Source organism: Bacillus sp. FSL E2-8900 (assembly GCF_037966225.1).
GTDB lineage: Bacteria > Bacillota > Bacilli > Bacillales > Bacillaceae_G > Bacillus_A > Bacillus_A cereus.
Genome location: NZ_CP150193.1, coordinates 632,844 through 720,000, shown reverse-complemented (window position 1 = coordinate 720,000; position 87,157 = coordinate 632,844). Strand labels below are relative to the sequence as shown.

Here is an 87,157-nt window from a genome sequence, read left to right as displayed (position 1 = left end):
TACAATTAAATTACCTAAAGATGTAACCAAGCCCGTAGTTAGTCAATTAAACACTTCTATGATTCCACTCGCTCAAATTACTATCCAGAAACAAAACGGTTTTTCAAAAGCAGATGAAAAACAAATTGAAAAAGAAATCGTACCACAACTCGAAAACATTGATGGTGTTGCCAACGTTATGTTTTTCGGAAAATCCACCTCTGAATTATCTATCGTACTTGATCCGAACCAATTAAAAAACAAAAACGTAACATCACAGCAGGTACTAACTGTTTTACAAGGAAAAGAAACTTCTACTCCAGCTGGGGCAATTACTGTTAATCAGGAAGAATACAACCTCCGCGTCATTGGGGACATAAAAAATGTAAATGACATTAAAAACATCACTGTGGCACCCCAAGTGAAATTGCAAGACATTGCTCAAATTGAAATCAAACAACACTACGATACAATCTCACATATAAACGGAGAAGAAGGCACAGGATTAATCATCATGAAAGAACCGAGTAAAAATGCAGTTGCCATTGGAAAAGAGATTGATAAAAAAGTTAAAGAGATAGATAAGGAATATAAAGATCAATTTTCCATTAAACTTTTGGCTTCAACCCATGAACAAGTTGAAAATGCTGTTACTAGCATGGGAAAAGAAGTAATACTTGGAGCAATCGCTGCAACTCTAATTATCTTAATCTTTTTACGTAACTTCCGAACAACACTCATCGCTGTTGTCAGTATTCCATTATCCATTTTATTAACACTCTTTTTACTACATCAATCTAACATTACGCTTAACATTTCAACCCTCGGTGGTTTAGCTGTTGCGGTTGGACGTCTCGTCGATGATAGTATCGTTGTCATCGAGAATATTTTCCGCCGTTTACAAAAAGATTCTTTCTCTAAAGATATCATTCTCGATGCAACGAAAGAAGTCGCAGTCGCAATTACTTCTTCTACTTTAACAACGGTCGCTGTTTTTTTACCTATCGGCCTCGTATCAGGAGCAATCGGAAAATTAATGTTACCTATGGTATTAGCAGTTGTATATTCTATATTATCATCCTTAATCGTTGCACTAACAGTTGTTCCACTTATGGCTTTTTTACTACTCAAAAAAACAAAGCATCGAAAGCCAAGTTCTTCATCACGATATGTCGCTACATTAAAGTGGGCTCTTTCTCATAAATTCATTATTCTACTTACTGCATTTTTATTATTTGTAGGATCAATTGCAGCTTATATATTACTACCGAAAGCAAACATAAAATCTGAAGACGACACAATGTTATCTATTAACATGACATTTCCAGCCGATTATAATGCTGAATCTCAAAAACAAAAAGCATTTGATTTTGAAAAGAAATTACTTTCTAATTCAGATATAACAGACGTTATTTTACGAATGGGATCTAGCGCAGAAGATGCACAATGGGGGCAAACAACTAAAAATAACCTCGCTAGTATATTCGTAGTCTTTAAAAAAGGTTCTGATATTGATCAATATATTAAAGAGTTAAAAAAGGAACATAAAACTTTTGAGCCTGCTGAACTTGATTATATAAAAACAAGTTATTCAAGCTCTGGCGGCGGCAATAACTTACAATTTAACGTAACAGCTACTAACGAAGCGGATTTAAAAGAGGCGGCTACTATCGTTGAAACAAAACTAAAAAGCATGGATGATCTTTCTAAAGTAAAAACAAATTTAGAAGATTCTAAGAAAGAATGGCAAATTCATATTGATCAAACAAAGGCTGAACAACTAGGTTTAACACCAGAAATATCTGCGCAACAAGTGGCATTCCTTATGAAGAAATCACCTATTGGCGAAATTACAATTAATAATGAAAAAGCTACTATTATGATAGAACACAAAAAAGAAAACATTAATAAACAAGAAGATATTTTAAATACAAACATACTATCACCTATTAATGGACCAATACCTTTAAAAGACATCGCAACTATTTCAGAAAAACAAACACAAACAGAAATTTTCCATAAAGACGGAAAAGAAACAATCCAAATTACAGCCGAAGCTTCAAATGAAGATTTGAGTAAAGTAAACACAGCAGTAAATAAAGCGATGACTGACTTAGATTTACCTGGTGGTGCAAAAGTAAATATCGCAGGAGCTACTGAATCTATGCAAGAGAATTTTACAGATTTATTCAAAATTATGGGGATTGCAATCGGGATTGTATATTTAATTATGGTTATCACCTTCGGGCAAGCACGTGCTCCTTTTGCAATCCTATTCTCCTTACCATTAGCTGCTGTCGGTGGTATTTTAGGATTAATCATTTCACGAACACCTGTTGATGTAAATTCCTTGATCGGCGCATTAATGTTAATTGGGATTGTTGTTACAAACGCTATTGTATTAATAGAAAGAGTCCAACAAAATCGTGAACATGGAATGGAAACTAGAGAAGCCTTACTTGAAGCAGGTTCTACTAGACTACGCCCAATTATTATGACAGCTATTACAACAATCGTTGCTATGCTCCCACTCCTATTTGGCCAATCCCAAGCAGGAAGTATGGTATCAAAAAGTTTAGCCGTCGTTGTCATCGGCGGTTTGGCAGTCTCAACTGCTCTTACATTAGTAGTCGTTCCAGTTATGTATGAACTATTAGATAAAATCGGGAGAAAAAGACGCTCCCGTAGGAAAATAAGCACTTCTACAGAAACACCTGATATTTAAAAACAAAAGGCGTTATCTTCACAAATGAAGATAACGCCTTCTCTCTATTTAGTCATATAATCCATCATTTTTTCCACATATTGCTCTATAGGTTTACTAGAATCCACAATCTAAATTACATCTGTTCTTCTTTATAATTAATCACAAATTCAACAATCATTACATCCATTCCTTCTATATTAAAATACAAAAGAACCCCCTACTTATAAATAGAGAGTTCTTCTTTATAATTTATGCCGCTTTTACCTTTTTCGTTGTTTTACTTTTTCTTTTCGTTCCTGTAAAGCGCTTGTGTAATATAGATGCTATCAAGCGTGAAATAACATTGAATAGTAATACCATAATAATTAATACAGCTGCAGATTTTGTCGCAATCAACTTCGCATCTGGAATAACTCCTTCAGAATTTAATTTCCAAATGTGAACCGCTAATGTTTCAGCTGGTCTAAACGGATTTAAAGGATGCGCAGGACTTGAGAAATCCGCTGCTGAATTTAAAATCGGGGATGTTAAACCCGCTGTGTAAATTAATGCTGCCGCTTCCCCAAATATACGACCCGCCGCTAAAATAATCCCTGTAATAATTTGTGGTAATGACGATGGGATAATAATACGAGCGATTGTTTGCCACTTCGTTGCACCTAATCCAAGACTTGCCTCTTTTACATTCTGAGGAACTTCTGAAATCGCATTTTCACAAACACGCGTTAAACCTGGTAAATTTAAAATAGTTAAAGCAAGAGCACCACCCATTACTGTGTATCCCCAACCTGTCATTGTAACGAACACTAACAAACCAAACAAACCAACAACAATAGAAGGTAAAGACGCCATCGTCTCTATACATAGACGAACAAAATTTAAAAAACGTCCTTGTTTTGCGTACTCTGCTAAATATATTCCAGCACCTAATCCAAGAGGAATAGATATAATAAGCGTTATAACAAGCATGTAGAATGAATTGAATAACTGCGGACCAATCCCACCACCAGCTCTTGTATTGCTTGGTTCTCCAAACAAGAAATTAGGATCCCAAAATCCCCATCCCTTTTGTAAAATCTCAAATACTAAGAACACTAGCAAAGCTACAACTAAAGCCGCAACCGCATAAAAGATACCTGTCCAAACTTTATTTACCGTTCTTGCATTCATTATTATCGCTCACCTCTTTGCCCAATCGCTCGAATTACTAAAATAAACAGGAATGAAATAACAAGTAAAATCATCGCTAAAGTCCATAGCGCATTGTTCCAAGCAGTTCCGTTCAATGTATTCGTCATGTCCATTGTTAAAATACCAGTTAACGTCGCTGTCGGACTATATATTCCTTCTGGTAATTTAATCGTATTCCCGATTACCATTTGAACCGCTAACGCTTCACCGAAAGCACGCGCTAAGCCTAAAACAACACCTGTTAAAATCCCTTTTTTCGCAGCAGGAACAATCACTCGGCTAATCGCTTGCCATTTCGTTGATCCTAGACCATAAGAAGCTTCTAAATAATCAAATGGAACAGAACGTATTGCATCAGAAGCGATACTAGCAATAGTAGGTAAAATCATAATACTTAATACAACAATACCTGCAATTAAACTAAAGCCTACTCCCCCAAACGAATCACGTAATAGCGGTACTAAAATCGTAACCCCTAATAATCCGTATACAACCGAAGGAATACCAACTAACAATTCTAGAACAGGCTTCAATACTTTATTTCCAAACTTTGGCGAAATTAAATTCATGAATATAGCAAGAGCTATAGCAATTGGTGCACTAATAATAACCGCACCTAACGAAACCACCGTTGAACCTACAATGAAAATTAAAGCCCCGAAGGATCCTTGATCAGCATTTGGATTCCATTTTGTCGATGTTAACATCTCAGTAAATGAGATACCACTTTGTGTAAAAGATTGAATACCTTTCCCACAAATAAACGCAATAATAGCTAATGTAATTAAAACTATAAAAATACCACAAAACGTAACAAGTGATCTTCCTATATATTCACTTTTCACGTAATTAATTTGTTTTTTCCCCTTCATCACAGGACAGACCCCACTTCACAGATTGAAATGAACAGGACTGGCCTTGCAGCCAGCCCCATAAAATTTTATTACTTATTTAATTTAGACATTGGAATGTAGCCCATATCTTCTACTTGCTTTTCAAAATCTTTACCTTTTACATAATCGATGTAAGCTTTCGTCGCTTCCTTCGCTTCACCTTTTGTTACCATATATTCGTAAGACCAGAATGGATATTTACCAGACGCGATGTTTTCAACTTTCGGTTCAGCACCATCAATTTTCACTGTTTGTAGTGCGCCTTTTTTCTCGCCCACCATGTAAGACATTGCTAAATAGCTCACCGAACCAGGAGTAGAGTTAATCGCTTGCTCTACTGCACCGTTAGAATCTTGTGTTGTACCAGTTCCATCATTAATTTTCGCGTCTTTCATAATCGTTTTTTCAAATGTAGCACGTGTACCAGATGAAGCTGGACGATTAATCACATTGATTTTTTCATCTTTTCCGCCAACTTCTTTCCAATTTGTTACTTTTCCAGTGAAGATATCTTGTACTTGTTGCATTGTTAAGTTATCAACTTTTACATCTTTATTTACGACAAGAGCGAATGCAATACCCGCTACCTTGTTATCTACTAATTCTTTCGCCTTTTCAGCATCTTTTATTTTATCTCCGGATGGAACATCTGAATTACCAATTTGTACTGCACCAGATGCTACTTGGTTAATCCCAGTTCCACTACCGCCACCTTGAACTTGAATAGAAACTTTTGAATTTTTCTCCATGAATTTCTTTCCAGCTTCCTCCGCAAGAGGTAGAAGAGCTGTAGAACCAGCCGCTGCAATCGTACCTGATAATTCTTGTTTTGTATTATCGCTTCCTTTAGCAGTGTCTTTACTAGTTGTATCTTCTGCTTTCCCACAACCAACTAATGCTCCTGCTACCACTAAAGCTGCTAAAGAAAATTTAATACCTTTTTTCATAACCATGTCTTGTACCCCCATTTGGATTATCACTTTTCGAATTCATTTTCTTTCGAACACAAATTCATTGTAGGACAACAATATTATGTGAGTGTTAAGCAATTTTTAATTTTAAGTAAATGACGATAATAATCTTTAAAAGCTAGAAATCCCAACATTTATAGTTAAATAACCCAACAAAAACCACACTAACTACGCTGCAATGTAAATATATTCTTAACAATGTAAATTCAATGTAAATGTTTTTCTCTCTTTTTCCCTTTTCGTTAAAGTTACATTTACAATTCCGCTGTATTTTGTAATTTTTACACACCTAATTTATGCACATTAAAAATAATTTCAGTAATATTTTTTAGTACAACTAAATAAATTGGAACAATTCTAAAAATAAATGAATATTTTTAAAGTACTAATTGACAACATAATCCAATGTAGTCTACTATATTACTAACAAAAAGTTTACCTTAGGAAACTTTTTAAACTCAAACTAAAAATATAGAGATGAGGTAACTTTTATGGTATCGGCTAATATAAAACCACTTTCCGAATTTAAAATAGGAGAGTTTGTACAAATTGAGAAGATACAATTAGAAGGAACTATGAAACGACGCTTATTAGATTTGGGATTTATCCCGGGGGCGACGATTAAAGTATTGCAACGCAGTCCACTTGGAGATCCGGTCGCTTATCAAGTGAGCAACACAACTATTGCACTGCGCAAAGAAGAAAGCTCCCTTATTTTCGGGGTATTAATAGGAGATGATTTCAGATGAGCAAACATCGTATCGCTTTAGCTGGTAACCCGAATACAGGGAAAAGTACATTATTTAATACTTTAACAGGCTTAAAACAACATACTGGAAACTGGACGGGAAAAACTGTTTTAAAAGCTGAAGGAGAATATGAACATAACGGAAGTAATTATACATTAATAGATTTACCGGGAACTTACTCACTATACTCAAATTCCGCAGACGAAGAAGTAGCGAGGGATTATATTATATTTGAAAAACCAGAAGTAACTGTAGTTGTTATAGACGCAACTGCTATGGAAAGAAATTTAAATTTAGCACTCCAGGTGATGGAGATGACAAATAATGTAGTCATTTGCATTAACTTAATTGATGAAGCCCAGAAAAAAGGCATCCTTATTGATGAAAAGAAATTAGCAAAATCACTTGGTGTGCCTGTCGTTAAAATTTCAGCACGTAACCGAGTAGGTATTGGTCATTTGCTAAATGTTATTGCAAAAGTAGCAAATAAAAAACTAATTCCAGCACCAATTAAAATTACTTACAGCGAAAAAATCGAAAATATGATTCAGGAATTAGAACCACAAATTTATAAAGTGTTCGGTGATACGTATCCAGCACGTTGGATTGCGTTACGTATATTAGATGGAGATAAAAATTTCTTAACTACACTTCAAAAACACCATAATGAACCACTTGTAAGGGAGGTCGTAATTAATGGAATCTCACTCAGCCAGTAAAGCTCTTCCATTAGACTATATTATTCAACATGCACAAACACTTTCAAAAGAAGATATACGAGATGATATAGTCGGAGATATTTACCGAACATCTGCAAGCATATGTAAAGAATCCGTCCAATATACAAATACTGATAAATTATATCGTTCCGAAAAACTAGATAAAATTTTCACATCTCCAATCTGGGGATTCCCAATTATGCTCGGTATTTTATCTATTATTTTTTATCTTACAATTGCAGGCGCTAACGTACCATCTGATATGATTGCCGAATTCTTCGGATGGGCCGAAGGATATTTAACATCTTGGTTCCAAGCTGCGCATGCACCTGAATGGTTACATGGCATTTTAATACTTGGTTTGTTCCGTGGTATCGGTGCTGTTATTAGCGTTATGTTACCACCTATGGCAATCTTTTTCCCTATGTTCGCGCTATTAGAAAACTACGGATACTTACCACGTGTCGCGTTTAATATGGACCGCTTATTCAAACGATCCGGCGCACACGGGAAACAATCTTTAACAATGGCAATGGGATTTGGTTGTAATGCAGCAGCCATTATGTCAACACGTATCATTGAATCACCACGTGAACGTATGCTAGCAATTTTAACGAACAACTTCGTTCCTTGTAACGGTCGCTGGCCTATGTTAATTTTAATGGCTTCACTATTTATGGCTGCTGGTTATACAGGCAGTATGCAAACATTGGTTACTGCTGGCGTTGTAGTCGGAATGGTTGTAATTGGTGTTATTATGACATTAACTGTTTCTTGGGTACTATCAAAAACAGCCTTAAAAGGGGTTCCAACTCACTACACACTTGAGTTACCTCCGTACCGCAAGCCAAAAGTTTGGAATACAATTGTTCGCGCAACACTCGATAAATCAATCTATGTTTTAAAACGAGCTATAGTTGTTGCTGCCCCTGCGGCTGCATTAACTTGGTTACTTGCTAACATTTTTATTGGTGACACAAGCTTACTTATGTATTTTGTAAACTTCCTAGATCCATTTGCTAAAATGTTAGGACTTGACGGCTTTATTCTAGCTGCATTCATTCTTGGACTACCCGCTAATGAAATTGTAATCCCAATTTTATTAATGTCTTACTTATCAACTGGGGCCTTAACTGAAATAGATGATTTTAATCAAATTAAAAATCTATTCCTAGAAAATGGTTGGACTTGGTTAACAGCGTTAAACACAATGTTGTTCTCACTTCTTCATTTCCCGTGCGGAACAACACTAGTTAACATATACAAAGAAACAAAAAGTGCAAAATGGACATTCTTATCGTTTGCAATCCCTACCGTTATCGCCATTGTTGTTACATTCCTCTCTACACAATTGGTACATTGGTTAGGGCTTGTATAAAGCAAAGCATACATAGAAGGTATCCCCCTTCACATATGCTTTGCACGAAAGAAACCTGAAATTATTCAGGTTTCTTTTTTTGCACATCAGTATTCCACGGCTGTGCTCCATACGTTGTGAGTTTTTTATGAATAAAATATATAGTTCCTGGAAGAACTGCCATTAATATCGTGCAACTAATTCCTAATCCAGTAAACAACTTTCATCACCTTATTTCACTCTTTTCGGTAAAGCTGAACCTGAATGTTCAATTGTTGGATGAACATGAACAGTAATTTCAGCATTACTAAAGTAATTTTCGCCTTGATCCCAATTCTTACTTATTTTTGTCCATTCTTTATAATTATGTCGCTTATACACTTCCCCTAACTCTAATACATCTACCTTATATTTTTTTTGAACAAGCTTAATCGATTTTTGAATACGCTCCTCCATTTCTTCCGATATATCCTTCTCTAAACTCTTTTCATTCAAAACCTTTTTATGATCACTAAAGTGCAACTCAGCTATTGTACCTTCCAGAAATAAATGAATATTAAATTTCGGTTTTGTAGCATTCGTTGTGGATACTTTAATTTTTCGACGTAACTTATGAATTTCATATGTAATAAGTTGATTCTTTTTACGGATGGTAAAAAAACCTCCAATTTTTTTACCTATTATATAATTCATCCCTACTGTTTCTTCCCCACTCAAATTGCCTACACACTTATTATCCTTTCCACGAAACAATGCTGCACCGTTCATTTGTACTCCTTGTTTTGTTAGTTCCAGAATAGGTAATACAAAACTTCGGTTAGAGATCATCTTTTCCTGCACCTCACCAATTCTTGCAGCCTCAATCATTTGGGCATTTTTCGGAGGGTGTTCAGCTAACATATCAATATACTGCGCCGGTAAATTTTCAGGCTTGGCACTTTGTTTTAAAATAGCTTCGGCATTTTTATTAGAAACGAACAAACGAATATTTCTTCTCATCTCATGATCGCGAATATATACATCTAACGTATTTTGTAAAATGTATGGATGTGAAAGTAATTCTTCAGAGAAAATAATCACCTGTATATGAGGGAAAAATAATGTACGACTAATTTTTTTGGCGATTATTCTTATTTGTTCAAATACACTATCTGCTTTTGCACTAACATTAATATAATTTTCGCTATCCCCACCCCCTTGTCCACCCTGTTGAGACAATTTACTGGGGAGTACCATCTGATAGGTCCCTTTCATAATTGGATTCGCTTTCTTCTCCTTCACAATATCGTAAGCCGCTCCTACTACAAATCCTCTTTCTTCTATCTCTTCTAACTCAGAACACCCACTCATAAATCCAGTTAAAGCCATAACCATTATAATTTTAAGAAGGTGTTTCATTTCCACCATTCCTTCTTTTTATTTTATATACAATCAAAACGAGCAAAGGAGCTAACAAAACAAACCCCATATCTATCCAAGCTAAATAAGTCCCATAACTTGATAAAGTATTCAAACTACTAGGTATCATATTCACCATAAAAATAATAGGGGCACTTACGAAAATAAAAATTTGTTTCTTCACTTTCGGAAACATAGCACAAAACAATAAAGATGCGACGTCATAATACATTGCTGTAGTGTTATAAATAGTAATAATCCAAGTCGTAAAAAAAATCGCATCAAACCTTTCTAAAAATCCTCCACCAATTTCAATTTCTTTCCCTAATTCAATTGTTGGATATGTCAATCCACGTGTTGTCATATAAGTAAAAACACTAATACAAGTTACATAAATTAAAATGTATGACAGCACGTTTACCATCACCGCTTTCGCGACTGCCATTGGCGCTTTTTTCACTGTCTTATCATTCAGCAAAACCGCATAAAATAACGCTACTTCAAATCCAATAAACGTAAAAATAGAATTTTTAACTCCAACAGCATATTGACTTACTTTCGTTTGAAAAGCTGGTAGTAAATTATTTATTTCCATTAAATTTATATTCAATAAAGAAAGAAGTACTATCGCAATTAAAACAATAGGTAAGAATAAAACATTTAACCTTAATAAGGCTGCTCTTGATCCTGCTATTCCATAAATAACAACTAATAAGAAGAAGAAAGACAATAGTTGTATTGGTGTATCACTAAATAAATACGTTTGAGAAATAACTGAAATCATTCGCGATTCATATGCTGTCAAAGCAGCAAACGTTAATACTAAAATACTACTAATTGTGTATGCAACAGGCTTCGTCAAATGCGCACTCGTATATTGAACAAAATTTTGTTTTGGAAATAAGATAGCCACTCTCGTCACAAACCAGCCTAAAACTGCGCAGATCAATCCACCCAAAAGCAAGATAATCCAACCGTCCGAAAATAAAGTTTGGTTAGCGATATCTCTTGGCATAGACAATGCCCCTATACCAATAATGGTCGATGATACCGCAAACCCAATTTCACGAGATCCAATCTCTTCATCGCCATACTCAAATGGTTTCACTTATTTTCGCTCCTTTGGACGTATTGTAGAATCTTTTGTTTGTAAGTACTCTGGTCTATCTTTCAACATCGATTTTGGCATGCGAATAAATTCTTCTTTCCAATCTTTATAAAATGCAGGAGCAATTGGAGTTGTATACGGTATACCAACACTTGTTAAATTTGTAATATGAATAGCAAGTGCGATCAGAGCTAGAATGATCCCATACAACCCAAAAGCCGTTGCAGCTAATACAAAGACGAAAAGTAAAATTCGGAACGTAATCGTAATACTATATACAGGAAGCGAAAACGTAGCAATCGCAGTAACTGCAATAATAATAACTAAAAACGGATTTACAATCCCTGCATTTACCGCAGCTTCTCCAATTACAAGACCTCCTACAATCCCTATCGTTTGTCCCATCGGTTTCGGCAATCGGATTCCAGCTTCTCGTATTAATTCCATAGTCAAGGCCATCATTAACGTTTCAATATATGCTGGAAATGGAACACCTTCCCTCGCACCTGCAATTGAATAAGCCAGTTTAGAAGGAATAAGTCCTTGATGATAAGATACAAGTGCTACATACATAGCTGGTAACAAAACCGCAATTATACCTGAACCCATACGTAAAAATCTTAATAACGTTCCAATCACCCAGCGCTCGTAATGATCTTCTACAGATTGAAAAATATCAACAAACACAAGTGGTGCAATAAGAGCAAACGGGGATCCGTCTACTAAAATGGCCGCCTTCCCTTTCGCTAATGAGGCTATAATATTATCAGGCCTCTCTGTATTCAAAAACTGTGGAAATGGGGATAAATTATTATCCTGAATTAATTGTTCAATCGTACCTGTTTCCAAAACGACATCTGTCACTATTGATTGAAGACGGCGATCTAACTCTTTTACAATGTGAGGATTAATAATATCCTCTATATATACTAGGGTTACTTCTTTCTGCGATCGCTTCCCCATAATATAAGATTGGAACCTCAACTTTGGATCGCGTAAACTGCGTCGGATTAACATTTTATTCACATTAATATCTTCATTTAATCCAACTCTCGGCCCGCGTATTAAATCTTCTGTCACTGGTGGTTCTAAACTTCGCTTCTCCCAGGCCCTACTATTAATAACGATAGCGGTTTGAATATTATCAATTAATATAACTGTATCTCCCGCTAATATCGCATTCATAATATCTGGAAACTTCGTCTTTACACCCACTTCTGCGATAGAAATAAAACGATCCAATAACGTTTGAACAACAGCTTCCTCATTTATAATTTCTTCGTATTGCAGTGTGCGAATGACATATTTATAAACATTATCCTTATCTGTCAATCCACATAAAAACACAACCGCACAACGTGTAAAACTCCCAGCAAGAGCAACTTCTCTAATTGTTAAATCATTAGGTGAACCTAACTCATCCCTAATTTCTTTCATAACTTCAAATAAGTTACCTTCAAGCTCTAACAATTTCCCCACCTAGCTTCCTTTTCAACAAGTTTTTAGTTAGATTCCGCTAATAGAAGGAAATATATACAAAAAAAGAGCTATCTCTTTTCAAAGATAGCTCTAATAAAGTAAAACTTTAATCAACCCTCACCAATCGGGCTTTTACGGACAGTTTAATCCCCACCTAACTTCTTTGCTTCCGCTGAATTTTGAGGTGGGGGTCTTACTGCCCGTTAATGCAGGATAAACGAATTACTTTTCTACTATTATAGTGTTTTTCTTTATAAATACACCTTTTGTAAATCCACTAACTACAAACATCACAATTATATTAATTAACAATGCGACTATACCTACATTCAAATCTTTTATATACTGCGGGAAACTCGGAAACATCGTGGCTATAGTTGAACCAGATAAGGTAATATATGCGACCACTAATAGCCCAACTCCCATTCCTGCAATCGCCCCTTGCTTCGTAATAATTTGACGTGGAAACAAGCTACATACAAGTGCAGGGAAAAGTTGCGTAACGATACTGTATCCCATTAATAGAAGTGCTCCTATTGTTTCTCCTCCCTTAAATGTAAATAAAACTGCCACGAGCGTTACTACAGGCACAAATAATTTTGCCATCTTAGCAACTTGTCTATCTGAAGCAGACGGGACTATCGTTCGGTAAATATTTTTTGCTAACAGTGTAGAAGCCGCCATAACAAGCATAGACCCTGGAACCAATGCCGTTAATACTCCCGCACTACCAATAATTCCAATAAACCAAGGATCAAAAGTTTGTAAAGCAAGACGGAATAACGAAAGATCTACATCCGCTCCCTTTAACCCAGGAACTTGCAATATAGCAGCAAATCCTGCAAAAAATACGAAAAGTAAAACTAAAGAATACAATGGCATAATTGCTGCATTTTTACGAAATACTTTTTCATTTTTTGCAGAAAAAGCAGAAGCAAATGTATGAGGCCACATATAAAAACCGAGGGCCGTTAATATAATAGTAGAAACAAACCAAGAAATACTCATTCCTTCTTCAGGTAAAGATAAAAATCCCGGTTTCGCTGCCTCTACAGCCTCAAACATCGGCTGAAATCCTCCATAATAATGATACGGCAAATATATACCTAAAAACATAACGATAAACAGTATCATAATATCCTTCAAAGCAGCCGTCCAAGCCGAACCATGTATACCTGAAACCATTACATATATAGTTATAACAATAGCACCGATCCATACTGCAACAACAGGTGACACCCTTCCGTAAGAAGCTTCTGAAACGATAATTCCCAGTCCTTTTAACTGTAAAACAAGATATGGGATGATGGAAACAACACCAACAATCGAAACAATAAGTCCAAGCGCTTTACTTCTATATTTCTTCGCAAAAAAATCCGACTGTGAAACAAGGTTATGCTCTTTCGCATACTTCCAAATGGGTGGCAATAAAAAATACGATAAAAGATAAGCTAAAGCACCATATCCCAAAATATAAAAGGTAGGTGCTCCTTTACTATACGCCCAGCCGCTTCCCCCTAAAAATGTAAACGTCGTATAAATTTCACCTGCCATAAGGAGAAAAACAAAAATAGTGCCAAATCCTCTTCCTCCAACTGACCATTGTTCTAAATTCATATCTTTTCCATGTTGTGCCCGAATCCCTAAAAATAGTGCGAGAAACAAAAATAAAATAATGATAAGTAATGCAGTCATTTTACATCCTCCTTATTAGCAGGATCAAACACGTACACAAGCCACATACAAAAAGATGTAATAAACACTGATAATAATACCCAAAATAATAAAAATGGCATCCCTAATACGTAAGGAGTAACTGAATTCGCAAATATTGGCCCAACTACTAAACAAAGAACTGGGATAAGCGCTAGAATGTGTATTTTCTTCATCTCATTCTCCTTTACTTATAAAGTTCATAATGGCTGATACAAAGACTTCCACTCCAATCGGTAATGCATCTTCGTCAATCGTAAAACGAGGGTGATGGTGAGGATATATAATACCTTTCTCTTTATTTCCCGCTCCGATAAAAAAGAATGTCCCCGGTGCCTTTTGTAAAAACGCTGAAAAATCTTCTCCAGCCATCGTCGGCTGTAAACGAACAACCCTATCCCTTCCATAAAGTTGTAATGCCGTTTGTTCAATAAGCTCTGTAGCTTCATAATCATTTACAACTGGTCGATATCCATATTCATATGAAAATGTATATTTCGCTCCGTAAGATTCCGTAATATGCTTCACAATCCGCTCAATCTTCTTCTCTGTTTCACCTCGTAATTCATGTCTTAAACTTCTTACTGTCCCTTCAATCTCGGCTTGCTCTGGTATTACATTATGAGTTGTCCCAGCATGAAATTGCGTAACAGATATTACGAGAGAATCTAATGGATTCGTGAGGCGAGATACAATTTGCTGAAGTTGCGAAACGACTTGTGTTCCGATTGCAATACTATCCACCGTTTCATGAGGGATTCCAGCATGTCCACCTTTTCCCTCTATCTTAATTTTAAAAACATCCGGTGCAGCCATTGCAGGACCATAAATAACACCTATTTTCCCAACCTCTAACGACGCCCAAAGGTGAGCACCAATAATATAATCCACACCTTCCATTACACCTGCAGCAACCATCTCCTCTGCACCACCAGGAAAATTCTCTTCAGCATGTTGGAATAGAAAACGAATCTCCCCTTGAATCTTCTCTCTTTCTTCTACCAACTTATGTACAACCCCAAGTAATATCGCTATATGTCCATCATGACCACATGCATGCATTACACCTTTATATGTAGAAATAAAATCAAACTCATTTTCTTCATGAATAGGAAGAGCATCCATATCGGCTCGAATCGCAACTGTTTTGCCCGGATGTTTACCTACTAACTTTGCCATCACACTATATTTAGTCGGCCGTGACACTTCTAAATATGGGAATTTCCGAAGTATATCGAACACAAACTGCGATGTTTTCTCTTCTTGAAAAGATAACTCTGGATACTTATGAAAATGCCTTCTCCACTCAACTAACTGATTTTTTGACAAAACAAGTTCCTTTGCAACATCCATTTCTCTTCTCCCCTTCTTCACCAAGTTAAATGTTATTATAACGTGAATTGTTAATTTTTAAAAGAATCTTCTGAATTTTCAGTGTTAATAAACCAAAAAGAAAAAGCCATCCCAAAGATGACTTTTTCATTATTATAAAATAGTAATTGCTTGTTTTCCCATTTGCTCCCAAGCTTTCTCAAATTCTGCTCGCGGAACAGCCAAACGTGGATTATTTTTAAGAGGATCATTTACATATACAAAGTTTTGATCATATCCAATTACTACTGCACTATGCTCATAATATGTAATTTTCACTTCGCCTGAACTCGTATTCCATGTTTCAAAACTACTTTCAGCTAGCGGCTTAAACGTCGTATTAATAATGACCCATACCGGAGAGCCAGAACTAATTACTTTATATATATCTTGCATGTCTCTACCTGTTAAATTAATTACTTTTTCAGGAACATATTTTTCTGCTAAATCAAAGATTGGTTTATTGTATACACCATACCCAGGCTCTGCCTTTGTATAAATATTTCCCACAAATCCCTCGTAAGGATTTCCACGCAAACCATTTTGTTCAAATGGAACACGATGAATTTCGCTAGCAAGTTGCATCTTATCTACTTGTACACCTTTATATTGCAGCAACATAGCTAAACTTGTCACTTCACACCCTCTAGGTAATTCTGGTAATTGTTTAATAAACGGAACATCTTCAATCATAGCTGCTTCTTTCATTTCAGATAGAAACTCTAAGCGTAGAACTTGCGCCTTTTGCATGATTTTATCTTTTCCTATAAAAAATGCAGCAGCAAGTATAATCCCAAAAACAAAAAGATATTTTAACTTTTTCATTATAAACAAAACTCCATTAATTATTATTTTACAGATACACCTCTTATCATTGTACCCTTCTTCTTACTAGTTTGCTAGAAAGATCATGTGAATTATCGATCATAGAATTAATTATAAAAATTCTAATTATTTTTAATAAAAAGAAAAATAAATATACATTTACAGAATATTTTGCTAAAATCAAAATTGTTAACATAGTGAAGATATCACCATGTTAACAAACATTCTTAGAGTATTTAGTCATAGTTCGTTTTTTTACATACTCCATTCATTTCATAGCAAATAAACCGAGTGTGTGTTGCATCCCCCACTAATGATTAAAAACTCAGAATAAAACGAAGTTCACACATTCAAGAAAATACGGGGTGAGGGGCATATGAATCAACAAATTGAACAAACAGATTTAAAACGAACAATGAAAAGTAGACACCTATTTATGATTGCACTCGGCGGTGTTATCGGAACCGGGTTATTTATGGGATCTGGTCAAATTGTCCATAATGCCGGACCTGGTGGTGCTATTCTTGCATTTTTAGTCGGTGGATTTGTTATGTATTTAACGATGTTATGTCTTGGTGAATTATCCGTCGCTATGCCAGAAGCAGGTTCATTCCAAAGTTATGCAAGCAAATTCATTTCACCTGGTTTTGGATTTGTTGTCGGTTGGATGTATTGGTTAAATTGGGCTGTTACAGTTGGCGTAGAGTTAACAACTGTAAGTATTTTAATGAAACGCTGGTTTCCAGACGTTTCTTCCTGGATTTGGTGCGTTACATTTGCAGCAGCACTCTTCCTCGTAAACGCTTTATCAGCAAAAGCATATGCAGAAGCAGAGTTTTGGTTCGCAAGTGTAAAAGTCGCAACAATTGTTATTTTCATCGTACTTGGCGGCGCTGTTATGTTCGGTCTACTAGACTTTAATGGAAAGCCAGCTCCAATGCTTCATAATTTCACTGAAAATGGCGGGCTATTTCCAAATGGTGCATTAGCTGTTCTTCTTACGATGATTACAGTAAATTACTCCTTCCAAGGAACAGAATTAATCGGAATCGCTTCAGGCGAAAGTGAAAATCCTGAAAAAACAATTCCAAAAGCAATTAAAAACACAATTTGGCGAACTCTCTTCTTCTTCGTCTTAGCGATATCAGTTGTTGTAGGTTTACTCCCATGGCAAGAGGCTAATCTAGTCGAAAGTCCCTTTGTACTTGTATTTGATGTAGCCGGTGTCCCATATGCAGCAGACATTATGAACTTTGTTATTATTACAGCTGTATTATCCGTTGCTAACTCTGGTCTCTACGCAAATTCTCGTATGCTGTGGGCGATGGCAAAACAAGGAATGGCAAGTCCAGCATTTACGAAATTAACTAAAAAAGGTGTACCGCTAAATGCATTAATTTTCAGCCTAATTTTCGCTAGCCTATCCTTACTAACAAGTGTATTTGCGGCAGATACTGTCTTTCTAGTTTTAACATCTATTGCAGCAATGGCTGCCGTTGTAGTTTGGATGTCAATCGCCGCTTCACAGTTTTTCTTCCGTAGAAATTTCGTGAAAAATGGTGGCGACATAAATGATTTAAAATATCGTACACCGCTCTATCCACTCGTTCCAATCGTAGCGTTCTCGCTCAATTTCATTACATTTGTTAGTTTGGCTTTCATTCCAGATCAAAGAATTGCTCTTTATTGCGGCATTCCATTTATGATTATTTGTTACATTTTATACCAAGTTAAATATAAAAAAATTGTCACACTTGAACAGCCACGAACTGTCACACAAGAAATAAACTAAATATACAAAATATTCAGCTATCTTTCTTATCATAAGATAGCTTTTTTCTATTTCTTGGATATCCTGGTATAACTTTATTTATCTTAAAATTTTCACAATCACGTTTTTCTCTGGAAAATAGTTTACAATGTAATCAAGTTACAAATGATATTCACCTTAAAAAGTGTGCATTTGTGTCTATTTTTTAACAATATATCAAAAACTATTGCCTTCTATAAATTAATAGGTTTATATTGTTTTATTGGCATAGTTTCAATCCAAGGAGAAAGGAGATTTTCAATCGTGCAACTAAAGAAAGCGTTTTGGAAGTTGGCTTCACTTCTTCCGTTATCATTACTTCTGTTCCTCGGTGGCTGTGATAAAAAACTCGCAGTATTAAATCCGCAAGGACCTGTTGCAAAAGCACAGTATGATTTAATTGTTTGGTCATTCTTGCTTATGTCATTAATTATCGCAATTGTATTCATTCTGTTTACAGTCATCTTGATTCGTTATCGTGAAAAACCAGAGAATATGGACTATGAGCCACCTGAACAACACGGTAACACATTACTAGAAATTATTTGGACGCTTGTTCCTGTTATTATCGTTATCGCATTATCGATTCCAACAGTAAAAGCAACTTATGCTTCGGAAGAGGTTCCGAAAGAGTCCAAACATATTAAACCAGTTGAAATTTATGTTACATCTGCAAACTGGAAATGGTTATTCAGTTACCCAGAGGAAAAAATTGAAACCGTTAACTATTTAAACATCCCAGCTGGTGTACCAATTCAATTCAAACTGACTTCTGTCGGCCCAATGAATGCTTTCTGGGTACCAGAACTTGGTGGTATGAAGTACACAATGGATGGCATGATTATGGATCTTTATTTACAAGCTGATAAGCCAGGTTCTTACCTAGGTCGTAGTGCGAACTTCTCTGGTGAAGGATTCACTCACATGGAGTTCGAAGTTGAAGCAAAAACTAAAGAGAAATATGACAAGTGGGTTAAAGAAGTACAAGAAACTGCTCCTAAACTAACAGAAGCTAAGTACAACGAAATTGTTAAACCTGGTGTAGTTGGTCGTATGACATTCTCTAGTCACCACTTAAGTTATGTAGATCCAAAATCACTTGAATATTGTGATTACAACTACTACAAAAACAAAAAATAATAGCTATTATTCCAACAGATTGGAGTGAACACAGTGAAGCTTGATGAATTCTTTGTCACAGGTGATCCGATTATTTACGGTGCAGACGCTTCTATCGTTCTTGTGACATTAGCAATCATTTTCGTACTAACAAAGTATAAAAAATGGAAATGGCTTTGGGACGAATGGTTAACAACTGTTGACCATAAAAAAATCGGAGCTATGTATATTATTTCTGCGGTTATCATGTTATTCCGTGGTGGTATGGATGGTTTAATGATCCGTGCACAGTTAACATTCCCAGAAACAACTTATTTAAACGCTGAACACTATAACGGAATCTTTACAACGCATGGTACAGTAATGATTCTTTTCATGGCAATGCCATTCGTTATGGGATTAATGAACCTTGTAGTACCATTACAAATTGGTGCTCGTGACGTTGCATATCCGTTCTTAAATGCTTTAAGTTTCTGGTTATTCTTTGTCGGAGCAATGTTATTCAACATCGCTTTCGTAATCGGTGGTTCTCCAGACGCTGGGTGGACTTCTTACTTCCCAATGGCAGGTACAGAGTTTACTTCAGGCGTAGGAAATAACTACTACGCAATTGCATTACAGATTTCAGGTCTCGGTACGCTAATGACCGGTATTAACTTCCTTGTTACTATCTTAAAAATGCGTACACCTGGTATGACTTTAATGAGAATGCCAATGTTTACTTGGTCAATCTTAATTACAACAATTATCATTATTTTCGCTTTCCCAGTATTAACAGTTGCTCTTGCATTAATGACATTTGACCGTCTATTCGATGCTCACTTCTTTACGATGGCGAGCGGCGGTATGCCGATGTTATGGGCCAACCTGTTCTGGGTATGGGGTCACCCTGAAGTATATATCGTTATTTTACCGGCATTCGGTATTTTCTCTGAAATCATTAGTACATTCTCACGTAAACGTCTATTCGGTTACAGTGCGATGGTATACTCAATGGTTGCAATTTCTTTACTAAGTTTCGTCGTATGGCTTCACCACTTCTTCACGATGGGTGCAGGTCCAGCGGTTAACTCATTCTTCTCGATTTCGACAATGGCGATTTCGATTCCAACCGGGGTTAAGATCTTTAACTGGTTGTTTACACTGTATAAAGGACGTATTCGTTTTACAGTTCCAATGCTTTGGTCATTGGCATTTATTCCAAACTTCGTAGTCGGTGGGGTTACAGGGGTTATGCTTGGAATGGCAGCAGCTGATTATCAATACCATAACAGCTACTTCCTAATCGCTCACTTCCACTACGTATTAATCGCAGGTACAGTATTCGCTATGCTTGCTGGATTCACATTCTGGTATCCAAAAATGACTGGTCATATGTTAAATGAACGCCTAGGTAAATGGACATTCTGGATCTTTATGAGCGGATTCAACATCTGTTTCTTCCCAATGTACTTCTTAGGTTTAGACGGTATGACTCGTCGTATGTACACTTACTCTGAAAGTCTTGGATGGGGATGGCTAAACCAAATCGCATCTGTTGGTGCGGTAATGATGGGTATCGGCTTCCTACTTCTTTGCTACAACGTAATTTGGAGTGCACGTCACGGTGAACGTGACACAACTGGAGATCCATGGGATGGTCGTACACTTGAATGGGCAACTCACTCTCCTGTACAACATTACAACTTTGCGAAGCTTCCTGAAATTAAAGAAGCTGATGCTTTCTGGTACATGAAAAAGCGCGGAGAAACAGTTACACCAGCAGCAGAAGATATTAAACCAATTCACATGCCAAGTAACTCTGGTGTGCCTATTATTGCGTCTGGATTCTTCGGTCTTGCAGGTTTCGCATTAGTATTTAGCTGGTTCTGGCTTGCAGCAATCGGTGGTATTGGTATTTTAGCTTGCTTAATCTATCGTTCATTCGATTATGATGAAGGCTACTATATCAGTGTTGATGAAATTAAAAAAACAGAACATATAGCATGAGAGGTGAAATGACATGGCGGCTTTAGATAAAAGCTTACCTTTGGAATATCAATCCGAACAAAGCAGATTGAATATCCTAGGATTCTGGATTTTTCTTGGGGCTGAAATTATGCTGTTCGCAACACTTTTCGCCTCTTATCTAGTCCTTGCTGGTCGTACGGCAGATGGCCCAACACCAGCGCAATTGTTTGAACTTAAAACGCTTTTAATTCAAACATTACTACTTTTAACAAGTAGTTTCACATGTGGTATCGTAATTCATGAAATGCGTAAGCATAACCAAAAAGCGATGCTTGGATGGTTCGTCCTTACATTACTTTTAGGTGCAGGTTTCCTATTCTTCGAGATCGAAGAGTTCATTATGTACATTGGTGAAGGCGCAACAATTCAAACAAGTGCTTTCTTATCTGGATTCTTCGTTCTTCTTGGAACGCACGGAGCTCACGTAACAGGCGGTATCATTTGGGCAACTTGTGTTATTATCCAAATTTTAAAACGAGGTTTAACACCAGTTACAGCTCGTAAAGTATTCATTATCAGCTTATACTGGCATTTCCTTGATCTTGTTTGGGTCTTTATTTACACACTAGTTTACTTGAACGGGATGGTGGCGTAAATGGCTCAAAACAACAATCAAGTAAACGGGCATGCCCATAGCGGATTCCCTTGGTCACACGTTTTCGGATTTATTTTATCGCTTGCATTAACGTTTCTAGCGTTATACGTGGCACTTTACACAACATTGCCACTTTCAACAGTCTTAACAACTATTATCATAATGGCTGTTGCGCAAGCATTGTTACAATTAATTATGTTCATGCATTTAAAAGAAGGAGAAGGAAGAGTTCAAATTCTTACAATGATATACAGTTTCTTCGTTGCAACTGCAACGGTTGGTTTAACTGTATGGATCTTCTTCTCAATGTAATGTACATGAAAAAGACTGCTGAGATTCCTCAGCAGTCTTTTTTTATCCCCTCTATTACATCCACATTACGGAATTAACAGCATAATCATGAAAAATATACTTATTATGACAAATGTTAAGAAAAGTCTTTCTTTATGAAATCGAATCCATATGCGTTGCTTTTCTACCTATTATATGGCTAAATAGGTACTATATTTATTTGAAGGGAGAGAACGCAATGGAACATCATACTTCTGTTCTATCACTTATGGTTGTCGTTGCAATCGCGTTTTTCGTTCCCCTTTTGTTACAACGCTTTAAATTAAAAGCACTTCCTGTGGTCGTTGCAGAAATTATTGCAGGAATCTTTGTAGGTAAAAGTGGGTTTAATATTATTGAGCCAGATATATGGCTTCAAGTTTTATCAACATTAGGATTTATCTTCCTCATGTTCTTAAGCGGTTTAGAAATTGATTTTTCTATCTTTAAACAAAAAGGGAAAAAAAATACGACAAACGAACCAAATACATTTCAGGCAGCAAGCATTATCTTCTTATTTATTTTCATCTTATCTTATGCCCTATCATTACTATTCGTATGGCTAGGATTCGTAGATAATGCAATGTTCATGACTTTAATTATTTCAACTATTTCTTTAGGTGTTGTTGTACCAACATTAAAAGAGAATAACTTAGGAAAAACAGCAATTGGGCAAATCATTTTATTAGTCGCTGTTATTGCGGATTTAGTTACAATGATTTTACTCGCTGTATTCGTCGGATTAAATTCCGAAAGCGGCCAAAGCATGTGGCTTCTTCTTCTTCTATTCGGCGCTGGTATTGTTATTTACTTCGTTGCAAAACGTTTTAAAAACATTCCATACTTAGATAGTTTAAAAGCTGGTAGTGTACAAATTGATACACGAGCTGTTTTTGCACTCATTTTAATCTTAGTTGGGTTATCGGAATCTGTTGGAGCAGAAAATATTTTAGGCGCCTTCTTAGCAGGTGTACTTGTATCTTTATTATCACCAAATGAAGATATGGTGGAAAAACTTGATTCTATCGGCTATGGTTTCTTCATCCCTATTTTCTTCGTAATGGTTGGTGTAAATCTAGAGGTGTGGTCTATTTTCAAAGAACCTTCTAGCATGCTAATGATCCCAATCTTAATTGTAGGACTCTTTATTTCAAAACTCTTACCATCACTCGTCTTAAGAAAATGGTATCCACGTAATATCGTACTTGGAAGTGCAATTTTATTAACATCGACACTTTCTTTAGTTATTGCGGCTGCACAAATTGGTGAAAAACTGGAGATCATCAGTCCAAGTTTATCTGCCTCTCTTATTTTAAGCGCAGTTATTACTTGTATTTTTGCACCTATATTGTTTAAAAAAATGTTCCCAAAAGTAGAAACACCAAAACCAAAAGTAGCTATTATTGGCGCGAGCAGAATTACCCTTCCGTTATCACTAGATTTAAAACGAGAAGATTATGACGTAACGCTATATATGATGCGTCAAAACAAAATAAATGATGAAGAAGCGAAATCGCACGACTTCCCTATCGTGAAATTGGATGACATCACAATCGCATCATTAACTGAACAAACAGCATTTGATGCAGATCGCGTCGTTGTTGCAACAAGTGATGATGAACAAAACTTATTATTGGCAGAACATGCAAAAGAGCTAGGTGTTGAACATGTTATTGCAAGTGTAGAAGATCCACTTCTACAAGAAAAAGCAACGCAAGAACATATCGCTGTATTCTCAACAATTAACTCTACACGTATTTTATTACGTGCGCTTATTGATAAACCTAGTCTCGTCCGCTTAATTACAACAGCAAACGAAACAGTCCGTGAAGTTGAACTACGGAGCAATAAATATAACGGCGTTGCACTTCGTCGCCTTCCGTTTTTAGGTGATGTACTAGTCATTCAAATTTATCGTGGAAATAAAGCATTAATCCCACATGGGGATACAAGACTACAACACGGTGATACATTACTTGTAACAGGCTCAAAAGAACATATCGATACACTAAAAAACATATTAGAATAAAAAAATGCCCCTCACATAATTGAGGGGCATTTTTTCCATTTCATATGGTAAAATGTTACTATCACATATTATGGGGATGGATTACATTATGTCTATTATAACTTTAGCTCTCTTATTATTAGCCGAAATACTCGTTGCCATTATTCTCATCGGTGTTAGTATTGAGATTTGTAGTTACGGATGGAAAAAATCGAATGGAATAAAATATTCTTGCCTCCTACTTTCACTCCTTCTCGGAACTGCTAGCATACTCGGACTTCTCGCCGCACCTGCCTATTTCTTTATACAATTAACAGAAAAAGCGTTATAAGAAAGGATGTTAATATGATTACCGTGAAAAATATTGAGGGATCTGAAACTTACGTATTACGTCAAAAAATTTTACGCCCCAATCAAACATTAGCAGATTGTAAATATCCTTCCGATTATGAAACAGACACCTTCCACTTAGGCGCATTTATAAACGATGAACTAATTAGTATCGCTTCCTTCTCAAAAGAAATATATCCTGACCTACCAGCCGGGATTCATTATCGTCTACGAGGAATGGCCACATTACCTGAGTTTCGAAACAACCACGCTGGAAGCTCCTTAATTCAGAATGCAGAACAAATCTTACAAGAGCGTCAAGCAAATATGTTATGGTGTAATGGCCGAATTACTGTAACTGACTATTACAAACGATTAGGCTTTCAGGAGCATGGTGAAATTTTTGAAATTGAACCAATTGGCCTTCATAAAGTTTTGTATAAAAAGATATAAGAAAAGCTTTCCTCAATACAGGAAAGCCTTTCTTATATTTCAATCTTCTCTTTTTATTTTTTTCATATATATGTATATAAACAAACTTGGAACTAAAAAACAAGCAAACATAATAAGTCCTGTCATACTAATTTCCTTTATCGAAATATCTGGTGTTACAACGATACAAATAGCTAAAATCCCAATAATAATACCCACCGGAATGAATAATAGCTTCATAAAATAACGACGCGACACTCCGCCCGTATGCTCATACACTTCCACTGAATTTTTCAGATTTAAAAAGTTAATAATTATTATCCCGCCCATAAATACCATTAATAAATCCGAAACACTTTCATATCCTGCCCCTTGCAAGACATAGCGGTAAAAGACGATAGCTAGTATGACGATATTTTGTAAGATGAAAGCTAATCTAATATGTTTTAACCCTTCAATCATTAAACGTTCATCTTTCACGATTTTCATCCTACCACTCCTTTTCCTCCCAAAACAAATCATTCAACGTTTTATCTACTGCATAACAAATTTTTAAACATAAATCTAAAGATGGATTGTATTTCCCCTTCTCAATTAAACTAATCGTTTGCCTTGTAACGCCTACTTTTTCTGCTAATTGTTGCTGTGTTAAATCTAACTGAACACGCGCGACTTTTATTTTACTTACAGCCATTCATGTTCCTGCTACTAAAAATATAGACAAATGTATATTCTTAGAGTATTCCTGCTTCTACGTGCCCTGCCTCGCTAATCACTTGCTACTACAGTTTGCTGTGACACTTCACAGGCGTAAATTCCGATGTAGCCCACCGTACATATATACAATCTATTTACGTTAGTATTGTATATTTTTTTGCTTGTAAAAGGTTGATTGACGCATTTAAATCTCTATCTATTACATTGCCACATTCACATGTATATACTCGGTCAGACAGCTTTAAATCCGACTTTTTTTGACCGCAACATGAACACATTTTAGAAGATGGATAGAATCTGTCCACTTGCCGTAGTTCAATTCCATATTCCCTACATTTCGTTAATAACCATGTTTTAAAAGCATAAAAACATTGTTGCGCTACAGCTTTAGATAGATGTTTGTTCTTCATCATACCTTTCACATTCAAATCTTCTACTACAATAAACGTTGGCTTGGTTTTCACCACATCATTTACAATAGACTTTACATACGCTAATCGAATATTTGCTAGCCTAGCATGTAGTTTTTGCACCCTAAGAATATTTTTGTTTATATTCGCTCTTTTATTAGTAACAGGTTGTTCACCTCTCTTTCTTATATTTTCAAATTTGCGTGATAAAGAGCGTTGTTCACGTTTTAACCGTTTTTCTATCTTTTTTACTTGTACTGTTTTATTTATATTTTTGTGAGTTTTTCCATCGCTACGTACAGCGAAGTCTTTAATTCCCAAATCAATTCCTAGACCTACTGTATTGAGAGTTGCATTTGGTTTTACCTCTTTCACTTCACAGAGTATAGACACATAGTATCTTCCTGCTCTTTGATATACTGTACCACTTTTTACAGTTGTATTTTTTGAAATATATCCATACTCTTTTAACCTTATCCAACCAATTGTAGGGACTTTTACTCTATGTCTTTCTACTGTCCAATCTGTTTTGTTGTTTTTCGGAAAGTAGCACTTCACATCTTGCTTCTTCTTTTTTTTATATCGTGGAAACTTAGATAAACCTTTAAAAAACCGCTTAAAAGCTTTATCTCCATTCATAATCGCTTGTTTTACCGCTTTGCTCGACACTTCTTTAATCCACTGGTCACACTCTTTTGTATGAATGTTGTTTAACCATTTGGAAAAGTCATAACCACTAAGAAATTTCCCCTCCGACTCATATACCTCTTTATTTTTAGAGATATACAGGTTATATACATATCGACACACCCCAATAGTTTGACGGATTTTACTAATTTGTTCAGTTGTCGGTTTGATTTCTATTAAATATGCTCTTTTCATAAGTCTTCATCCTCCGACATTTTCTTTTCGTATTTTCTCAACCCATATATTCTACAGCTAAATACATGAATGATAGATATTAAATCCTGAACAAGTTCTTCTTGAATACCCATATATTTCTTATACTGTTCTTCTGTATAATATCTTCTTCCTTTTGGGTTTCGGTAAGCAGGTAAAACACCTTGATTGTCCCACCTTTGCAATGTCTTAACAGAGACATTAAGCATTTCTGAAAATTCTTTCGGTTTATATTGTTTCATAATTACTTTTCACTATATATGCCTACTTTTGTCTATGTTTTTGTTTACTGTTTCTTTCTCCTCCACCCTTATTATAATATATATTCCAATAAGTAATTTATATTTTACATTACTAATTTAAGTTTCACTTTATTATACACAAAAAAGGAGCCCCTCATAAGAAGCCCCCTCTCCTATATTATAAGAATAAATGACATCCAAATAAAATTGTAAATAAGTATAGTAATGGATGTACTTCCATCCCTTTACCCTTCACAATTTTCAAGACTGGATATACTAAAAATCCAATTGCGATTCCATTTGCAATACTAGATGTTAACGGAATACCTATAAAAATTAAAAATGCTGGTAACGCATCTTCAAATTCATTCCAATTAATATCTCGAATGCTTTGTGCCATTAAACTACCTACTATAATTAATGAAGGAGCTGTAATAGCGGCTACACTTGATAAAGAATCAATAACAGGACTAAAAAATGCCGTTATAATTGTTAGACCAACAACTACAATCCCTGTTAACCCAGTTTTACCACCTGCAGCAATACCTGCTGACGATTCAATCGTCGCTGCTGTTGGGCTGGTTCCAAAGATAGAACCTGTAGTCCCGCCAATTGCATCTGCAATAAACGCTTTACCAAAACGCTTCTCTGTATTGTCTGTAATTAAACCTGCTTGTTTAATTAAACCAAGTAATGCACCTGTTGTATCGAATAAAAGTACAAGTAAAAATGAAAATACAACGCCGTATAATCCGTATTCAATTACATCTGAAAAGGCATTGATTGGGTTTGAAACGATGATACCCTCTGGTAAATGAGGCATCGCCACAATTTTATCAGCAAACTTCAATTGCCCTGTAAAGAAGGCAATAATTCCTGTCACAATCATACTAATAAATAATGCACCGCTCACACGCAATGTCATTAATACCGCCGCTAATATTAAACCAATTAAAGTTAAAATAACAGCTGGAGAATGAAAATCACCAATCGTAACTAAATTAGACGGATGATCCACGATAATTCCAGAAAGGCGCAATCCAATAAAAGCAATAAATAGTCCAATTCCACCTGCAATTGCATGCTTTAAACTATCAGGAATTGCTAAAATTAACTTTTGCCTAAACGAAGTAAAAGATAATAAAAGAAAAATAATCCCCGTTACAAATACAGCTGAAAAGGCAACTACATATGTAATCCCTTCTGCCTTCTGTACAACAGAATAAGCAAAATATGCATTCATTCCCATAGCTGGAGCAATAACAATCGGGTAATTCGCGAAAATCGCCATACCTACTGTTCCAACAACGGTTGCAATAATTGTTGCTGTAAACGCTTGATCAAATGGTACACCTGCATCAGATAATATTTTTGGATTGATGACAAGAATATACGCAAATGTAAAAAAAGTTGTGATGCCAGCTAAAAACTCTTGCTTCACAGAAGTGTTATATTTTTGTAATTGAAACATGCTTATGTACCCTTCCTACACCTGAATTATTATCACACATTCTTTTTCTTACTAGTATGTGAGAAAATATAATACTTAATCTTAACAATCAATAAAAAGAAGAGTCAATATATTCCCTAATAGTTCGAATTTTAAGTTTAAGTCTGACAAGTACAGATGTAGTACAGTTCATTATGATTATTTTTGTAGCATAACAGATAGAAATGTTTTATAATTTGAAATAGTTAAATATTTAGTAAACGCATTCAAATATCGTTCACTCTACAAGGGGGATTCTTCTTATGCAGCACACAAACAAATCTGGAACTTTAAATCGTGGTTTAAAAGAACGACATATTACTTTAATGTCACTGGGCTCAGCTATTGGCGTTGGGCTATTTTTAGGATCCGCTTCCGCCATTAAACTAGCAGGTCCTTCTATTTTGCTAGGCTATATGATTGCCGGTCTCGTTATTTTTTTCATTATGCGAGCGCTTGGGGAAATGGCAATTGAACAACCTGTTGCTGGTTCTTTTAGTAAATATGCATATGATTATATTGGACCACTCGCTGGTTATATTACTGGTTGGAATTACTGGTTCTTATGGGTTGTTACTTGTATGGCTGAAATTACAGCAGCTGGCATTTACATGCAGTACTGGTTCCCTGATATCCCGCGCTGGACTTGGGCATTACTTGCTCTATTATTAATGAGCGCTTTTAACTTCTTATCGGTAAAAGTATTTGGAGAACTTGAGTTTTGGTTTGCTCTCATTAAAATTGTCACAATTATCTGTATGATAGTAGTCGGAGCTGGTATTATTTTATTCGGATTCGGAAACGGTGGTATCGCTACTGGTATTTCAAATCTTTGGTCACATGGTGGCTGGTTCCCAAATGGATTTTCTGGGTTACTACTCTCCATGCAGATGGTACTATTCGCTTATTTAGGCGTTGAATTAATCGGTGTTACAGCTGGTGAGGCTCAAAATCCGAAGAAAACACTCGCAAAGGCAATCGATAACGTATTTTGGAGAATTCTACTCTTTTACGTTGGGGCATTATTCGTTATGATGGCAATTTATCCATGGAACGAACTTGGTGAGAAAGGCAGTCCATTCGTATTAACATTCCAACAAATTGGTATCGCAAAAGCAGCAGGTATTATTAACTTTGTCGTATTAACAGCAGCTCTTTCTTCTTGTAACGGTGGTTTATTTAGTACAGGCCGTATGCTATATACATTAGCTCAACAGAAAAAAGCTCCTGAAAGATTTGGTCGTTTAAATAAAAATGGCATTCCAAGCCAAGGAATTGTAGCAACTGCTATCGTTTTACTAATTGGTGTTATATTAAACTATCTCGTACCTGCAAAGGTATTTACATGGCTTACTAGCATTTCAACTTTCGGTGCAATTTGGACTTGGGGAATTATATTAGTCGCTCAAATTAAATTCCGTAAAAGCTTGCCTACTCAAAATAAACAAAAGTTATCGTATAAAATGCCTTTATACCCATTAAGCTCATATTTCTCACTCGTTTTCCTTGTATTAGTATTAGGTATAATGGCGTATTCAGAAGATACACGAATTGCATTGATTGTCGGCCCAATTTGGCTTATCGGCTTAGCAATCGTATATTACATGAAAGGGTTTCATAAGATTGATGAAACACCTAACTCAAAAATTAGTTAAGCAAAACATCCCTTCCTTATTACTTGGAAGGGATGTTTTTATATCTATATAAATATTTCTCAACAAAATTCACGGTATTTTTACAATTTTTTAATATTTTTATGTTTTCCGTCTTTATTTTTACAGAAAAATAAATTACATTATTAAAGCACATATATTTATTATTAGGGGGATTCTTCTATGAAGAATAAAAAATGGATTACATTTTCTTTAGCAACAGCAATTACACTAAGTATAGGGACCTCGTTCATACCGTCTACTTATGCCGAAAGCTCTGTAGACCCAGCTCCTGAAATTGCTGCAAAAGTTGTAAATCAAAACAATGGGAAGAAAGTATTATTCGATAATACACACGGTCAAACTGCTGGGACAGCTGACTGGGTTATTGACGGCGGCTTTTCTGACTTCGGAAACGGCATTGCAAAAAACGGATATCACGTAAAGGAACTTCGTAAATCAACACCTATTACGTACGAAGACTTAAAAGATTACAATGTATTTATCGTTCCAGAAGCTAATATTCCTTACAAAAAATCTGAGCAGGACGCTATGTTACAATATGTAAAAAATGGTGGTAGTATCTTCTTTATTGCTGATCATTACAATGCAGATCGTAATAAAAATCGCTGGGACTCTTCTGAAGTATTTAATGGATATAGACGCGGTGCTTGGGATAATCCAGCAAAAGGAATGTCTAATGAAGAAGCAAATTCACAAGCTATGCAAGGAGTAGAAAGCTCTGATTGGCTCTCTGACAACTTCGGTATTCGCTTCCGCTACAATGCACTTGGTGATGTTTCAGCGAAAACAATTGTATCGCCTGAACAATCTTTCGGAATTACAAAAGGTGTTTCGTCTGTAGCAATGCATGCTGGTTCTACTCTAGCAATTACAAACCCAAAACTAGCAAAAGGACTTGTTTACCTTCCAGAAAATCCATCAAAATGGAATAACGCTGTTGATAGTGGCGTTTATAATGGCGGTGGTATTGCAGAAGGCCCATATGCTGCTATCGCAAAAGTAGGACTTGGAAAAGCTGCCTTTATTGGTGACTCTTCTCCTGTTGAAGATGCTACGCCAAAATACGTTCGTGAAGATTCTGGCCAAACAAAGAAAACTTACGATGGTTATAAAGAAGAAAACGATGCGATTTTATTAGAAAACATCGTAAATTGGTTATCAAATAAAGAGACATTTACAAGTTTAGATCAAGTAAATGGTTTACAACTTGATTCACCTACAGCTCTACAAACATTTGAACAGCCAAGCTTATCAACAGAACCACAACCTGAACCTTGGAGTGCACCAAATGCAGGTTATCAATGGTTTAATACAAATACTTTTAAACCAGGTTCATACGGTTATAACGGTGCGGTAACAACAAGCGACTACGTCGTTACACACCCTAGCATTCTACCAAACAATGAAATTTTCCAAATGAAGATTCAAGTAAATAACTTACTACCTAATACAACGTATAACAACTATTCTTTAGGTATCTTCACTACTGGTGGAACACAAGTGGCTAAAGTACAAAATGCAAACGGCACTTGGCCATCTACTTTCGGATATAGTAGTGCATTTTCTTTCACAACAAACAGCTTAGGCTCTGCTGAGAAAGTTGTAAATGTACAGATTGATTCAAATACAACTGGACAAGCAACGCTTCGTCTACGCCAAAATACAACAACGAAATATAATGAAACTGTAACGATTAATAAGAAATAATAAAAAAGGCAATCCATACATGGATTGCCTTCTTCTCACTTCTCTTCCTTCGAGAAAAACATTCTTGAAATAACGATACCTATACTACCGACGATTAGGAATAACACTGCCCTAATCATCATCGATACCTCCGGTAAGTCAAGTAAAAATAACTTCCCTACCGTTACGACTAAAACGACTAAACCAGCATATAATATTTCATTCATATTTCTATTTCTTCCAAACCAAACCGCAAATAATGCATATACCATCCATAATAACGATACTGATACACTAATTACGCTTCCATCTGTAGATAAAACTTCACCGATTCTCGTAATTGTAATAAATACAATTATCATAAACCAATAGAGCACTATAGAATACATATATTTGCCGAAGCTCGCTAATACTTCTTTCGCTTCTCTCATGCAATAATAGAACGTTCCTATTAAAATAAGATGAGCAACAAAGCCTGCCGAAATAAATTGATCAAACGAGCTAAAAATAGTCTGTATCATTCCAATTGCGTAAACCGTCGCACTAACATACAATTTTATCTGTTGTTTTACTTTAATAGAAGTGACCATGCCGAGGAAACCTTGTAACAATAGTACAATCGCTGCATTCACTAAACTATACTCATATAAAATTGCTAAACTAAATGCTCCCATTGCGAAACCAAATAAGAGATTTGTAAATGTAGAATGTCTATTTTTCCTATATTCACATACGAACATAGCGGCATGTACGAATGCACTAATAATCAATCCCCATGTTGTAAAATCAGGTATTTTTGAAATAGCTAGTATAAAGAACACTGCATTCGCACTAAATATCGCCAAACGTGGTTCTAGTATAAAACTTCTCTCCGTAAACATATGCCAAAATAATAGTAAATGAATCAAACCATATACAATCGTTAACTGTATTTGCAAGTTCTCTACTAACATTGACATAACAGCAAAGAAAACGAAAAGGACAATGGCAGCAACAGCGTAAGAAATCATATATAAGTATTTATAACGATTTTTCAACGCATACCATAATAAACTAAGTGTTAATACTGTCTCATATCCAAAGAAAATATAAGGATTAGGAGTCGTACTATTTAACAAGAATGGTACGAAGAACGCACCGACCGCTACGAAAATAGTGAGATATTCCGATTGATATCTTTTCGCTAAATAAATACCTAAAATAACCCATGCAATATTACAGAGAAACGCGACACTTGCCGGAATAAATCCATATAAATAATGTGCTGCAAACGTCGTTAGAACAATCCCGGTAATACTTCCTCCAGCTAATACTAATCCTAACGCTTGCCGCTCTCTTTTAATTTGAATATCTCCTATATAATACAACCCGATAGATAATGCGATACCAAACACAATTCGTATCGCTGGTGTTAATAAACCAGCATCTACCCCTGCTTTAAATAACCAGATCACTCCAAGCAACATAATACCGACAAATACACGCGGTAACCACGTCTGACAAAACTTAATAATATTAAATGGCTCTGGTTTAAAAGCCGATATATCTACTTGTTTTACCTCACGTTCTTGCACAGGCTCTTTTATCGTAACTATTTCTTCTTTTGGCTTTTCCTCCATTACCGTTTCAATATATTCCTTCTTGTCCTTACTAACATGTTGCTGAGCGTTTTCTACTTCGATTTCCCTTTGCTTCACCTTTAATTCAGCAAGTGCTTCTTGAATTGTTTCAATTGCCGTTTCGAGTGCTTCTATTTTCTTATCCAAATCCTTCTTCATACGCTCCCCCCTTATTCGTAACTCTCATTGAACCTATATATTACCAATTATCTTTATCATACTCTTAGTCTATTCATTTTCAATAGTATTTTTCCAAAAAAAGAAAGGTGTCTTCCCAAAATAGGAAAACACCTTTTTACTCATTTATTCTTATTTAGAAAAATGCTAACGATAAAACCAAGACACATGCCTACAATAGCTGGAACAATCCAGCCAACACCTTCTGTATAAAACGGGATGTATTTTAATGCTGACGTCCACTGATTCATCATTACATTTTTATTTAAAATGTCAATTGCACTAAATAACGCTACAACCAAAACAGTTACTGCATATACGTATGCATACTTTCCAATATACTGATGGAATAACCCTAGAATAATAAGCGTTAACGCAATTGGATAAATAAATCCAAGAATTGGTACTGATACTTTTAAAATTTGCGTTAACCCTAAATTAGCTAAAATCATACTAACAACGCTTACTATAAATGCCCACAATTTATAAGATACTTTCGGAAATGCACTCGCAAAAAATTGACTACAAGACGTAACAAGTCCAATTGAAACACATAAACACGCGATAGTAAAAATAAGACCTAATAAAACGACTCCGCCCTGTCCAAATAATGTAATCATAACTTGTGCTAACACTTTCGCACCGTTATCAAATGTTCCTAATGAGCCACTAATTGCCCCCACATATCCAAGGATGACATAAATAATCGATAATAATAGTCCTGCCCCAATTCCAGCAATACTCATATATTTCGCTAAACCTTTATCATCTTCAATACCCTTTGCACGTAATGCATTTGCAATAACAATTCCAAAGATTAAAGCAGCTAACGCATCCATTGTTAAATATCCATCTAAAAACCCTTGAAACATAGGAGCTTGGCCATAGTTCCCTATTGGTTCTTTCATATCTCCTACTGTTGTAAACATACTCTTTATAAAAATGAGTGCAATCATACATAATAATAATGGCGTCAAGACTTTTCCAAACAACCCCATTAGTTTAGATGGTGATAAACTTAACCAGTAAACAATACTAAAGAAAATAACTGTGTAAAACAATAATAATCCGTTTCCTGCTTCAGGGAATAACTGACCTGGCCCCATTTCAAAGGCTAAACTTCCCGCACGTGGTATACCAAGCCCAGGTCCAATAAATACATACACGATACATGGAAAAATAATTGCAAATGAAGAATGAACCCTACCCGCTAACGTTTGAAAACTTCCTGCTTTTGCAATAGAGATAACACCTAATATAGGAAGACCTGTTGCTGATATAATAAACCCTACTAATGAAATCCAAACATGTTCTCCTGCTTCATACCCAAGGAAAGGTGGAAATATCAGATTCCCTGCTCCAAAGAACATAGAGAATAACATAAGGCTAATAAGTAAAATTTCTTTTTTCTGTAACAATTTCATTTCTTTCTCCTTCTTTAATCTCATCTTTTATGAAATCAATTTCACATATAAAAAAGTACAATAACCCGCTTCCTTGCAAAGAAAACATAGTCCATAGTCTATCACAAAAGAAACACCCATTCTATAGCTATTCCTCTTTTCCAATTTCTTCTGAAAAATCAACCTTTATTGACTTATAATAGTTAATAAGGTAAAATATTAAATGTACAAAATTATTAACTTTGTTTTTGTTTGTGTCAGGAGGAAAATAACATGGAATCAGCGATACAACTAGAAAGAGAACAACAAAGAAAAAAGAAACATCCTCCAGGTTTATACTTACTCTTCTTTACAGAAATGTGGGAAAGATTTAGTTACTATGGATTACGAGGATTATTAACATTATATTTAACGACAGCTTTAGTAAGCGGTGGTCTTGGGTTTAGTCCCGCATGGGCACTCTCTATTTACGGATTTTATACTGGAGCCTGTTATTTCACACCAATGATTGGTGGATACTTAACAGACCGTTTTCTAGGTAGACGAAAAGCAATCACAATTGGTGGTATAACAATGGCAATCGGTAACCTTACACTATTTGCCTTGCAAAACCAATTAGGCCTATACCTCGGATTAGCGCTTATTATTATCGGTAACGGATTCTTCAAACCGAACATCTCTACACTGGTTGGAGAATTATACGAAGAGAACGATCCAAAACGTGATAGTGCATTTACCATTTTCTATATGGGTATTAACGTCGGGTCATTTTTAGCTCCACTCGTTTGCGGATTTTTATCAGAAAATTTATTCAAAACAACAGTTGATGGCGTTGTACATTACGGATTCCGTTACGGTTTCTTAGCCGCTTCAATCGGAATGATTATTGGACAAATTTTATTTACAACACTATCAAATCGCTTCCTTGGTAATATCGGTAAAAAACCAACTCGCGATTTACAAACAGCTGCTGGACAACCATCAGTAGGAGATACACCATTAACAAAAAAAGAAAAACAACGTACCGCAGTTATCGTCATTTTAACATGCTTCGTTGTCTTCTTCTGGGCTGGCTTTGAACAAGCTGGTAGCTCATTAACATTATATACAAACAAATTTGTAGACCGCTCTGTGTTCGGATGGGAAGTTCCAACATCTTGGTTCCAATCGGTCAATCCATTATTTATTATTTTGCTTGCTCCAGTCATTTCTGCATTATGGGCAAAACTTGCAACTCGCAAGCAGGGTGATTTAAAAATCCCAACTAAAATGGGACTTGGTATGATCTTGCTCGGTATCGGTTATATCATTCTCGTTATCGCTACATTAAAAACAGGTAGTGATGAACATAACATTACAGAAAAAGCAAACTTACTGTTTATCGTCTTTACGTATCTTTTCCATACGTTAGGTGAGCTATTCTTATCACCTGTCGGACTATCAATGGTTAGTGCGCTTGCTCCGGTAAAATTAGCATCTTTACTAATGGGTGTATGGCTAGCAAGTTCAGGTATCGCCAACATTTTAGGCGGACAACTTGCAAGCTTCACAACTTCACTTGGATACGCTGAAGTATTCACAGTTATTGGTGCTGTGGCAATTGTACTAGGTTGTGTTTTATTATTAATTTCTAAGAAATTAGTGAAATGGATGGATTAAAAAAGATGAGGAATTTCTCCTCATCTTTTTTTATGCTGTTTTACCTTTTTCAATTGCTTGTTCGTACAGCACTTTATGTTCTTTATATTCACTTGGTACGAAACTCTTATAGAAGAATGAGAACCAGCTGTCTCCCTTTTTATACCCTTCTTCTCGAATTTCCGCTGCTTTTTTATTCGATTTAAATCCTTCAGTAAACCATTTCTTTAACAATTCATTTCTTTCATACTTAGCAGGAACTTTTAAATCATAGTTTTCAAATGCATACTTATAGCCAGCCTTTTCTACTGCCTTTTTTGTAGACTTATAGCCTTTTTCATACGCTGTTTCATATGCCTTCACGTATACTTCTTTCTCTCTATTTCCAGGATTCTTTTCAGCTAGTTCTTTCCCTGTCTTTTCCCCTAACTCAGCTTGCTCTTTTTCAATTTTTTCTGTTCTTTCTTTATTCCCTACTTTGAATCCGTCTGCAAAGTTTACCTTAAACTCTGGAGCAACTTGACTATCGTCCATCGTCTCTTGTGCTAAACCTTGTTCTTTTCCTTTTTCAAAATGCGTTTTCTTCTGCTCTTCTAAAGACCATACGGCTGCATAAGTCGCTTTAAACGCTTGTTTATATGCATCAGATTTTCCAGCTACATGCACTTCTGCATCATTTTTTCCTGCTTTAAAATCAGTTTCTCCATTCTTTTGACCTTCAAGTTGACCTTTTTCCATATCAGCTTGGCGCTGCGCTTCCTCTTGCTTACGTGCCTCTTCAGCTTTTCTTTGTTCCTCGGCTACACGTTGTCTCTCTTCTTCAGCTTTACGCTGTGCTTCTGCATTACGTTGTTTTTCCGCCTCAGCGTTGCGTTGCGCTTCTGCAGCACGTTGTTTTTCCGCCTCAGTATTGCGCTGTGCTTCTGCTTGTCTCTCAGCTTCTACAGCACTATTATTATTCTGGCTAGGAGCTGGGCTCGTTGCGCCACTACTAGAAGCTGGTTTATTGTGATAATGATATTCCCCGTACTGTAATCCCCATTTCTCACAATTTGTACGACACGTATGTCCGCCATTAGCATCTGTACGCCCTGGATGTGCATAAGCTGAAATTGGAGCTACCAATAACGCTATACTCGTTGTTAAAAGAAGTTTCTTCACCTGTTGTCTCACTCTTGTTCCTCCCAAAATATAGAATCCTAACTTTATTATACATAAATAGAATAATATTTGAATACAAACCAAAATATTCTATTATTTCTCAACATTAGTAAAAAAAGAAGGTGAACTCTTTAAAGAGTTCACCTTCTTTTTTACTTCTTCGCCTTCGTTCCTACTAAATCACCAGCAACAACATAACGCTTAGAATTATCCTTTACAGATACACATGTAATAAGCGTTATCTCATCTTTCCCATGATCCTCTACAACTTCCCACTTATCAGGAGTTACTTCAGATACACCAGTAACCGTATACTCATATTCATTTTCATTGTCATACAAATAAATTTTATCGCCTTTTTTCAAAGAAGCTATATCACTAAATAAAACACCTTTTTTAGACATATTATGTCCTGCTAATGCGTAATTTCCTTTTCCCATAACTTGATTCTCTTTTACTGTCGCTGCACCTGATAATAAGTTTTTTTCAGTAGAAGCTTTTAAAACAGGCAGTTCTACTGAAACACTTGGAATCGAAATACGACCAATTACTTGTTTCTTATCTAATGATGCATTCGCTACTTCCGCCAAGTCTGGTTGATTAATTTTGGAAGCATCTACAAATTCCGTCTCATGCTTTTCATAATCCATCTTTTGAACAGCCTGCACATTTTCAGTCTGTTTCTTTTCAGCCTGATATCCATCATAAAATGGCTTTCCAATTAATACGCCACCTACAACAAATAGCAGAATTGCTACTATACTATAAATTCTTTGCTTATTCATACACAGTTCCTTTCCCTTACAAAATCTTACTCTATATAAAATGATAAAATAATATCGCTATATGTACAAGTATTAGCTTAAAAAGAAACCTTCTTGCCAGTGCAAGAAGGTTTCTTTTTAAGCTAATTTATTTCTGTATAGTGATACGTGAAATACTGTCATTTGAATAAAGAAAATAGAAAATAGAATATATAATGGGTATCCAGGAAGATATTCATTAATAATAGGCGAAAAAGTTAAAAATCCAACTGCACAAGGTAACACAAACCATAACGATACAAATGTTGTTCGACAAGCTTTATCCGTAATCGCTTTTTCACGTTCATCTTCTAGCGGAAATAATAATGGATACATCCAAAAAGATAAATTCTTATATTTTTTCTTTTGAATTCTATAAAAAATTGTAACTATAATTGCTCCAATAAATAATAAAATGAATGGTACTCCATTAAACCATACTTCAAATGGGAATTTCTCGTTTTTAATTATATCTGCTAACTCTGTAATGACACTATAAAATTCAACAAATGTCCAGCATGCTAAAGCAGTATAAAGCACGTTTATGATATAAGAAAAAACAATTCTATTCATCCTCTTCCCCCTCCTTATTTAAAACAAACACATCTTCCATCTTTAACTGAAACACATCACAAATTGTAAGTGCTAATAACAACGAAGGAACGTAATCCCCTTTTTCAATTGCAGCAATTGTTTGTCTCGTTACTCCAACCTTTTCTGCTAATACACTTTGCGTAAAGTTAAAACGAGCTCTTAATTCTTTTACTCTATTTAAAATGGTCAAATTTACCACCTCTCACCATTATTGTATGCTATCCTTAACAAAATGTAAACTCAACTTAACATTATTATTATAAAAAAATCCAACTTTACGTATTGTAAAGTTGGATTACTTGTTAGTTTAAAATTTTAACTTTAACTGTTCTTCTGCCCCAGCTACTTGATGAACCTTTATCTGGCATTAAAACATCAATTCTATGCCCCTTAATAGCTCCACCAGTATCGGCTGCAATTGCTACTCCATAACCTTCAACATTTACAGTCTTACCTAATGGAATAACACTTGGATCTACAGCAATTAATTTCATTCCTGGGTTTGCAGTTAGATTATAACCTTTACCACCTGGTCCCCATGCAGAAAATACTTGTTGACCTGGCGCATAACCATTTTCACCTGGATCAGCTGTATAAGCTGTAGCTTCTACATAAATTTCTTTCCCACCAGCAGTTGGCTTAGAAGATGGTTCAGGTTGTGCAGGTTCTACCTTCGAATTATTATTAGCTACTGGTTCAACCGGTTTACTAGCTTTTTCTTGCTTTTGCTTTTCAGCAATTTCTGCTTGCGCTTTCGCTAAAGCTTCTTGCTCTGCTTTTGCAGCCGCTTCTGCTTTTGCACGCTCTTCTGCCGCAATTCTTGCTGCTTCTTGTTCACGAGCAATTGTTTCTTGTACTGCCTTCATATTTGATTCAATTTTAGCTTTCTCTTCCGCTGCTAAATTAAGTTGGCTTGCCACTTCATTATATTTAGCTTGAACTGTTTGCAAGTTATCTTGACGTTTTTTCAAGTTATCTTGCAGTTCAGCTTGTGCTTTTGCTAATTTTTGTTTATCTACTACTAAAGATGCTTCTTTTTCGTCAATTGTTTTCTTGTCCTCTTCAATTTGACGAAGATCTTGTTCTTGTAGACGTAAAATTTCTTTATCAGCTTCTAGAATAGTAGAAACTGCGTTCATACGTTGTAAGAAGTCTGCAAAGTTTTTTGACTCTACTACAACTTCTACTACTAAACTTGTATTTGAACTGTTTTGAACAGAAACCATACGTTTTCTCATAATATCTTTACGAGCAAGGACTTTATCCTCTAAAACGATAATTTCTTCCTTTTTTTGTTCAATCTGCTTATGTGTTTCATCAATTTTACGTTGAATAGCAGCTTGATCCTCTTTATTTTTTGCAATTGTATTATTTAAATTATGTAGTTCGTTTTCGATACCTTTAATTTCTTTACTAACAGCTTGCTTTTCTTGCTCTTTCTTTTGCATTTCTGCATCGTTTTGTTGCAATTGCTGTTGCATGTTGTTAAGTTTCTCGTCGTTTGACTCTGCTTTAACAGCGACTGTACTAGAAAGACCGATAATTCCTGCTAATACTAGACAGCTGATTCGCTTAAAATAGTTCATAATCCGACTCCCTTCTTATACAGTTATACATGATTTATTTTACAGTTTGTTTACAAAACGATTAAATACAGTTTATTTTTCGTGACGAAAAAAAGAGAATTATGAATAAAATGTAATAGATTCTTAAATATTTAACAATTCCTATATTTAAAAAATACAAAAGATGCTAAAATCCAAATATAGAGAAAATATAACTTTCGAAGGCGGTTGAAATAAATACATGTTTACTCAAAAAAAATCACTCCAACATACAATTGCTCAATTAGAAGAGCGTATACAAGAATTAGAATTAGAATTAAAACAAAAGGATATTGAAAAGCAAGAGACTATTTCTACTATCCACGATCGTGTACAAAGCGTTGTCCAAGAGCATCAACTTGTAAATAACCAACACAATACACTTCAAAATTTAGTTCAACAATTAAGTTCATGTTTCGAAAATGTTCCAACACGTACGACACATTCCAATGAGTTAAATAATGAAATGTTACAAAAGGAACAAAGCTTAATTCAGTCTATTGCAGAAATTATTGACTGCTCTAATGAAGGAAAAGAATCCGTTCACCGTTTACTTATTGTAATTAATAAATTAGGTGAACAATCTCAACGCACGTCTAATAGTATGAATCATCTAAGCGAACGCTCAAAGGAAATCGAGCAAATTGTAGAAGTCATTCAAAACATTGCAGCACAAACAAATTTACTTGCATTAAATGCGAGTATTGAAGCCGCACGTGCTGGGGAGCACGGTAAAGGATTCGCTGTCGTTGCCAATGAGGTAAGAAAACTAGCGGAAAGTACAGCAGAAAGTACAAAAAACATCGGCAACTTAACGAAAAAAATTCAAGAAGAAATTGAAAAAGCATATGATAACACAAAAGATAATTTACATTTAGTCGATGAAGGTGTAGAATTGAGCGCCGATACAAATGCTAGAATTGAAAATATTTTAGTTATGATTCAAACGTTACAAAATGGTGCTACAAATGTTATTAAGGCTATCGAAAACCAAAAGTCTTGTAATGATGACATATTACGAGAATTCGCTAACACACAACAAATGTTCCAAAAATTAAATACTACTATTATGAATCATATTCATGATGCTGAAAAAGTCGATGTTCAATTGTCTAAAAGTCTTCAAGAAACAGTAACTTCTTAATTAAAAATAAAAATCCCTTATACTGCTATAAGGGATTTTTATTTTATTTTGAATATTTATTTCTTTTCAATATTCATCCATATCTTTGTTATAATGGAAAAGTTGTTTCTTTCAACTAATAAACAAGGAGGTTATTATGGAACAATTTTACTACGTTTTAAAATATTTAATTCTCGGTCTGTTCCAAGGACTAACAGAACCAATTCCGATTTCTTCAAGTGGTCATCTCGTTTTAGCACAACATTTGCTAGGACTAAAAATAGAAGGGTTTAGCTTCGAACTACTTGTTAATTCAGCTTCATTATTAGCTGTATTACTTATTTATAGAAATGATTTAATTCGTCTAACGAAGAATGGTCTCTCTTATATATTTACAAGAGCAGAAGACGCAAAATCAGATTTCTTCTTTATTATTTATCTTGTTATTGCAACCATTCCAGCAGGTGTTATTGGTGTTTTATTTAAAGATTACATCGATCAGTACTTAAAAGGTGTGAAGATGGTTGGGATTTCCCTTCTTATTACTGCTGTCGGCCTTTGGATTATTAGAAATTTACGCGGTCGTAAAAATGATGGCGACCTTTCTATGAAAGATGCAATCATCGTCGGATTAGCACAAGCTTGCGCACTGATTCCCGGAATAAGCCGATCTGGTGCCACAATCGTAGCAGCAATGTTACTTGGTATGAAGCAAGAAACAGCTCTTCGCTTCTCATTCTTACTATAGCTTAGGTGGCTTGTTGTTAAGCATTACAGACATTGCAAATGATCCAAATCTAGACACATTATTCGTACCATATGTCGTTGCATTCATCGCAACATTTATCATGACGTATATTTCACTAAAATGGTTTATGAACATTATGGCAAAAGGAAATTTAAAATATTTCTCTTTCTATTGTATTATCGTAGGTGTACTTACTCTTATTTTCTTATAAAGTAAAACTTACAAATTGAAAGCGAGTCATCTAGTGTAATAGAATGACTCGCTTTTTTATACCTTTATTAAGTTAAAACCTATCATTTACTTTGAATTTTCTGAATAGTATAATATTATTTAAGTTCACTATTACAGTAATTCTATCTTTCCTACTATTATCGTAAAAGAGGTGTTTATATGTTTATAGTTACTAAACTCATTCACATTAAGTACGGATATGAAAATGAGCTATTTTATGGGCTTAAACAATATTATCCTTCCCCTGGAACGAACGGTTGTATTAACATAGAGTTTTCACATGTTCATCGTACAAATGATAAGGCAGAATATATGATTCGTATGTTATGGAAAACACAACAAGATTACCATACATGGCTTTCTCAAAAAGAAGGCAATGAAACTTTGAAGCAAAAAATACAAGGCTATATCCTTTCTTCCAAATCAAATGCTACCTATGTGCATTAACCCTTCTCTTTTTATTCCTTACGAGGGATAAAATGATAAAGCGAAACTTTAATCAGCCCTCATCAATTGGGCTGTTCACAAATAACGAGGTAAGGACCCTCTTATTTTTCATACTGTAAGAGGGCTTCTCTTATGCATACACTTTCTTCTCTTGACAATACAAACGAATAACATGTTTATTTTGTTGAAATACATCATGCGTCAGCCGAATAATAATAAAGTTTCGTTTTGTTTGATCATCATGAACAAAAATCTGTTCTCCCTCCTGAAAACGCCATGCACTTTCAAAAGTCGTAATATGATCCCCACTTACAGAAAAAAGTTCATATCGCATCTCTTGTACCCTCTCTCAACTTATATAATCATAATATCCTCATATTAAATTTATTATAACTTAATTCCTATAAAATTAGTAATTATTTCTATTTCGAAAGATTTTAACTTTGTATTTAAATATTTTTAGCGCTATAATGATAAACGAATTTTTATTGAAAGGAGTTTTACTTTGACTGCATATTTATTTCCAGTGAAAACAGCATTTATTTTATTTCCCTTTTTAGCAATGTTTCTTTTAATTCCTTTTTTAATATTTAATTATCGAAAATACGGTTATTTAAATAAATGGCGCTCATTTATTTTATACTCATTATTACTTTACTTATTAAATGCCTATTTTCTTGTTATTTTGCCGTTGCCACAAACGTTTGATACTTGTAGCCTACAACCGGCTAATACACAACACATGCAACTCTCACCATTTTATTTCATACAAGAGATTAGTAGTCATACATCGGCAGTTTTAACGAAACCAACTACTTATTTCTACTTATTAAAAGAGTCTGCGTTTTTACAAGTTGCCTTTAATGTTCTATTAACTGTTCCATTCGGCATTTACTTACGTTATTATTTCCGACGTAGTTTCTTACAAACAATTTGCATTTCCTTTTTCCTTTCACTATTTTTTGAGCTAACACAAGTGACTGGATTATACGGTATATACAATTGTGCATACCGATTATTTGATATCGATGATTTGTTTTTAAATACATTAGGTGGCGTAATTGGTTTTATCATTGCACCAATATTTACGTACTTCCTTCCGAAGACAAACGAGTTAGATAGTCATATTAATTTGGAAACGAAACCAGTCGGATTCATTCGTCGCCTTATCGCAATGCAAATTGATTGGATTTTCTTATCTATCGTCGTACCTGTCGTTAAAAACAAAGGAAATTCTTTCTTCGTTTCTAATATGCAATCTTACACCAATATGTATGAACTCATTTTCATTACGTGTTCAATCCTTATTTACTTTATTATTATTCCATACTTTACGAATGGAAAAACAATTGGGAAAGCATTGCTTCGCATTCACGTGAAAGGAAAATCAAATCGTATTACATTAAAAGAACTATTTATTCGCTACGGTATATTTTATTTTGCGCTAGGCGGAATCAATTATATTCTTTCTAGTAGCTCTATTTTAAATCACACAGAGCCTTTAGTATTACTCGTTACATTGTTATTCCTATTTATCATTAACGGCCTATTCATTATTCATATTTTACTGCATGTATTTAGCCGTGATAAACTACTATTTTATGAACATATTAGTCATACAAGAAATGCAATTACACTAAAAAAAGCTGACAAATAATTATTTGTCAGCTTTTTTATATACATAATATGAAACTTTAATCAGTGGGGGTCTTACTGCCCGGCAAATAGCGGGATAAATAACTTTTCTGCATAAGGATTAAAAAACATTCCAAGTTCATCTAGAGATTTCCTCACCTGTAAAAACGAATGAAACTCTGGATATATATCTTGTAATTGCTCATATGATAATGTATGCATTTTCCCCCAATGCGGACGCCCTTCATACTTCAGAAAAATTTTTTCCACTTCGCCAAAGTAAGCAGCATATTTCATACCTTTATACATATGAACAGCGATATACGCTGAATCTCTTCCATAGGCTGGACTAAGCCATATATCATCCCCTTTTACATAGCGGCATTCGATCGGAAAGTGCACCTTATACTTTTTCTTTTCAATAAGATTTGAGATTTCTTCTACAACCGTCCTCATATACTTTGAAGGAATGCTATACTCCATTTCATAAAATGGTACCGTACGTGATGTAGCAAATACTTCATAGCTCGGGCCAATTATTTTTGTGTTTGGTACAGCTTTAGCTGATAATCGACTCACTCCTTTACTTATAGAAGGAAACCATTTACACCCTTTAGATAGTAAAGAGAACATCCTATTTTCAAGTAACTCCACCTTTAGTTTATGCCATTTCAAATCACTGCCTTGATTCGTTGTTTCGTTCGTAAGTTTTACTTGTACTTCATCAGAATAAGGAAAAACGAAAAATTCAAAATGACGATGCTTCTTATATTCTTCTAGTTTGTTCATTACAGTGGATAATGACTGTTTTTCACTTTCATAAACGAGTGAATACGCTGGAATAACCTTCAATTTTATCTTTACAATGATACCTAACATTCCAAGTGACAACTGAAACGCTCTCCAATATTCTACGTTCTCAGCTTCCGAACAAACTATACTCTCACCATTAGATAGAACTGCCGTAATCTCTATAACTTGTGTTGATAAGCTCCCAAAGGTAATACCCGTTCCATGAGTCCCCGTACTAATCGCTCCTGCAATAGATTGCGAATCAATATCCCCTAAATTTTCTTGCGCATACCCTTTTTCCTCAAGTAACTTCCCTAAATCATATAACTTTGTTCCTGCCCATACTTCAGCAACCATCTTCTCTGCATCAATATTCACAATACCCTTCAATTCATCTAAAGAAACTAAAACTTCTTCCGTTTGCACAAGGGGTGTAAACGAATGTCCTGAACCGACAACACGAATTTTCTTCCCCTTTTTTCGCGCAAGTCCCACAACTTCTACTACATCTTGTATACTTTCTGGATACATCGTATAATGCGGCGTTCCTTCTACATTCCCTGTCCAATTTCTCCACTTTTGTCCCTTTATAGAAAGCATTGGCCATCCCCCCGATATGTTGAATACTCCCCAACAATCTCTCCTTTTTTAACACGATACAAAAAGGGAAAACGCTCACATAACTCACCAGCTTTACTATGGCGAAACAAAATGGACTCTCCTATATCCACTCGTTCCTCACCTTTATAAAAAATTGGCGTTTGTACCTCGCCAGCACCTTCTAAAGCTAATAGTTTTGCACCCTTCGGTCTCCAAACTTCAGGCTCTTTATCTTTTCCAACTGCTCCTGAAGCAATATATCCACCACCTAGGCAAGTGTAAATAAACGGGGCTGGTTTACGCACAACTGGTAAGGCAAATCCGACCGCTGGATAAAATTTCACCTCTTTATAATAATCAAACAGCTTCGGAGAATAAAAAGCAGAACCTATTGTAATCTCTGAAACTGAATTATCTTTCTCGGTTGTTTTTATACTTCCTGTTCCGCCTCCATTTACAAACCTTAGCTCAATACCAAGGTTTTGTATTGCTTTTACAATATGTTCTCTTCTTTCTTTCACTTCTAGCACTGATTTCTGCTTTAAATATGAAATTATTTTACTTTTCAACCATTGATTCGGTATATGATCTCCCACCCCAGCAATTTGAGCTTCATAACCCATTACACCATCTAACATTAAATATGATGACCTTCTCACCTTTTCTACTACTTTCAACGCATCCTGCACATTTTTTACTGGGGACCTTTGTACACCAAAATGAAATTGAAAGAAACGACTACTCATATCAATATCCAAACAAACACGAAAACATCCTTTAGATTTCTCAGCAATGCTTTCTAAATACACAATATGCTCTTCACAATCCACCATACAAGTTATAATGAAACCTTTCTTTGTTAACAAACTAATTTCATACAGAGCTCTTTCATCGTAAGCAGGATATCCAAGCAATAAATCATTAAATCCTTGTTCTATTAAAAATAAAATCTCTCTAGGTGAAAAGCACATAATACCTTGAAATCGATCATTTGCAGCTAAAATCTTTTGCATAATCGGAACAGAGCGTAACGATTTACTCGCTATACGAATCTTCTTATTTCCACTTAACTCTATAATCGATTGAATATTTCTATCTAAAGCCATTTCATCCAAAAATGCACACGGTAATGGAACTTCTTTAAAAATTCCTCGATCCACATTTTTCTCTCCTCTTCTCAATATGTCTTATACATATTGGAAAGAAAGTGTGATTTTCCTGTTTGCAAATAAAAAAAGTTTCTTCTTTACGAAGAAACTTTTTGAAACTACTTCATAGAAATAGTCGCCTCTACTGGATAATGATCAGAGTAATCATTATACGTATATTTTTGGAACCACGATGTAACAGTCCATTGTGGAGATTTCGGCTGTAACACCTTATTCTCTATATATGATGGGTTCGCATGGTCTTTACTTGCAATAATATAATCTAAATACTCAGCAGGACTATCAGGGAAATTATATTTTGCAATACTGTTTGTCGTTGCGTCCCAAGTCGCTGTATGTCCAGTATAAGATGGTACAGAAGCGTTCAATGTTTTAAACATAGATGCATACTCTGAATCATTCTTGTTCTCTGCATTAATTTTATTTACGTTCATATCACCGCCAATTAACACATACTCATTATTTGGTATATTTTTATTTTTAATAAAGTCTTGAATTTCTTTTAATTGGTCTGTACGTACAGATGCAGGTGAAGTTTTTCCGCACATACTATCTTCCGCTTGCAAATGTGTACCAATCACGTGAACGAAGCGATCATTTTTCTTAATTTTCGTGTATACAAATCCTTTATTCGATAAATTATCTGGCCCGCATCCTTTTGCAAATACATATTGAATCTTTTCAGCGATTGGCCATTTGCTCACAATCGCAACGCCACCATCTTCAGGAGTTGAAGATGAATAGTTTCCTAACGTTTTATCCCATTCACTTCCACTACTACGACCTAATACTGCTGTTTGATTTGGATATTCTTTCTTCAAATTCCCTAATAAACGATCTGAAGCGCTATTATCAAACACTTCATTTAATATAACTACATCTTGATTCTTTATATAATCTGCCGCCCCGATTAAATCAGCACGCTCAGTTTGTCCCCAGTTCGGATATAAGTTTGTTGATAGCATATATACATTATGCGTCATCACTTTTAATGTATCATTTTGATTTGTAGACACTTCTGCTTGAGCTGACGTTCCGCTATATAAAGCTCCTAAACCAACACCTAAGCTAAGTACACCTTTTAGCAATTTACATTTCACGTTTCATACCCCCATGTATTGTATAGTGATAAAAAGGCCAAATACTCTATTCTGAGATTTGACCTTTTTTAAATACTTAACGATTTCCGTACGTATCAAACCAAAGCTGAATATATCCAGCAGTAACACGTTGTGCATCCATTAAACGCTTACCTGTCATTGGTGTAACTTCAGCGCGCCATTTATCTGCATATTCTTGTGATACAGCAGCTCTCACGAACCAATCTTTCGTATTATCATTTACAATGCCAGCGTAATCTTGTTTCGCAACTACTGCTGCTCCATGAATCCAATCTTCTGGATTCGTACCTTTCCAGTTCCAATATCCATTTCCATCCGTTACTTTATAATTATCTTTTATCGTATCTACAAAGTTTTCATATTTAGAATGGAATCCTTGTGGATACGATAGATTCGTAAAGTTTGCCGCATGCATCGGTTGGTTTACATCCCCTAAATAATGAAGAGATAATCCTAAATAGAAGAACACTTGTTTCATATCTTTATTTTTATAAGACTCACCAGCTAATTTAAAATATTTAGCTCCTGTTTCCTTTGCTTGCTTTGCATACGGAATATAAGTTTTCCCATTGTCAGGGTCATAGAAATGTGAAGCAAATGTGCTATTATCATAATAAGGATTTTCATAGTCAGCAGCATAAATACCGTTCTCTAACTCCGTACGCCATTCATTTAATAGTGCAACTCGATCTTGTTTTACAAGTGTTGTATTACGAGACATAATATCAATTGCACGGTTTACAATCCATAAATGAGAATTCACGCCTTCTTTATGTTTATCTTCAGCAGACCAGCGCGGAATAACTCCAAATCTCTGTGCCCCATCATTTTCATGAGCAAATGCAACACTTTGTAATGGAGCAACTAATGTAATAGCTGCTGCTAAAGCAAGTACTTTCTTTTTCATATAAAATCCTCCATTTTATAATTGAATTATTGTAAACATTTTGTTAGGATCCTATGATGTCGTCCGGTTAACCTATGACTAGAATATCCCACCTTTCACGAAATTTCTATCACTAAATTAAAATATGCAAATGTTCATATCATTATAACTTTATACACAGTGAATATAATGAATGAATACACTTTCATTTTAATAAACTATTATTAAGGCTTGTCTAAACTAATGTAAAAAAAAGTAAAGCATCTGAATGCTTTACTCTTTTTTTCTATTCGATAATATACTTGGCAATTGTACATTAACTGCTAACTTATGAATAAATCCAAACACTAGTCCAATCCCAATAAATATGTATAAGATTGTAAATATCTTTCCGAAATCAGTTTGCGGACTAAAATTCCCATCACCGACAGTCGTCAACGTGACCACACTAAAATATAAAGCGTCAATAGGATGTAATCCTTCAACTGTACTATAAAAAATCGTACCCGATATTAAAGTCAGAATTGTTAATACAAATAATACTTGAAATTCTTTATCTTTCCACGCTCGTAAACAGGCTCTTAACATTCGCTTTAAAGTTAACAAAAATGAAAGCATTAGATTCTCCCTTCCAAACAAAAATACATTGAGTCAAAGGAAAGTCTATCACCTTTCAGTATAGAAAAAAAGTAGCCCTCTTCTATTTCTAGAAAAGGGCTACTTTATTCGATTCTATCTTATTTAGGTGAAACAAGAATTTTCACTTGTGTTTTATCTTTTACCAGTGCTTCAAATCCTTCTTCAACAACTTGATCGACTGTAATTTTTTTCGTAATTAATTTCTCTGCTTGAATTTGACCAGAGCTAATTAATTTAATAACGGCTGGGAAGATGTGACGGTATCCTAAAATACCAATAACTTCTTTTTCTTTTAATACTAAATTATTTGGAGTAATTGTTGCGTCTTTTTCCCATACACTAACAATTACAGTTTGTCCTTCAAAGCTTGTACTTTCAATCGCTTGACGTAGTACAACTTCAACACCTGTTACTTCAAAGCTAACATTTACCCCTAAACCATTTGTTAAGTTACGAATTTCAGCTAACACATCTTGAGTTGCTGGATTTAATACATAATCCGCACCTGCTAATTTCGCTAACTCTTGACGTTCTTTAGAAAGTTCAACTGCAATAACAGGAGTTGCTCCTGCTGCTTTAGCTGCTTGGATAACAAGAAGTCCAATTGGACCGCAACCAAATACCGCTACAGCTTCCCCTTCTTTTAATTTACTTTGACGTACTGCATGAACTGCTACTGCTGCTGGTTCTACAAGCGCACCTTGTTCATACGTCATTTCATCTGGAATGTGATGAACCATATCTTCTGGTACTACTGTATATTCAGAGAAACCGCCGCCTTCTCCGCCAAGACCGTGGAAAACAAGTTGTTCACAAACATTGTAATGTCCATGTTTACAAGCTTCACATTTACCACAAGAATAAATTGGCTCTACAACAACGCGGTCTCCCACTTTATGAGATGTAACTCCTTCACCAATCTCTATTACCTCACCACTAAACTCATGACCTAAAATAACAGGTGCTTTCACATGTGTTAATGGATGTTCTTCTGTTGGAATAAAAATAGGCCCTGCTAAATATTCATGCAAGTCTGTCCCACAAATACCACACCATTTAACTTTGATTTTCACTGTTCCTGGTTTTACTGTTGGTTCTGGTACTTCTTCTACTCGTACATCACGTTGATTATGCCAAAGTAGTGCTTTCATTTTATACATCCCTCTCTATGTATATACTTAACCTGGTGAAGTTTACAATTCTATTATAATACTTCTATCCATATATTTCAAAAAAACAATCACATTCCCACTAATTTTTTACAAATAACGTTCAATATTTTGTCACTTTGTACTTTTTTCCACATCTGTTAATTCAATTTCATTGCAGGTGAAATTAGCATTGTGCCATAATAGCATAGGAGAGGTGAATATCGCTTGAAATATTTTATTTACTTTATCGTTATCGTGGCATTTTTAGATACATTTTCACAATTACCTATTATGAGTACTTTCGCTCAAAGCCTTGGAGGAACTCCTCTTATTATCGGGCTAGTTGTCGGTATGTACTCATTCGCTAATATGATCGGTAATATTATTGCTGGAGCCGCTGTCGATAAATTTGGTGCAAAAAAAATCCTTTATATAAGCATGGGAATTACGAGTTTCATAGTCTTGTTATACACCGTTGTTCAAAGTGGTGAACAACTATTAGTTGTGCGCTTTATGCATGGATTTAGTGATGGCTTTTTAATTCCTGCTGCCTTTACATTTTTATCAAAACAAACAAATGCAAAAAGACAAGGAAAAGCAATGGCTCTATCTGGTGCTGCTGTTGGAACAGCCGCAATCGTAGGACCTGCTTTCAGCGGTATTATGAAAGCAACAGCTGGCGTAGAATGGGTCTTCATTACTATTTCTATTTTAATGGCTCTTGGTACGATCGTATCTCTATTCTTCTTACCAAATAACGTATCAAGAAAAGATACATCAAGAACACAAATGATGAACAAAGAAGATATGGTTGAACTTTTAAAATCAGAACCGTTATTACAAGCATATATTGGTGCTTTCACATTAATGTTTTCACAAGGAATTGTCACTTACATGTTACCAGTAAAAGTTGAGGCATTAGCGCTTAAAGCATCCACAACAGGCATGATGTTAAGTGTATTTGGTATAACTGCTATCCTCTTCTTCTTACTTCCAACAAATCGTATTTATGATCGATTTAATCGTTCGAAACTAATGCTAATCGGAATTGCAGTTATGGCATTCGCATTATCTTTACTCGGATTATTTGCTACAAAAGGTATGCTCTTTATCGTAATGATGATTTATGGAATTGGATTCGCAATCCTCTTTCCATCTATTAACGCTTTACTCGTTGAAAATACTACAGACGATAATCGCGGAAAGGCATTCGGATTATTTTATGCCTTCTTCTCATTAGGAGTTGTTGCTGGCTCCTTTACAGTCGGCGCAATCGGAGCATCACCTAGCGTCAGCTTCATTATCGGGACAGCATTTTTATTAACATTTGCTGGGATGATTTATGTAAGAAGCAAAGTAAAAAAGACAATGATGGGATAATCCATCGTTGTCTTTTTTTTAATGCATATTGATATAACTCGTAATATAATGGAAGCGTTGGAATAATGCCAATTAATTTAAATATAAAAGGTAACCGCTCATCTCCTTCTTCATATAAACGAAAAACAAAAACTGTAGTTAAAGTCCAAATGACGCTAAACAAGAAGATACATTTCCAAACAATTGAGGTTAATATTTGTATATCAAATACAAAACCAAAGAGCCCTATCGAATAGAACTCTTTTTGCCCAATATATTACTTTTGTGTATAACCAAATAACAATGTAAATAAATTGAGCCGTAGAGGCAATAATACATCTCTTCTTTTAAACAGAAAGTTTATAAATACTGACGATACTTCGACAATTTCCTCGGAAATATTTCCTTTCCCCACATAATTTGATACAGTACACATGAATAAACACTTGTATTACATAAAGTGAAACTTTAATCAGTGGGGGTTTGGTTCCTCCCCACTGATTATTAGTTGAACCAATCGGGCTTTTACGGGCAGTTGATCTCCCAACTAACTTCTTTACTTCCACTGAATTTTGAGGTGGGGATCTTACTGACCGTTAATGCGGGATAAACTAAAATAATAACTTACTGTACAAATCAAAAAGCACACTCTTCATATGAAGAATGTGCTTTTATGTTATTAACGTTTAATCCAAACAGCGCCTGCCGATTTATCTTCTGCCTGTCCAACAACTTGGAATTTAAGTCCAAGGTTTGGAACTTTTCTTCCTGCGTCTGCAATTTGCTTGTTACTATATACTTTTGAATCATCAAAAGTTGTAACACCTTGTAATCCAGAATAGTTAAACTGACCACGTGTTAATGAATTTACACTCCATGCTGGTGTTTTATCAAATGAAAATGCAGCATCTGCAATTTGCATGCCCGTATTACCGTATGCTGGTTTTCCGTTTAAATTACCAACTAGCGCTTCTGGATGAGAATCTACAACACCCAGGAATCCTTCACCTGGATGCATCCCAACCCAGTTATCTTTGAAACTATCATCTGCATACCAAACGACAAGGCCTGTATTATACACTGGACCTTTTCCTGCTTTTAAACCATTATCTGATCCCGCATAGTTTCTCCACTCTAAGTAGTAATAATGAGCTTTCTTCTCTGTCCCATCAGAAACAACAAAACCATTTAAATTCATTTTAGACTGTCCTTCTACATCATCAGAAAATACAACTTGTCCATCAACAGTTACATTTACATTGTCCATCGCAAAACCTTTATATGTTACAGCCGGATCTGTAATATAGTCGAATTGTAGTTTCACTTTTTTGCCTTTAAATTGACTTAAATCATATGATTTATCAATCCATTTCCCATCTGTTGTATCTTTATCTCCTTGGACTACTTTTTCCCCAAGTCTATCAATTAATGTTTTCGTTCCATCTTCTGTTACTGCATGTACTTCGACGAAATCGCACTCTGCTTCTAACTCATAATTTGCTTTATAATCGAATTTTGCATTTGTTCCTTTCGTTAAATCAAAGAATGGTGTCTCTAACGTTGTATGCATATCATCGCCTCTTGTACTATAATATGCATGCTTTCCAAACTCCGGTTTAATCGTTTCAACACTTTTACCTGGTAAGTTAACACGTACAACGCCTGGACGATTTGATTTCGTAACACTTTGATCAATATAGGTAGGAACTCCCACACCACTCTTAATTTTATCGTAATCTACTTCTAATATTTTTGCCCAGTTGCCACCCATATTCTTTTGTAAGAAATCTTTATTTTGTGGTGAAAAACTAGTCGGCTCTGTTCCTGCGATTTTCCCTGTCCAACTACCTCCACTCATTAATGACCAAGCTTCGACTGGTGAACCATTTCCAGTATATTTCGTGTCATATTCATCTGGTAATCCAAGATCATGTCCAAATTCATGTGCAAACACACCTACAGCTCCATCTTCTGGTTCAATTGTGTAATCATGTGCTGCTACTTTACCACCAAAGTAATCTACCTTTGATTTCGTACCTTCAATCGCTACTGGATCTACTGCTAATTTTGAACGATGTGACCAGATCGCATCATCACCTAATTTACCGCCACCAGCTTCTTGACCAACACCAGCATGGATTACCATTAAATGATCAATTACACCGTCAGGTTCATTTTGATTCCCGTCCCCGTTTGTATCATATCTATCAAATTGATCAAACTGGGATAAATCTAGTCCTTTCTCAGCAGCTGCATGCAAAGCTTCTTTCACTAAATCACGTGCACCCTTTGGACCTTTATTATCGTGACCACTGCTACCATCAGCTCCATAATCAGATGCTTTTCCTGGAACAGTTAGCCACTCCGTTACATATCCATCTGTCGTATAACTACCACCAGACTGCTCTTCATAGTATTGTTTAAACGTTTTTACTTTTGAACCATCAAATAAAGTATACGGCTCATTACCGAACAACATCTTTTGATAATGTTCTCTACTAAAGTCTTTCGAATACATATAACCTGGTGTTTGATCAATATTATTATGTTTATAATCACTAAATTCAACGAGTAACACTAATACTTTATCCGATCGAACAGATCCCTTATATGGAGCTTGCTTTGCTTTTGAAGTTGGAACTTGCCCATTCAATTGCTTTTTATTTGGTTCTGGCTTTTGCTCAAGGCTAACATTTTTTTCAGCCTTTTTTACATTTTCCTTTTCTTCCATCTTTTTCTCTTTTACTTTTTTTGTGAAATCAGACGTTTCTTGTGAGTGAGCATCTGGAAGAATTTCTTTATTCGCCTGATCTCCTTGTTTCTTTTCAATATATTGCTCGACAGCTTTTTTCGTCTCTTCTTTAGAAGATGCTGGATTAATTGTTCCTCTTTCTTTCAGTGCTTCCGCTAAACGATCTTCTTGAATTAAATTGTAATCAATTGGTGTTGTAGATACATTATCTTTCTCTTTTGCTGGCGTTTCTGCGTATGTTAATGGAGCACTCATTACAGATGTGCATCCGATAATTGCCGCAATTGCTAATGACGATAACACTTTAAATGGCGCTTTTCTTCTCATTCCATTTCTCTCCTTTTATAAAACTTAAAATTCAGATAAATAAGTACATTTTTGTCGAAATCCCCGTTTACTACCCTCCCTATATAAAAAGGCATAATTCTATAAACGTTAAGCTTTCTGTTATAGAATCATGCCCTCCAGTTTTCTGGTCAGACCCTCTATCTTTTTATCCCTTGGTTCAATTAATAATCAGTGTGGGGATGAACAAAGTCCCCACTGATTAAAGTTTCACTTTATATCGAAATATGAAAAATAAAGAGTTATGTGATATATATTAAATATCTTATATAACAAATTTAAAAGACAATATGCAAAATTGCATGAAAATTCTTTTAAATAAAAAAGAATCCTAGTCAATTAAACTAGGATTCTTGCTTTTCTATTATTTCTCTTGTGTTTTTTCCCAATCAGCTAAGAATTTCTCAATTCCTTGATCTGTTAATGGGTGCTTCACTAATGAAGCAATTACGTTTGCTGGGATTGTTGCAATATGTGCACCGTTTAATGCTGCGTCAGTTACGTGAACACTGTGACGTACAGATGCTGCAATGATTTCTGTTTCGATGCCATGAATCGCAAAGATTTCTGCGATTTGACGAATTAAGTCCATACCGTTATGACCGATATCGTCTAAGCGACCTAAGAATGGTGAAACGTATGTTGCACCAGCACGAGCTGCAAGTAACGCTTGAACTGCTGAGAATACTAATGTAACGTTTGTACGAATTCCTAAGTCAGAGAATGCTTTTACTGCTTTTAAACCTTCTGTTGTCATTGGAACTTTTACAACAACGTTTGGAGCAATTTTCGCTAATTCTTTTCCTTCTTCAATCATTTTATCAGCTTCTAAGCTAATTACTTCTGCACTTACAGGACCTTCTACAACGTTGCAAATTTCACGAATGCGCTCGTGAAAATCTACGCCTTCTTTTGCTACAAGTGATGGATTTGTCGTTACTCCAGCTAATACGCCTAATGCATTTGCCTCTTTAATTTCGTTAATGTTTGCTGTATCAATAAAGAATTTCATTTGTTATTCTTCCTTCCTAATTTTCATTTTATATTTATTTTTTTTTCTTAATAAGCTCTAATTCAATCGGAATAGATTTGTCCACTTTTTTACCTTGTGTTATCTCTTTTGCTGTTTGCATCGCCTTCTCTCCGATTAATTCCGGTTTTTGAGCGACTGTTGCAGCCATACGCCCATCGTTAACCGCTTTCACAGCATCTTCTGTTGCATCAAATCCAACAACTACTACATCTGTTTTTCCAGCAGACTTCAACGCTTCAAGTGCACCTAATGCCATCTCGTCGTTATGAGCAAACACGGCTTTAATATCGCTATTTGCTTGCAAAATGTTTTCCATAACAGATAATCCTTTCGCTCTATCAAAATCAGCCGCTTGTTTGGCAACTACTTTTAAAGACTTATCGGCTACGTTATGGAATCCTTTCCCACGTTCACGAGCGGCAGAGGATCCAGGGATTCCTTCTAACTCAGCAACGTTTGCTCCTTCGCCGACTAATTCACGAATGTAATCACTAGCCATTTGACCACCTTCGATATTATTAGAGGCAATGTGAGAAACAACCTTACCTGAATTCGCAACGCGGTCTACTGTAATAACAGGAACATTTGCTGCGTTTGCTGCACTTACTGCTGAAGCAACAGCATCTGAATCGGTCGGATTAATAACAACTACATCGACACCCTTTTGAATTAAATCTTCAACATCGTTCGTTTGCTTTGCTGCATCATTTTGCGCATCAACAGCAATCAATTCGATGCCACTATCTTTCGCTTTCTTTTCTGCCCCCTTTTTCAAAGTTACAAAGAAGGGATTATTTAAAGTTGAAACAGAGAATCCAACTTTAATAGTTTTATTTCGACCTTTATCGCTAGAATCCTTTGCCCATTCTGGTGGTTCCATTGAACAACCAGCAGTAACGACCATAATACATGCAACGAGTATAAGTAACCATTTCTTCATGAACTGTCCCTCCATTACGCTTCTTTTCTGCGATCAATTAATACAGCTAGTAAGATTACAAGTCCTTTTACAACTTGTTGGAAGAAAGAAGATACACCTAATAAATTTAAACCGTTATTTAGTACACCAATAATAAGTACACCGATGAATGTACCAACAATCCATCCTCTTCCCCCAGAAAGACTTGTTCCACCTAATACAACTGCTGCAATTGCATCTAATTCGTAAGAAGTACCTGCAGTCGGCTGTGCAGAATCTAATCGTGATGTTAAGACAATACCTGCAAGCGCTGCCAAAATTCCGGAAAGACCGTAAATCATTACTTTAATTCTCGTAACATTAATACCTGATAGTGCTGCTGCTTCTTCATTTCCACCAATTGCAAATGTACGACGGCCAAATGTCGTTTTCTTCAAAATGAAGTACAGTACTGCGAAAGCGATCATCATTGTAACAGCTGGTACCGGAATACCAAGAAAATAACCGCGGCCAAACATTTGGAACATTAAATGATCACCAAGACCAGTGATCGGACGTCCGTCCATATAAACAAGCGTCAACCCACGAAAAATAGTCATTGTTGCTAAAGTTGCAATAAATGGAGCTACTTTTCCTTTCGCAATGATGATACCGTTTACAATTCCCATTACAAGACCTGCTAATAGTCCAACTGCCATTGCAAGGAACGGATCCATGCCACTTGCCATCATTCCAGCAACAAGTGCACTTGATAATGCTAAAATAGAACCTACCGATAAGTCAATACCCCCTGTTAAAATTACGAAGGTCATTCCGAATGCAATAAGCGCATTAATCGATACTTGACGCAGTATATTAAATAAATTTGGAATTTCAATAAACGCTGGATTTAAAGCTGTAATTACGACGATAATTAATACTAAACCGATTAAAGAACCAAGTTGTTGTAATACATTCCCCTTCTTAGCCATCCTTACTCTCCCCCTGTAGCTAGTGCCATAATAGACTCTTGTGATGCCTCATCTTTCCCTAAAATTCCGCCGACTTTTCCTTCATGAATAACAAGAACTCGATCACTCATCCCTAAAACTTCCGGAAGCTCAGATGATACCATAATAACGGCATCGCCTTGCTCTGTAAGCTTATTCATAATAGAGTAAATTTCTTTTTTCGCTCCAACATCAACACCCCTTGTTGGCTCATCTAAAATGAGTAATTGCGGATGAATGCCTAGCCATTTTGCGATTACAATCTTTTGCTGATTTCCACCAGAAAGAGATTTCACTGCCTGCTCTCCGCTAGATGCTTTCACATTAAGAAGCTTCATCATATCCTCTGTAAACTGTTGTTCTAGCTCGTTGCTTAGAACACTTCCCTTTGAAAGACTTTCTAAATTCGGTAAAGCTAAATTTTCTCGAATTGAAAAATCTAACACTAATCCTTCAGACTTTCTATCTTCTGTAATGAAAGCAATTCTTTGTCTAATTGCATCTATTGGACTATCAATCTTTACTTCTTGTCCATTTATAAAAATTTGTCCAGAGTCTAAAGGTTCATAACCAAATATCGCTTTCATAATATCAGTGCGACCAGCCCCCATCAAACCAGCTACACCAAGGATTTCACCTTTCCTCACTTGAAACGAAACATTTTCAAATTTCCCTTTCTTCGTTCCGTTACGCATTTCAAAAATGACATCACCAATTTGACTATTTCGCTCTGGGTAACGTTCACCAATGCTGCGCCCCACCATCATACTCACTACTTCATCAAATGATGTTTCTGGAATTAATCTCTTTCCCACGTATTCTCCATCACGCAAAATCGTAATAGCATCACATATTGAGAAAATCTCTTCCATACGATGCGAAATGTACACGAATGAAACACCTTCTTTACGCAACTTATTGATTACTGTAAAGAGCGTTTCGATTTCACGATCCGTCAGTGCCGCAGTAGGTTCATCCATAATAATAACGCTCGCGTTTGTCATTAATGCTTTCGCAATTTCGATAATTTGCTGTTGTCCAACCGATAATTCCTCTGCTAACATAGCGCCTCTTACATGCAACCCTAACTCCGCTAGTTGCTGCTGCGCAATCGCGTTCATTTGTCGAGTGCGTAAAATACCTGTTTTCCCATACATTAACTCTTTACCGAGAAACATATTTTCAGCTACTGTTAAATTCGGCAATATGTTTAGTTCTTGATGTATAAATGCGATGCCGTACTCTTCAGCTTCTTTCGCATTTTTAAAGGTGCGCTCTTGCCCATCAATTGTGATTGTCCCACCATCTTTTTTGTATACACCTGTTAAAATCTTCATGAGCGTTGATTTACCCGCTCCATTTTCCCCCATCAATGCATGGACTTCTCCTGTTTCAATCATAAACTGTGCATTCTTCAGAACAGGATTTCCATTGAACGCCTTTGAAATGTTTTTCATTTCAATATGCATTCCCATCACTTCCCTTTATTAAAAAATCACGCCTGCATGTAAAATTACATTTGCATAAGGCGTAGCCTCGCCTGTACGAATAATCGCCTTCGCTTTCTTTGTATGCTCTTTAAATTGCTCATGAGATACATACTCAAATGCTGGCTCTGTTAATTTCTGCTCGATCTCTTTATTTACTGCCGCATTATTTATAATGACTTCTTCTGCTAACGTCACTTTTTCGATTGCCATATCATCAGCTACAACTTGTAACACTTCTAAAAAACTCGGTTTTCCAATCTCAACAGCTAAATCAATTCGTTTTACTCCATCCGGAATCGGTAACCCGCAATCAGCAATTACAACCGTATCTGTATGCCCAAGTGAAGCAAGGACTGCCGCGATTTCACTATTTAATACACCATGCTTTTTCATCCAACAATCACCTGCACTTCACGTACTCGATCTCTCGTTGGCATACCGCCCTGTGCTCCAAGTTTCGTTACAGAAAGACCACCGGCAATATTCGCGAAACGAATTGCTTTTTGAAGTGTCTCTCCTTCAGAAAGTGCAACTGCTAACGCACCATTAAATGTATCACCAGCTCCAGTTGTATCCACTACATCAACAGCAATGCTAGGAACATGTACAATCTCCGTGCCATTATGGAAACGAACACCGTTAGAACCTTCTGTCATCAATAATTTATTGGGATACTTCGCCAATAAATCTTCAATTGGTGATGTAAAATCATCTAATACGATGCGGCACTCATGTTCATTTGGCGTAATATAAGTTGCCTTTTCTAAAATGTCTTCTGATAAAACTTGTGCTGGCGCTGGATTTAACATAACAGGAATATTATGTTCCTCACAAATAGCCAATACATATTTTACTGTTTCAAGTGGAATTTCTAGTTGAAGAACAACCATATCCGCTTTTACAAGAAGGTCTTTGGAGCGATCTACAACTGACTTATTTACAAGAGCATTTGCCCCTTGTACGACAACAATACTGTTATCTTCTTCTGCTAAAACGATATGAGCAATTCCTGTCGTTCCATCTGTAACCGGTACCACATAATCGATAAAAATGCGTTCGTTCTCTAGATTTTTTCTAACTACTGTTCCATAATCATCATTTCCTACCGCTCCAACCATTGCTACATTTGCTCCTAACCTAGCTGCAGCAACTGCTTGGTTTGCCCCTTTCCCTCCTGGGATTGTATGAAACGCTTCACCAATTACTGTTTCTCCTGCTTTCGGGCGTTTTTTTGAAACAGCCACTAAGTCCATTGAAATGCTTCCTACTACTGCAATATTTGGCATCTGTTTCATCTCCTTACTTCGTTGTATTTCGTTCTATAATTTCAATCGGCAAACGATAATGTTTCTCTTCTAATGTATTTCCTTCCATTTGCTCTAACAACAACTCTGTTGCAATTTTCCCCATTTCATATATCGGTTGTGCAACTGTCGTAATAGATGGATACATCATTTCCGTTAAAGAAATGCCATCAAATCCGATAATTTGTAAATCATCTGGAATGGCAATCCCCTTTTGAAGTGCCGCCTTTACAATACCGATCGCAATTAAATCATTCCCAGCGACAATACCATCAATATGCGGGTATTCTTCTAATAATTCCATCGCTACACGCTCACTATTTGCTGGATCAAACGTACTCTCTGCAATCATATACGAAAGATTATTTTGCGTAATAACGTCTACAAAACCTTCAAAACGTTCATTTGCAGTACTCACATCACGTGGACCGCGAATATGTGCAATATGTTTACATCCTTTATCTAGTAACAACTTTGTCGCAGCCTGACTTCCTGCATAGTTATCTGCATATACAGTAGGAATACGCTCATTAAACATACGGTCAATCGCAACAACTGGAACAGATAAATTCATGTAATTAACACTATTTTGTGGATTCGTTGCTACAATAAATCCATCTACATTATTTTGTCTAAGTACATCAATATATTGTTTCTCTTTTTCTAAACTTTCATCAGAGTTACAAAGGACAACTGTGTAACCTTGTTTATGTGCTACATCTTCTACGGCACGTGCAACTTCCGGAAAGAATGGATTCACGATATTTGGAACAACTAAGCCAATTAAACGAGACTTTTTATTATACAGTGAACGCGCTACTGTACTAGGCTTATAATCTAACATCTCAATTGCACGTTCTACCTTTTTTAATGTATCTTCGTGAACATATCCATTTTTATTTAGAACTCTGGAAACGGTCGCAACAGATACTCCCGCTAATTTCGCAACGTCTTTGATCGTACTCATTCTCTTTTCTCCTCATTTCATGTAACCGTTTACAGAAAATAATATAACGTATTTCTAAAAATACGTCAATCATTTCTCACTAAAAAGCTTTTAAGGTTATACTCAAAAAAGCACCGCCATAAGGCGATGCTTCTTCATTACGAGTATGATACAGTTTTTTCTTTTTCTTCTACAACAGGCTCTTTAGCATCTTTTTTACGATCTGATAATTTAATTTTTTGTAAGAAAATCGTAAAGATGGCACCTACTACGATAAATACTAATCCTGTTAAGAATACAGTATGAAGCGAGTCTACTAAAGAGTTTTTCAAAATAGGTACAATGCTGTTAGCGAACGCTTCTGGCATTTGTTTTAATGCCTCTGGGCTAAATAGCATTGAATATAAACCTTGTGGATCTGTGTGAATCATATCTTTAAATTTCGTTACCATTTGTCCCGCTTCTTTCGGGAATGTATCTAATACAGGTACTAAATTTTTTGTTAATGTCGTACCTGAAGTGTTATTCATAATTGACCCTAAAATTGTAATACCAAATGTACCACCGATTTGTCGGAAGAATTGACTTGATGACGTTACGACACCAAGGTCTTTTTTCGGGAAGCTTTCTTGTAACGCTAATGTTAATGTAGGCATTACAAGACCCATTCCTAAACCGATAACCATCATATAAGAAGTAGCTGTAAGCTTCGTTGTGTGCATATCCATCGTTGTTAATAACCAGAAACCACCGGCCATAATAAGCATACCTGCGATAATTTGTGGTTTTACACCAACTTTTAATACAAGTTGCCCACCGATAATACTCATCACAATCATTGTAATCATCATTGGAGTCATAATTGTTCCTGATTCAGCAGCACTTACTCCTACAATCCCTTGCATGAAGAATGGTACGAACATAATCGCACCGAACATTCCAATACTCATAAAGAATCCAATCGCATTCAGTATTGTAAATGTGCGATTTTTAAAGAAGTGCATTGGTAAAATTGGCTCTTCAGCTTTCGTTTCAACGATAACAAAGCTAACGATACCAATTACAGCTAGTGCAAATAAACCGATAATTTGCCAAGAATCCCATGCATAATCTTTTCCGCCAAACGTTAGCGCAAGTAATAAACTTACAACACCGAGAATCATCGTAAAGATTCCAGCGATATCAATTTTAATTGGTCCTGTTTGTTTATGTGATTTTAATCCCATTGCAATAAAGATTGTTGCTAAAATACCAACCGGTAAGTTAATGTAGAATACCCATCTCCAGTTCACTGCATCTACAATCCAACCACCAACTTGTGGTCCAATTACAGAAGCAAGGCCGTATAACGCCCCAAAAATACCTTGCCATTTCGCACGTTCTTTTCCCGTGAACATATCTCCAATAATAATCATAGCCATTGGCATCATAATACCGCCACCAAGACCTTGAATACCACGGAAAATAATTAATTCTGTCATACCATTTGCCATACCACATAACGCCGAACCAATCATGAAAATAACTAGCCCTGTTATATATACGTTACGACGACCAAGTAAATCAGCTAATTTACCTGCAATTGGTACAACTGTCGTTGATGTTAACATATAAGCTGTTGTTAACCATGTCATTAAGCTTAATCCACCTAGGTCACCGACGATACGTGGCATTGCTGTACCGACAATTGTTCCATCTAATGCAGCAAATAGCATCGCGATAATTAAACCGATTAACAACAACTTTCTATTTTGATTTTCTTGTTGCTCCATGTAATCTCCTCAATTCCTCTTAGTTATTCTCTTTTTTCTCTTGTGTCCCGCAAATAATGGTTTCTAACTTCTCAAAGAGACGTAATAAATCTTCTCTTTCTTGCAACTCTAAATGTGAAAAGTATTTTGCAATATGCTCGTTACGAGCTGTCATTGCCTCTTCTACTCTAGCTTTCCCCTTTTTCGTTAACTCGATGATGACAACGCGACGGTCATCTTTGTCGTGATAGCGTTCTACAAGTTCTTGATCGATTAGACGATCAATCATCACTGTAATCGCGCTAGGCTTCACATACATCTTTTTCGCTAATGTTGTCGCTCTTGAAGCCCCATAATGATCTAGAATCTTTAAAATATAAAACTGCGGTGGTGTAAGTCCTGTCGCTTGCATTTGTTCTAATAACTCCGTTTGCATTTTCTTTCCAATCGAAAAGGCAAGAGCTTGAATTTTATCGATATGCGTCATATCATTTGGCATGTTATCCACCTCTTATTTAAACAATAAAATATTTAATGTATTTAAATATTAATCCCACGAATAAAATCCGTCAATACTTTTATTCATAAAAACGTTTACATTTTTGTCACAAAGTTGTATAATTTTCGACGAAGTTAATATTGACAGTCACGGAGAAACGGAGTACACGGCTATGAATCATAAAAAAGGAAACTTTTTTATATTTCATGGCCTTTTTATGTTCTCTGTCTTAAAACGCTTCGAATTAATTAGGGGAGGATTTTCATTTTATGTTTTTCACACAATTATTTAAACCTGCGCCCCACGCGGAACGCTTACCAGCTGATCGCGTTGATAGCGAATACCGTAAATTACGTTTACAAGTATTCTTAGGTATCTTCATCGGTTATGCAGGTTACTACTTTGTTCGAAAAAACTTTTCACTAGCAATGCCATACTTAATCGAGCAAGGCTTTAGTAAAGGGGAACTTGGGGTTATCCTTTCAGCAGTTTCTATTGCTTACGGATTAAGTAAATTTCTTATGGGTATCGTATCCGATCGTTGTAATCCTCGCTACTTTTTAGCAGCTGGGCTATTTTTATCAGGTATCATTAATATTATTTTCGGCTCATTTTCTTTCATTACAACGAGCATTATACTTATGTTTGTACTTCAGTTTTTAAATGGATGGGTACAAGGTATGGGATGGCCTCCTTGTGGTCGTACGATGGTTCACTGGTTCTCTATTAGCGAACGTGGTACAAAAATGTCCATTTGGAACGTCGCTCATAATGTTGGCGGAGCGCTTATGCCTTCCCTTGTAACATTAGGCTTATACTTCTTCGCAGATGACTGGAAAAGTATTTTTTACTTCCCAGGTATTCTTTCAATTTTAGTTGGTATTTATGTATTAATTACGATGAAAGATACGCCTCAATCTTGCGGACTACCTTCTATTGAAGAACATACTGGGGAATATCCACCAGATGAAAAAGTAAAAGATCGCGAACGCGAGCTTTCAGTAAAGGAAATTTTATTTAAATACGTATTAAACAATAAGTTTTTATGGTACATCGCTATTGCGAACGTTTTCGTATATTTCGTACGTTACGGCGTTGTAGACTGGGCTCCTACTTATTTAGTAGAAGAAAAAAGCTTTACTCATAGTAGCTCACGTACTGCTTACGCTCTATATGAATGGGCTGGTATTCCAGGTACACTTCTTTGCGGATGGATGAGTGATAAACTATTTAAAGGACGTCGTGCACCTGCTGGTATTTTATTTATGGTTGGTGTATTTATAGCAGTTCTTGTTTACTGGTTAAACCCTCCTGGTAATCCAATGGTTGATAGTATCGCACTTGTCGCAATTGGATTTTTAATTTACGGACCGGTTATGTTAATTGGTCTACACGCTCTAGATTTAGCACCAAAGAAAGCTGCTGGAACTGCAGCAGGCTTAACTGGATTCTTCGGTTACTTAGGCGGAGCAGCTTTCGCTAGTGCAGCTATGGGCTTTATCGTAGATGCATTCGGATGGGATGGCGGATTCATCTTATTACTTGCATCTTGCGTACTTGCAATGTTCTTCCTTGCTCTTACTTTAAATACAGGGTCAGTAAAATCAAAACAAGCTTAAATAATATATAACAACCATAAAAATAGCTCTTAGCATTTACATACATGCTAAGAGCTATTTTTTATTTTCATTGCTGTTCCTACTAATGATAACAACCAATTCCTTCCCTACTATAAGATTAAAAGATTTGATGAAACACCTTTATTAAAACAGCTAACGTAACAGATGCAGCAAATCCCCCTAAACAAATAAGACTGACACCTTGGCTATATGACAAATTTTGAAATGATTTCATTGCTTCCATCCTCCCTATCTCCCTTTTGATACTTTTATTTTACCAATGGGAAAAATTTCATAACATCGATTTCTCTAACAACTAACTTACAAATTTGTAAGTTAACATCTTTTCAACTTATATATCTAGTATTTCCACAAATAAGAGTCATTTATACATAAAAAAAGACCTCAGTTATACTAAGATCTTCGTTACATTCTATTTCATTTTACAATCATCACTGGACATTTCACACGCTTTGCTATTTTATGACTTACACTTCCCAGCACCATTTCTTGCAGTGTATTGAGCCCTCTACTTCCAGCAATGACAAGATCTATATCTCCTGTATTTACATATTGAACAATTGTATCTCCAGGATCACCATGTAATATCGTAATTGTATAAGAAATGTTCTCTTTCTTTAATAAACCTTCAATCTCTTTTAATTTATCTTTTCGACTAGCTGATATTGTTTCTAAATCTGTTTGACCTTGTATAATATCTGATTTTGCCGTTCTATTATCTACTACGTACACAACTTCAACATTTGTTTCTTCGCTACATTTTGCAATATATGTTGCATGTTCCGCTGCTCGAAGTGCATGTTCAGAACCGTCACATGCTAATATAATTTGTTTGTACATATGCTGAATCCCCTTTTCGTTATCCTACTCGTATTATATAATAAAGCCCCCTAAAAAGGAGGCTTTTAACTAGCAATTCTTTTATTATAAGTAGCTAAATTTGCAACAAGTTTTGAGCTACGTTCATTTAATCCTGTTATACTTACTTTCACACCACTTTGTTCATACTTCATGATAACTTTATCAATTGATGCCACTGCTGAATCATCCCATACGTGCGCATGAGTAAAATTCATTTCAATTTCTTTTACATCTTCATTAAATGAAAAATTAGTTATGAAATCGGCTGTAGATGCAAAGAAAAGTTGACCGTGAATTTCGTATATTTTCTTATTTTCAATATATAAATGTTTCACGTGAATCTTTGCCATATTGAATGCAAATAAAACTGCACTAATTACTGTTCCGATAATTACACCTAATGCTAAATTATGTGTAATTAGGACAATCACAACTGTTACGATCATAACAAATGAGTTTCCTTTTGGTACTTTATGAATTGTTGTTACAGAGTTCCAATCAAACGTTCCGATTGAAACCATAATCATAACTGCAACTAAAGCTGCCATCGGAATATGAACGACATAATCTCCTAAAACGAATAGTAATACGATTAAAAATCCGCCCGCTACAAATGTTGATAGGCGACCTCGTCCACCTGATTTAATATTAATAACAGATTGACCGATCATTGCACAACCTGCCATTCCTCCGAAGAAACCAGCAACAATGTTTGCGATCCCTTGTCCGCGTGCCTCTTTATGCTTATTACTTTCCGTATGCGTCATATCATCTAAAACTGAAGCTGTTAATAATGATTCTAGTAAACCGATAATTGCAAGCATAACTGCATACGGTAAAATAATCCCTAATGTCTCAAGTGTAAAAGGCACGTCAGGAATACTAAAGAACGGTAATTCTTTCGGCAGGCTTCCCATATCTCCTACTGTTTTCAACTGTAATCCGCTCATAAGTGCAATACTCGTCACAATAATAATTGAAATAAGCGTAGAAGGTACAACCGTTGTAATACGTGGAAATAAATATATAATTGCAAGTCCTAATACAACGAGTGCATACATTTGCCAATTTGCATTTTTAAAATGTGGCAATTGCGCTGTAAAAACTAAAATTCCAAGTGAATTTAAAAAACCACTCATAACAGATTTCGGAACAAACTTCATAAATGAGCTCAGTTTGAACACGCCAAAAATAATTTGGACAATACCTGTTAATATTGTTGTAGCAAATAAATATTGCAAACCATGATCTTTAACAAGCGTTACCATTAATAATGCCATTGCACCTGTTGCAGCTGAAATCATTCCAGTTCTTCCGCCAACAAATGAAATGGTAACTGCAATACAAAAGGCTGCGTATAGTCCAACTGTCGGATCCACGCCTGCAATAACAGAGAAGGCTATCGCTTCAGGGATTAACGCTAAAGCAACGACAATTCCTGATAACACGTCCCCTCTCACATTAGAAAACCAGTCATTTTTTATCGTTTGAAACAAAATACCACTCCTCTACTCCTTTATAATTTGATTTTCTCCATAAGAAAATCTAGCCGACTGCACGAAGGATATTATATAACGAGTAGAAGATTTTTTGCTATGTAAAAGTTTCCTAAAGAAAAAGATGTTACCTTCGTAGCTTCTTTTTTAGGAAACTTTAAATATACTATCACCTATTGTTGATTTAACGTACAATGATTTCGGATTCTACAGTATGTCAAATGAAGAGAACTTTGTTTGGATGGATGAAAAATGCACATGTAATTCAGTTCATTTAATTGAATAATCCAAGGATCAAGATATTAGCTACCAAGGGAATTCATTTAAAGTTCTATAGATATTTACACTTCATATATCAGGTTTAGTTTGGATCGTTTAGGATTAGAGGAGTTTATGCTAATTTAATGAAAATAGTAAGAGCACTCTTTCGAGTGCTCATTTTATGCAGATACAGTTGCTTTATTCTTACGGAATATACCCATTAACCCACCGATTAATAGTAATACACCTGGTAATAAGTAAATTATAGAAATACAAATAAATCCACCGATAGCAGCCACAGTCATCATAATACCGCCAACCTTCGCTTTACTTCTTACCATAACAGATCCAACAATTCCTAAGATTGATAGAGCCACAGCTCCCCAACCTAAACCAATAACAGTATTCGCTCCATCAGCTTCAAAAGCAGCTCCCATACCGCCGATCAATAAAGCAACAAATGCACAAATAATACCAAAAATACCTCCAATAAGACCTAATACAAATTCAGCTGTTCTTTTCATTTTAATCTCTCCTTATTTAGCAACTTCAAATTCAAATTTCACTGATTTCTCGTCAAATGTAAATGTAGGTTTAAATGTACCAACAAACTTATCGCCTTCTGGTACATCAAATAACATTTTGTTTGTAATTTGGTTACCTGGCGCAATATTTTCGTTTATAAACGTATTTTCCCCACCAAAGTACTCTTTGAATTGGTTGCCGTTAGTATCAGCAATTTTTAATTCAGAAGTTCCAAAATATATATCTTTTTTGCCATTATTTTTAGCATTAAAAGCGATTTCTAGTACTTTCCCTTTTTCAGCTTTTACGTATTCGTTAGGCTCAACGAATTTAGCTGAACTGAAAGTAAGTTGTAGGCCATTAACTTCTACCGTATCTCCAATTTTATAAATCTTGCTTTCAGCTTTTTCCTTTTTATCTTTCTTTTCAGCCTGTTTAGGAGCATCGTTTTTACTCACTTCTTTAACTTCAGTTTCACCACAAGCAGCTAAACTAAAAGCAAGTGCACCTGTTAAAGCAATAGTACCCAATTTTTTATACATTTCTTTTCCTCCGATTATGTAAAATGTAAGATTTCCGAAACTATCATAACAGAAACAGTTACAACTTTTTTGTCATATTTTGTCGAGGAAAATAAAAAAAGACGCTATATCAGTAGCGTCTTTGCTCATTTCATTAATGTCCACCGTGTCCTTGACCACTTTCCTGAGCAATTTCTAACCTCTCATCTAGTATTCCTTGTGTTTCAAATGAAATATCACTCGTACTTCCTAATAAGAAACCGTGATTATATGGTCCAATTGTTGGATCATCTTTGAACTTCGGCTGAATGCTTGCAAGAAAGTCATACACTGGTTGTGAAGCTTTACCTTCTTCTAATAATACAACAGGTGCATGTTTACCCATATGTGAAAAAGGTGCCCCAGCAACTGCTAAATCTGGTGTTTTATTTGAAACAAATGATAAACCGTGACCACCTTTTGTGAATCCCCAGCCAAATTTTGTTTTTTCATCTTTAAATTTAGCGAACGCAATCGAGTTTTCTGTAGGGGTCTCTCCACTAATACGCGTTACTTTCCCGTATTTGCTTAGCTCTTTTTCTACTTCTTTTGAAACAATTTTTTCTGGCCCTAATACATATATATTTGCTTTATCTTTTCTCATTTTTAGTGCCTCTATTGTCGCTTCTGGCACTTTATTCTTTTCTGTATAGAGTAGTGGTTCCGGCATATGAGAAATCCAATTTACAGCGGGGGTTGTATATAAACGTCCTTCTTCTGCAGACGAACCGATAATAACACTATTTGGGTAGCTTCCTGTTATATCGGCATACTCCTTATCAACATCCTTCGCAAATATAGCTGGGTCCGTTTCTTTTATTTGTTTTACTTTATAACCTTTTAATTGTTCAAGCGCGCTAGTACCTACATCTCCCATCACCATAATTTGTGTTCCATCTTTCGTTCCGATTGGATTTAATCGTTTTATTTCTTTTAACGTCATTTCCGGTATCTTTTCTTTTTCTATAAATAAAATCGGCCCGTTATTCGGATGATGAATAAGATCTGCACTCGCAATACCTAATTGCCACTCGCTTGCTGGTACTAAAATAACAGCACCTGGCTGGTTCTCCTTATGAGTTGCTGGCCATATCGTTTGCGAAGTTAATACTGCCATTTGCGAAGGATCATTTGTGTTTAATCTCGTTACATTTTTTAAACTTGTCGTTAATAAATCATTAGATGCACCTTGGTTCATTTCTTTTGGCGCCGTTACCTCCTGATTCATTTTCATTTCCTTTTGTTCTGTTTTCTTCTCTTTTGTAGATTCATGGTTTTTATGGTCTGTATTCGTTTGTCCGCATGCAGCAAGACCAACTGCTGTAATTATTGTTATCCCAAAAATTCGGGTCATTTTTTTCACTATACCGCCTCCGTATTAATCATTTTTGAGCCAATATGATTACCTAAAATGTAATTTCAACTCCACAATAACAAGCAATTCTGAAGAAATTATGCAGACACATCATAATCTGCACCATTTCTTCATGATTTTGCATTACACTTTAAGTAACGATTATAAATATGGAGGGCTCTCTATGATTGATATACTGCTCGTAGACGATGAACCGAGAATGCTTGAATTATTAACGCTTTATCTTACACCAATTGGATATAACTGCGTATGTGCGACTTCAGGAGAAGAAGCTATTTTACATATAGAAAATCGAAACTTTAAATTTGTTTTACTCGATATTATGATGCCAAAGATGGACGGATGGGAAACGTGCAAAAAAATCCGATCTTTTAGTAACATTCCTATTATTATGGTTACAGCTCGTGATCAAACAGTAGATGTCGTTCAAGGATTAAAAATTGGAGCCGATGATTACGTAACGAAACCTTTCCATGAAGAAGAACTTTTCGCAAGAATTGAAGCCGTTTTAAGACGTACAAATGAACATAAACAAATCCAATATCACGGTATTGTATGGGATGAAACAAAACACTTCGTTTCTGTCCATAATGAAGAACTCCTTCTCACACCAATTGAATTTTCTTTACTCGGATTATTTTTACGCCATGTGAACTACGTATTAAACCGTGATCAGCTCATCGAACGAATTTGGGGATTAAACACAAATACAGAAGATCGCACAGTCGATTCACATATTCGTAATTTACGTGATAAATTGCGAAAAGCAAATTTTCCTATTGATCATCATTTAAAAACCGTGTATGGAATAGGTTATCGATGGATTGATACTGAACAGTAAGGGGCAAAACGATGAAACGAATTTCAATTCAATTCGGATTTTATTTTTTAATTGTTACACTTTTAATTGAAAGTGTTCTCTTTATTTTGCTCTATTATAGTCTTGTAAACACTAGAGTAAATGAAGAAATGACAGCTTTATTAAAGCGAGGAAATAGTCATCGAGATGTACTTGAAAAATATTACGATGAGCAAACCATCTCTCACGTAGCATTAATGGAATCTGAAGCTGAAACAACTGTCGTTATTACAAATGCAAATAAAGAAATACTAGCTAAATCTAACGAAATAAACACGACTATAAACGATCATATTAGTAAAATGCAAACTCGAACAGACCATAATGGAGCGATTATAGAAAATCATTGGAAAACATCTAATTATATATGTACAGTTAGCCCCATTGTAGTAGATGGAAAACATGAAGGCTATGTGTACATGTTTCTTGGAACAGAATCAATTGAAAAGTTAGTTAATGGATTAACGAAACAATTCATTATTGCTGGTGCCATCACATTTCTACTCACAGTCATCACAATTTTCCTATTATCACGTTTATTAACAAAACCATTGTTACACATGAAACATGCAACTGAAAAAATGAGTAAAGGCGATTTGTCCGTTTCGTTAACGACTACTCGTAATGATGAAATTGGTGAACTGGCATCATCTATTCAAACGCTCGCAAATGATTTGCATTATATGAAAACAGAGCGAAGTGAATTTCTAGCAAGTGTTGCTCACGAATTACGAACACCGTTAACATACGTAAGAGGTTATGCTGACATTGCTTTAAAAGAAAGCACCCCTTCTGAACAACGTTTGCGATATTTATCAATTATAAAAGATGAGTCTGATTACATTACAAACTTAGTTCAAGATTTATTTTCACTTGCACAAATGGAACAACATAACTTTTCTATTCAAGTAAAGGAAGTGCATTTACACACCTTCCTTACGCGTATATGTGAAAAAGTAAACGCCATGTATAAAGAAAGGTACAGTAAAGTTTCTTTCTCTTGTCCTCCTACACTGCTAGTAAACTTAGATGAACAACGATTCGAACAAGTTGTGGTGAATATTTTAAATAACGCTTATAGACATTCAAAAGAGCATTCTCATATAAACATTTCTGTTACAGAAGAACATAAACATATTTCCATTGCAATTGAAGATGAAGGCGAAGGTATTCCACCTGAAGACCTCCCTCACATTTTTGACCGCTTTTACCGTGTCGATAAAGCAAGATCACGAGCTACAGGTGGAACTGGTTTAGGACTATCTATCGTGAAAGAAATTGTAGAGCTACACGGCGGGACGATTACTGTCACGAGTGAAGTTGATCATGGATCTTGTTTTATCATTTCATTACCATCTGTAAAGAAACACGACTACCATCAGTAGTCGTGTTTCTTTATCCCGCATTAACGGGCAGTAAGACCCCTACATCAAAATTCAGCGGAAGCAAAGAAGTTAGGTGGGGGATCAACTGCCCGTAAAAGCCCGATTGGTTCAACTAATAATCAGTGGGAGATGAACAAAACCCCCACTGATTAAAGTTTCACTTTATCATTTTACTTTATAATATAAATTTACAAATTGCCCAAAACGTTTCGTATCCGTCAAAGTTAAATTAATTTCTGGGTTCTTGTCTTGAAATAACGGAACTCCAGAACCTAATATATGCGGTGTAATCGTAACAACATATTCATCAATTAGATTATTCTTAAAGAATTCTCTCAGTAGCTCTCCTCCACCAACCATCCATATTTTAGATCCTTCTTTTGCTTTTAACCTTTTTGTAAACTCCACTACATCTTCATTTACAAACTCTACGTTTCCGTCTGAACCTTTTTCTGAACGAGAAAAAACATAACATGATTTATCTAAGTACGGGAATGTTTCCGTATGCTCTACTACATAGTCGTACGTTTTCTTTCCCATAATTATTGTATCAATTGTTTCATACATTTCTGTATAACCGTTATCTCCCTCTCCTTCTGTTTCCATTAACCACTCTAAATCATCATTTTCTTTCGCAATATATCCATCTAAGCTCGCCGCAATAAATAAAACTATTTCACGTGACATATCTTTTCCTCCTTGCATCTCATCTTGATAACATATGATGTAAACAATATACTAACAATAAAACATGACAATTTATGTCATGTTAAAAAGAAAAAAGGTGATACATTTGTCAAAAGCTAAACGCTTATTAGATATTCTTATATTTGCTTCTGCCAAAAAGACATTTACAGCGCAAGAAATAGCTGATGAATTTAATATCTCCGTTCGTACTGTCCATAGATACATTTTAGATTTAAGTGATATGGGGTTGCCCATTTACGCAGAACAAGGTCGTAACGGCGGCTATAAAGTATTAACGAATAGAGTAATTCCGCCTATTTTATTTACGGAAGAAGAAGCAGTCTCTATCTTTTTTGCTTTTCAATCTTTAAGTTACTATCGCGACTTACCTTTTAACACAGAAATCAATTCCGTTACACATAAACTGTATAGCTCCCTACAACATGATGCAAAAACGAAAGTTGATAAAATACGTTCTTACATCGCTTTTTGGAATCCTAAGCGCACAATTGATACACCTCTTTTAAACGAAGTGTTAACCGCGGCTATTGAAAATAAAAATTTACACTTTCAATACGAATCTAAATCGGGGTTAAAAACAAAACACGTTCATCCTATCGGTGTATATGCTCATGACGGGCTATGGTATTTACCGTCCTATGACTTCAGTAGAAAAAAAGTATTACTGTATCGCATCGATCGTATTCTTTCCATATTATCAACGGAAGAAAATGAGGATACATTCATGAATTTAGAAGAGTGGTTTGCCTCTAACTCTAACGTAGTACACATCCCTACTCAGTTACATGTTTTACTGACAACAGAAGGCGTACGCCAATGTAAAAGCGTCCCTTATCTTGAGGAATTCGTTATAATAAACGAGGATGGGACAGGATATATAAATTCAACAATTGATAAAGGAGAAATCAATTTTATTACCTCTTTATTTTATAGACTCGGAAAAGATGCAAAAGTTTTAGAACCGACAGAATTGATAGATGGTTTACGTATGCGTGCGAAAGAAGTTTTAAGTATGTATGAAGACTAAAAAGGCGTAAGAGAAATTCTCTTACGCCTTTTTAGTGTGCAGTATTTTCTCTATCTCTTCTTTTAACAACGTCTTTATTTCTTCCAAATTATGATTCTTCTTTTCTCCCGTTTGCACCGTATAAAACTCAGCAAACGAGCGCTCTTTATATCTCGGTACGACATGCATATGGTAATGCGTTAACTCATTAAAGATTCCACCATTTTGACAAACTGTAATTCCATCTGGTTTATATAATGATTTAATCGCTTTTGCAATCAGCTTAGAAGCATCCATAATTGATTTCGCTATAACATCATCTAATTCGTCTACTTCTACAACATGCTGCTTTGGCACAATTAAAGTATGTCCTGAATAGAAGGGTTCATGATCTAAAAAACATGTTACATACTCATCTTCATATACTTTATATATGTTTTCCTCTTCGCTTGCTAATTTACAGCCTAAACAGTCCATAATACTTCCCCCTCTGTTAAAAACATAAAAACGTGAGAGCCGTATTCTCACGTTTTTATGTTTCATTTTATCCCGCATTAACGGGCAGTAAGATCCCTATCTCAAAATTCTGCTGTAAAGCAAAGAAGTGAAATAGGAGATCAACTGCCCGTAAAAGCCCGATTGGTTCAACTAGTAATCAGTGGGGGATAAACACTCCCACTGATTACAGTTTCACTTTATTAATTCAATCGTTTCCGTAACCTTTATACTATCTTTTACAGATTGAACAATCGTACAATTTTTCACTGCAAGTTGCAGCGCCTTGTCCAGCTGCTCTTCTGTAATGTTTTGCGCTTTAATTTTATAGTGCAAATGAACACTTTCAACTGGCTTCGATAAAGCTTCACTTCTACCAATTTCAGTTTCGATTGTAAACGTATCATATGGAATACGTTTCTTTTCTAAAATTGTTCGAAAGACAATTGCACTACATCCTGCGATAGAAGAAATGAGTAATTGTAACGGTGAATACCCGTTTTCTTTTCCAATCGCTAATTGACCATACGATAAATCTGCTTCTATATCATCGTGTTTGATTGTTAGTTTCATTTGTTTTTTCCATCTCCACTTTCATCGGTTTCAGCCGTTTCTTACTAATATAATAATATATATAGCAGAAAATGATAAATGGAATACCACAGTATAACGCCATTCTTTGTTCAGGAATAAACGCTAAACTAATAACAACAATGCTATTTGTAATTAAGGCTAAAATCGGGACAATTGGGTATAGTGGTGTTCTATACTTTAAGTCCTCTAACTTTCCTCCGCCTTTTATATACTGACTTCTAAAGCGAAGTTGCGATAGAGCAATAATGATCCAACTTGAAACAGCCGATAAACCAGCTATCGATAATAAATACATGTATACTGTATCTTCTGCAAGGAAACTTGTGAATAGAGATAATCCAGCTACCGCAATCGTTACGACTAGCGCTGTAATTGGAATACCACGCTTATTTACTTTCTGGAAGGAAGTTGGTGCCATTCCCTCATTTGCAAGTGACCATAGTATACGCGTCGCTGCATATAATCCAGAGTTCGCTACAGATAATAACGCAGTAATAATAACAAAGTTCATAATATCAGCTGCGTATGGAATACCAATTTTATCAAATACGACTACGAATGGACTTTCAATTACGCCTGCTTCTTTCCAAGAAATTAATCCTACTAAAATCGTCATTGTTAAAATGAAGAATAACATAATGCGCCATACCGTATTACGAATCGCACGTGGAATTGTTTTTTCTGGATTTTCACTTTCTCCCGCTGCAATCCCGATTAACTCTGTTCCCTGGAACGAGAAGTTAACTGTAATCATTGTAAGTAATACGGCAGCTAGTCCATTCGGGAATAATCCACCATCGCTTACAAAGTTAGAGAAAAGAGGTGCTGCTTCTTTTCCGTCATATGATATAAACCCTAATAATGCACTACCACCAAGAACAACAAATGCAAGAATTGTAATTACTTTAATACTAGAGAACCAAAATTCTAATTCAGCATAACTTTTCGCCGAAATTGCGTTTGAAGCATATAAAATAACGCCGAATACAAGGCACCATACCCAAACATCAACATTCGGAAACCATCTTTTCATCATTAAACCGATTGACGTTAATTCTAATCCTACTGTTACTGCCCAGCCAAGCCAATATAGCCAGCCAATCATAAAGCCTGTTCCTGGTCCAATAAACTTCGTCGCATACTTTTGGAAAGAACCTGAAACTGGCATTGCTACCGTTAACTCTCCAAGACAAAGCATTGTTAAATACATAATAAATCCGCCTACTAAATATGAAAGGATGGCTCCCCCTGGTCCAGCCTGATTAATGGTGTAACCTGAACCTAAGAAAAAACCAGTTCCGATTACACCACCTAGTGCGATCATAAATAAATGTCTACTCTTCATCGTACGATGTAATTTCTCATTCGTTGGTTGCTGCATCTAAATCCTCCCCCTACCAATACCCCTATATCTTGTTAAAATTTTCTGATAATAAAAATATACACGAAAGCGATTACATTTTCTATATAAAATTAAAACTTTTCTGATAAAATAATATAAAAAATCGAATTATTGCAAGATTTAGATTCTATTTAGAGGAAAATAAGGAGAAACAAGGAAAAAACCCTTACATATATTGTAAGAGTCAACGGAGTTCTAACCTTCTCGATAAAATTGATAAACTATAATTTACGATAAAATACATACAAGCTACTACTATAAACGTTGGAATCGTATAATTCACATTTTGTCCGCTAATAATTTGAGCATTATGCATAAGCTCTGGCAGTGATATAACGACTGCTAGTGATGTATCTTTCAGCAATGAAATAAACTGACTAACAAGCGGCGGGACCATTCTTCTTAATGCTTGCGGTAAAATAATATGCCAAAGTGCTTGAACATACGTTAATCCTGAAGATCTTGCGGCCTCAATCTGTCCTTTTTCAATAGATAATAGGCCACTTCTAACAATTTCAGATATCATTGCTGCTTCAAATATTGTTAAAGCAACAATTGTAGCTGTTATAATTTCTAATTTCAAGCCTGCTTCTGGAAGTGCAAAATACGTGAAAAATATAATTAACAGTAGTGGTAAGTTTCGAATCACTTCAACGATAATTCCTAATATTTGTGAGACGACAGGTATTTTCGTGTAGCGCAATATTCCTATTACACTACCGATAATAAAGCTAAGTACAATTGCTACGAGCGCTACCTCTAACGTTATAAGTAATCCTTTTAATAAAAATAGAATATGATCCCCTGTAATTGCTCCCTTAAAATCCATTTACACCGCCTCCTTTGCTAAGCGTTTTTCTAAATAACGCACTAGCATACTGAGCGGAATTGTTAATATTAAATAAAACATCCCGACAAATATATAAACATCAAACGTAACAAACGTCTTCGTTGAAATTAAATCTCCTTGATACATTAAATCAGCACCAGCAATAATTCCAAGTATTGAAGAGTTTTTAACTAAATTGAGAAACTGGTTTCCTAAAGGAGGAATTACAATTTTCATTGCTTGGGGTAAGACAACATAATACATCGCCTGCACATACGTTAGCCCTGAAGAGCGAGCAGCTTCCAGCTGCCCTTTCGCAACTGATAAAATACCAGCGCGAATTACTTCTGCAATAAAAGCTGCCGTATATACCGTAAGCGTAACTGTTCCTGCTACAAAACCATTTAAAGTAATTCCTATTACAGGTAAAGCAAAATAGAATATAAATGCAATTAATACAAGTGGAATATTTCTTACAAACTCCACAAAAGCTGATCCTATCCAATTTAAAATGCGAATAGGTGCAATACGCATTACTGCCAAAATTACTCCTAAAATAAAACTACCTATCAATGCAATTACACTAGACATAACTGTATATTTAAACCCTTCTAAATACATATCAATGTTATTCGTTAATATAGAAAAATCAGGCACATATTCTCCCCTCTTTCTTTACAAGAAGAGGATGAGTACTCTCATCCTCTCACTTTTACTATCTACTTTTCTGGTTTTTGTCCAATCCACTTCTCATATAATTTGTCATACTCCCCACTTGCTTTCATGTCTTTAATTAAAGTATTAATCTCTTTCGTTAAATCATCTGCCCCTTTTTGCACTGCAATTCCATACGGTTCATCTGTGAAAATTTTTCCTACTACTTCATAATTAGAATCTTGTTTTGCCATTCCGTAAAGGATCGCATTATCTGTCGTTAACACATCACCTTTACCTGCCTTTAACGCTGTAAATGCCTCACTATAATTTTCAAACTCTAATACAGTCGCTTCTGGTGACTTTTGACGAATGTTATTTGTAGATGTTGATCCTTTTACAGCTAATACTTTAACGCCTTGTTTTATATCATCGACGCTCTTAATATTGCTTCCTTTTTTCACAAGTAACGATTGTCCTGCTTTAAAATATACATCTGAAAAATCCACTTCTTTTTTGCGTTCTTCCGTAATTGTCATTGTTGCAATAATTGCATCAATATCACCATTTTTCAGCATTGGAATACGTGTTTTAGACGTTACTTCTTTCAGCTCTAGCTTCTTTTCATCTCCAAGAATCTTTTTCGCCAGTGCCTTCGCGACATCAACATCGAATCCTTCTACCTGCCCTGTTGAAGGATTTTTTAATCCAAATAAATTCGTATCATTCTTCACCCCAACTACTAATTTCCCTCGTTTCTTAATTTGCTCAACAGCCCCGCCTTGCTTCGTATTTGTTTCCTTTGCCTCATCTTTCTTACTTCCGCATCCAGCAACAACAAGCACGAATAAACATGAAAATACGATTAAAGTAAATAACTTTTTCATTTTAAGCATGAAATTCCTCCTCTAATGATTTAGCACCCGACTTAAAAATAAACGAGCTCTTTCTTGTTCAGGGTTTGCAAAAAAGTTCGCCGGTGTTGTATCTTCAATAATTTGACCATCATCCATAAATAAGATCCTATCTGCTACCTCTCTAGCAAATCCCATTTCATGCGTGACAACGACCATTGTCATCCCTTCTTTAGCCAGTGCTTTCATAACATCAAGTACCTCTCCAATCATCTCTGGATCAAGAGCAGACGTAGGCTCATCGAATAGCATAATTTCCGGCTGCATTGCAAGTCCTCTAGCAATTGCCACCCGTTGCTGTTGTCCTCCGGATAATTGATGCGGATATACGTTAGCCTTCTCCGGGATTCCTACTTTCTCTAAATAAAACATCGCTGTTTTCTCTGCTTCTTCTTTGGAAACTTTATTTACTTTAATCGGTGCCAATGTAATATTTTGCAGAACTGTTTTATGTGGGTATAAATAAAAATGTTGAAAGACCATGCCAATATTTCGCCGCAATTCATTCATGTCCGTTTTTTTATTGTGTACCTCTGTATTTTGTACAATTAATTCTCCATCTGTAATTGCCTCTAATTGATTTATACATCGAAGCAATGTACTTTTTCCTGATCCTGAAGGCCCGACAACTACTACCACTTCGCCTTTTTTCACTTGCACATTAATATTTTTCAAAACTTGAAAGTTACCATAATATTTATTTACATTACGAAATTCTATCAACATACTCCCCCTTCCCCTAACAATGCATGTACATTCTTTTTATATTCAACAATAGTCCCAAAAATAACTTTTAGCTTCAATTTGTCCATAAAAAAAAGCAAAGGGTTTCCCCTTTGCTTCTTCATTTTTATTCGATTAAGATACTTCTTCTTTCTTATCTTTCCCGTATTCATGCTCCCAAAAATCAGCATTTTTAATTCCTAATGGCCCTGGATCGAATACTGGATCTTTTCCTTCTTTTTTCTGTTTTTCATAATCCTTTAATGCGACTAATGCAGGTTTTTGTAACAATAAAATCGCAATGATATTTACCCATGCCATAATTCCTACCCCAATGTCGCCTAAAGCCCAAGCCGTTGCTGCTGTTTTTATACATCCATAGAATACAGCTCCTAAAAATACAAACTTTAGTACCATAGACATCCAAGGACGGTCTTTATCGCGGTTTAAGTACGCAATATTCGTTTCTGCAATGTAGTAATACGCCATAATTGTTGTAAACGCGAAGAATAATAACGAGATTGCAACGAAGCCATTTCCAAATCCAGGGAAAACAGATTCTACCGCCGCCTGTGTATATCCTGGTCCTGGCTGAGCGCCGTTTAGTTTATTAACGATAAAGTTTTTTCCGCTTGCATCAAATACGTTATACATGCCTGTAATAATCATCATAAATGCTGTTGCTGAACAAACAAATAATGTATCAATGTAAACGGAAAATGCTTGTACTAAACCTTGCTTAGCTGGATGTGATACTTCGGCTGCAGCTGCTGCGTGTGGTCCAGTCCCTTGTCCTGCTTCATTGGAATAAATACCACGTTTTACCCCCCAAGAGATTGCTAAACCGATAATACCACCGAAAGCAGCTTCTAATGCAAATGCACTTCTTATAATTAACATAAATGCTTCTGGCAATTTTTCAATATTCATAGCAACAATGACGCAAGCTACTAAAATATAGCCTATTGCCATAAACGGTACGACAACTTGCGCTACGTTAACAATTCGCTTTACTCCACCGAAAATGATAAGAGCTAATACGACAACTAATATAGCCCCTGATGCGGTAGTATTAATACCAAAAGCAGTTTCTAAACTTACAGCAATACTATTTGCTTGCACACCTGGTAGTAAAAGCCCCGTTGCAAGAATTGTCGCTGCAACGAATACTAAAGCATACCATTTCACACCTAAACCTTTTTCAATGTAATAAGCAGGTCCACCACGAAACTGTCCTTGATGTTTCGTCTTATATATTTGCGCGAGTGTTGATTCTACATAAGCTGATCCTGCTCCTAAAAAGGCTACTGCCCACATCCAAAATACAGCTCCTGGTCCACCGAATGCAACGGCTGTTGCTACCCCAGCGATATTTCCTGTTCCAACACGTCCTGATAACGAAAGTGCTAACGCTTGGAATGAAGAAACACCAGCTTCTGATTTTTCTCCTTGAAATGTCAGCTTCACCATTTCTCCTACATGTCTTACTTGTAAAAACTTCGTTCGAATAGAAAAATATAAACCTACTCCTAAACATAAATAAACAAGTGCTGGACTCCAAACAATATTATTTAACCAATTTACGAAAGCTTCCAACATTCCCCCTCCTCTTTTATAAAGAATATTCAGAATATATATAAAATTATAAGTGTATACCGAATCTAGGACAATATTATTTTAATAAAGTAAACATATTTTTGTATAAAAAAACAAAGTATATATTTGTTTTATATACTTTGTTTTGAACTAAATGTATTATATATTCACAATTGCTTCTCTTTTAATAATTCTTTCGTATAGCTCTTCTGATAATTTCAAGAAGTTATCAGGCATATCTTTCCCTTTAAACTTCTTTTGAAGCGTTCCATATAAACCTATATCACGTAAACGTAAAAATAGTGGTAACGATTCATACCAACTATCCGCCAGCCTGTGCTCATACTCATATCCTTTTCGTAACACTTGTAACTGTTTACGAGCAAAATCTGTCTTCTCTTCTGCTGTCCACGGTGTAAATAGAACAGAGTAGTATAAAACCATCGCTAAATCATGTATAAAGTAATTATAAGCAGCATCATCAAAATCAAAGATTGTTAGCTCTTTACCATCATAATGAAAATTACCTTGATGAATATCACCGTGCATAAGACCGAACGTTTCTCTTTCAACTGGAAGAGCCTTAATTTCATCCATTAATACCGCTGCAATCTCTTTCACTTGACCATCTTCTAATTCATTAACAATTCCACTTTCGTCTTCTTCCCACGTATCACGGTAGTCTGTTTTAGGATAATCCATTGTAAGGCGATGCAGTTGCCCAATCGCTTTTCCCCACGCTTCAAAATAAGCATCTCCCCAATAAGGCGATTCTGCTCCTTTTACTTGCTCACCTTTTGCATATATAAATAAAGAAGCGAAAAAGAAAGTCCCATCCTCTGCTACGATTTCTTCTACGAGATTTCGAGACGTTGAATAAAGAGGTCCTGCTACCTTTGCCCCATTCTCCGCAACATATCGTAAAAAATCTAGTTCAGCCTCTACCTCTTGTTTAGAACGATGAGAAGAATGTGTTAAACGTAATACATAATCTTCATCATTATCACCCTTCGCCTTAAAAATATAATTCTCAAAATCTCCAAGTGGCTTTTCTTCTACTGTTACATGAAACAAATTCGCTGCTCTTTTTAAAATCTCTTTCGTAAAAACACGTTCTACAGCTATTTCCATATATATCCCTCCTATATATCTTCTTAATTCGACACAAATGTTAGAAGTACTGCTATGAAATTGAATAATGCACAAAAGACAATGTAACGTAACCTTCAACCCTCTTTTTAAAAAATAATTCAAGCATAAATTTCTCACAAACGACAAAAATTAACAGAAACAATTGCACTTTAAAAGAGGTGGAAATTATGACAGAGAAAAAAGAACAACAAGAGAGTAAAAAACAAAAGCATATGTTTCCATCACTTCCGGAGAACATTAGTTACATTGAAAATAAACTTTCTCATTCTGATGATATAAAAAAATTAGATCTCCCTTTTCAAAACGGAAAAGGAATAATCTTATATATCGAATCTTTAGCAGATCCAAATCTAATTCATCAGTTAGCTCTTGAGCCTTTATTGACACGGTCAGACTTAGCTATAGATAAAGCTTTTTCTACATTAAATATGAAAAAAGAAACGAATTTAAATTATGGTGTGCAGCTTTTATTACAAGGTAAATCCTTATATTTTCATGAACACGTCGACAGTTTTTGTATTTTCGAAACAGCTCTATCCTTAAAGAGAGATATAGCAGAACCTGATAATGAAGGAATTGTCCGTGGACCGCATACTGGTTTTGTAGAAGACTTAGCAACCAATTTAGCTTCCATTCGCAAACTCATAAAAAGTCCACATGTCGTCATTAAATATTTCACACTTGGTGAAGAAATGCATACGAAAGTGGCAATTGCTTATATGCAAAACATAGCGAATGACGATTTAGTTACAGAAGTAAAAAGAAGGTTAGAAACGATTAAGACAGATGCACTTATGCCTCCAGGATATATACAAGAATTTATAGAGGATACGTCTTTCTCACCATTTCCGCAGCAATTAAATACAGAGCGTCCAGATAGAGTCGCAGCAAATTTAATGGAAGGACGAGTTGCTATTTTATCTGATGGAGATCCAACAGCTCTTATCGTTCCTGTTACATTATTTGCTTTTTACCAATCACCAGATGACTATAATAACCGCTGGATTGTTGGTTCTTTCGTCCGAATGATTCGCCTAGTAAGCTTCTTGATTGCCTTTCTCTTACCAGCTATATATATCGCAACCGTAGCCTTCCATCCTGATGTATTGCCGCTCGAACTTGTGTATACAATTAAAGCTTCATTAGAGAAAGTACCACTTCCTCCTATTTTTGAAGCTCTCTTAATGGAATTAATCTTTGAATTATTACGGGAAGCTGGTATTCGCTTACCAAGCCGAGTTGGACAAACAATCGGTATTGTAGGTGGTTTAGTAATTGGTGATGCGATTGTAAAAGCCGGACTCGTTTCTTACACAATGATTATCGTTGTAGCTTTAACTGCAATCTCATCTTTTCTCGTTCCATCAAACGATATGAGTTCAGCAGTTCGAATTCTTCGTTTTCCATTAATGATTCTTGCTGCTATATTCGGATACGTCGGAATATCATTCGGTCTCATTATAACTTTCGTTCATTTATGTCAATTACATTCATTTCATACGCCATATCTTTCTCCTGTTGCCCCGATGCGGATAAAAGATATGAAAGATTCTTTTGTAAGACTTCCAATTTGGTCGTTTTGGGAACGACCACATGATCCAAAACCGAAAAAAATGCAACGACAACATGTAACGAGAGAGGATGAGGACGGTGACAAACACGCAAAGTAAAATTTCGCTCGTTCAATTTACCTTTTTCGTTATTCAATGCCAAATCGGAGTTGGTATCCTTTCTCTACCTAACCGTCTTCACCCGATAGCAAAAGGTGGCGGATGGATTTCTGCTCTCATCGCCGGGCTTGCAATTCAGCTTATTATTTTACTTATGTGGCTTTTTTTAAAACGATTTCCTGATGCAGATATGTATGAAAGTGTTTGTATGCTATTTGGTAATAAGTTTGGAAAACTATTAGGTTTTGCTTATGTTTTTTATTTTACGCTTATTGGTATGACGGTTATGTTGAATGCTTGTAATGTCATTAAAGTTTGGATATTACAAGCCACTCCTTGGTCTGCCATTCTCATCCTATTTACAATAGCTTGTTGCTATGTAGCCTATAATACATTTAAAGTAATTGTACGATTTTATGTCATGGCTTCTATTCTTATTTTCCCAATGGCACTTTTAATTGGACTTGGGCTCTCACGGGCTGACTTTTCTTATATTTTTCCAATTACAGAAGCTGGATGGTGGAATATTATTCAAGCATCCAAAGAAACAATTACAGCTATGTATGGTTTTGAAATCATTCTTATCGCTTTCCCAAAAGTAAACGGGAGTTCTGTCGCAAAACTGAAGGCCATTTCTATCGCTAATGGATTTGTAACACTTTTTTATACTTTTACTGTTTGGATTTGCTTTATCGTATTTAGTCCAAAACAAATTGAGCTTATTCCAGAACCAGTTGCTTACTTATTACGTTCCTTACATATTGGGATTATAGACCGGACGGATTTACTATTCATTCCCATATGGATGATAACAGTTGCAGCTTCTATCGCTAGTTATTATTGCGCTGCTTCAATCGGAGTGGGACATATATTCAATCTTGCTAATCATAAAAAAGCTGTTCCAATCATTGGTATTATTGCTTTTAGTGTAGCCTTATTTATAGATACACCTGAAGAATTAAAAGTAATCTCAACTTTCACTGATAAGTTCACGTATATTTTTATTGTTGTCCTCCCTCTTTTATTTCTACTTTATTCTGTGATACGAAATAAGAAAGGAGAACAGTATGTTCACAAGAAAAGTTAAATTACTTTCTATATTATGTGCTAGTTCCGTCCTTTCTGGCTGTTGGGATCAAGAACCATTAAGGGAAGCAAGGTTAGCTTATAGTATTGGATCTGATATTACGGAAGAGAATAAACTCCAGCAAACAATCGAGCTCGTAAAAAGTTCAAGCGGAGAGCAATCTTCATTCGAAAATGAAATACATTCAGCAACGGGGCATAACATAAGGGATACAAGCGATGCC

The 87,157-nt window shown here is 35.6% G+C and carries 82 protein-coding genes and 3 pseudogenes (2 of these 85 only partly in view); 27 read left to right on the top strand and 58 right to left on the bottom strand.

Going from position 1 to position 87,157, the window contains the following annotated elements; translation table 11 throughout:
* Nucleotides 1-2,704 carry the 3' portion of an efflux RND transporter permease subunit gene (locus NST90_RS03605; RefSeq protein WP_283748122.1) on the top strand. It extends 341 nt beyond the left edge of the window, so only the last 2,704 of its 3,045 coding nucleotides appear in the window; the start codon falls outside the window, past its left edge; its stop codon occupies nt 2,702-2,704.
* Between the two features lie 44 nt (nt 2,705-2,748).
* On the opposite strand, the pseudogene NST90_RS03600 reads toward NST90_RS03605, so the two are convergent.
* The 4 genes and pseudogenes from NST90_RS03600 to NST90_RS03585 form a co-directional block, all read right to left on the bottom strand.
* Nucleotides 2,749-2,814: pseudogene (locus NST90_RS03600) on the bottom strand (ATP-binding protein); the annotation flags it as partial.
* A gap of 121 nt (nt 2,815-2,935) precedes the next feature.
* Nucleotides 2,936-3,856 (bottom strand): phosphate ABC transporter permease PstA, encoded by a 921-nt coding sequence (pstA, locus tag NST90_RS03595; RefSeq protein ID WP_000994141.1) that lies wholly within the window; start codon nt 3,854-3,856, stop codon nt 2,936-2,938.
* A 2-nt stretch (nt 3,857-3,858) separates the two neighbouring features.
* Entirely contained in the window at nt 3,859-4,749 is an 891-nt protein-coding gene (pstC, locus tag NST90_RS03590) for a phosphate ABC transporter permease subunit PstC (RefSeq protein ID WP_000676676.1), read from the bottom strand.
* Between the two features lie 71 nt (nt 4,750-4,820).
* Nucleotides 4,821-5,723, bottom strand: coding sequence for a phosphate ABC transporter substrate-binding protein PstS family protein (locus NST90_RS03585; protein WP_000245108.1), 903 nt, complete (start codon nt 5,721-5,723; stop codon nt 4,821-4,823).
* A gap of 509 nt (nt 5,724-6,232) precedes the next feature.
* Between NST90_RS03585 and NST90_RS03580 the strand changes: the two genes are divergently transcribed.
* The 3 genes from NST90_RS03580 to NST90_RS03570 are packed head-to-tail and all read left to right on the top strand — an operon-like array spanning nt 6,233 to nt 8,587.
* Nucleotides 6,233-6,490 (top strand): FeoA family protein, encoded by a 258-nt coding sequence (locus NST90_RS03580; RefSeq protein WP_000252982.1) that lies wholly within the window; start codon nt 6,233-6,235, stop codon nt 6,488-6,490.
* Complete coding sequence (locus NST90_RS03575) at nt 6,487-7,209, top strand: FeoB small GTPase domain-containing protein (protein ID WP_000033871.1); 723 nt, start codon at nt 6,487-6,489, stop codon at nt 7,207-7,209. Before NST90_RS03580 ends, NST90_RS03575 begins: the two co-directional genes overlap by 4 nt.
* Nucleotides 7,187-8,587, top strand: coding sequence for a nucleoside recognition domain-containing protein (locus NST90_RS03570; protein WP_000443602.1), 1,401 nt, complete (start codon nt 7,187-7,189; stop codon nt 8,585-8,587). The genes NST90_RS03575 and NST90_RS03570 overlap by 23 nt, the downstream gene beginning before the upstream one ends.
* Before the next feature lie 61 nt (nt 8,588-8,648).
* Here NST90_RS03570 and NST90_RS03565 read toward each other — a convergent pair whose 3' ends face one another.
* The 8 genes from NST90_RS03565 to NST90_RS03530 form a co-directional block, all read right to left on the bottom strand.
* Nucleotides 8,649-8,786: a hypothetical protein gene (locus tag NST90_RS03565; protein ID WP_000493997.1), complete on the bottom strand. Its 138-nt coding sequence runs from the start codon at nt 8,784-8,786 to the stop codon at nt 8,649-8,651.
* A gap of 11 nt (nt 8,787-8,797) precedes the next feature.
* A complete protein-coding gene (gene gerLC, locus NST90_RS03560) occupies nt 8,798-9,964 on the bottom strand; it encodes a spore germination protein GerLC (RefSeq protein WP_000681632.1) in 1,167 nt (388 codons plus the stop codon).
* Entirely contained in the window at nt 9,948-11,072 is a 1,125-nt protein-coding gene (gene gerLB, locus NST90_RS03555; protein ID WP_283748121.1) for a spore germination protein GerLB, read from the bottom strand. The genes gerLC and gerLB overlap by 17 nt, the downstream gene beginning before the upstream one ends.
* Complete coding sequence (gerLA, locus tag NST90_RS03550; RefSeq protein WP_002023287.1) at nt 11,073-12,551, bottom strand: spore germination protein GerLA; 1,479 nt, start codon at nt 12,549-12,551, stop codon at nt 11,073-11,075.
* A 222-nt stretch (nt 12,552-12,773) separates the two neighbouring features.
* Nucleotides 12,774-14,246, bottom strand: coding sequence for a sodium:solute symporter (locus NST90_RS03545; RefSeq protein WP_000125937.1), 1,473 nt, complete (start codon nt 14,244-14,246; stop codon nt 12,774-12,776).
* Nucleotides 14,243-14,440: a DUF3311 domain-containing protein gene (locus NST90_RS03540; RefSeq protein WP_006919289.1), complete on the bottom strand. Its 198-nt coding sequence runs from the start codon at nt 14,438-14,440 to the stop codon at nt 14,243-14,245. The genes NST90_RS03545 and NST90_RS03540 overlap by 4 nt, the downstream gene beginning before the upstream one ends.
* 1 nt (nt 14,441) lies before the next feature.
* The gene (locus tag NST90_RS03535; protein WP_025710072.1) at nt 14,442-15,617 is read right to left on the bottom strand and encodes an amidohydrolase; all 1,176 of its coding nucleotides are present in this window, start codon (nt 15,615-15,617) and stop codon (nt 14,442-14,444) included.
* A 132-nt stretch (nt 15,618-15,749) separates the two neighbouring features.
* Nucleotides 15,750-16,460 (bottom strand): C39 family peptidase, encoded by a 711-nt coding sequence (locus tag NST90_RS03530; RefSeq protein WP_000734488.1) that lies wholly within the window; start codon nt 16,458-16,460, stop codon nt 15,750-15,752.
* A gap of 376 nt (nt 16,461-16,836) precedes the next feature.
* Here NST90_RS03530 and NST90_RS03525 point away from each other — a divergent pair, with 376 nt between their 5' ends.
* The 8 genes from NST90_RS03525 to NST90_RS03490 all read left to right on the top strand — a co-directional run bounded on the left by NST90_RS03525 (nt 16,837) and on the right by NST90_RS03490 (nt 25,115).
* The gene (locus tag NST90_RS03525; RefSeq protein ID WP_001075749.1) at nt 16,837-18,252 is read left to right on the top strand and encodes an amino acid permease; all 1,416 of its coding nucleotides are present in this window, start codon (nt 16,837-16,839) and stop codon (nt 18,250-18,252) included.
* 282 nt (nt 18,253-18,534) lie between these two features.
* On the top strand, nt 18,535-19,410 hold the full coding sequence (locus NST90_RS03520) for a cytochrome aa3 quinol oxidase subunit II (RefSeq protein WP_001176165.1): 876 nt from the start codon (nt 18,535-18,537) through the stop codon (nt 19,408-19,410).
* Nucleotides 19,411-19,443: 33 nt separating this feature from the next.
* Complete coding sequence (gene qoxB, locus NST90_RS03515) at nt 19,444-21,378, top strand: cytochrome aa3 quinol oxidase subunit I (protein WP_000762366.1); 1,935 nt, start codon at nt 19,444-19,446, stop codon at nt 21,376-21,378.
* Between the two features lie 13 nt (nt 21,379-21,391).
* Complete coding sequence (gene qoxC / locus NST90_RS03510; RefSeq protein ID WP_000729318.1) at nt 21,392-21,994, top strand: cytochrome aa3 quinol oxidase subunit III; 603 nt, start codon at nt 21,392-21,394, stop codon at nt 21,992-21,994.
* The gene (gene qoxD, locus NST90_RS03505) at nt 21,995-22,306 is read left to right on the top strand and encodes a cytochrome aa3 quinol oxidase subunit IV (protein WP_283748120.1); all 312 of its coding nucleotides are present in this window, start codon (nt 21,995-21,997) and stop codon (nt 22,304-22,306) included.
* 217 nt (nt 22,307-22,523) lie between these two features.
* The gene (locus NST90_RS03500) at nt 22,524-24,353 is read left to right on the top strand and encodes a monovalent cation:proton antiporter family protein (protein WP_000399965.1); all 1,830 of its coding nucleotides are present in this window, start codon (nt 22,524-22,526) and stop codon (nt 24,351-24,353) included.
* A 52-nt stretch (nt 24,354-24,405) separates the two neighbouring features.
* A complete protein-coding gene (locus NST90_RS03495) occupies nt 24,406-24,663 on the top strand; it encodes a DUF4022 family protein (RefSeq protein ID WP_000926991.1) in 258 nt (85 codons plus the stop codon).
* A 14-nt stretch (nt 24,664-24,677) separates the two neighbouring features.
* Nucleotides 24,678-25,115 carry a GNAT family N-acetyltransferase gene (locus NST90_RS03490; RefSeq protein ID WP_025710073.1) on the top strand — a complete coding sequence of 146 codons (438 nt, stop codon included), beginning with the start codon at nt 24,678-24,680 and terminating at the stop codon, nt 25,113-25,115.
* Between the two features lie 39 nt (nt 25,116-25,154).
* Here NST90_RS03490 and NST90_RS03485 read toward each other — a convergent pair whose 3' ends face one another.
* The 5 genes from NST90_RS03485 to NST90_RS03465 all read right to left on the bottom strand — a co-directional run bounded on the left by NST90_RS03485 (nt 25,155) and on the right by NST90_RS03465 (nt 28,834).
* The gene (locus NST90_RS03485) at nt 25,155-25,583 is read right to left on the bottom strand and encodes a hypothetical protein (RefSeq protein ID WP_000706629.1); all 429 of its coding nucleotides are present in this window, start codon (nt 25,581-25,583) and stop codon (nt 25,155-25,157) included.
* Nucleotide 25,584: 1 nt separating this feature from the next.
* Nucleotides 25,585-25,788 carry a helix-turn-helix transcriptional regulator gene (locus tag NST90_RS03480; RefSeq protein ID WP_000301183.1) on the bottom strand — a complete coding sequence of 68 codons (204 nt, stop codon included), beginning with the start codon at nt 25,786-25,788 and terminating at the stop codon, nt 25,585-25,587.
* A 157-nt stretch (nt 25,789-25,945) separates the two neighbouring features.
* Nucleotides 25,946-27,103, bottom strand: coding sequence for an RNA-guided endonuclease TnpB family protein (locus NST90_RS03475; RefSeq protein WP_046392356.1), 1,158 nt, complete (start codon nt 27,101-27,103; stop codon nt 25,946-25,948).
* Complete coding sequence (locus NST90_RS03470) at nt 27,100-27,363, bottom strand: helix-turn-helix domain-containing protein (RefSeq protein ID WP_025710075.1); 264 nt, start codon at nt 27,361-27,363, stop codon at nt 27,100-27,102. The genes NST90_RS03475 and NST90_RS03470 overlap by 4 nt, the downstream gene beginning before the upstream one ends.
* A 178-nt stretch (nt 27,364-27,541) precedes the next feature.
* Nucleotides 27,542-28,834, bottom strand: a complete 1,293-nt coding sequence (locus NST90_RS03465) for an NCS2 family permease (RefSeq protein WP_025710076.1) — start codon at nt 28,832-28,834, stop codon at nt 27,542-27,544.
* A 281-nt stretch (nt 28,835-29,115) separates the two neighbouring features.
* Here NST90_RS03465 and NST90_RS03460 point away from each other — a divergent pair, with 281 nt between their 5' ends.
* A complete protein-coding gene (locus NST90_RS03460) occupies nt 29,116-30,507 on the top strand; it encodes an amino acid permease (protein ID WP_001164897.1) in 1,392 nt (463 codons plus the stop codon).
* 180 nt (nt 30,508-30,687) lie between these two features.
* Nucleotides 30,688-32,235 (top strand): DNA-binding protein, encoded by a 1,548-nt coding sequence (locus NST90_RS03455; RefSeq protein WP_000791509.1) that lies wholly within the window; start codon nt 30,688-30,690, stop codon nt 32,233-32,235.
* 35 nt (nt 32,236-32,270) lie between these two features.
* Here the strand turns inward: NST90_RS03455 and NST90_RS03450 are convergent, their stop codons facing one another.
* On the bottom strand, nt 32,271-33,992 hold the full coding sequence (locus tag NST90_RS03450; RefSeq protein WP_000710910.1) for a DUF2339 domain-containing protein: 1,722 nt from the start codon (nt 33,990-33,992) through the stop codon (nt 32,271-32,273).
* 140 nt (nt 33,993-34,132) lie between these two features.
* Nucleotides 34,133-35,434: a branched-chain amino acid transport system II carrier protein gene (gene brnQ, locus NST90_RS03445; protein WP_000771692.1), complete on the bottom strand. Its 1,302-nt coding sequence runs from the start codon at nt 35,432-35,434 to the stop codon at nt 34,133-34,135.
* Between the two features lie 252 nt (nt 35,435-35,686).
* Between brnQ and NST90_RS03440 the strand changes: the two genes are divergently transcribed.
* Nucleotides 35,687-37,072: a peptide MFS transporter gene (locus NST90_RS03440; protein ID WP_000443143.1), complete on the top strand. Its 1,386-nt coding sequence runs from the start codon at nt 35,687-35,689 to the stop codon at nt 37,070-37,072.
* Nucleotides 37,073-37,102: 30 nt separating this feature from the next.
* Here NST90_RS03440 and NST90_RS03435 read toward each other — a convergent pair whose 3' ends face one another.
* The 5 genes from NST90_RS03435 to NST90_RS03415 form a co-directional block, all read right to left on the bottom strand.
* On the bottom strand, nt 37,103-38,224 hold the full coding sequence (locus NST90_RS03435) for a YHYH domain-containing protein (RefSeq protein ID WP_016121907.1): 1,122 nt from the start codon (nt 38,222-38,224) through the stop codon (nt 37,103-37,105).
* A gap of 140 nt (nt 38,225-38,364) precedes the next feature.
* Nucleotides 38,365-38,997: a class A sortase gene (locus NST90_RS03430; protein ID WP_001041727.1), complete on the bottom strand. Its 633-nt coding sequence runs from the start codon at nt 38,995-38,997 to the stop codon at nt 38,365-38,367.
* A gap of 117 nt (nt 38,998-39,114) precedes the next feature.
* A complete protein-coding gene (locus NST90_RS03425) occupies nt 39,115-39,588 on the bottom strand; it encodes a hypothetical protein (protein WP_001080043.1) in 474 nt (157 codons plus the stop codon).
* A complete protein-coding gene (locus tag NST90_RS03420; protein ID WP_000154019.1) occupies nt 39,581-39,799 on the bottom strand; it encodes a helix-turn-helix transcriptional regulator in 219 nt (72 codons plus the stop codon). Before NST90_RS03420 ends, NST90_RS03425 begins: the two co-directional genes overlap by 8 nt.
* A gap of 112 nt (nt 39,800-39,911) precedes the next feature.
* Nucleotides 39,912-41,195, bottom strand: a complete 1,284-nt coding sequence (locus NST90_RS03415) for a 3D domain-containing protein (protein ID WP_098272686.1) — start codon at nt 41,193-41,195, stop codon at nt 39,912-39,914.
* 220 nt (nt 41,196-41,415) lie between these two features.
* Here NST90_RS03415 and NST90_RS03410 point away from each other — a divergent pair, with 220 nt between their 5' ends.
* The 3 genes and pseudogenes from NST90_RS03410 to NST90_RS03400 all read left to right on the top strand — a co-directional run bounded on the left by NST90_RS03410 (nt 41,416) and on the right by NST90_RS03400 (nt 43,762).
* Complete coding sequence (locus NST90_RS03410; protein WP_283748119.1) at nt 41,416-42,357, top strand: methyl-accepting chemotaxis protein; 942 nt, start codon at nt 41,416-41,418, stop codon at nt 42,355-42,357.
* A 136-nt stretch (nt 42,358-42,493) separates the two neighbouring features.
* Nucleotides 42,494-43,295 (top strand): annotated as a pseudogene (locus NST90_RS03405) (undecaprenyl-diphosphate phosphatase).
* Nucleotides 43,296-43,474: 179 nt separating this feature from the next.
* Nucleotides 43,475-43,762 carry a hypothetical protein gene (locus tag NST90_RS03400; RefSeq protein WP_025710079.1) on the top strand — a complete coding sequence of 96 codons (288 nt, stop codon included), beginning with the start codon at nt 43,475-43,477 and terminating at the stop codon, nt 43,760-43,762.
* Between the two features lie 130 nt (nt 43,763-43,892).
* On the opposite strand, the gene NST90_RS03395 is transcribed toward NST90_RS03400, so the two are convergent.
* Nucleotides 43,893-44,096, bottom strand: coding sequence for a hypothetical protein (locus tag NST90_RS03395; protein ID WP_001268332.1), 204 nt, complete (start codon nt 44,094-44,096; stop codon nt 43,893-43,895).
* A gap of 171 nt (nt 44,097-44,267) precedes the next feature.
* Here NST90_RS03395 and NST90_RS03390 point away from each other — a divergent pair, with 171 nt between their 5' ends.
* Nucleotides 44,268-45,419: a VanZ family protein gene (locus NST90_RS03390; RefSeq protein WP_000128027.1), complete on the top strand. Its 1,152-nt coding sequence runs from the start codon at nt 44,268-44,270 to the stop codon at nt 45,417-45,419.
* Between the two features lie 53 nt (nt 45,420-45,472).
* Here the strand turns inward: NST90_RS03390 and NST90_RS03385 are convergent, their stop codons facing one another.
* The 6 genes from NST90_RS03385 to bdhA all read right to left on the bottom strand — a co-directional run bounded on the left by NST90_RS03385 (nt 45,473) and on the right by bdhA (nt 51,755).
* Complete coding sequence (locus tag NST90_RS03385) at nt 45,473-46,789, bottom strand: D-arabinono-1,4-lactone oxidase (RefSeq protein WP_025710080.1); 1,317 nt, start codon at nt 46,787-46,789, stop codon at nt 45,473-45,475.
* Complete coding sequence (locus NST90_RS03380) at nt 46,777-47,949, bottom strand: amino acid deaminase/aldolase (protein WP_006920837.1); 1,173 nt, start codon at nt 47,947-47,949, stop codon at nt 46,777-46,779. The genes NST90_RS03385 and NST90_RS03380 overlap by 13 nt, the downstream gene beginning before the upstream one ends.
* A 107-nt stretch (nt 47,950-48,056) precedes the next feature.
* Nucleotides 48,057-49,058 carry a sphingomyelinase C gene (sph, locus tag NST90_RS03375; protein WP_000649835.1) on the bottom strand — a complete coding sequence of 334 codons (1,002 nt, stop codon included), beginning with the start codon at nt 49,056-49,058 and terminating at the stop codon, nt 48,057-48,059.
* Between the two features lie 76 nt (nt 49,059-49,134).
* The gene (gene cerA / locus NST90_RS03370; protein WP_088322390.1) at nt 49,135-49,986 is read right to left on the bottom strand and encodes a phospholipase CerA; all 852 of its coding nucleotides are present in this window, start codon (nt 49,984-49,986) and stop codon (nt 49,135-49,137) included.
* Nucleotides 49,987-50,238: 252 nt separating this feature from the next.
* Nucleotides 50,239-50,583, bottom strand: a complete 345-nt coding sequence (locus NST90_RS03365; protein ID WP_025710081.1) for a potassium channel family protein — start codon at nt 50,581-50,583, stop codon at nt 50,239-50,241.
* Nucleotides 50,584-50,702: 119 nt separating this feature from the next.
* Nucleotides 50,703-51,755 carry a (R,R)-butanediol dehydrogenase gene (bdhA, locus tag NST90_RS03360; protein ID WP_000645827.1) on the bottom strand — a complete coding sequence of 351 codons (1,053 nt, stop codon included), beginning with the start codon at nt 51,753-51,755 and terminating at the stop codon, nt 50,703-50,705.
* A gap of 225 nt (nt 51,756-51,980) precedes the next feature.
* Between bdhA and NST90_RS03355 the strand changes: the two genes are divergently transcribed.
* The gene (locus tag NST90_RS03355; RefSeq protein ID WP_000873272.1) at nt 51,981-53,135 is read left to right on the top strand and encodes an MFS transporter; all 1,155 of its coding nucleotides are present in this window, start codon (nt 51,981-51,983) and stop codon (nt 53,133-53,135) included.
* Here the strand turns inward: NST90_RS03355 and NST90_RS03350 are convergent.
* The 11 genes and pseudogenes from NST90_RS03350 to NST90_RS03300 all read right to left on the bottom strand — a co-directional run.
* A pseudogene (locus NST90_RS03350) lies at nt 53,056-53,364 on the bottom strand (hypothetical protein); the annotation flags it as partial. The gene NST90_RS03355 and the pseudogene NST90_RS03350 sit on opposite strands and share 80 nt — an antisense overlap.
* A 429-nt stretch (nt 53,365-53,793) precedes the next feature.
* A complete protein-coding gene (inhA2, locus tag NST90_RS03345; protein ID WP_001252990.1) occupies nt 53,794-56,193 on the bottom strand; it encodes a M6 family metalloprotease immune inhibitor InhA2 in 2,400 nt (799 codons plus the stop codon).
* 382 nt (nt 56,194-56,575) lie between these two features.
* Nucleotides 56,576-57,223 carry a fructose-6-phosphate aldolase gene (gene fsa / locus NST90_RS03340; RefSeq protein WP_000667661.1) on the bottom strand — a complete coding sequence of 216 codons (648 nt, stop codon included), beginning with the start codon at nt 57,221-57,223 and terminating at the stop codon, nt 56,576-56,578.
* 34 nt (nt 57,224-57,257) lie between these two features.
* On the bottom strand, nt 57,258-58,184 hold the full coding sequence (gene rbsB / locus NST90_RS03335; protein ID WP_048558572.1) for a ribose ABC transporter substrate-binding protein RbsB: 927 nt from the start codon (nt 58,182-58,184) through the stop codon (nt 57,258-57,260).
* A gap of 14 nt (nt 58,185-58,198) precedes the next feature.
* Entirely contained in the window at nt 58,199-59,134 is a 936-nt protein-coding gene (gene rbsC, locus NST90_RS03330; RefSeq protein ID WP_001074641.1) for a ribose ABC transporter permease, read from the bottom strand.
* A gap of 2 nt (nt 59,135-59,136) precedes the next feature.
* The gene (rbsA, locus tag NST90_RS03325; protein WP_002163845.1) at nt 59,137-60,621 is read right to left on the bottom strand and encodes a ribose ABC transporter ATP-binding protein RbsA; all 1,485 of its coding nucleotides are present in this window, start codon (nt 60,619-60,621) and stop codon (nt 59,137-59,139) included.
* 18 nt (nt 60,622-60,639) lie between these two features.
* Nucleotides 60,640-61,035 (bottom strand): D-ribose pyranase, encoded by a 396-nt coding sequence (rbsD, locus tag NST90_RS03320; protein ID WP_000716150.1) that lies wholly within the window; start codon nt 61,033-61,035, stop codon nt 60,640-60,642.
* A complete protein-coding gene (rbsK, locus tag NST90_RS03315; protein ID WP_001132860.1) occupies nt 61,032-61,928 on the bottom strand; it encodes a ribokinase in 897 nt (298 codons plus the stop codon). The genes rbsD and rbsK overlap by 4 nt, the downstream gene beginning before the upstream one ends.
* Nucleotides 61,929-61,941: 13 nt before the next feature.
* Nucleotides 61,942-62,913 (bottom strand): ribose operon transcriptional repressor RbsR, encoded by a 972-nt coding sequence (rbsR, locus tag NST90_RS03310; RefSeq protein ID WP_000104047.1) that lies wholly within the window; start codon nt 62,911-62,913, stop codon nt 61,942-61,944.
* Between the two features lie 137 nt (nt 62,914-63,050).
* The gene (locus tag NST90_RS03305) at nt 63,051-64,664 is read right to left on the bottom strand and encodes an MDR family MFS transporter (protein ID WP_000437641.1); all 1,614 of its coding nucleotides are present in this window, start codon (nt 64,662-64,664) and stop codon (nt 63,051-63,053) included.
* Between the two features lie 19 nt (nt 64,665-64,683).
* Entirely contained in the window at nt 64,684-65,142 is a 459-nt protein-coding gene (locus tag NST90_RS03300) for a MarR family transcriptional regulator (protein ID WP_001132365.1), read from the bottom strand.
* Between the two features lie 269 nt (nt 65,143-65,411).
* Here NST90_RS03300 and glpT point away from each other — a divergent pair, with 269 nt between their 5' ends.
* Nucleotides 65,412-66,761: a glycerol-3-phosphate transporter gene (glpT, locus tag NST90_RS03295; RefSeq protein ID WP_000466385.1), complete on the top strand. Its 1,350-nt coding sequence runs from the start codon at nt 65,412-65,414 to the stop codon at nt 66,759-66,761.
* A 118-nt stretch (nt 66,762-66,879) separates the two neighbouring features.
* On the opposite strand, the gene NST90_RS03290 is transcribed toward glpT, so the two are convergent.
* From NST90_RS03290 to NST90_RS03265, 6 genes are all read right to left on the bottom strand, one after another.
* Entirely contained in the window at nt 66,880-66,996 is a 117-nt protein-coding gene (locus NST90_RS03290) for a DUF4027 family protein (protein WP_000834733.1), read from the bottom strand.
* 203 nt (nt 66,997-67,199) lie between these two features.
* Nucleotides 67,200-67,622 carry a universal stress protein gene (locus NST90_RS03285; protein WP_000277999.1) on the bottom strand — a complete coding sequence of 141 codons (423 nt, stop codon included), beginning with the start codon at nt 67,620-67,622 and terminating at the stop codon, nt 67,200-67,202.
* Nucleotides 67,623-67,687: 65 nt separating this feature from the next.
* Nucleotides 67,688-69,139, bottom strand: a complete 1,452-nt coding sequence (locus NST90_RS03280; protein WP_025710085.1) for a SulP family inorganic anion transporter — start codon at nt 69,137-69,139, stop codon at nt 67,688-67,690.
* Nucleotides 69,140-69,579: 440 nt separating this feature from the next.
* Nucleotides 69,580-69,924, bottom strand: a complete 345-nt coding sequence (locus NST90_RS03275) for a DUF4064 domain-containing protein (RefSeq protein WP_025710086.1) — start codon at nt 69,922-69,924, stop codon at nt 69,580-69,582.
* A gap of 12 nt (nt 69,925-69,936) precedes the next feature.
* Nucleotides 69,937-70,467 (bottom strand): DUF4352 domain-containing protein, encoded by a 531-nt coding sequence (locus NST90_RS03270; protein ID WP_000277056.1) that lies wholly within the window; start codon nt 70,465-70,467, stop codon nt 69,937-69,939.
* A 133-nt stretch (nt 70,468-70,600) separates the two neighbouring features.
* Nucleotides 70,601-71,848 carry a hypothetical protein gene (locus NST90_RS03265; protein WP_000738879.1) on the bottom strand — a complete coding sequence of 416 codons (1,248 nt, stop codon included), beginning with the start codon at nt 71,846-71,848 and terminating at the stop codon, nt 70,601-70,603.
* Nucleotides 71,849-72,023: 175 nt separating this feature from the next.
* Here NST90_RS03265 and NST90_RS03260 point away from each other — a divergent pair, with 175 nt between their 5' ends.
* Nucleotides 72,024-72,701, top strand: coding sequence for a response regulator transcription factor (locus NST90_RS03260; RefSeq protein ID WP_006918011.1), 678 nt, complete (start codon nt 72,024-72,026; stop codon nt 72,699-72,701).
* A gap of 11 nt (nt 72,702-72,712) precedes the next feature.
* Nucleotides 72,713-74,104, top strand: a complete 1,392-nt coding sequence (locus NST90_RS03255; protein ID WP_006918010.1) for a HAMP domain-containing sensor histidine kinase — start codon at nt 72,713-72,715, stop codon at nt 74,102-74,104.
* 165 nt (nt 74,105-74,269) lie between these two features.
* Here the strand turns inward: NST90_RS03255 and NST90_RS03250 are convergent, their stop codons facing one another.
* Complete coding sequence (locus tag NST90_RS03250; RefSeq protein ID WP_000085783.1) at nt 74,270-74,791, bottom strand: dihydrofolate reductase family protein; 522 nt, start codon at nt 74,789-74,791, stop codon at nt 74,270-74,272.
* Between the two features lie 64 nt (nt 74,792-74,855).
* Between NST90_RS03250 and NST90_RS03245 the strand changes: the two genes are divergently transcribed.
* Complete coding sequence (locus NST90_RS03245; RefSeq protein WP_175571067.1) at nt 74,856-75,839, top strand: YafY family protein; 984 nt, start codon at nt 74,856-74,858, stop codon at nt 75,837-75,839.
* Nucleotides 75,840-75,860: 21 nt separating this feature from the next.
* Here the strand turns inward: NST90_RS03245 and NST90_RS03240 are convergent, their stop codons facing one another.
* From NST90_RS03240 to NST90_RS03200, 9 genes are all read right to left on the bottom strand, one after another.
* Nucleotides 75,861-76,361 carry an HIT family protein gene (locus tag NST90_RS03240; protein ID WP_142318412.1) on the bottom strand — a complete coding sequence of 167 codons (501 nt, stop codon included), beginning with the start codon at nt 76,359-76,361 and terminating at the stop codon, nt 75,861-75,863.
* A 147-nt stretch (nt 76,362-76,508) separates the two neighbouring features.
* Nucleotides 76,509-76,886, bottom strand: coding sequence for an OsmC family protein (locus NST90_RS03235; protein ID WP_069604275.1), 378 nt, complete (start codon nt 76,884-76,886; stop codon nt 76,509-76,511).
* On the bottom strand, nt 76,861-78,288 hold the full coding sequence (locus tag NST90_RS03230) for an amino acid permease (protein WP_098272690.1): 1,428 nt from the start codon (nt 78,286-78,288) through the stop codon (nt 76,861-76,863). The genes NST90_RS03235 and NST90_RS03230 overlap by 26 nt, the downstream gene beginning before the upstream one ends.
* Before the next feature lie 205 nt (nt 78,289-78,493).
* Nucleotides 78,494-79,138, bottom strand: a complete 645-nt coding sequence (locus NST90_RS03225) for an amino acid ABC transporter permease (RefSeq protein WP_098272691.1) — start codon at nt 79,136-79,138, stop codon at nt 78,494-78,496.
* Entirely contained in the window at nt 79,139-79,795 is a 657-nt protein-coding gene (locus NST90_RS03220; RefSeq protein ID WP_016121835.1) for an amino acid ABC transporter permease, read from the bottom strand.
* Between the two features lie 62 nt (nt 79,796-79,857).
* Complete coding sequence (gene glnH / locus NST90_RS03215) at nt 79,858-80,688, bottom strand: glutamine ABC transporter substrate-binding protein GlnH (RefSeq protein ID WP_000916491.1); 831 nt, start codon at nt 80,686-80,688, stop codon at nt 79,858-79,860.
* A gap of 12 nt (nt 80,689-80,700) precedes the next feature.
* Complete coding sequence (locus NST90_RS03210; protein ID WP_006917993.1) at nt 80,701-81,432, bottom strand: amino acid ABC transporter ATP-binding protein; 732 nt, start codon at nt 81,430-81,432, stop codon at nt 80,701-80,703.
* A 132-nt stretch (nt 81,433-81,564) separates the two neighbouring features.
* Complete coding sequence (locus NST90_RS03205; protein WP_033693388.1) at nt 81,565-83,025, bottom strand: alanine/glycine:cation symporter family protein; 1,461 nt, start codon at nt 83,023-83,025, stop codon at nt 81,565-81,567.
* A 159-nt stretch (nt 83,026-83,184) separates the two neighbouring features.
* Nucleotides 83,185-84,156, bottom strand: coding sequence for a phosphotransferase (locus tag NST90_RS03200; RefSeq protein ID WP_000401644.1), 972 nt, complete (start codon nt 84,154-84,156; stop codon nt 83,185-83,187).
* A 188-nt stretch (nt 84,157-84,344) separates the two neighbouring features.
* Here NST90_RS03200 and gerKA point away from each other — a divergent pair, with 188 nt between their 5' ends.
* The 3 genes in view from gerKA to gerKC are tightly spaced (each overlapping or abutting the next) and all read left to right on the top strand, a layout consistent with a single transcriptional unit that may run on beyond the window.
* Nucleotides 84,345-85,847, top strand: a complete 1,503-nt coding sequence (gene gerKA / locus NST90_RS03195; protein WP_000136667.1) for a spore germination protein GerKA — start codon at nt 84,345-84,347, stop codon at nt 85,845-85,847.
* Nucleotides 85,828-86,934 (top strand): GerAB/ArcD/ProY family transporter, encoded by a 1,107-nt coding sequence (locus NST90_RS03190; RefSeq protein ID WP_044306393.1) that lies wholly within the window; start codon nt 85,828-85,830, stop codon nt 86,932-86,934. Before gerKA ends, NST90_RS03190 begins: the two co-directional genes overlap by 20 nt.
* Nucleotides 86,915-87,157, top strand: the 5' portion of a protein-coding gene (gene gerKC / locus NST90_RS03185; protein WP_016121831.1) for a spore germination protein GerKC. Its footprint extends 882 nt past the window's final position; 243 of the gene's 1,125 nt are visible here — the first part of the coding sequence; the start codon lies at nt 86,915-86,917; its stop codon lies beyond the right edge, outside the window. The genes NST90_RS03190 and gerKC overlap by 20 nt, the downstream gene beginning before the upstream one ends.

Excerpts from the sequence above, each read along its gene's own strand:
- pstA (WP_000994141.1), bottom strand. The coding sequence starts at position 3,856 with ATGAATGCAAGAACGGTAAATAAAGTTTGGACAGGTATCTTTTATGCG.
- pstC (WP_000676676.1), bottom strand. The coding sequence starts at position 4,749 with ATGAAGGGGAAAAAACAAATTAATTACGTGAAAAGTGAATATATAGGA.
- NST90_RS03585 (WP_000245108.1), bottom strand. The coding sequence starts at position 5,723 with ATGGTTATGAAAAAAGGTATTAAATTTTCTTTAGCAGCTTTAGTGGTA.
- NST90_RS03580 (WP_000252982.1), top strand. The coding sequence starts at position 6,233 with ATGGTATCGGCTAATATAAAACCACTTTCCGAATTTAAAATAGGAGAG.
- NST90_RS03575 (WP_000033871.1), top strand. The coding sequence starts at position 6,487 with ATGAGCAAACATCGTATCGCTTTAGCTGGTAACCCGAATACAGGGAAA.
- NST90_RS03570 (WP_000443602.1), top strand. The coding sequence starts at position 7,187 with ATGGAATCTCACTCAGCCAGTAAAGCTCTTCCATTAGACTATATTATT.
- gerLC (WP_000681632.1), bottom strand. The coding sequence starts at position 9,964 with ATGAAACACCTTCTTAAAATTATAATGGTTATGGCTTTAACTGGATTT.
- NST90_RS03545 (WP_000125937.1), bottom strand. The coding sequence starts at position 14,246 with ATGACTGCATTACTTATCATTATTTTATTTTTGTTTCTCGCACTATTT.
- NST90_RS03540 (WP_006919289.1), bottom strand. The coding sequence starts at position 14,440 with ATGAAGAAAATACACATTCTAGCGCTTATCCCAGTTCTTTGTTTAGTA.
- NST90_RS03535 (WP_025710072.1), bottom strand. The coding sequence starts at position 15,617 with ATGGATGTTGCAAAGGAACTTGTTTTGTCAAAAAATCAGTTAGTTGAG.
- NST90_RS03530 (WP_000734488.1), bottom strand. The coding sequence starts at position 16,460 with ATGAAAAAGTTAAAATATCTTTTTGTTTTTGGGATTATACTTGCTGCT.
- NST90_RS03525 (WP_001075749.1), top strand. The coding sequence starts at position 16,837 with ATGAATCAACAAATTGAACAAACAGATTTAAAACGAACAATGAAAAGT.
- qoxC (WP_000729318.1), top strand. The coding sequence starts at position 21,392 with ATGGCGGCTTTAGATAAAAGCTTACCTTTGGAATATCAATCCGAACAA.
- qoxD (WP_283748120.1), top strand. The coding sequence starts at position 21,995 with ATGGCTCAAAACAACAATCAAGTAAACGGGCATGCCCATAGCGGATTC.
- NST90_RS03500 (WP_000399965.1), top strand. The coding sequence starts at position 22,524 with ATGGAACATCATACTTCTGTTCTATCACTTATGGTTGTCGTTGCAATC.
- NST90_RS03495 (WP_000926991.1), top strand. The coding sequence starts at position 24,406 with ATGTTACTATCACATATTATGGGGATGGATTACATTATGTCTATTATA.
- NST90_RS03490 (WP_025710073.1), top strand. The coding sequence starts at position 24,678 with ATGATTACCGTGAAAAATATTGAGGGATCTGAAACTTACGTATTACGT.
- NST90_RS03485 (WP_000706629.1), bottom strand. The coding sequence starts at position 25,583 with ATGAAAATCGTGAAAGATGAACGTTTAATGATTGAAGGGTTAAAACAT.
- NST90_RS03480 (WP_000301183.1), bottom strand. The coding sequence starts at position 25,788 with ATGGCTGTAAGTAAAATAAAAGTCGCGCGTGTTCAGTTAGATTTAACA.
- NST90_RS03475 (WP_046392356.1), bottom strand. The coding sequence starts at position 27,103 with ATGAAAAGAGCATATTTAATAGAAATCAAACCGACAACTGAACAAATT.
- NST90_RS03470 (WP_025710075.1), bottom strand. The coding sequence starts at position 27,363 with ATGAAACAATATAAACCGAAAGAATTTTCAGAAATGCTTAATGTCTCT.
- NST90_RS03465 (WP_025710076.1), bottom strand. The coding sequence starts at position 28,834 with ATGTTTCAATTACAAAAATATAACACTTCTGTGAAGCAAGAGTTTTTA.
- NST90_RS03460 (WP_001164897.1), top strand. The coding sequence starts at position 29,116 with ATGCAGCACACAAACAAATCTGGAACTTTAAATCGTGGTTTAAAAGAA.
- NST90_RS03455 (WP_000791509.1), top strand. The coding sequence starts at position 30,688 with ATGAAGAATAAAAAATGGATTACATTTTCTTTAGCAACAGCAATTACA.
- NST90_RS03450 (WP_000710910.1), bottom strand. The coding sequence starts at position 33,992 with ATGAAGAAGGATTTGGATAAGAAAATAGAAGCACTCGAAACGGCAATT.
- brnQ (WP_000771692.1), bottom strand. The coding sequence starts at position 35,434 with ATGAAATTGTTACAGAAAAAAGAAATTTTACTTATTAGCCTTATGTTA.
- NST90_RS03440 (WP_000443143.1), top strand. The coding sequence starts at position 35,687 with ATGGAATCAGCGATACAACTAGAAAGAGAACAACAAAGAAAAAAGAAA.
- NST90_RS03430 (WP_001041727.1), bottom strand. The coding sequence starts at position 38,997 with ATGAATAAGCAAAGAATTTATAGTATAGTAGCAATTCTGCTATTTGTT.
- NST90_RS03425 (WP_001080043.1), bottom strand. The coding sequence starts at position 39,588 with ATGAATAGAATTGTTTTTTCTTATATCATAAACGTGCTTTATACTGCT.
- NST90_RS03415 (WP_098272686.1), bottom strand. The coding sequence starts at position 41,195 with ATGAACTATTTTAAGCGAATCAGCTGTCTAGTATTAGCAGGAATTATC.
- NST90_RS03410 (WP_283748119.1), top strand. The coding sequence starts at position 41,416 with ATGTTTACTCAAAAAAAATCACTCCAACATACAATTGCTCAATTAGAA.
- NST90_RS03400 (WP_025710079.1), top strand. The coding sequence starts at position 43,475 with ATGTTTATAGTTACTAAACTCATTCACATTAAGTACGGATATGAAAAT.
- NST90_RS03395 (WP_001268332.1), bottom strand. The coding sequence starts at position 44,096 with ATGCGATATGAACTTTTTTCTGTAAGTGGGGATCATATTACGACTTTT.
- NST90_RS03385 (WP_025710080.1), bottom strand. The coding sequence starts at position 46,789 with ATGCTTTCTATAAAGGGACAAAAGTGGAGAAATTGGACAGGGAATGTA.
- cerA (WP_088322390.1), bottom strand. The coding sequence starts at position 49,986 with ATGAAAAAGAAAGTACTTGCTTTAGCAGCAGCTATTACATTAGTTGCT.
- NST90_RS03365 (WP_025710081.1), bottom strand. The coding sequence starts at position 50,583 with ATGCTTTCATTTTTGTTAACTTTAAAGCGAATGTTAAGAGCCTGTTTA.
- bdhA (WP_000645827.1), bottom strand. The coding sequence starts at position 51,755 with ATGAAAGCACTACTTTGGCATAATCAACGTGATGTACGAGTAGAAGAA.
- inhA2 (WP_001252990.1), bottom strand. The coding sequence starts at position 56,193 with ATGAGAAGAAAAGCGCCATTTAAAGTGTTATCGTCATTAGCAATTGCG.
- fsa (WP_000667661.1), bottom strand. The coding sequence starts at position 57,223 with ATGAAATTCTTTATTGATACAGCAAACATTAACGAAATTAAAGAGGCA.
- rbsB (WP_048558572.1), bottom strand. The coding sequence starts at position 58,184 with ATGAAGAAATGGTTACTTATACTCGTTGCATGTATTATGGTCGTTACT.
- rbsC (WP_001074641.1), bottom strand. The coding sequence starts at position 59,134 with ATGGCTAAGAAGGGGAATGTATTACAACAACTTGGTTCTTTAATCGGT.
- rbsA (WP_002163845.1), bottom strand. The coding sequence starts at position 60,621 with ATGCATATTGAAATGAAAAACATTTCAAAGGCGTTCAATGGAAATCCT.
- rbsD (WP_000716150.1), bottom strand. The coding sequence starts at position 61,035 with ATGAAAAAGCATGGTGTATTAAATAGTGAAATCGCGGCAGTCCTTGCT.
- rbsK (WP_001132860.1), bottom strand. The coding sequence starts at position 61,928 with ATGCCAAATATTGCAGTAGTAGGAAGCATTTCAATGGACTTAGTGGCT.
- rbsR (WP_000104047.1), bottom strand. The coding sequence starts at position 62,913 with ATGAGTACGATCAAAGACGTTGCGAAATTAGCGGGAGTATCTGTTGCG.
- NST90_RS03305 (WP_000437641.1), bottom strand. The coding sequence starts at position 64,664 with ATGGAGCAACAAGAAAATCAAAATAGAAAGTTGTTGTTAATCGGTTTA.
- NST90_RS03300 (WP_001132365.1), bottom strand. The coding sequence starts at position 65,142 with ATGCCAAATGATATGACGCATATCGATAAAATTCAAGCTCTTGCCTTT.
- glpT (WP_000466385.1), top strand. The coding sequence starts at position 65,412 with ATGTTTTTCACACAATTATTTAAACCTGCGCCCCACGCGGAACGCTTA.
- NST90_RS03290 (WP_000834733.1), bottom strand. The coding sequence starts at position 66,996 with ATGAAATCATTTCAAAATTTGTCATATAGCCAAGGTGTCAGTCTTATT.
- NST90_RS03285 (WP_000277999.1), bottom strand. The coding sequence starts at position 67,622 with ATGTACAAACAAATTATATTAGCATGTGACGGTTCTGAACATGCACTT.
- NST90_RS03275 (WP_025710086.1), bottom strand. The coding sequence starts at position 69,924 with ATGAAAAGAACAGCTGAATTTGTATTAGGTCTTATTGGAGGTATTTTT.
- NST90_RS03270 (WP_000277056.1), bottom strand. The coding sequence starts at position 70,467 with ATGTATAAAAAATTGGGTACTATTGCTTTAACAGGTGCACTTGCTTTT.
- NST90_RS03260 (WP_006918011.1), top strand. The coding sequence starts at position 72,024 with ATGATTGATATACTGCTCGTAGACGATGAACCGAGAATGCTTGAATTA.
- NST90_RS03255 (WP_006918010.1), top strand. The coding sequence starts at position 72,713 with ATGAAACGAATTTCAATTCAATTCGGATTTTATTTTTTAATTGTTACA.
- NST90_RS03250 (WP_000085783.1), bottom strand. The coding sequence starts at position 74,791 with ATGTCACGTGAAATAGTTTTATTTATTGCGGCGAGCTTAGATGGATAT.
- NST90_RS03245 (WP_175571067.1), top strand. The coding sequence starts at position 74,856 with ATGACAATTTATGTCATGTTAAAAAGAAAAAAGGTGATACATTTGTCA.
- NST90_RS03240 (WP_142318412.1), bottom strand. The coding sequence starts at position 76,361 with ATGAAACATAAAAACGTGAGAATACGGCTCTCACGTTTTTATGTTTTT.
- NST90_RS03235 (WP_069604275.1), bottom strand. The coding sequence starts at position 76,886 with ATGAAACTAACAATCAAACACGATGATATAGAAGCAGATTTATCGTAT.
- NST90_RS03230 (WP_098272690.1), bottom strand. The coding sequence starts at position 78,288 with ATGCAGCAACCAACGAATGAGAAATTACATCGTACGATGAAGAGTAGA.
- NST90_RS03225 (WP_098272691.1), bottom strand. The coding sequence starts at position 79,138 with ATGGATTTTAAGGGAGCAATTACAGGGGATCATATTCTATTTTTATTA.
- glnH (WP_000916491.1), bottom strand. The coding sequence starts at position 80,688 with ATGCTTAAAATGAAAAAGTTATTTACTTTAATCGTATTTTCATGTTTA.
- NST90_RS03210 (WP_006917993.1), bottom strand. The coding sequence starts at position 81,432 with ATGTTGATAGAATTTCGTAATGTAAATAAATATTATGGTAACTTTCAA.
- NST90_RS03200 (WP_000401644.1), bottom strand. The coding sequence starts at position 84,156 with ATGGAAATAGCTGTAGAACGTGTTTTTACGAAAGAGATTTTAAAAAGA.
- gerKA (WP_000136667.1), top strand. The coding sequence starts at position 84,345 with ATGACAGAGAAAAAAGAACAACAAGAGAGTAAAAAACAAAAGCATATG.